The sequence below is a fragment of the Streptomyces sp. NPDC048590 genome, assembly GCF_043199535.1.
Lineage (GTDB): Bacteria > Actinomycetota > Actinomycetes > Streptomycetales > Streptomycetaceae > Streptomyces.
Genome location: NZ_JBICWC010000015.1, coordinates 1 through 115343 on the forward strand (window position 1 = coordinate 1; position 115343 = coordinate 115343).

Here is a 115343-nt window from a genome sequence, read left to right on the forward strand (position 1 = left end):
CGCCAGAACGGCCCCGATCCCCTCCGGTCTCCCCATACCAGACCAACGAGCCCCACAGATGGAAGCTACGACTTGTTTCCCGGCAAGCCCTAAGAACCCCTGTCGGAATGAGGTCCGAGTAATGCGGTGGTGGCGAAGAAGCTGAGGCTCGCATCATGGGCTGTGACAGTCGATGGGTACGGCAGAGCAGAGGTAATCCAGTGGACCTGATCCAACTCTCGGATGGCGACAACAGCTTCCGAGTCCGGGTGCTGGGCCGCCGGATGCCCGGAGTGCTCCCGCTGCACGACCTTCTTGATGCGGAGGTGCTCATCAAGAGTGGCTTCGTCGGCGGACGACTGGCACTCGGCCTGTTCCCTGCGGACGTGGACGGCTGGGACCGCGCCCTGGACGTGCTTGCCGCAGGGCATGACGTCGTCTGGATCGACGGCGACCGTAGCCCCGAGATTCGGGTCCAGGCGCTCGATGAGGAGCACGAGACCTCTGCCGTGCGGGTTGAGGACGTGACCGGCTCCGGCGTGCACGTCTTCCTCCCACTCTGCCTTGAAGAGGGATGGATCGACGATCAGCGGAGGCTGCTCCACCAGGTACGGCAGGAGTGGCCGCGCGAGGTTCTGGAGACTTCGCCCGGTGCTTACGAGTGGCGCCGCTGAACTGCCGCGAGTCTGCGCCGGCAGATCAGCGCACATCCGAGGACCAGGAAGGCAGGCGGCGGAACCAGCAGATGAGCGAAGGCCTTCTCCGCGACCCAGCGTTGGGCGCCCAGGCCCGAGCCGTGCTCGGTGCCTCGGCGGGCGATCACCGGCTTCCGGTAGTCGACCGGATCGAAGTGCGGCGGCCGGCCGCCGCAGGCGCCGAGCTTTCGCCGGTTACGTGCCTGGGCGGCCTTGTCCGGGATGGTGCAGCGGATTCCGCGGCGGCGCAGGTAGGCGCGGTTCTTGCGAGAGGCGTACGCCTTGTCAGCACGCACTCGATCGGGGCGGACGCGTGGCCGGCCTGGACCGATTCGGGGCGCGCGGCCCTTCTCCAGCAAGGACTCGAACTGCGGCGAGCCCCCGCGCCGGCCTGCCGTGATCACGATTGGCTTCTTTCACTTCAAGTAGCAGCGTTCGTCTGCCGATTCGGGCAGCAGTTGGCGATCTTGAGGCTCGTGGGTGTCCAGGAGAAAAGACGGCAGTGAGACGCGGAAGCGTGTCGCGGTGTTGACTCGTTGGTCGGTCTGGCCGTGTTTGCCAATACGGGCGCTCGGGGGTGCCACCCCTGACATGATCGATGACGTGAAAGTACTTGTTATCGGGGCGACCGGAACGATCGGCAGTGCTGTCGCCAGCGCGTTAGAGCGTTCTCATAGGGTCGTGAAGGCCTCGCGTAGCGGACCGGTGAAGGTGGATCTGGAAGATCCTTCCTCTCTGGACGCACTCCTCGCTGAGGTGCCGGACCTCGACGCGGTGGTGTGCTGTGCCGCCAGTGGCCCGCTGGTGGATTTGGCGTCAGCGGCGGATGACGAGTTCGCGGCCGGAGTGCGAGGCAAGCTCCTGGGGCAGGTTGCGCTGGCCCGGCGAGCCGTGCGTCATATTCGGGATGGCGGTTCCGTCACTCTGACTGGAGGCACCTTCTCCGCTCCGCTTGCTGGCGGGTCGCTGGGTGCTCTCATCAACTCTGGTCTGGAGGGCTTTGTCGGCAACGTGGCTGGTGAGCTGCCGCGGAGCCTGCGCATCAATCTCATCAGCCCCGGATGGATCAAGGAGTCTCTGGAAGGCATGGGGGCGGACTCGGCTGAGGGCACTCCCGTCTCCGAGGTAGCCCGTGCGTATGTGGAGGCCGTGGAAGGAACAGTGCAGGGCCAGACCATACGTCCGTGACTGCCAGATGGGGACGCCCCCCGCCCGTGAGTGCGGCGGGCCGTCGAGTCGGAACCCGCAGGAGTCAGCTGGCCGCAGCAGGCTCTTCTGCTCGGGCCCGTGTGCCGGCGAGGCGGTAGGAGTCGGTGCCGGTCTCGATGATCGTGCCGTTGAAGGTGAGGCGGTCGACGATGGCCGCGCAGAGGCGGGGGTCGGTGAAGGTCTTGGTCCAGCCGCCGAACGACTCGTTGGAGGCGATGGCGACGCTGTTTTTCTCCTCGCGTTCCGTCAGGACCTGGAAGAGGAGTTCGACGCCGTGCCGGTCGAGTTCCTTGTAGCCGAGTTCGTCGATGCAGAGGAGGTCGACGCGGCCGTAGCGAGCGATGGTTCTGTTCAGCTTCACTGCCTTCGCCCCCATTGGCTACCACTCGCGCCGACAGCAACTCTTCTAGCTACCGGCCTTCAACACCACGTCTAGGGCCTGCACATACTCTTGGCCTCGGTCCTGCAGGCTCTCCCGTATCCACTGCTTGGCATCAGCATCCGAGCACGAGTACCTCCAGGCCAGCGCATGTGCGGCTCGGCGCTCACGCAGGGCTCGGGAGCTGTCAGCAGTTGCCGGAAGGCTGTGACAGACCTCTGAGATCATCAGGACACGCGCCAACACGGCTTCCTTGTCAGGCAGACCGTTCTCGGCCGGAGCCTGCCTCGCCAGTGACCGAATCTCCAGCAACCCTGCCATCAGTAAGGCAGTCACTACGTCAGCCGCGTCAACGGAAGCGGCGGCACTGCCGGACCGCCTGAACAGCCGCCAGATCAGCCGAGCCAATGCTCCCACCCCCCGATCTGGACAGGCGTGTCCCACGCAATTTTGCCTTCTCCGGTGAGGGCATTCCTCATCGCAGCTTCGATCAGGAGGCTTGCCGATCGTTTCCATTCTCCATCCTCTTCCTCACCTTTCCCACCGTCAGCACGTCCTCAGGCCTCGTGGCCGGGCTGAACACTGACTCAAGTAATTCGTCGTCGGTGAACCGCATGCGGCTGGGGCCCGGACGCAGGGTGATCCGCAGAAGGAGCCGCCGGGCGGTGTCACTTCATCGAGCTCGGTGATCACGGGCTGGGACGCGCGCGTGGCGGGTTCACCACCAAGCTGCACCTGGCCGTCGAGCAGGGCCAAAAGCCCATGTCGATCGTGATCACGTCCGAAGCCCATGCCCCGGATGGGGCGGCCGGCTTCGCGGCCGTGCACCTTGTGGCCGCCGCCCTCGGGTATCCGGCCCAGTTTCTTGACGTCGACGTGGACGAGCTCGCCGGGGCGCTCGCGTTCGTAGCGGCGGATCACCGAGCCGGTGGGGCGGTCCATCCAGGCGAGACGGTTCAGCCCGTGCCGGGTCAGTATCCGGTGGACGGTGGAGGCGGGCAGACCGAGGACCGGGCCGATCCGTGCGGGTCCGAGCTTGCGGGACCTGCGCAGGTCGCAGACACGGGCCTCGATCGCGGCCGCAGTGCGGTGCGGTGTCGTCAACGGCATGCTGGAGCGGTCGGCCAGGCCCGCCTCGCCCTCGGCCCGCCACCGCCGCACCCATTTATGGGCGGTCGCCCGCGAGATGCCCATCTCTGCAGCGACATGGGCGACCGGACGGCCGGACGCGACACGTTCGACCAGCAGGCGCCTCCCGAAGACCGTCAGCCGGGCATTACGGTGGGACACGAAGACCTCCGTGTGGTGCGTTCCTAGACAGCTCCACCACACCGGAGGTCTTCGCCTTTGAGCAAGACCCCCGTGTCAACAACGCTCGTGATCAATACACCTAGTCGATCAGGGTGTCCGCGATGATGATCAGCAGGCCGATCAGCATGTCCATGGCACCTGCTCGGCAGGCGGACGGCCATGCGTACCCGGAGACGCGGGCGGCCCAGGCGCCCCAGCAGAACAGTGCGGCCGTGTTGAACAGCAGGGCGGTGTCCACGGCGGCGGCTTCCGACCACCACCCGGCCACTGCGGCGAGCAGCATCGCCACGGTGGGCAGTGTGGCGGCGACCAGCGGCCATTCGGCGAGCACCAACCGCAGTCTGCTCGAGGCCGCTCTTCCGTCCGCGGACGCACGCAGGGCGATGACGTGCGCGTATCCATGTGCGGCGCCGGCCGCCAGAGCGGTGAGAACCACCCACAGTGCGTCAGGTCCTGGATCAGCCTGGTCGCCGGTCGCGTCCAACGCGGCCACCAGTGCGCTGGCCAGCACCAGGCCGTAGATGCAGCTGAACAGCGACTGCTCCGTCGGTCGGCGCCGCAGGGGACGTCTCGGAGAGATGTCCCGCCGGCGGACGTGGTCGGCACGGTCAGGCATCGCATCGCCTCGGTGGGGGAATCGAACTGGGTCCCCACATACTCACCTGCGAGAGGTCGGTGAGCAGGACGCCACGCGCAACGGGGGCCAAGCACTGAACCCACGCATACCGGAACCACCGACCGCACGCTCCGCTACCGTGCCGACCTTCTTCATTCCGCCGGGCGGAGGCCTGAGCCGAGGAGCGGATCGGCGCAGGCCCGGCGGGTCGGTCAGCGCAGGCCGGTGAAGAGATCCTTCTCGGGTACGGGCGCGCCGGTCGGGTCCTGGACGCGTACGAAGGTCTCCATGCCCATGAACTCGGCGAAGCGCTCCTTGCCCATCCTGAGGAAGAAGATGTTCTCGCCCTGACTGGCGTGCGCGGCCAGCGCGTCGTACTTCTGCCCGCTGAACTCGGTGGTGTCCACCCAGGTGGTGATCTCGTCGTCGGGAAGGCCGATCTCGGCCATCGCGGCGGCCTCGACGGGATCCGGCTCGGGCATGTCTTCATGGAACTCGCGCATGATCTCGCCGAACCGTCCCATCATCGAACGGGGCATCGTCGTCCAGTACACCTTCGGCGCGAGCCCGGACATCTCGACAGCCGCCATCGTGATGCGATGGGCCTGGATGTGGTCGGGGTGGCCGTAGAAGCCGTTCTCGTCGTAGGTGACGACCACATCGGGCCGGTAATGCCGCATGAGAGCGGCCAATCGGGCAGCGCCTTCCTCCACGGGGGTCTGCCAGAACGCGTCGGCGGCGTCGTTGCTGGGCCAGCCCATCATCCCGGAGTCCGCGTAGTCCAGGGTCTCCAGGTCGCTGATCTTCAGGGCTTCGCAGCTCACCTCGAGTTCCTGGCGGCGCATGGCGGCGACGGCCGCCGGATCGTGCCCGGGGTCGCCCGGCTTGACGCCTCCCGGTCCGTCACCGCACCCGCCGTCGGTACACGTCACGAGAACGGTGCGGATGCCTTCGGCCGCGTACCGCGCGAGGATCCCGCCGGTGCTGGTGGCCTCGTCGTCGGGGTGGGCGTGCACTGCCATGAGCGTCAAAGGCCGGTCAGTCATGAATCGGTTCTCCAGTAGAAGTGCGTCTGTCCGAACGCGCGATGGGCGCTGCTCGTCCAGGATCGATCGTGTCAGGACCGGGACGTCCACCCTCGTGGCGCCGGTCCCTCGGACACAACGGTTCCGACCGGACCGGCTGTTCCCGCTCAGCTCCGACGGGGCGACGGCGGGGAAGACCCGAACGCGTCACGGCGCGGGCGCGGCAGGCCTGTGAGGGTACTACCCTGACACGGCACTTCACCGGAACGGGCCGGCTCGTCCACGGTGGGGTCGACGTCGGACTCACGCAGCCCCGCTCCGGCCTCCTGATCTTGTCGCGCGGGCTCTACGGCGCCTTGAAGTACGTGGGGAACCGCGGGCCGATCCAGGGTTTGCGACCCCAGACGTACACACGGCCTCTGGCGATCGCGTTGGCCGGGGCGCACCGGCCGAGAGCCATCAGCAGGAATGTCGCCGGCTCGATGGAGATGGTGCAGTCCGCTCGCTCCGGCACCCGGCTGCCGACCGTCGCTCTGCCGTCGGTGAATGTCACTCCGAAGTGGTCGCCACCCCAAAGGCGGACGCTATAGCGGGCGGTGAGACCGACGGTGGTCTTCGCGTCGGTGACCCGGGGCATGACCCCGGTCATGAACGGCAGGGTCAGAACCGCTCTCGCCCGGTCGACCATGTGCGGGCGCTTCAGGGCCCGGGCCAGGTCGTAGCCGTGGCCCAGCATGTGCGTCAGGAGGTACGAGCCCAGTACCGCGCGGGTCATCGGGCCCAGCGGCGTCATCAGCGTCTCGTGGGAGGGACGCTCCGCCGCGGCGCCGAGATATGCCTCCGCCTGTTCCACGATCATCGCGGCCAGGGGTTCCGCGTCGCGTTCCCCGAACGACGCGAGCGCTCGCGCGTTGGCCTCGGCCAGGCTCTGCGGGGTTCCATCCCCATGGCTACGCGAGTGTCCGGCTGCGATGTCGGCCATCAGCTCGTTGGCCTGAGCAAGGTGAGCCGCGGCCTCTCCCACGTTCCACTGCGAGCGTGGCACCGGCCCCGTGGTGCCGGGGGCGCCACGCAGGATCTCCGCTATGTCCGAAGCTGTCGCGCGAATCGCATCGGCCAGGCCGTGAGGGAGCGTGTCCTGTCGGTCCTGTCCCACCATCGGCTCCACTCGGCTCCCGCTCTCCTGCTGGATCTCCAGGCCAGGATGGTTCCCGGTCCGAAGGCGCACCCGTCTGTTACCTACGGGTACACAAGAGCAGTCCGCACGGCCTCCCGGCAAGGGGCGGACACGATGCTTGACGTCTGCGCATCGGTTCGTCGCCTTCCGCGGCTGTCGGGTGACTCCGCCAGGGGATCGCCGGTCCGCAGGCCGAGTGCTCTCGCGGGCCCTGAGTCCCGAGCAGTCCTGAAGCCTCCTGCCGAGGGCCGGCGAATGCCCTGTCGGGTACGCGGCGAAACACCTTTCGGAGTGGCATAGACCACTCTGGGGGCCGGATTGCCTCCGGGAGCGATCAGGGAAGCCATAGGGCGCCCAAGATCGACTCGCAAGGAGCATGCCCCCATGACGCTCGTAGCGCCTCCCCCCATACCCAGGGCAGCAGGATCACTGCCGCTGCTGGGTCACGCGATACAGCTCATACGCGACAACCTCGGTTTCATCGCCTCGCTCAGGGCCGACTACGGCCCGCTGGTCGAGATAACCCTCCGCCCGGCACCCGTACGTTGATCGTTCAGGACCCCGAACTGATCCGCACCATGCTGACCGACCTCGGCCCCAGTCTCGACAAGGGCCGGTTCTTCGAGAAGATGGGCCAGTTGCTCGGCGACTCCGTGGTCACGGCCGCAGGCCAGGAACACGTCCGCAAGCGGCGCCAACTCCAACCGGCGTTCGGCCGACCGAAGATCGCCCACTACGTCGATCTCATGGGTGCGGAGGCCGACATCACCCGCCGCACCGTCACCCCGACCCGGCTGGGGCCGTGGTCCATCCCCGCCGACACGGAACTCGCCTACTGTCAGCACGCCCTGCACCGCGACCCCGCACTCTTCCCGGCCCCCCTCACCTTCGACCCGGACCGGTGGCTGGACGCTGCGCAGGTGGATGCGATCATCCCTGGTGCGTTTCTTCCCTTCGGGGCGGGCAAGCACAAGTGCATCGGAGACCGGTTCGCCCTCACCGAGCTGGTCACCGCGGTCGCGACCATCATCCGGCGAGTGCGATTCGACCTCCCGTCGCACCACGCGGTGGTGCGACCCGTGGCCCAGGCGACCGTGCGGCCCGGCAAGCTGATGATGACCACTCATGAGCGGAAGGTGCCCGGGGGGCAGTAGTAGCGGGACCAGCCACGAACTCGGCCCACCGGCCGACGGCGTGCCCCGGTGGCCCGTGGTGCGGTCCGGGATCGGCCGGCGGTCGCCGATCCCGGGAATGCGACCCAGGTCTCCTCGGGGCTGGTGGCCCCAGGGAGTCCGTAGTACTGCCAAGAATTCGCCGGGCTCCGGGTGCGAGCCCGACACGGAAATCACCGGTGGCTGCCCTGCAGGGCAGCCACCGGTGATCCGTCCGCTTCCGGCGGTGCGGGAGGAGAACCACCAGGCCGAAGGCCGTGCGGTCCCGGAGCCGAGGCGGGACCAACTGCGGCACGACGACGTCTGGGTCAGGTGGGCTGGCACGCAGCGCTGTCGGCCCGGTCGAGAGGGCCCGCGACTCCCAGCGCGGCGCGGCACCGGGTCCGCCTCAGGCGGACGTCCCGGACGGGGCGGGGGCCGCCGGGGCCTCGCCCTCGTCCAGGGCGATGTCCTTCGTCTCCTTGCCGATGAGCAGGGCGGTCAGGGTGAGGACCGCCATGACGGAGAGGTAGACGCCGACCAGCCACGGGGACCCGTCACCGGCCTCCCAGAGGGCGACCGCGACGAACGGGGCGACGGCCGCGCCGAGGATGGAACTGACGTTGTAGGCGATGCCCGAGCCCGTGTAGCGGACGCTGGTCGGGAAGAGTTCCGGGAGCATCGCGCCCATCGGGCCGAATGTCGAGCCCATCAGCGTGAAGCCGAGAACCAGCCACAGGACAACGCCGAGTGTGCCCAGGTTGATCAGCGGCACCCAGACCAGGCCGAAGACGATGATGCCGGCGGTGACCCAGGCAAGCGTCCTGCGGCGGCCGTACTTGTCGGCGAGCGGCCCGGAGATCAGAGTGAACGCGGCGAAGAACAGCACGCCGAAGATCAACATCAGCACGAACGTGGTGTAGCTGTAGCCGAGGCCCGGGACGTCCGCGTCCTCGGCGGTGCGGCCGTAGCTCAGCGAGAACGTGGTCATCAGATAGAAGAGGACGTACGTCGCCAGCATCGCGAAGCTGCCGAGAACCAGTTGCTTCCAGTGATGGCGGAAGACGGTGGCCAGCGGGAGCTTGCGGACCTTGCCGGTCTCCTGCGTCTTCGCGAAGACCTGCGACTCGACCAGGCGCATGCGCACCCACAGGCCGATCGCGACCATCACGGCCGAGAACAGGAACGGGATCCGCCAGCCCCAGCTCTGGAAGGCGTCGGAAGGCTGTGAGGGGTCGGCGCCGGCCGCGGAGGGCAGCAGCGCGCCGATGATCAGGAAGAGGCCGTTGCCGATGATGAACCCGAGCGGAGCACCCAACTGCGGGAAGGTGCCCCACAGAGCGCGCTTACCGGTGGGTGCGTTCTCGGTGGCGACCAGGGCCGCACCGCTCCACTCTCCGCCGAGGGCGAAGCCCTGGGCGAGCCGCATCAGCACCAGGAGCGCGGTCGCGACCCAGCCCGCTTGCGCGTACGTCGGCAGCACGCCGATGAGGAAGGTGGCGATGCCCATCGTGAGCAGTGAGGCGACCAGCGTGCCCTTGCGGCCGAGACGGTCGCCGAGGTGACCGAAGACGATCGCGCCGATGGGGCGGGCGACCATCGCCGCGCCGAAGACCGCGAAGGAGGAGAGCAGGGCCGTGGTCGCGTCGCTGCTGGGGAAGAAGAGCTTCGGGAAGACCAGGACAGCGGCGGTCGCGTAGACGTAGAAGTCGTAGAACTCGATCGTCGTGCCGATGAGGCTGGCGATCAGTACACGGGACCGTGAATTGGCCGGCGCGGCGTCGGTGGGGGACTGCGACGGGGCCTGATCGGGCCCGGCGGTGGGAGCGTGCATCTTTGGGGCTTTCCCACGAGGGCGGTGAGCGGCCGTCGACGGACAGGCCGACGGTCCCGCAAGGCGGCACAGGTCCCCTCGTGGCAAGGCCGCGCGACCGGTGCGGGCGCCGTAACGATCTCATGCCCATCTCACCTACCGGTTAAGGGGTCCAGAATGTGGGATGATCGCACCGGTCCCGAGGCTGCCCGCCGACCGTCGCCCCGGGAGCCGATATTCCCAGGCCCGGGGGATGTGACGCCCCCGGACACCGACGCTCACAGCCCTGCCGCCTCCACGCGCACCGCGAGGTCGAGGAGGTGGCGGTCGCTTCCGCGCGGACCCACCATGCACAGGCCTACGGGGGCGGTGCGGCTGCGGACGGGGATGCTGACCGCGCAGCGGCCGGACAGACCGGCGAGGCACGTCAGCTGGAAGGTCTGAGCCCTGGCCTGCTCTATGACAGGGCCGCCCAGCGCGGCCTCCGCGCGGGTCGGGGCCACCGAGGACGCGGACGGGAGGATGAGTATCCGGTCGCCGAGCAGGTCGTCGACGCGGGCCCGCGCCTCGCGCAGGACACGCTCGGCCGCGACGAGATCGTCCCGTGTGTACTTCGACGCGGTCTCGAAGCGGGACCTGACGTCTGGATTGAGGGACTCCCAGTGCCGTGAGACCCAAGACCCCCACCGGCTCCAGGCCTCCACACCCTGCTTGGTCTGGAAGGCGCGCACCCAGTCGGGCAGCACGTCGGCGTCGAACCGCACACCGCGGACGCGTGGCAGTCCGGCGCCGCGCCAGCCTGCCACCGCCCGGCGCACCGAGGCGGCGACCTCCGGCGAGGCCACGTCGATGATCTCCTGCGCCAGTACGACCCCCGACGGAGCCCGGCCGCCGCCGCGGGGCAGCAGAACCCGCCCCGCGGCGCGCAGCGTCCTGGCGTCACGGGTGATCCAGCCGACCGTGTCGAAGGACGGCGCGAGCGGCAGCAGCCCCTCGGTGGACACCGCGCCGTGGCTCGGGCGGATTCCGTAGAGGCCCTGGTAGGAGGAGGGGATGCGGATCGAGCCTCCGGTGTCGGTGCCGAGCCCGATATCGGCCTGGCCCAGTGAGACGGCACTGGCGGGACCCGAGGTCGAGCCACCCGAAATGCGTTCCGGGGCAGCCGGGTTGGGCGGCGTACCGTAGTGGCCGTTCGTGCCCGCCAGGCTGTAGGCGAACTCGTCGGTACGGGCGATCCCGGCCACGGCGGCGCCTGCCGCGAGCAACTCCGCAACCGCCGAGGCGCTGGTGCTCTCGGGGCGACTCCCGGCCAGCCATGCGGGATTTCCCGCGCCCACCCGGTGCCCCTCGACGGCGAACAGGTCCTTGACGGCCACGGTCAGTCCGGCCAGCGGGCCGAATCGCGTCGGGCGCACCAACGGGTCGCCGAACTCACGCCACACCGTGGGATCGGGCTCCTCGGACACGGCGGCGTCAGGTGCGGGCTTCCGGCCGGCCCTGGTCGCCGCGGCTGCCGGAGTTCCGCCTGAGGCGACCAGTGCCCCCGCGCCCGCTGCCGTCGCGAGTCCCAGAAACGACCGCCGGTTCGTCCACATCCGCCGCACCCCTCATCTCGTAAGCAGGTGTCGGACGTTAGGCGGGGCGTGTATCGGTGTCGTTTCGCGGTCATGGGCGATGAGTAAACGGCTGGTCCGGACGGGAGGGCCACCTCCCGGATCGGCGGCACGGGTATACGAGTTCTCGCCCGGCCCGGCACCTGTCCCGGTGCTCCTGGAACTGTGAGGCTGCGCGACTGGTTCGGCTTCCTCTGCCAGGAAGTGACCTCGACCAGAACCCGAGGACGGGACCGGACTCGAGTACGACGAAGTCGGGATGGTCATGCGACAGGAGATCCCTCGGCCAGGCGGGTCGGCCATCGGACGGAGCGGCGAGGACGGCGTGACTCACCAAGACCCGGCGGGACAGCCCTCAGGGATACCACCGCCGAACCTGTCGAGGGGCGGCCCCCGTGCGGAGAGTGCTCGGGGCCGGGGCCGATCATTCCTGTTCGACGAGATCGCGCGTGGCCGCGGTGGCCGGGTCGGCGGCGAAAACCTCCCGGACGAGCAACTGGGTCGCTTCCTGGAAGGCCTGGGCCATGGACAACGCGGCATCGTCGACGTAGTTGAGCGCGGCGGTCAAGGTACTGGCCCCGTCGGGGGTGCTGTACATCAGCGCCGCGTGGCCCGCCATTCCGCCGTTGTGGGTGATCACCTTGCCTCCGTCCTCGCCCGTGTCCTGAACGAAGACGCCGAGACCGTAACCGGCCTTCGCCTCGGGCTTGCACATCTCGGCAAGGAGGGCGTCCGGGAGGAGCTTGCCGCCCGTCAGCGCGGAGATGAAGGTGTGAAGGTCCCGGGTGGTCGAAATCATGTCGCCCCCGGTGGAGATCCAGGAGGGGTTCTGCCGGGTGACATCGACCGTCGTCTGCCCACCGCCGTCCTCCTCGTACCGGTAGTAGGCGTGTGCGTGCGGCTCCGCGATGCCGGTCTCCGTGCCCGGCAGCGAGGTGCCCGTCAACCCGAGCGGGCGCAGGATCAGCCGCTCCATCTCCTCGGCGAGCGAGTTGCCGGTGACCTCTTCGACGAGCAGTCTGAGCAGCGCGTAGTTGGTGTTGGAGTAACTCCAGTCGGTGCCAGGCTCGAACCGTGCCGGTTTGGACAGGGCCAGCCGCACGAGTTCCTCCGTCGGGTAGGTCCGGAAACGGTTCTCCACCCACTCCCTGCCCGCGGTCGTGGCAGGGATTCCCGGTGTGAACGTCCCGTCCTCGTAGTACTCACCCGTGAAGTTGAAGATCCCGCTCGTGTGCTGCAGCAGCATCCGGACGGTGATCCTCGGGTCCAGCCTCAAGGCGGGGAGATAGCCGGTGGCAGGGGCGTCCAGTCCTATCGCGCCCTCGGCCACCAACTGCAGTACCACGGTGGCGGCGAACGTCTTGGTGTTGCTGCCGATCCGGATATGCCCCTCCACCGGTGGCTTCGCCGCCTCGCCCAGCTGACTCGACCCGGCGCTGCCCGCCCACTCGCCCTTCTCGTCGTTCACTCGCAGGGCCACCCCTGTGAAGCCTTTTCCGATCATGCTGTCGATGATCCTCTGCAGCTCCGGGCGGCCTTCGGTGGAATGAATGAGGGACATTTCAGCGTGCTCCTGTCGGGTTTCTCGTAAGCCCGTGGACGGGCGGAAATGAGCGTCGCAAGGCAGGGATCATGGCCTCAGGCGTTCGGTTCTCCGAGGGCGGTACGTTCCGCGCCGTGCCCGAATTTCCGGTCGTCCCGGTGGCGTAGGGGCCGGAGACTCGGCCGCGTCGCTTCGGGGCCTGCCCTCCCGGTCAAGCTTCACGACCTGGGGAACGAGCATCAAGGTCGTTCTGTGCAACGGCTGTTAACCCGGCAGTACACGAACGGGGGTCGGCAGGTGCGGAAGCGGGGGAACCGGAGATCCTCCTGGTGCCGTCCGCGAGCGACGTGTGATGCTCCGGGACGGCACACCTCGCGGCGCGTGAGCGTCCTCTGCGGTTGACCGAGCGGACGGGGCGGCGTGTCCCTCCTTGTCCCGTCGGCTCCGTTCCCGTGAGGGCGGCCATCGCCGAGGGCAGGCCGGCCCTCTTGTTGCGCGCACCGACGGCTGCACCGTCGTACCGCGGTCCTGCCCGACCGAGACCTGCCGGGAGCCGACACCGACCCGACTTCCAAGAAGGCCGAGTGACACTTGAACACGGCCGGTAGAACAAGGCGATTGCCATCGCGGTGCTCACCGTAGGGGGTGGGCGCACCGTCGATGCCGTCCGGTCATCGGGTCCCACGTGCTTCTGACACGGATGTCTCGGCGCGGTTCACCTGTCCGAGCGACCTCGGCATGGCGCGGTTCTCCGTCCGGTTCGGGTCGCGGGGCGGAAGGATCCGAGCCTCCGCCTTCGAGTTGACAGAGCTCTTCCGGACAGGAGTCGCGCACTTCCCCGACACCGGGCCATGGGGGCACCCTACGGTCGGCGGGCCAGCACGTGGGCGTCGAGGAAGCCCCGCTCGGAGGCGGGGTCGTGGAGCAACCGAGCGACTGTGACGAGACCGGCCCCCGCCAGCGACTCGGCCATCAGCTCCACCGGCCAGTTGTATGCCGGTGCGACCTTGTGGTCGAAGCGGACGGGTTCCGGCCCCTCGGTCCCGAAGAAGGACAGCAGAAGCAGGCCCTCCGGTGCCAGGACGCGCACCAGTTCGGCGAGCAACGCGGGTAGTTCGTCCGGTGGGGTGTGGATCACCGAGTAGTGGGCCAGAACTCCGCCCAGGACGCCGTCCTTGACCGGCAGGGCTTCCATCCGTGCTTCGCCGAACCGGAGCGCCGGATGGGATTGCCGGGCATGGGCGACCATGGCCGGGGAGAGGTCGAGCCCGAAGGCGTCCAGGCCGAAGTCGTCGAGCATGGCCGTCAGATGACCCGGTCCGCACCCGACGTCGGCTGCCCGAAGGTTTCCTGTTCCGCGTACGAGCTCGGCGAAGGTGCCGATCATGTTGCGCGCGAACGGCTGTGTCTCCAGGCGCTGGTCGGCGAACATGGCCGCGTACACCTCGACGACACCGTCATAGGCCGCCTTGGTCTCATCCTGGTGATTCACCACGGGAAGGAACCTAACATCCACTCAGGGGACCCTGACCCCACGCGAGTAGTCGCCGGCCACCGCATCCGACCAGGACAACCCACTCACTCGGTGTCCGATTCCCGGTGTGCTCCAGCGCTTCCTGCGGCGGGGCGCAGCGTCGTGCCCGGCCGCTCCCATGCTGGAGGCGTTCGACCATCGGCCGTCGTGACGGACGCCTCAGCGCTCATCTGCCTTCTTCCGGCGTCGACCGCCGGTCGCTGAGGCGATCCGCGTCGGCTGCGTCACCGGTGCGGGCCTCGGTGCGGTGGCCCCGCGCCAGGTAGTCCCGGACGATCAACTCCACGGCGTCCTGGGGCGTCCGGGTGCCTGCCAGCAGCATCACCTCGATCGCCAGATCGCTGTCCAAGCTGATGGTGACCTTGGCCATGACGCCTCCCGAGGATTCCCAGGGAAGCCTATCCACCGGGCCGGCCCAGCAGGGGGGGTTTCGGATATGTGCGCGCCCAGTCGGCGCGAGGGCGAACGGGAGGAGGCTGGGGCGCCTGGCCGGCCGTGGGCAACCGGGACCACCAGGGGAACGCCGATGATCATGCCGACCAGAAGACCGGGCTGGGCGTGCCGGAGCCTCGGGGCGTCGCCCCATCTCCACGCAGCCCGCGTACAGCAGATCCCGGAGACTCGCGGAAACCCCTTGCCCAATGGTCAAGAATCGTTGACCATTACTCGCATGCCAGCCGACGACGTTCCCGAGACCTTTCACGTCACCACGGACGAGCAGCTCCGCGCCGTCTCCAACCTCACCCGCCACCGGATCATGGCCGTGCTCCGCTTCGAGCCGGCGACCATCACGCAGATCGCCGGTCGTGTGGGCCTCGCGAAGGGGAGCTCCAGCTACCACGTGCGGCTGCTGGAGCGGGCCGGCCTGGTGAAGGTGGTCCGGACTCGGAAGGTGCGGGGCGTCACCGAGCGGTACTACGCGATGGCGGCGCGGTCGATCGTGATGCCGGATCCGGGAGAGGGAGGGCCGGATGTGCTGATGCGCCACGCGGTGGCCGACCTGGAGGCGTCGCCGGTGGACGACCGGCAGGTGCGGATGGCGCATCTGCGGCTCACCGAGCAGCAGTTCGCGGAGCTGGGGGAGCGGCTGCAGGCCCTGGCGGACGAGTACCGGGAGCTGTCCGACCCGTCGCTGCCGGACGCGTCTCTCCTCTTCGCACTGTTCCATCCGACTTCGCGTGAACAGGCCGATTCGCGTGAACAGGCCGATTCGCGTGAACAGGCCGATTCGCGTGACCAGGCCGAGGAGGACGTCAAGTGACCGTATCGGTAGAGAAGTTGCCGACCGGGTTCAGACGGCTGTGGACCGCACAGACGGTGTCCTCGCTCGGTGACGGGGTGTCGCACGCCGCGCTGCCGCTGATCGCGCTGACCCTGACACGGGATCCGATGGCGCTCGCCGTCGTCACGGCTGCCGGGACCCTGCCGTGGCTGCTCTTCGGGGTGCTCGGTGGGGCGCTGGTGGACCGCTGGGACCGCCGCCGCACGATGTGGATTGTGGACGCGGCACGCGGGGCCGTGCTCGCGATACCGGCGGCAGCGGCGGCCTTCGACGTGCTGAGCATTCCGCTGCTCGCGACCACCGCCTTCCTGCTCGGCCTCGGCGGACTCTTCTTCGACACCGCCGCCACGGCCTACCTGCCCGATCTGCTGGGCCGCGATCCCGTTCTCCTGGAACGTGCCAACTCCCGGCTGCGCAGCACCCAGACCGCCATGTCCGGCTTCGCCGGTCCGCCTGCCGGCAGCGCGCTGCTCGTGCTCGGGCGAGCGGTCCCGCTCCTCGCCGACGCGGTGTCGTTCGCGCTCTCCGCACTGCTCGTACGGTCGCTCCCCGCCGTCCCCCGCCCCGTGCCGGAGACCCGCGAGTCGCTCCTCCGCCAGGCCAGGACCGGGGCCTCGTACGTCTTCCGGGACCGGTTACTGCTCGGGCTCGCACTCCGCCCGGCGGTCGGGAACGTCGCCTTCCTCGCTGTGGAAACCGTCCTCGCCCTCTTCGCGCACGACCGCCTCGGCATCGACACCTACGGCTTCGGCCTGCTCCTCACCGCGGAGGCCACCGGTGGCCTGCTCGGCGCGGGCATCGCCTCCCGCCTCGGCCGACGGCTCGGCACCGGCACTGCGCTGACCTGCACAGCTGCGATCGAAGGGCTCGCCGTGCTGGGCCTCGCCTCCGCCTCGAACCCGTACTCCGCCGGGCTCGCGCTCGCAGCCTGCGGGGCCGGCATGGGCGCCACGATGGTCCTCGCCCCCTCCCTCCGGCAGACGATCGTCCCGGCCCACCTCATGGGCAGGGTCGCCTCCACCTCCCGCATGCTGGCCATGTGCGCCGCCCCTCTCGGGGCCTTCCTCGGCGGCTGGCTGGCCACCGCCCACGGCGTCCGCACCCCGCTCTACGCCGCCGCCGGTCTCCTCCTGGCGATGACGGCCGTCACGGCGTCCATGACCAGCAACCGCCGGGTCGAAGCGGCGCTGCGAGCCGCCGCACCCGCGGAGGACGGGCCGGACCGCCCGGCATCGAGGCCACCGGCCCGGGAGACCGCCCCGGGCCTGTCGGGGTGACGTCTGTCCCGGGAGCGTCGTGGTGAGCCGGGTGTCCGGCAGCCGCGGGGTACCGGACTCGCGGCTCACCCCACGATTCCCCCCGAACCCGTTGAGCCTCCGTCCTGCGGCACAGCTCGCACACCGTGTGGCGCTCCGGGGCCCACACGTCTCGGCTGGACGCTCCACGTCCGGTGCTCCCACTGGCCGCAGACGGTCTCCGCGGAGCCGAGATGGTGGCCGTGTCCGGGATCAGTCCGCGGGCAGCGTCCGTGCCAAGGACAGCATGACGGGCTCGCGCCGGATGTCGATGTGGGAGAACGTCAGCGCCTCGGCGAGACGCGGGCGGCCGGCGCCGATCGCGTCGCAGATCTGCCGGTGCTCGGCGCAGTGCTGCTCGGCGCCGCGCTCGGTGCCCGTGAGCCGGAACAGCCAGTGCATCAGGCCCAGGGAAGGCTGGAAGGAGGACTGGAGCAGCCGGTTCCCGGTCATGGCGATGAGCTCCGCGTGGAAGGCGGTGTTCGTGGCCGCGATGCCCGCCGCGTCCCCGCGCGCGGTCGCCGCCCCGGCTTCGTTCAGCACCTTGCGCAACACGTCGTGGCAACCGCCGCCTGCGACGATCTCGGCCGCCCGCCGCGCGGCGAACACCTCCAGACTCAGCCGCAGGTCGAACAGTTCGTCGACGTCACGGAGGGTGAGCCGGCGTACGCGCGCGCCGCGCCGCGGTTCCAGGACGACGAGCCCCTCGGTGGCGAGCCGCATCAGGGCTTCGCGTACCGGGACGCGCGAGACGCCGAGCGCCTCGGCGAGTTCGCGCTCACGCAGCCGCGCGCCGGGGATGTACGCCCCGGAGTGGATGCCGGTCCTGATCAGCTCCTCGGTGCGTGCCACGTGGGAGCCGGGCAGTTCGGCCGCCTCGACGCGCGTCACGCACAGGCCTCCCGCTTCGGAGCGCGGAACGCCGGGAAGGTGGCCGGGAAGAGCTCGGCCGTCTCGCGGCGTTCCACGTCCCGCTCGCTGTAGGCCGCCCGCATCCGCTCGAAGAGAGCCTGGGAGTCGCGACGCAGGGCCTCCAGGTCGATTCCGGGCAGACCGCCGTCCACCAGGACCGGACGGCCGGCGACGACCGAGTTCGTCGCCTGCCGCGCCGTACCGTTGAGCAGGAACGTCCGTACGGGGTCGTCCATCACGCCGTCGCGGATGTCGTCGAGCGAGAAGGCGACCAGGTCGGCCTGGGCGCCGGGCGCGATCCGGCCCAGGTCGTCGCGGCCCAGGGCGCGTGCACCGCCCAGGGTGGCGGCCTCCACATACTGTTCGGCGGGTGCGGCGTCCGAGCGGCCCTCGGCGATCTTGGCCAGGTGCACACCGACGTCCATGCCGCGGATCAGGTCCGGCGGGAAGGAGTCCGTGCCCAGGCACAGGTTCACCCCTGCCTCGCGGTACGCGCGGAACGAGTGCAGCATCTCGCCGTAGCGCAGGGACGTCTGCGGGCAGTGGATCACCGACACTCCGCTGTCGGCGAGCAGGGCCAGATCGCCGCGGTCCTCACCGTGGACCGAGGGGTGCCGGTCGATGGTGACGGTGTGCGGGATCAGCAGGTTCGGGTTCAACAGGTCGTGCTTCTCGAGAAGTTCGAGGGACGACAGGCCGTTCCGGCGCCGGATGATATCGCGCTCGACCAGGCCCTGGAGTGCGTGCAGCCGGATGAGGACGCCGCGTTCCCGCCCGATCCGTGCCGTCTCGCCGAGCAGTTCCTCGGTGAGCGTCTCGATGCGGCAGGGCAGCAGGACGCCGGTCAGCAGCGGGTCGTCGAGCTCGGCGAGATGATCGAGGAAGCGGACCGCTTCGCGCAGGCCCGCACGGCCCTCCTCCTCGTCGAAGGCGACATCGCGGGTGCCGTCGGGCAGGACGACGTTGACACCCGAACGGTAGGCGGGACCGAGGTATCCGCGCAGCCCGATCCCGCGCGCGGTCCGCGCCATGTCGACCAGTTCCTCGTACGTCTCCGCCCAGCGGCTGTGCACCTCGGAGGCGATCGGCATGAACGTGGTGATGCCGTGCAGCGCGAGCTGGGCGAGGGCGTACGCGCGGATCGTCGCCCGTTCCGACGGGGTGAACACGTCGTGGCGGCGGTGGGTGAAGTAGTCGAGCGACCACTGCAGGCCCTTGCCCCGTTCGGGGCCGGCCCAGGAGTCGATCACGAGATGGTCCACGTCGGTGAGCGCGTCCAGGTCGATGAGCCCCGGCATGACCAGGGATTCGCCCAGGTCGCGCTCCTCGTCGACAGTGCCCTCGTAGCGCGGCCCGACGTAGACGACGGTGTCGTCCTCCCACACCACCTCGCCGTCACGCAGCAGCGCGTGGCCGCCGCCCTGGTGGGCGAGGATGTGCCGGGCGCGCCAGCGGGTGCGCATGTTGCCTCCTGGGATTCATGGCCGCGGACAGGTGGGGCTCACCGTCCGTCGGGTTCCCGATCGTACGAGTTGGTATACCGAAGTGGAAGACCGGGTGGATCGCTGCGACGGCCGGAAGTTCATCTCCGATGAATTGCACCATTATGTCCAGCAGTTGCCTGTGTTGGTATACCAATAACTGGTCACCCCTTCCGTGCCGGTGACTTCCTGGTATACCGTCCGGTCAACCTTCCCCCGAGCGCCGAACGGATCTCCCGACGTGACGGATTCCCCTGTGCTGCCCGCACGGCAGCCCTCCGACGCCGATGCCGGAGGCATGCCCGACTCCACGACGCCCGCGGCGACCTCGGCCCCGCCCGCGATCGCCGCCCGCTCCCTGCTCGGCACGGCATGGCTGCGCATCCGGCGCAGCAGGATCGCGCTCGCCGCGCTCGCCGTGGTGGTCCTCATGATCCTGTTCGCGGCGCTCGCCCCGCTGCTCACCGCGATCGAAGGCCAGGACCCCTACACCACCCGCACCAGCCCGGACGTCCTCGACGACTACCGCACGCCAGGACTCCCGCTGTCCTACTACCGCTTCCCGTCCGTCGACCACTGGCTCGGCGTCGAACCGGGTCTCGGGCGCGACCTCTTCGCCCGTATGGCACACGGCGCTCAGGTCTCCCTGATCATCGCGCTGCTCGCGACCGCCGTCTCCGTCGTCCTCGGCACCGTGCTCGGCGCGGCCGCCGGCTACTTCGGCGGCAAGGTCGACATGGTGATCAGCCGGATCATGGACCTGTTCCTGGCCTTCCCGCACCTGCTGCTCGTGCTCTCGCTCACGCCGATCCTGCAGTCCAGGCTCGGCGACACGGCGCTCGGGGACGGCAGCCTGCTGCCGATCGCCTCGCTCGTGATCATCCTCGGCTTCTTCGGCTGGGCCTATCTGGCACGCGTCGTCCGCGGCCAGGTGCTGTCCATCCGCGAACAGGAATTCGTCGAGGCGGCCCGCGCCTACGGGGCCTCGCACCGATCGATCATCCTGCGCCAGATCGTCCCCAACGTCATGGGTGTAGTCCTCGTCTACGCCACGATGATGATCCCCACGAACATCACCGCCGAGGCCGCGCTGTCCTTCCTCGGCGTCGGCGTGAAGGACCCCACCCCGTCGTGGGGCCAGATGCTCAACGCCGCCCAGGCCGGCAACTGGTACCTGACCGATCCCTGGTTCCTCGCCGTTCCCGCCGGCGCCCTGGTGATCACGGTCCTCGCCTTCAACCTGCTCGGCGACGCGGTCCGCGACGCACTCGACCCCAAGTCCTCCCGTGGCTGACCCCGGGCGGCACCACCAGGAAAACCAGGAGCAGCAGTGAATCGACGCGCCACAGCGGTGCTCGCCCTGGCGGCGGTCACCGGACTGACCCTCACCGCGTGCGGTGGCCCCAAGCCCGCGCCCGGCTCGGGCTCCCGCGCCCCCGCCGACGCCTTCGAGGCAGTCAAGGTCGGCGAGGGCGACACGACCCGGGGCGGCAACATCAACGTCCTGATGTCCACCGACTTCCAGACGCTCGACCCGGGCAACAGCAACTACGTCCAGACGGCCAACGTCGGCCAGCTCTACTACCGCACCCTCACCATGGCGAAGGAGGAGGCGGGCAAGCCTCCGAAGATCGTCCCCGACCTCGCCACCGATCTCGGCAAGGTGTCCAAGGACGGGCTGACCTGGACGTACACCCTGAAGAAGGGGCTCAAGTTCGAGGACGGCTCACCGGTCACCGCCAAGGACGTCAAGTACGGCGTCGAGCGGACCTACGCCCGCGACGTCTACACACAGGCGCCGCAGGAACTGAACGCGGCCCTGTCCGACGACGGCTACAAGGGCCCCTACGCCAAGGGCTCCGCCAGTGACTTCAAGGGCATCGAGACACCCGACGACCGTACGGTCGTCTTCAGGCTGAAACAGCCCTTCGCCGAGTTCCCCGCGCTCGTCTCGCGCTCCAACACCGCCCCCGTGCCCCGGGCGAAGGACACAAAGCTCGACTACACCAACCACCCGGTGTCCACCGGCCCGTACAAGATCAAGCACTACGACCGCGGCCGCTCCATGCAACTCGTGCGCAACCCCGAATGGGACCCGGCGACCGACCCGAACCGCACCGCGCTGCCGGACACCTTCACCTTCAGTCTCTCCACCGCCCAGTCGACCATCAGCCAGCAACTGCTCGCCGACTTCGACGCGACGGCCCTCACCCTCGACAGCGCGGGCGGCCTCCAGGCGTCCGACGCGGCGAAGCTGGACACGGCGGACGTCGCTCGGCGCACCGCCTCCGGGCTGATCGGCTGCACCGACGTCCTGGACTTCAACACCGAGTCCATCAAGGACCCGGTCGTGCGCGAGGCCATCGCCATCGCCATCGACCGCAAGGCCATCCACCTCCAGTACGGCGGCGCCCGCTTCGGCAAACTCACCCAGTCCTACATCAACCCCGACCAGCGCGGATACGTCACCCAGCACACGGCCCTCGCGCCGTCCGGGCAGCCCCGGGTGGCGGCGGCCAAGAAGCTCCTCAAGGGCCGCGACTACCCGAAGAAGCTGGTCTACGGGTACGCCGACGCGACGCCCCGCTACAAGAACATGGGCACCTCGCTCCAGCAGAACCTGAAGCAGATCGGCATCGACCTCGAACTGCGCGCCATTCCCGCCGCGAACTACTACACGACGCTCGCCGGCGAGAACATGCCGGACATCGCCCGCAGCGGCTGGTGCGGCGGCGCCGACAGCGGCTCGGTGCGCACGACCGTCGACCCGAACCTGGGCCCGAGCGTCGACGGCAAGTCCTTCGGCTTCTCCAACATCCCCCGCTACCACGACCCGGAGATCGCCCGCGCCATGTACGAACTGCGCGGCGAGAACGGAACCAGCGAGGACCTCGGCCGCAAGTGGGCGACGCTCTTCGACCGGGGCATGCAGGACTACCCGCTCGTCCCGCTTATCAGGAACGTCACCCGCAGCGTCGTCGGGTCCCGCATCCGCAACGCCCAAGTCGGTTACTTCTTCGGCTCCATCGACCTGTCGACCGTTTCGGTCGTGTCCAAGAAGGGGTGACCATGCCCGCCTTTCTGCTACGGCGTCTCGGTGCCACCGTCGTCCTGCTGATCGTCATCAGCTTCGTCACCTTCAGCCTGTTCCAGTTCGGGCCCGCCGACCCGGCCGCCGCGGCCTGTGGCCAGGAGTGCACGCCCGAACGCGTCGCCGAGGCGCGCGTCGCCCTCGGCATGGACAAGCCGTTCCTCACCCAGTACCTGACCTACATGTCCGGCCTGTTCCACGGGCGGACGGTCGGCGCGGCCGGAGCGCAGTCGCTGTGCGAGTGGCCCTGCTTCGGCAAGTCCTTCCAGACGAACGAGGACGTCACCGCGGTACTGGAACGCGCCCTGCCGTACACGGTCTCCGTCGCCGTCGGAGCGATCGTCCTGTGGACGGTCGCGGGAGTCACCCTCGGCACGGTGGCCGCGCTGCGCAAGAACAAGCTCACCGACAAGGTGATCGTCGGCGCCGCCTCCATCGGCGTGTCCCTGCCGATTCCGGTCACCGGTCTGCTTCTGCTCCTCGTCTTCGTCTCGACGTTCGACCTGCTGCCGTTTACGACGAACGCCATCACCTCGCCGTTCGGCCCCGCCGGGTTCGGCGGCTGGTTCCAGAACTATCTGCTGCCCTGGGTCGCGCTCGCCGTCCTGTTCAGCGCCCAGTACATCCGCGTCACCCGCAGCTCCATGCTGGAGACGCTCGGCGAGGACTTCATGCGCACCGCCCGCTCCAAGGGCCTGTCGAAGAACGTGATGGTCGTCCGGCACGGCGCCCGCGCCGGGCTGACCCCCGTCGTCACCATGCTGGGCCTCGACATCGGCCTGCTGCTCGGCGGCGCGGTCCTCACCGAGCAGATCTTCTCCGTCCCCGGAGTCGGATTCACCGCCGTACGCGCCGCGCAGGCCGGCGATCTGCCCGTGACCATGGCGATCACCCTGCTCGCCGCCTTCTTCATCATCGTCGCCAACGTCGTCGTCGACGCCGTCTACGCCGTCATCGACCCGCGAGTGAGGGCCGCCTGATGTCCACTCCCACCGAGCAACCCCTGCTCCGTATGAACGACCTGCGCGTCGCCTTCCCCACCGACGACGGACTCGTGCACGCCGTCAACGGCATGGACCTCACCCTGCACCGGGGCGAGACCGTCGGCCTCGTCGGCGAGTCCGGTTCCGGCAAGACCGTCACCAGCCAGGCGCTGATGGGCCTCCTCAAGGAGAGCCGGGCACAGGTCACCGGCGAGATACTTCTCGACGGCACGGACCTCAACTCCCTGTCCGAGGACCGGATGCGGACCTGGCGAGGCAAGAAGATCGCCATGATCTTCCAGGACCCGCTCTCCGCGATGCACCCCTTCCACACCGTCGGCGCGCAGATCGCCGAGGCGTACCGCGTCCACAACAAGGTGTCGCGCAGGGCCGCACTCGCCGTCGCCGTCGACATGCTCGGCCGGGTCGGCATCCCCGACCCGAAACGGCGGGCCGGCGCGTTCCCGCACGAGTTCTCCGGCGGCATGCGCCAGCGCGCCATGATCGCCATGGCCCTCGTCTGCGAACCCGAGCTGCTCATCGCCGACGAACCGACGACCGCGCTCGACGTCACCGTGCAGGCGCAGATCCTCGACCTGCTCGCCGAACTCCAGCAGGAGACCGGCACCGCCGTCGTCCTCGTCACCCACGACCTCGGCGTCGTCGCCGAGGTCTGCCACCACGTCGCCGTCATGTACGGCGGACAGTGCGTGGAGCGGGGCAGCGTGCGCGAACTGTTCCGGGACCCGCGCCACCCCTACACCCAGGGCCTGCTCGCCTCCATGCCGACGCTCGGCGACGACGGCGACCGGCTGCGGCCCATCCCCGGCTTCCCGCCGTCGCTCACCGCGCTGCCCACCGGGTGTCTCTTCGCCGACCGCTGCCCGCAGACCCACCTCGTGCCAGGCGGGCTGTGCCACAGTGAGCGGCCGGCCTTCATCACGGCCGGGGCGGCCGGCCATCCGTCCCGGTGCCACCAGCAGCATCTCGCCGGCACGGGGAGAACCACCGGGGACACCGTCGGCGACACCACCGAGGAGGCCGCGCGATGACCACCACCGAGCAGACCCCGCTGCTGGAGGCCGACGGCCTGACCAAGCACTTCCCGGGCAGGGGCGGCCTGATGGGCCGCGGCGGCGCCCCGATCAAGGCCGTCGACGGTGTCAGCTTCTCCGTCGGCGCGGGACAGACCCTCGGCATCGTCGGCGAGTCGGGGTGTGGAAAGTCCACCACCGGGAGGCTCCTGATGCGCCTCCTCGAACCCACCTCGGGCACCGTCCGCCTCGACGGCCGCGACATCGGTGCGATGAAGCGGGCAGAGGCACAGGAGTACCGGCGCCAGGTCCAGATGGTGTTCCAGAACCCCACCTCGTCCCTGAACCCCCGGCAGACGGTCGGCGCCGCCATCGCCGCCCCGCTGCACGCCCAGGGCATCGACCCGGCCGGCGGGATCAAGACACGCGTACGCGAACTGATGGACCGGGTGGGCCTGCGTCCCGACCACTACAACCGGTTCCCGCACGAGTTCTCCGGCGGGCAGAAGCAGCGCGTCGGCATCGCACGCGCCCTCGCGCTCGAACCGCGCCTGATCATCTGCGACGAGCCGGTCTCCGCCCTCGACGTCTCGGTCCAGGCACAGGTCGTCAACCTCCTCCAGGACATCCAGGCCGACACCGGCGTCTCGTACCTCTTCATCGCCCACGACCTGTCCGTCGTAAGGCACTTCGCCGACCGCGTCGCCGTCATGTACCTCGGCAAGGTCATGGAGAGCGGACTGACCCGGGAAGTCTTCGACCACCCACGCCACCCCTACACCCGGGCCCTGCTCTCCGCCGTGCCCCAGCCCGATCCGGACGCCGACCGGGGCCGCAGGATCCGGCTCAGCGGAGACCTGCCCACCCCGGCGAACCCTCCCTCCGGCTGCGTGTTCCGTACGCGCTGCCCGCTGCGCCCCACCCTTGGCGAGGCCGAACAGGCGCGCTGTGCGGGGGAGGTGCCGTCAGTGGCGAGCGACGAAGGGCCCGCCTGCCACTTCGCCGACCAGGCCGTTGTCGCCCTCAACTGACCCGACACCCGGCACCCGACACCCGGCACGCGCCAACCGACAGAAAATGTAAGGAAGTTGCACAACATGCTCATCCGTGACGTCCGCCCCTGGGGCGGCGAGCGCAGTGACGTCCAGCTCGACGGCACCCGCATCGCCGCGATCCGCCCGCACGACCCGGCGGCCACGCCCGCTCCGGAGGTCGTCGAGGGCCGCGGCCGCCTGCTCCTGCCGGCCTTCAGCGACGTCCATGTCCACCTGGACTCCACCCGCGTCGGCCTCCCGTTCCGCCCGCACACCGGCGGCCCCGGCGTGTGGACGATGATGATGAACGACCGCGAGAACTGGCGCGACGCCGAGGTCCCTCTCCCCGAGCGGGTGGCCGGCACCCTGGAGCGCATGATCGCCCGCGGTACGACGCGGGTGCGCACGTACGCGCAGGTCGACGTGGACTGCAAGCTGGAGAAGTTCGAGGCGGTCGTCGCCGCCAAGGAGAAGTTCGGGCACCTCGCCGACGTTCAGATCATGACGTTCCCGCAGGCAGGCATCCTGCGCGAGCCCGGTACCGCCGACTACCTGGAGGCATCGCTCAAGGCGGGTGCCGACGTGATGGGCGGCATCGACCCCTGCACACTGGACCGTGACCCCAAGGGCCACCTCGACGTGGTCTTCGGCCTTGCCGAGAAGTACGGCGTCGAGGTCGACATCCACCTGCACGAGCCCGGCGAGCTCGGCGTCTTCTCGACGGACCTGATCCTGGAGCGGGTACGAGCGCTCGGTATGCAGGGCAAGGTCACCATGTCCCACGCCTACGAGCTCGGCTCGGTCAACGAATCCACCAGCCGTCGCCTCATCGAGGAATTCGCCGAGCTCGACATCGCCATGGCGACCGTCGCCCCCGCGGGCCGCGGCCAACTCTCGCTCGTCCAGCTCACCGAGGCCGGCGTCCGCGTCGGCCTCGGCGAGGACGGCCAGCGCGACTACTGGAGCCCGTACGGCAACTGCGACCTGCTCGACCGCACCTGGCAGCTGGCCTTCACCAACAACTTCCGCCGCGACGACCACATCGAGATGTGCCTCGCGGTGGCGAGCATGGGCGGCGCCTCCATCATGAGCCACGACGTCCCGCGCCTCGCCGGGGTGACCGACCGGCCGGGCCTCGCGGTCGGCGACCGCGCCGATCTGCTCCTCGTCGACGGCGAGACGCCGAGCAGCGCCGTCATGGACCGCGGCACCGACCGCACGGTCCTGCACGACGGCCGGGTCGTGGCGGACGGCCTCGAAGTGGTCGACGCCGCCAAGTAGGCGTCACCACCGTCATGCACAGGTCACTACCCGCCATGTGGCTGACGCGAGGTGTGGGGCGCGGGAACCCGGGAACTCCTCCGGGTTCCCGCGTCTGCCCTGGTCATCGGTATCGTCCCAGGTCCGGGGTCGAATGGGCAGGCATCGCCATTCCGGTCCCGTTGCTGGCCGGTCTGCTTTCCCGTACGTTTCGTGCCGGCCTGAGTCGCCTGAACCGGTTCGGGCCGCACGACCCGCGGCTGGGTGCGTGCGGCTCTTCGCCGGCGGCCGCGCACCGCCGGCACCCGGGTGGCATCCCGGGTTTCACTGGTGCTGCCCATGGGCTTGCTATCGCACACAGGGCGGCGGCACCGGCGCCTGCCGGACGCTGGACTTCAGCGCTCGTGAGGCCCTTCGCCGGCGGTGCGCCTTCTCCGCACAGGGTTCGTCTTCCTCATCGGCCCTGGGTGTCTGTCTGCTCCGCCTCCCACAGGGCGTGGTGGTGGCGGGCCCACGGTCGGGTGACGAGTCCGGTGCGGAGTCCTTCGCGGGCTTCGGGATCCTTGTAGGCCATGCGGATGTGGCCCAGGACCAGGATGCCGAGGAGGAGGGCGAGCCAGTCGTGGACGAAGGTGGCGCCGATCCGGACGGTGAGCGAGGTGAGTTCGGTGAACCACTTCACGACGCCGGTGCCGATCATGACGAGGACGGCGCCGGCGGTTCCTGCAGCGTAGAGCTTCTGGCCGGCGTTGAACTTTCCGGCCGGGGGGTCCTGTCGGCGCAGGGTTGCGCGGATCCATCCCCGGTCGTGCTCGGTGAAGCGGTTGAGGCGGGTGAGGTCTGCGCGGAAGGCGCGTGAGGCGAGTCCTGCGAGGACGGGGAGGGGGGTGAGGATGCCGGACCACTTGTGGAGGAAGACCAGGAGCGGGCGGCGGCCGACAAGTTCGCTCAGGGGCGGGAGGTAGAGGAAGGCGGCTGTTGCGATCGCTGTTCCGAGGAGGGCGGCGGTGGTCCGGTGGATCCAGTGCTCGGCCCTGGTGAAGCGGCGTATGCGGTCCTCGTGCCTGTCGGGCGTGGGCTGTTCGGTGTCAGGAAGTGGGGACATCGTCGCGTCCGTTCGATTCGCCGACCCAGCCGTCGATGTCGTATCCGCGGCGCTCCCAGTAGCCGGGGACCACCTTGTCGGTCACGGTGATCCCGGAGAGCCACTTGGCGGATTTGTAGAAGTACATGGGGGCGGCGTAGAGGCGGACGGGTCCGCCGTGGGCCGCGCTGACGGGCCTGTCCTGCATCTCGTAGGCGACGAGCATGTCGGGGCGGCGGGCCTGCTCCAGGGTCAGGCTCTCGGTGTAGGTGCCGTCGAAGCAGGTGAACCGGAGGGCTTTCGCCGTCGGCTGGACGCCTGCTGCGTCGAGGATTTCGGAGAGCCGGACGCCGGCGAAGGGGGTCCGGGGGACCCGCCAGCCGGTGACGCACTGGACGTCGCGGACCAGCCGGGTGCGGGGCAGGGCCTTGAGCCGGTCGAGGGTGTAGGTGGCCGGCCGGTCGACGAGGCCGTCGACGGTCAGCCGGTAGTCGGCCTCGGAGCGACGGGGGACGCTGTCGGTGACGGAGTAGAACTGGAATCCGCCGCCGCCCGGCAGCAGGCCGACCAGTCCGGTCGGGTCCTTGCTGGAGGCGGTCGCCAGGAGGGACTCCACGCGGGTGTGGAGGCGTCCTGCGGTCGGGACGGCGAGCGCACCCAGGGCCAGGGTGCCGAGCAGGACCCGGCGTCCGACCGGGCGGCCGGGGCCGTCGGTGGGGTGGTCGCGGTTCACCGCTGCTTGCCGGCGCGCAGCTGCTTGATGCCGCCGACTAGCAGCGACAGGCCGAGCAGGGCCACGACGGGGCCGATGAGCAGCCAGACGGGTTCGCCGTTCATGCCCCCGGTGGTGCCGAAGACTCCGGCGCCCTGGAGGGCCCAGCGGGTTCCGATGACGGTCAGCAGCGCGCCGCCGATGGTGCGTGCCCAGGTCTTCTTCATGGTGTCCTCCGTGGAAGCGGGAGTTGCAGGGTGGTTGCGGTGCCGGATGGGCGGCGCGGGCGCGCGCCGCCGGGGGCGGGTCCGGTTGCGGACCCGCCGGCGGGTGGTTCACAGGTGGAGTGCGGCGGTCTTCCCGCTGGACTCGGCGGGCTCCTCGGCGGGGGTGGCGGAGCGGTAGAGGACGGCGGTGGCCAGTGCTCCGGCGGCGAAGATGCCGGCCGACCACCAGAAGGCGGTGGTGAAGCTGTGGATGCCGGCTTCGGCCCTTGCCGCGGGGTCGCCGGGGTGGTCGGTGAGGTACCGGGTCGCAGCGCTTGCGGCGAGGGTGTTGAGGAGTGCGGTGCCGATCGAGCCGCCGACCTGCTGCATGGTGTTGACGGTGGCCGAAGCGGCGCCCGCGTCCGCGGGGAGCACCCCGGCGGTGGCGGCGCCGATCGCCGGGGGCATGACGTGGCCGAGGCCGAGGCCGATGACGATCAGCGGGGGCAGGACGTGGCTGGCGTAGCCGGTGTCCAGGCCGATGCCGGTTAGCCAGACCAGGCCGCCGGCGGCGAGCAACATGCCCCCGGGGACCGCGACGCGCAGTCCGGTCCGGCGCACCGAGATGTTGGTGGCGATCTGCGCCGAGAGCACCAGGGCGAAGATCATCGGCAGGAAGGCCAGTCCCGTGCTCACCGGGCTGTAGCCCAGGGAGACCTGGAGGTAGTAGGTCAGGAAGAGGAAGATCCCGAACATGCCGACCGCCGCGACCAGGACGGCGGTGAAGGACGCGGCCCTGTTGCGGTCCTGGAGGATGCGCAGCGGCAGCAGCGGGCTGGCGGCCCTGGTCTGCCAGTAGGCGAAGGCGGCGACCAGGACGGTCCCGGCTGCGAGGAGTCCGAGCGTCGTGGCCGAGGTCCAGCCGTCGGACTCCGCCTCGGAGAGTCCGTAGACCACGCAGAACAGGCCGGTCGAGACGAACAGGGTGCCGGGGACGTCCAGGCGGGGGCGGCCGGGGTCGCGGGCGGGGTGCAGCAGCAGGATGCCGCCGACGATGGCGAGCACCGCGAAGACCAGGTTGACGTAGAGGGTCCAGCGCCAGCTCAGGTGCTCGGTGAGCACCCCGCCCAGCAGCAGGCCGATCGCCCCGCCGGTGCCGGCGATGGCGCCGAAGACGCCCAAGGCCTTGGCGCGCTCCCTGCCTGCGGTGAAGGTCGTGTTGAGCAGGGTCAGGCAGGCCGGCGCCAATACGGCCCCGAATATGCCCTGCAGCACCCGTCCCAGGATGAGCAGTTCGAAGCTGCCTGCGGCTCCGGCCAGCGCGGAGGCCAGGGCGAACCCGGCCGCGCCGGCGAGGAAGGCGCGCTTGCGGCCGAAGAGGTCGGCGAGCCGGCCGCCGATCAGCAGCAGGCTGCCGAAGGCCAGCGAGTAGGCGGTGACGACCCACTGCCGGTCGGAGTCGGAGAAGCCCAGGTCGACCTGGGCCGACGGCAGCGCAATGTTCACGATCGTGGCGTCCAGGACGACCATCAGTTGCGCGGCGCCGATGACGGCCAGCACCCACCAGCGGCGGGGGTCGGGCGGGGCGGAGGCGGGGGAGGCGGGGAGGGACACGCGGAAGCACGCTCCAGGGCAGGACGGGGCGGCCCCGGTGGCGGCCGCCCCGTTTTATTCAATGGAAAGTGAAATTTATTCTGCACCTGTGGAATTTCGTTGTCAACGAACACCGGAGGGACGCCCTTGGGCCGTCCCGTGCGCTCGGGGCGCCGCCCGGGGAACCCCGACACCCGTGCGCAGATCCTCGACGCGGCCCGGATCCGCTTCGCCGCCCTCGGCTACCGCCGCACCTCGATCCGGGCAGTCGCCGCCGACGCCGCAGTCGACGCCGCGCTCGTCCACCACTACTTCGGGCGCAAGGAGGAGCTGTTCGCCCCCATGCCCTTCGACCCGCGCATGCTCCTGCCGGAGCTCGCCGCGGGGCCGCGCGAAGGCGTCGGCCGCCGGCTTGTGGCGCACGTGCTGTCCGCGAGCGGCACGGTGGAGGGAGCGCAGCAGGGGGCCGGGCCGCGCCGGGCGGCGGTGACCGAGGAGGCCGACAGTCGCAGCCCGCCTGAACCGCGAGCGGGTCGACCGAGCGCTCCTGACGCCCCTGCTGGACGGCTTCGGGATGGACCGCCCGGCGCTGCGCGCCGCGCCGGCCGGCTCGCAGATGGTCGGCCTGCTGCTGATGCGCCACGTTCTGGGCGCGGAACCCCTGGGCCGGCAGGAGGGGCGACCTGCTGGCGGATGTGGTCGGAGGGGCGGTGCAGCGCTACTTGACCGAGCCCCTGCCCGATCGGTGGCCGCGCCCAGCGGGGCCCTCCACGCCGGCCGGCCGGGCCGCGGCAGTCCGGGTCAGGGCAGTTCGGTGCCGACCAGGTAGAACTGGACGACCGGGGCCACGGAGCGGTCGAGCTCCGGGCGCTCGACGGCCGCCACCGGCGTGGCCCGTGCGATGTAGCGGGCGACAGCCACGCCGAAGAGGTGGGCTACGCCCAAGGCGATTTGGTGCATGCGGGGGTCGTCACGGTCCAGGCCGAGGCCGGTCAGGATCCGCTGCTGCATCACGGCCATGAGGCCGTCGCGCAGCAGGTCCATCGCGCTGGGGCTGTTGACCGCCGTGCGGAAGACTGCCTCCAGCACCGGGCCGCTCTCCGGTGACTCCCACAGGTCGAAGTAGGCCGTCGTCACCCGCATGCCGATCCCGGCCTCGTCGCCGCGCAGCGCTTCGCTGAGGCGGTCCGGCACTTCGGTGCCGCCGGAGATGACCGCCGAGACCAGTCCGGCCTTGTCGCCGAAGAAGTGGCGGATCAGCCCGGCGTCCACCCCCGCCTGCTTGGCGATGGCGCGCATCGAGGCGCCGTCGAACCCGTGCTGCGCGAAGAGGTCGCGCGCCGCGCCGAGGATCGCCTGCCTGGTCCCGGACTCCCCGGTCCTGCGCCCGCTGAACCGTCCGCCGCCCGCCGTCTCGTTCACCGCATCAACCTATCAAGGCCCGGCCCGCGCCTCACTGCGACAGCCCTGCGGGAGAAGGGGGCAGCGGCTCGGGATGCCGGGCCATCCCGGCCGTCGGCCCGGGGTGGTCGCGGCCGGAGGGTCCTCCGGCCGCGACCGAGGCGGCATGGAGCCGAGCGTGCGACCCGGCGGCCCGCAGCGGGATTCGCCTGTCGGGAGGCGCCGCGTTGACTTCCGTAACTGTGGAATTCTACGGTCGTGGAATTCATTGGATCCGAGCACCGGGGTGACCTACATGTCCTCCACTTGGAAGCTCACCGTGAGCGATCTGGATACGGGCATGATGGGCGCGGTGATGGCCCGTAACCTCGTCCGGGGTGGCCACCCCCCTGAAACCGCAACCGCGTCCAGGCCGAGCCCTACGCGCACTGTTAGCGCGGCGGCCTGATTCCTCGAATGTGCCCATCCTGGCCGGCAAGTCGTGCCTTCTCAGGGATGCGCCCTGGGCAGGTCACCGGTGAGGTAACGCTGGAAGAGCGGGCCTACGCACGCGACGAGATGCTCAATGTCCGCCCTCTTCAAAGCAGGAACACCTTAGCGGTGCGGACCGAGTCGGGGCTCCCTCGCCGACGCAGACGGTGTCCCCCTCCGCACTGCTGCGCCAGGATTTTCTGGGAACTTGAACGCCGTCCCGTGAGCGTCGTGCCGCTGCTGCAGCACCTCCTCGACGACCACGGGAACTTCCACGCGATCGACCTCGCCGGCCGCATCGGCCCTGGCCCCGCAGCCGTCCTGCCGCGCGTGCGGCAGATCCTGAGCGAGCGGGTCGAGCAGAACGCGTGCAACGAGCAGTACGGCTCGGCCGTACTGAACGACTTGTGGGCCCTCGTCCACGTCGCATCCGCCCTGTGGGGCATAGGCGGCATGAACGAGGCCGGGATCGTCGTCCCGGCGCTGTTGGCCGCCCTGAAGGACAACGACTCCGCCGCACGCGACGTCGTCGCCTGTCTCGCCCGCACGGGTACGGCCGCACGTCCCGCTCTGCCCCAGGTCAAGGCCGCTCTTGAGCAACCTCATCGCGGCGAGCATTTGTGGTCGGGCGCCGTCGCTTTCGGCCTTGAGGTCGAGCGCTCCTGCAGTGTCGTCCTCGCGAGCCTGACGGACCTTCATGACCCGGCACCGGCCAGAGGGTGATAGGTCCGGCCGCACCGGTGCAGGGCCCTCGCGCGGCTCATGACTGTCCTGCGGCAGGTGCTCGTCGGCGTTCGCCGCGCGTAGGGCCGCCCGCCCCCTGTCCGGGCCAGGGCGGAGCGGGCGAGTCACGGTTGCTCCTCGGTCCGGTCGAACAGAGGATGGACGGGTACGGTCCCCGCCCGCCTCGGCTCTTCCCTCGGGCCCGGTCCGAGGCGATTCGCCCAAGCAGTGCCCTCTCGGTCTCCGGTGCCTCCGCTGCTCCCCGTTCCTCGCGCAGGGCGACTGCGGGAGCCCCGAGTGGGCCCGGGCCACCGTTCGCGGCACGAAGAGGTACGAGCAGGCGTACGAGCCGTCGGCCTGGTCGATGGAGCAGCCTCGTACGGGGCAGCGAGGTCCGGCAATCTGACGGGAAGTGAGGGGCGAGCGGCCTGTGCCGACCTCTGTCGGGTCTCGTACGACCAGCGAGTGCGAGCGACGTTCCGGACCGTGCGCGCCATCCCGATCGCGTCAGCGGTCACCGCAGGGCTGCCGGCGTCCGGCCCGGGGCTCAGGGGGTGTGCCGGACGGGCTCCGCCCCGGTTCGGGTCAGGAAGCCGGTGAGTGCTTGGGCTAGTTGTTCGGGCTGGTCCTCCGGGACGAGGGTCGACGAGTCGGCGATTTCGACCAGTTGGCTCTGCGGGTAGAGCTCGGCCAGCCTGGGGCCGTGCTCGCGCGGCATCAGCCTGTCCTCCGTAGCCCAGACGATCAGCACCGGGCGGTCGAAGTCCCGCAGTTTCTCGCTCCAGGCGAGCAAGGTCCTGCGATCAGGTGCCCCGGTGGCGAATTTCGCGAAGTCCCTGCGGATGGCCTTGCTGCGGGTGGCGGGGGCGAACCAGTCGTCCATGATCTCGTCGGGGATCCCTCGCAGGCTCATTCCGCCGTATCCACCCCGGGCGCGGCGGACAGCGGGCATGCGCATGAGCTGCGTCAGGAGCCGGACGCCGCCGGGAATCCTGCACACCTGTGCCGCGGCCTTGGCCGGCCCGGGAGGGAAGTTGTCGAAGGCTTCGCAGGCCACCAGTGCCAGGCGCGCGATGCGCTGGTCCCGTCCTTCCGAAATCAGGAACTGGCCCCCACCCCAGTCATTGAGTACGAGGGTCACCTGGTCGAGGCCGAGCCTCTCGATGAACTCGCCCAGCAGCCGGGCGACACCGCGCTGGGTCAGGTCGGCGTCCGGGTTCATCGGCTGACGGTGACCGCCCAGAGGCAGGGTGGGCAGGACGCAGCGGTATCCGTCCAGCAAGGGAACCACCTTGCGCCACTGGGTCTCATTCATCGGCGCACCGTGGCCGAACACCAGCACGGGCCCTTCACCGCGGGTGTCCTGATAGTCGATCGGTCCGGACGACAACTCGATACGTGGCATCTCAGTCTCCGATTTGATAGATCGATCTACTGTTATCTTGGACGGGAAAGGGGTGGAAGGCAATGGGGCAGTCGGACACACGAGCCAGGATCCAGGGAACCGCCACGGTGCTGTTCCGCCGGCACGGCTACGCGGCCACCGGTCTGAAGCGGATCGCGACGGAGGCGGACGCGCCGTTCGGCTCGATCTACCACTTCTTCCCCGGCGGCAAGCAGCAGCTTGCCGAAGACGTGATCCGCACGTCAGGAACCCAGTACGGCCGCATGGTCATGGCACTGCTCGACAGTGTGCCGGACCCGGCCGAATCCCTGGTCCGTGCGTTCGAAGCGGCTGCGGATGACCTCGCGGCGGCCGACTATGCCGATGCGTGCCCGATCGGGACGGTCGCCCTGGAGGTCGCGAGCAGCAACGAGGAGCTGCGGGCCGCGACCGCGGAGGTCTTCGAGGAATGGGTCGGCATGGCGACGCGGTGGTTCGGTCGCTGGGTGGCCCAACCGAAGGCGGCGCAGTCCCTCGCGTACTCGATGGTCATGATGCTCGAAGGCGCCTTCATGCTCAGCCGGGCCGCCCGTGACCGCGAACCGCTGAGGGTGGCCGGTCGATCGATGGCCGAGCTGCTGCGTACCGCCGTCGCTCAGGCCGCCGAGGACCGGCCTGGGACGTGAGCATGTCTCGACGACGGCTCGGCACGACAAGCGCGACGCCGGAGGCCCCCAGCTGCCGATGGTGAGGACGGACTGCATCCGGGACCCCGGCGTCATGGTCGGTGACGCGCGCGAGGTCGATCAGCCTGTGCGCAGCGGTGGGATCGCAGCGGGCTGCTCTCTCAGCGCAAGGCCTTACCCACCTCGTGGATGGTCGGCCTGTCCTCCGATGTCAGGCTGAGCATCGCCTTGACCAGTGCACCGAGTCCACCGGGTATGCCTGCGGTGCGGCGCCTTCCGTCGGCGACGGCCCGCCGCTGGACGGGGCGCGGCGCGTCGTCCGGGTATCGCATCGCGCGGCGGCCGGTGGCGGAGATCAGCAGCGAGGCTCCCAGGGCGTACACGTAGGCCGACTGGGTCGCCTCGGCCGTTCCGTGGCGAGGACACTGCGCGAGATCTCCGGTGCCTCGGGGTGGACGAGGCAACCGTGGAACGGGAAGTCGTACGCGGCGGGTACGTGGCCGCCCCGCGCCAGGGCGAGGTCGATCAGGTGCGTCCGTTCGGGGGCTCACGATGAAGTGCGCAGGCTTGTACGTCTCCGTGCGCCCAGCCCCTGGCGTGCGGCTCCGCCAGGGCTTCCACGCAGCGGAGGGCGACGCCCACGAGTGGTTCGGCCGGCCCGCGTGCTGCTCGCAGAGCGGAAGCATGGGCGTGGTCGCCGTTGCTGCGGTGACCAGGAATGCCACGGCCCGCCTCGCCCGCGAGGCAGGGCCCCTCCTGGTTCGCCATGCGGTGCGTCCTGCCGTCGACGCCCCTCACCCCGCGCCGCCATCTCGCCTCCACCTCGCCGACGTCGTCCTCGGCGGCCTCGAGGCGCCGACCGGCTTCTATGCCGCCCGTCGGAGGAGAGCCGTACAACCCCCGGAGTGGACGCGGGTTCCGGGAAGTCCTGGAACGCCTCACTGCCGTACACCGGTAACGGACCCGGCGGCGTCCGGTGTCCGATGAGGTGAGCCCGGACGCATCGTCGTGACCGTCCATGGGAAGGGCAGTTCCGACGCCTCGCGCGTCCAGCCCGTTCTCACCGCACGTACAGCGACGAACCGCATCCCAGGGAGCCGCCTTGTCAGCGACCACGACCGCCGTCCTGTCCCTCCGGTCCAGAGCCCTGCTCGTCCTCGGCACAGTCCTCGCCACCCTCGCGCCGACCGTGCCGGCGGTGGCCGCCGATGCGCACCACTACCCGAAGCATCGCGGCGCCGAGGTCGTCGCGGTCACCCAGGTCGCCGACCGGCAGGTCGACCTGTCGGTGAAGTCGGCGGCCTTGGGCGGCCGTACGGTCGAGGTCCGCCTGCTCACCCCCGACGGCTGGAACCCCCACGACCGGCACCGGCACTGGCCGACGCTGTGGCTCCTGCACGGCTGCTGCGGTGACTACACCTCGTGGACCGCCATGACCGATGTCGCGGAGACGGACAGCCTGCGCGACGTACTGGTCGTCATGCCGGAGGCCGGCTGGAACGGCTGGTACAGCGACTGGTGGAACCACGGCGAGGGCGGCGACCCCGCGTGGGAGACCTTCCACACGGTCGAGCTGCGGCACCTCCTCGAGCGCGACTGGGGCGCCGGCCGGGACCGCGTCGTCGCCGGTCTGTCGATGGGCGGCCAGGGCGCCCTGCTCTACGCCGCCCGGCACCCCGGCATGTTCAAGGCGACCGCCGCGTACTCCGGTTCCGCCCACCCGCTCCTGAACGACGAGTCGGTCGACCGCGTCCTGGGGTTCTTCGCCGGCCAGGGCGACGACCCGTTGCGCGTCTGGGGCGACCCGGTCGCGCAACGCCGCATCTGGAAGGCCCACGACCCGTTCCACCTGGCCGAGCGGCTCAAGTCGGTCCCCGTGTACCTGTCCAGCGGCGACGGCACCACCGGCCCCCTGGACGTTCCCGGCAGCACCAGCGCCCTCGAGGCCGACTTCAACCGGCAGAACCACGCCCTCGCCGCCGAGCTGAAACGCGTGGGCGCGAAGCACGTGACCACTCACTTCTACGGCCCGGGAACCCACGCCTGGGCATACTGGGAAAGCGAGTTGCACGCCTCACTGCCGATGCTGCTGAGCGCCCTCCGCGTCGACGGCTGAGTGCCGGTGCCGGTGAGTTGGAGCCTCCGCGTGCGACGGACAACTCCGGTGACGGCCGCGGAGGGTGTGGGACCCGGTGCGATCCGGGTACCACGTCCGACGCCCCTCATCCCCGTGCTCAGGGGTATGCCTCCGGCTCGGCTCCGTATCGTGCGCAGGGTCACAGACCGTACGGGCCCAGGTCAGCTCCACAACTCACCCATCCTGTGGGGCGCTTCTCATGTCACGGCCCGACAAGGACGCTCACGATTCCGCCGCGGCCGTACAGCTACCCGGCCTTGATCGCGTCCGCTGGGACCTCGAAGACGAGCTCGAGCCCGTCGCGCTCGTTCCCCTGCTCGCCAACGCACGTGAAACCGAAGCCCGCGATGGTGGCCAGGGAGGCGTCGTTGTCGGATCCGATCCTGGCGCGCACGGTCCTGACACCGGGTTCGGCGGCGGCCCTGACGACCAGCGCCCTCAACATGGCGCGGGCATAGCCCTGGCGGCGGAACCCGGGCAGGACGGTGTAGCCGACCTCGACCATGCCGGCCTCATCCGGCGGCGCATGGAACCCGGCGTCGCCGACAACGGCCCCGTCCGGCTCGGACAGTGCGGCCCGCACGATCCAGGGCGCGACAGAGGGGTCCTCGGCGAGCTGGCCGGCGCGATAGCCGAAGATCCCGCGGGCCCGGTCAGAGACGAAGTACTCGTCGAGGGCGACCCCGGCCTCGGCGCTGCCGCAGGCGAGGTCGCCCTCGGCGAGCGCCCGGAGCGCCTTTTCGCTGAGCTCGACGAAGCGGACGCGTTTGGGGACGGAGCGAAGTTCGCTACTGAACTTGATCGGGTGATGTCGGGCTGTTCGCCGGACAGCGTGAAGGTGACCTCGGTAGTCCTCGTTCGGTGAGATATCCGCAGGGCGGCGGCTTGACCGACGTCGAGAGAGATGCGCGGGAGCGGGTCCGGCGCCAGGCCGTGACGTGCTTCGAGACTGACGGGAAGACCCGGGAGATCGCTGCCATGCTGCGGGTCTCGGAACGGTCGGTGGAACGTTGGCGACGCCAGTGGCGCGAAGGCGGCTACGCCGGCGTGGCCTCCAAGGGGTCACCTGGTCGACCCCGACTATCTGAAGCGCAGATGGCCAGGTTGGAGCGGGGGTTGGAGCTCGGTCCGCTGGCACACGGGTGGGCCGACCAGCGGTGGACGCTGGCCCGCGTGAAGGCGGTGATCGGCAGGCTGTTCCACGTCTCGTACACCGTGGAGGGCACGTGGCGACTGCTGCGGCGCTGTGGCTGGTCCTGGCAGCAGCCGACCCGGCGTGCGATCGAGCGTGACGACGACGCGGTGGAGTTGTGGAAACGAGAGGTGTGGCCGCGGGTAAGAGCACCGCGGCGGCGAACGGCGGTTGGGTGGTCTTCGAAGACGAGGCCGGCCAGTCTATGACGCCGCCGCGTGCCAGGACCTGGGGCCGCAGGGGCAGCACTCCGGTCGTCCGCGTGCGCGGGCGGGGATCGGGTCGAGTCTCCATTGCGGGGATGACCTGCTACAAGCCGGGTGAGCGATCTCGTTTGTTCTACGCGATCCGTGAGTACCGGGGCCGCAAGAACGAACCGAAGGGCTTCGGCTGGAAGGACTACCGCGACCTCGTCATCCGCGCCCACACGCAGCTCGACGGCCCGATCGTGCTGGTGTGGGACAACCTGCGCATGCACCTCGTTGCGCCACTGAGGGAGTTCTTCGAGTCGAACGCCTCATGGCTCACTGTGTTTCAGCTGCCGGTTTACGCCCCGGACCTCAACCCGCAGGAGGGCATCTGGTCCCTGGTCAAACGCGACATCGGCAACCTGGCAGCCGCCGACCTTGGCCAGGTCACCCGCGCTGTGAAGCGCAAGCTCAAGATGCTGCAGTACAGGCCGGAGGTGATCGACGGATGCCTGGCCGGCACCGGCCTGACCCTGTCGGCGTGATCATCAAAAGATGCCGAAGAAGCGATGCCACCAGCTGGGCCGCTGAACGTGCCATGGCAGTTGGCTTGGCCCGTCGTAGTCGCTCTCCAGCAGTTCCTCGGCAACCACGACATAGCCAAGCTCGACAAGCGCCCGGTTGACCTTGGCAAGGTCCGCGGCGTCCAGTTCGCCCTCGGTCTGAGCGTCATCCGTTCCAAAGAAGGCGCCCGGGTTGTCGGCGCAGACCAGAGCCAGCGAGCCGAACTTGCTCACACAGACGACGATCCGAGTACCGCATACGGTCGCGTCCCCGGGCACGGCAACGCGTCCGTACTCGCTGGAGTCCTGGGTGTCCTGCTCGGCCGTGCAGCGGGCCGCGAAGTCCTCTTCGAGTCGGGCTACCAGAACACCGAAGTGCATCGCGGTCTCGCCACGGTCGTAGTGCTGCGGACGCTCCAACCACCCCGGATCATCGAGCTTGCGCAGCAACGCCAGCAGATCGGCTTCACTCTCGGTCATGCGCTCATCTTGGCGCAGCAGCCATCCGCGGAGCAGCTCGGGGCACCACCACACTCACCGTCCCCGACATCACCCATTCAAGTTCAGTAGTGCCGCATCAAGCAACGTTCGCCCCGACTTGACGTATCGTCCGGTTGCCGTGTTTGGACGGCATCGACCTGGTGACCGGACTATGCCGAATCACACCGCGATGATGCGTGTCGCCCTGGTGGTGCAATGGCGGACTGGTCAGTTCGCATTGCCGAGGACATCACCGGCTGCAGTGCGGAAGCCCTTCACGGCCTGGTAGAGGGCGTGCTCTCGCTCGGCGGCGAGAGCGGTTTCCACCACCTTCTGGGAGGAGTCTCCTGAATGGGCGTTCTTCACCATCCGCCGCATCACGTCGGAGAGGTCGCCGGATGCGTGAGCCACACGGTCGGCCGCTGCCACTATCGAAGGCGGACCTTCAAGGCTGACAACTTCAACAGCACGATGGACGTCCCGAGCCAGCGCGACGAAGCGGTGGACCTTCTCGTCCACATCCCGCAGGTCAGGAGTCTCTAGCTGGAGCGCGCCCAACACCGCGTCCATGGCGATGTCTCGGTCGTGAAGAGCACCGAGGTAGTGCGCGTAGGCGTCCCTGCGGTGCTGCCTACGCGACTGGCGGAACTGCGAGCGTGCGGTAGCACGCCCGTTCACCATCGCCGCGCCGATGGTGGCGAAAGAACCTACGGCGGCGCCGAGCAGAGCGGCGAGTCCAGCATCCATGATTCCATTTTTCCTTCCCTCTGATACGTCAGCAGCCAGGTCTGCGGCCCGTCATGGTCTGGAAGCGGGCAGTCAGAATTATCACGTGGCTGAACGCGTGCGGGTTAGTGAGATTGACGACGACGAGGGGCGACGACTGCTGCGGATCGTCCGTCGGGGCACCGGTTCGGTGGTGACCTGGCGGCGGGCCCAGGTAGTGCTGTTGTCGGCTCAGCGCATGGATGTGGCGAAAATCGCGGAGGTGACGTTCACCAGTGCGGACCGGGTCCGGGACGTGATCCACAACTTCAAAGCCGACGGCTTCGACTCGCTCTACCCGAAGTACAGGGGCGGCCGGCCAAGGACGTTCACGCTGCCCGAGCGGCGCAAGATCAAGAAAATCGCGAAGTCGAAGCCGGTCGAGCACGGCCTGCCGTTTTCGGCCTGGAGCCTGACCAAGCTGGCGGACTTCCTGGTCGCCGAGGGGGTGGTCGACGACATCAGCCACGAGGGCCTTCGGGTCCTGCTCCGTGAGGAAGGCGTCTCCTTTCAACGTGTGAAGACCTGGAAGACCTCCCGAGATCCGGACTACGCGGCCAAGACGGCGAGGGTGGAGCACCTCTACGCGATCGCCGACGGCGAGGTCATACCCGTGTGAAGTGCCGTTGCGATGCCAGCGCAGTGGTGTCATTACAGAGCCAGCGTCAGGTTGATGGCTTCGACCCTGTGACCTGTGCCTCTGTAGTTGCGCTCGATGGCACGGCTGTGAGGTCACCAGTGGCAGGACGTGACATCTCTGCTGGGCAGCGTGGTGACACTTCCCACGGTACGGCGCTCCCGCCGAACGACGCGAGTACCGATGGATGGCGTCGGGCAACTGGCGGGAGGCGGCGGCAGGGATGAAGAACAGCCCGGTCAGGCCGAGCTGTCCGGTTGTGCCGTCCGCGTCTCAGCCCTGGGGGCAACGAGACCATCGAAGTTGCCCATGGCGGTGGAGGGTTGGCAGTCGAAGGGCGGGCACATCCCGTTCCGTCCCCTTACTCGTGCAGAGACCAGTTGTCAGAGGCAGCGGGTAGCGTGACCAGGTACGGCTGCGCCCTCCGCGCGGCCGTATTGAAGTTTGAGAGGACCGCGAACATGGCAAGCGCGAGCAGCATTCTGCGGGCAGCGTGGGTGCCCGATGATGACCCCGAGCGGGATTGGGAGATCGCAGCCGATCTGGCTGTGAAGTGGGTGCGGCGAGAATGCGCTGAGCAGAGCGCCGACGGCGTGCTCGTGCTTAACGCCTTCGGCGTGGAACAGCAGATCCCGTCCCTCCGGCGCTTTGCGGCGGAACACACTGTCACCACACCGCGTGCCTCCCGCGACCGTGTCGGCCGTGGCAAGGGTCCAGTTCTGGCGTATGTTCCGGACGAGAGGACCCTCGACTTCGCGGCGAGCCTGGCCCGTGGGTCCTCCCTGGCCATCGTGGAGAGCTTCCACGGATTCCCGCTCGAAGGCTGGGCTCGCCAACTGGGCGCCATCGATCTCACCCGGCCCGATGAGCAGCCCGAGCAGTTCGATTCCGAGCTGACGGAAGCGATCGACCGGCTGGACTTCTACAAGAACAACGGCTTCGGTGACCAGTTCGGCAAGCAGCAAGCCAGGCGCATCCTGCAGGACCTGCGCGGCGCGGGGCTGCTGGAGCGGGACATCATCGTGGGAGCTTTGGCAGCCAAGGGCGCCTCCGATCGTGCGATGCGGAACCTCGGCAAGCTGATAGACACGCTGGACCGCCACTGAGCCCCCGAACGATCCGATTCATATGCCTCACCAGCCGCGACGTCTCCGGTGACAGCGCGCCTGCCTCGCTCGCCCCTGGCTGATGACAAGAAGCGTGCAAATCCAGTGACAGCTGCCTTGCTGCACCCAACACAAAAGCACAGGTCGGCGCCTCTCACCGGTGACATCTCTCGTGCTTCGGCTCATCTGTGACTGGGCGCTTCAGGTGGCGGGTGAGCGGTCGAGATGGCGAGCTGAGCACGTAGAGGTCTGGTCGTCGCGTCGCTGAGCTGTGAACTGGCAACAGGTGTGCCACCCCTGGGGCGACTCTCGGTGGCGACCTTGTCGTTACAGTCCTGGCCAGTGCCATGGGAGGCTGGCGCCGTGGATTCGAGGAGATATCTGGGGCAGGCCGGCATGGAAGCAGCCGTCCTCCCTTCCCGGGCGGCCTACCTCATTGCGGGCGGCAGTGTGGCCGGGTTCCGTACGGCCGTAACGCAGGCCAGCAGCCGGTGGGGCGGCATGACCGAGCCCATCGTCGAAGCCCAGGCTTCGGGCCTGTCCCCGCTGCACGAGCAGACCGTCCGCGTGGCCAAGGTCGAGGCGCTCGTCAACATCGACGCCGACTTTCAGGCTGCCAAGAAGATCGCGCAGGGGCTCGGGCTGCCTATCGTCGACCTTGCGGTCATACGGAAGAGCAACGTGGCATCCACCTGCTCCCTGGCCGAGGTCATGCAATTCGACCCGGCTTACCCTCCGATCGCAGCGAGCCCGACCGGAACGCTCTGGCAGCTGGCGGCGGCCGGCTGTGTAGAGCCGCGCCACTTTCTCGAACACGTGAGGGTGAGCAGGCGGGAGGACGAGTTCGGCCGGTACCAGCTGAATGAGGACACCCGGATCCATAGCACGCTCGCGCAGTTCGGCGAGTACCCAAGCACCCCCGCGAGGCACACCCCGACGGTCCTGTGGGTCGTCGAGGGCGAGGGCTTCACCGACAGCATCGACTTCTGGAACACCAGGGCGCTGAGACCGGCCCACATGATCGAGATGCCGATGCTGCTGCTGCCGGGCGCCGACACGGTCAAGGACTGGCTTGACTTCCCCGAGCAGGTAGCCCGTCTCCTCAAGTCTCGCCCCCGCGAGTTCGCCGTCGACGTGGTGCTCGTCAGCCGCTCGGCGTCGCCCGAGCATCTGCTGGAACTCGCCTCGGCGCTCGGTCTGGAGCCCACCGAGGAGGAGCCGCGGGACGGAGCTCGCATGCCCGCGTCCCCGGCCCGGACCGCCCCGTTCACCTTCCGGACGGACCTGGACCCCACGGCGTGGGTGACCTTCGAACGCCACTACGGCGTGCCGACGTCCTTCGACGTCCAGGTCTTCGCCGGCGGGCCGAGCACCCTGCGCTTTATTCAGCCCGTCCGGTTCGACGGGTATGCCGGGGCCCTGGTGAGGTTCTGGGGCGAGCCCCTGCTCGGATTGCCAGCCCGCCCGTCCATCGCCCGGCTCGTCCACCCCGATGCCCAGTGGCGGGACGGCAAGCTGCAGCTCGCGTTCCAGCCGATGCCCCACCAGATCGCCGTTCAGATGACGTTCCCCCTGCTGCCGCAGGCAACGGAACAGCTTCTTGACGATGTCACAACCGGGCACCAGCTGTCCTCCGCAGGACGGCTGGGAACGGCCCTGGCCGAGCGCGCCGAAAGCTCCGCGCTTCTCGAACCCGGTGTCTACGAGGCAGCCATCGCCCTGACCACGCCGCGGTCCAAGGAGCTGTTGAGGCGGCTGAAGGAGCATCGGGCAGACGGCCATCCGGACGCCGACCTCGCCGAGCTGGCCGCCACGTGGGGTGGCCGGTCCGAGCGTCGCTATCTGCCCGCAGACAAGCTGCAGGATGTCAGGGCGGAAGACCGGGCGGCGGCACTGGAGCGGCTGTGCGCGCTGGGCTGGGCCGAGCGCGGGCTGGAGAGCGTCTGCCCCTCGTGCACCAGCCGGTCGTTCGTTCCGCTCGTCCAGACCAGCGGTTCCCCGCAGTGCCCCGGGTGCGGCGCCGTGTCCGCCTACCAGTCCGGTGGCGCGCTGACCTCCGTGCACTACCGGCTCGACAGCTTCACCGACCGGGCCAGCGACAACGGCCTTTTGCCGCATCTGCTTGTCATCGCCGAGCTCTGCCGACGCATACCCCGCTCGCATTTCCTCCCCGGCACCGACGTCACCTTCGAAGACGGCACCCAGGAGGAGGTGGACATCTTCGGTATCTGGGACGGGAAGGTCCTTTCCGGGGAAGTGAAGACCTCAGCCTCGGAGTTCAACGAGGCCCAACTCCAGCGCGACGTCGCACTGAGCCAGCGGCTCCGAGCGGATGTGCACCTGCTCGCCTCGATCACCCCAGTCGACGAGACCGTCAGGAATACCGCGCGGGAGCTGTGCAACGCGGCCGGGCTGGAACTGGAGGTCCTGGACCAAGCCGACCTTCGCCCAGCCGCACACAAGCCCGTCCCTGCGACAGCGGCCGACGGCCTCGGCTGGCTGTGTACCGCAACGGCTGACCTGACCGCGCTGATCGAGCAGGGCCAGCCCGTCAGTCGCGGCCAGGTGGCGCGGATCCTGAAGACCGCGTCCGGCGGAGCCGCCCCGGTGCCCGGACATATCGCGGCTCTCTCCTGGGCGCTGACCGAGCACGGGGACGATGCCGCGGACCTGCTACTCCGTCTTCTCGGGGTGCTCGACGCTGCAATCCACAAGCACGGCGCGGGCGGCCAGAAGGCGTAGAGGCAGCTACCGGCCTCCGCGCTGGCGCTCACTCGCCAACCGAAGCGCTCAGTCACAACCGGTTGGTCCGGGCTCGCTCGCGTTCCCTCTGGTCGGGCACCGGATCGCATCTGGTGCCGGTGGCTGGCCCTCTTCCGAACGGGGCCGGAACAGCGACTGGTTCCCGGCTCCTGCTCGGAACAGGGCACCCTCGCGCCCTACGTGTTGGCTAGGCCGGCGGAGGGGTCACCAGCTTCGCCGTGCCCGGGTCGACGTCAGCGGGGTGCGCGAGGACGGGGAGCTCGTCATCGAGGAGACCGTTGAGCGCGATGGCCGCCTTGGCGAGCAGGTGCGCACCCTGAACCGACTGGCCATCGGCCACCGACGCGTAGAAGCGCGCGGCGTAGGTGATGGCGTCGGTGTCACCGATGGAGTCGGACATGCCGATCGCGAACGGCACCGTGCCGACCAGCTTCCGCGCCTGGGCCGCGGAGTGGCAGGAGTTGAGCAGCACCAGGAGCGGCTTCTCGTCCACAGCCGCGATGGCACTGGCGAAGGCGCCGGCGCTGACGATGGCCTCCTCGTGGAAGTTGTCCTCTCCCCTCTCGAAGGCGATCAGGTCGTGGCTGCTGTGCCCGGAGAAATGCACCACGTGCGGCCTGAACAGGGTCAGGGCGTTCAGGAACACGTCGGCGGTCGCGGCCGGATGGGCATCCAGCTCCACGAGCTCGCGGTGAGTGGCGCGTTCCACCGCTGTGCGGATCCTCTGCTGCTCCTGGCCGACGCGCAGGTCCCCGGCGGACGACGCGCCCAGCAGCAGGATCCGCAGCTTCTCCGGCTTCGGGGCCCGGAGTTCCTTCATCACGATGTCTACCTGGCCTTCCGCCGCTGACAGGCGGCTCTCGATTTCCTGCTGCTGCGTGGCGGCGATCCGCCGGGCTTCGTCCTCTTCACCGCGACGCGCCGCTTCGTCGGCTTCCCGTTCCACCTGCTGCGCCTTGGCCAGCCTCGCGGTCAGGAGGGCGATCTCCTTCTCGAGCTTGGCCGCCTTCGCCATCAAGGTGCTGGCTCCGGCCGCGGCGGTGTTGGCCTCCTTCTCATAGCGCTGGGCGGCCCGCAGCCGGCTCTTCCCCAGGTTGGGGCTGCTGGCCTTCCCGGCCGATGCCGCCTTCTGCGTAGCCTTGCCCTGCTTGTCCGCCTGCTTCAATCCCAGATCGCTCGCCCTCTTCAAGGCTGCGGCGCGGGCCCTCCTCTTCATATCCAACTGGTGCTGGTAGTAGCTGGAGTTCATGCTCGACCCCTTCGTGACATCTACCGACAAGGTAGACGGCGGCACCGACAGTCCGGATGTCCGCTCCGGGGCGGGCGCTGCACGGCGCTCGCGCGTACGGCGTCCGCTCAGCTCGCTTACGATGCCGTGGTGCGGAAGACGAAGGCGTTCAAGGAAGCCGTGGCCGAGACGCTCGCGGATCTGGCCCGCCGCGGGGTGACGTTCGCCCCCGCGACCGTGGCGGACACGATCGAGCAGCAGATCACCGCCGTGTCCGGGCGGCTCGGGATCCAGGTGCGCTCCGCCTGGAAGTACTTCGACCCATCCGCCACGGCCGACCGCCTCGCGAAGAGTCAGGCCGCCTTCGAGGAGAGCAGCAGCGAGAAGGACGTCGGTCAGGCGCCGATGCCGCCGGTCGACAACCCGGAGCTCGCCCTGTCCTCGCCGGGGTTCCGGACTCCCCGGCCCAGTCCGGCGGCGACCTGTACGGGGTCATCCTGAACGTCGCGGTCAACGCCTTGATGGCCGGCCACATCCACGGCGAGGACGGCTGCGCCGGCTGCGACGGCAGCCGCGGCGATTCCGGGCACGACTGGGAAGCGCGGATGCGGATGATCAGCGAGCTGCAGCCGAACATCACCAAGTGGTTCGACCGCCGCGATGTATGGACCGCTGCCGTCAACGACGCCGGATACACCGTCACCCGGCGTTGACCCGCCGAGTGTCCGGCCCGAACCTGCCGAAATGCGTGGACGACGTCCAGGCGGAACCGGGGCGGCAGGGTCCGCTGCTCCAGGCAGCCCCGGCATTCCAGGAGGTGCTGGGTGCCGCCGCCCCGGAGGAAGTGGTAGCGAGGCTCTTGCACTCGCGGTTGTTGCAGCCGCCGCAGAGCGGGTCTTCTCTGAACTACCGGACTGTGTCGCAGACACGTGCTCTTGCGCGAGTAGGCATGCCCCGAGGCTATTGATCAGAAACTCATGGGGTTCTCGTTCAGGACGTAGCGGACGTGTGGGCCGCCGAAGTAGCCGCGGACAATGTGCGGCTGGCGCTGGCGTCTGCGGAAGAAGCGGCGGGTCTCCGCGGCAAGTTCGGCCTGATCGCGAGCTCGGTGCTCAGGACGTGAGACATCTCTGCTGGGCAGCGTGGTGACACTTCCCATGTGGCCCTACGGGCGCGGTGGTTGGTGCCATCTTCGGCTGCGCGCGTTTGTGCAGGTGTGCACCCTCTGGTGCCGGGGCCGGGGGAAGGGCCGCGGGCGTAGTCCTATGTGGTATGGCAGCAGATGAAAACTGGTGGGTGGCAGATGCGACGCGGCCGATACTGGTCTTCCAGGAGGTTCAGATGGGAATCGACCCGGCCGTGCTTGCCTGCATCGACGCGACAGCTGCTGAGTTCGCTTCTCTCCAGGAGCTGTTGCAGCGCTGGATCGAGCATGCCAACGCAGAGACATGGCAAGGTCAGGCCGCAGCCGAAGCTGACGCGATATGGGCTGCCCTGTGTTTCCACGTCACGGAACGGGGAGGGCTGGCGGGGGACTTCATCGGCCGGGGCGCCGATCGGTGGCCTGCGAACCCTCAGGCCGTCTCGGACAGTGCCGTGGAGACCTGGGCCGGTTATGCGGAGGCTGTGGGCCACCCCATGCTGCGTGCCCGCCTGCATCACCTGGTGTGGGAGGCGCGCAAGAGTTTCCCGCATGCCCGGAAGGCGATCGAAGACTACACGGAGGCTGTGCCCCGATTTCTGGGTATGGCGGACCGCTCCGCGGGGCGCTGCCGGGCCAGTGACTGCCTGTGCTTCGCGTACGACCTTGCGGTACGGCTGAGCGTGCGCGACCTGGAACTCACCACCAAGCAGGCCATGATCAGCTTTGTGTCTGAGCTTCTCGACGACTCCCAGGAAGCGGCGCCGGGCCTGGTCTTGGAGATCTTGAGGAAGCTGGTTGGCCGCCACGCCTCAGATGCTGCCGTGCAAGCACTCCTCAGCAGGGCCACCGGCATCCACGGAGGGGACGTTCCGGTGGTGGCGGAACTGCTGCAGCTGCGTATCGCGGGGACGCAAGACCCGCAAGAACGGACGGCACTACAGCGACAGATCGTCGAAGCGCTGCTCACCGAAGCAGAGCGGTTCACGGGCTTTGTCCGCGTGGACAGGCTCAACGCAGCAGCCACCGCAGCACGTGACTACGGTTTGGAGGACCTGTTCGATGACGCTCGGGTACGGATGCAGGCGATCGCTCCGGACCAACTCGGCATGGAAAGTTTCCGCTTCGAGCTACCTCTGCGGCGAGACGAGATCGAGGACTACTCCCAGAGGGTCCTTGGCCAGGCGCAGACCCTCGGGCAGGCCTTCAGCGCACTGGCCAGCCTGCCGGCCCCCTGCGGAACGCGGCAGGCTGCCCAGGAACATGCAAGGAGGCTGGCATCCGAGGGGTTGTTGTCCTCCTTCATCCCCAGCATCCGGATCAATGCCGCTGGCCCCGTTCCTGTGGCGGAGGCCCGAGTGCGCACGGCAGCGGACGACGAGAGCGAGTGGCATGTCACCGCAATGGTGATCACCTCTGTCTACGTGCACCACCTCCTGGAGACGGTGGGAGACCGCTTCGACCCGACCACCGCCCAGCTTGCCCAGCTGTTCACGGCCGACCCCATCATCACAGGGATCCGCGCCACCAAGCTCGCGCGCGCCTTCCGCTACTACTGGAGCGGGGAGTACGACGCAGCCTTCACGATCGCCCTGCCCCGGATCGAAGGAATCCTCCGGGAGACCCTGCGCTATCACCGCATTCCGATCGTCCAGCCGCCACGGGGCGACAGTCGCGGCCGAGTGACCCTCCTGGCCACCCTCATCGACCGCGCGACCGACGCCGGCATGCACGCCGACTGGCAGGCTTTCCTGCGTCTCCTGCTCGTCGACAGCGACGGAGGACTCAACCTCCGCAACAGCGAACTCCACGATCTATCCGACACGGAGACGGCCCCTCAGACGGTGGCACTCGTGCTCTTGGCTGCCCTGCATGTCACCGCACACGCTCACCAGGCGGCTGCACCCGCCTCCGGAATCTGAACGGAGCAGTAGCCAGGCCGATGCTGTTGTGGGTGGCGGCGCGACAGGCCACGCTGGGGCAAGCGGGAATCTGCAAGGGCACCATGTCTCGGTACGGTGCGCAGGTGGAGAACTTGGAGACTTCGGACTGGATCGCGCTGAGCGCAAGGCCGAGAGATGCTGCAGATCTTTGGCTGACCTGACCAGGAGGTGCGGGGCGCGGGCCCTCGTGCTGTTGGCTCGGCTCACTGGGTAAGGTCCGGGGATGTTCTATCCCGGATCTGAGTCGGAGCTTGTCGCCGGCATGAGTGAGGCCGGCCTGGCTGGCCATCAAAGGCTGCTGATACAGGCGACGTTGAGAGCGATGCATCCCGGTGCGTATGCCACGCAGCACGCGGCGGCCGGGGGAGCAGCCGTACTCTCCCTCAGCCGCGCCGAAGCTGTGCTCCGATCCCGAGCCGGCGCGAGCGACAGCAAAGACGCCCAGCCGAACGAGAAGCTGGCCTACACGGTCATTGAGCGAACCCTGAAGTCAGTGCTAGCACTGGAGGCTGTTGTAATCCCGGCCAAGCAGCCGCTCGCGGATATCCACAATCTGCTGGCAGACATGGTGCTCCGTGGCCGGAACGATCTCAAAGAGCCGTCCCGCTGCGGCGTTCTGGCTCATCAGCTGGCAGCGTTCGTACCCAAGATCGAGCGCATCGTTCTGGATCTCTTTCAGCAGGCCTGGGACACAGCAATGCCTGTGACGGCGGCCGAGCGCGCCATCGCCGAGGTCGCGAGTCTCGCCGTGTGGCGTGGACGAGACTATGAATGCCTGGTTGCGGATCTGCAGCGCTTCCTTCGGAAAGCGCCTTGCGGGCAGGGACTACTCTCGGTGCTGCGGCCAGCGCATCGCCAGATCCGGGTGGCTGCCGTCGTGGAGGGTGCCCGCACCTTGGCCGGGCTTGGCCAGCTGTTCGACGCCGACACCAATGTCCGGCAGTTTCCAATCGGCAAGAAGGCACCGGACGGCTGGGGCCAGGGGACCGCGAAGTTGAGGAAGTTCGCAGCGCTACACGGCCGTCACCCTGGCGAGGACCCACGGGAAGGGGAACGCGCTGCTGCTGCCGTCCTGTTGACCTTGTCCGTCATGGCACCTGACAGGGGCGTCGCCGTTCACCTGGCCAGGCGACGGATTGAAGAGGCGCTCGACACTTATGTCGCGGGCCACCGGCTTGCCGAATTGCGCCTGGCGCCGGAGACGTTGGTCTTCGAGGAGTCAGACGACCGCTCGCGTCGTTACACCTCTCGAGGGCCCACGGTCGACACTGCGTGGCCACTGACCAGGCACTGGCCTGCGGAAATCCGCGAATGCCTCCGTATGGCCCACATCGCACGTTCCACCTCCTCACCACTCACCAGCGCAGCCCTGTCCTGGGCCGCCATCGAAGCGGCCGGAATCCGTCACGGCTACAACGACAGTGCCGCTCATGTGGAACTCGCCCGCGCTCTCAGCCTTCAGGCAATGCGCCAGCAGCTGCTCAGTTCCCATCAGTGCGTGCGTCGTGTCGCCAGCGCTATCCATGGCGAGGTGACGGAGCGTGCGGCGGGGGCCGGTCGTGCTGTGGAGGGCTTGGAGCGGCACCTCGCCAAGAAGGGCGCTCAGTCGGCCCTGGAACAGCAACTGCGGGAGGCGCGTGGCCGAGCGGCCACTGCCGAACTGGAGGCGGCAGACGCCGACAACCTGTATCTCCAGCCACTGAACGAAATCGACCGAGCAGTCCCGGTCAACGGCCATGGCCTGCTGAGCGACCTCAATCGGTGGGCCGACTTGCTGGCCGAGCCACCCGGAGCCGCTCAGGAAGTGAAGATCGGCTCAGCAGCCCTGTCACGCCTAAGGACCGTCCTGCACGGCCTGCCGGCCTATGACATCGACGTCTGGCGAGCCCGCATGAGCAGCCCGAAGCAGTGCGCAGCATGGCTCAGGGACGCCGAAGAACGCTGCCGAGCCCAGCTCAGCTGGATGTACGTGCTGCGCAACACAGCACTGCACCAGGGGGTTTTCGCGTCAGTCGCGGACAGCCATGACGCTCATGGGGCCCGCGGAACTCTCGATCTCACACTGGAAGTGCTGGGCAACTGGTATGCGGTGGCCAGTTCGGCTCAACTTCCGGAAGCCACCTGGACAGCGCACCGAGTGATCACCGAACTAGCAAAACGGCAGCAGGACGTGATCCGTCACCTTGAGGCAGACGCTGCCGTGGTGGACCTGCAGTTCACACACCTGACCAGCCCCACATCGAACGGACACGACCGACTGTGACGTGAAAGACGGACGGATGAGGAAGGAGGGGAGTGTCTTTGCCTATTGGACGACCCGCACAGCGGACAGGGACTCGAACCCTGGTCTCTCCCAGGTGGGCCGGAGTGATTGCGAGTCACCACACCCGAAGTGACCGGCCCTGGAGAGAGCTTAGCGGAGGATCTGCTGGCTGAGGTTCTGGCTTCCTGTTGTGTGCTCGCCCTGCGGTAAGCGTCCGTTGGAGTGCCGACGCGGACTCGGGCGCGGCAGTCAGCTGCTAGGGCTTGTAGGCCGTGCTGCCTGACAGACGGTCCCGGGCCCACGTATCGCATCGATCGCGGTGCGCCTCGTGCTGATCAGCTACAGGCGTTCCTTCTGCGAGTGCGGTGAGGCTGGACAGCAGTGCCCCTCCAGCTAGTTGGTGCACGACTGGGGCGACGCTGGCTGTGCTTCGTGAGGTCACCAGGTTCGAAAAGCCGATCGATCCTCTCGCAGGCACGGTCTTTGACTCTCGCAGGCTGCCTGCCCGGTAGGCACAAAGCGGCTGTCGGCCACTACGTCGACGAGAGCCCCCGTGCAGTCCGGCAGACCTGAGCTGTCCTACAGGTTGGGTGTCCGAAGGCCCGTGCGAGGCGGCGGGCCGACGGCTGCGGCAATGTCTGGCCGGAGACGTGGCGTGTGCTGGCTGAGTGCCCAGCCCAGCCTCACGGCCAGCAATTTCAGTCGAAGAGGCTCTCCTGGACGGCAGGCGCGTTGCGGGGGCGGGGGAGTGGGCGCCGCATCGCTTCTGCGGGCGCGGGCGCGCCGGCGGAGCCCGAGGTCAATGCGTGCTGGCATGCGGCCCGTAGCTCAGGCAACGTGAGCCGGCATCCTTGAAGATCCAGGAAGTCCTGCACGCTCCAGTTAATGAGTGCGCCTTGCCGGGACAGGTACAGCCCTACATCCGTGACGGCGTAGGCGTCGCTGTAGTCGAGCAGGAGATAGCCGGCGAGCTGGTAGATCTCGGCCCGGCTCATCCGCTCCGGCCGGATGGTCGCTTTGCAGTCGATCAGCTGCCTGTCGAGGATGAAGTCGGCGTCCGCTCCGCCAACATCGCGACTGCCGTCGAACACCGGGCCGCCGATCCGTGCGGCGGCGGGCAGCTTGATGAAGCGGTCGAAGGGGCCCGGAGTGCCGGCCAGCCGCATCTGGCTGCGGATGTCGGCCACCACGTAATCGGGAACCGCGGCGGCAATGTCGTCGAGAGTGTCCCCAGGGCGGGTTGAACCGAGATTGTTGCCGCGTACCCACCCCACACAGCGGAAGATCGCTTCGAAGCTGGAGGCGACGTGGCACAGACGCACGAGACGGACCTCGGATGCGTCGTCGAGGGTGAGCGGCCGACCATCAGCGTCCTCGTACCGGGACAGTTCCTCCAGGAGCACCTGTCCCGCTGCCTGCACGGCGTCGATGACTTCCACGCTGGGCCACCCGTCGTCGTCGAGCGCGGCGCGCACCACGCCTTCTCGGATCGGCTGACCGGTGGGCACGCCGAGGCTGATACGGAGCCGGTGGTCGATGGTGTGCCCGAGCATGCGGTACTCGGCGCGCCGGCCCGTTTCGGGTGCGGGCTTGATCGGAGGTGAGTACAGGGCCAGGCGATCGCGGTAGTCGCACAGCACGACGTCAGGGAAGGGGAGGTGTTCCGCCAGGAAGCGCGAGATGGCGGAGGCGGGGTCCTTCAGGCAGGAAGTGAGACTCATGCGATTCATCGTTGTGACTACCTCTGACAACGGGTCAGGAGCGAATCGTTTCCTCTCCTTCCGAAGGGAATGAAACCGGCCAGGCGGAAGGAAGTGATGTGTGCTTGTGCAGCTCGAGAGACGCCTGGTTCTCCAATGTGTGAGTGAAAGGAGGGCGGTCTAGGTGCAGTTACAAGCCATTAATTCTTGGCGGACAGGGGACGTGGTTCAGGCCTCCAGGTCACTACGTAGTTGCGCACCCGCGCGATGCCGTACGTCGAACGCGCATTCCCCCGGCTGGTCGATATGAAGCCAAAGTAGGGTGCTTTTCCGCCAAATGCAGTGACGGGTAATCAGGTTACTTTCTGGTAGTCGCGCGGGTTGTCAGTGGTGGGTACTACGGTGACGGCCCTTTTGGTCCACCGGTCGGCTTGGTGCCCATCCCTGTCGCCACGCGGAACAACGAGAGATCGGCCTGGCATCGCTTCCTGAGCCCTTCGGCAACCCTCCTACGCGACACCGCAGAACATCCGCCAACCCCACTCCCACCTCGGCTTTTGAGTCAACCGCAGCAGCGGCTGTGGACTGTGCGCCGCACATCTCTGCTTCAACGCCGAACCGCGCTGTTCCTTCGGTGCCGCTAGGGAGAATTCTGCAATGATTCAGAAATGAACAATTCTCCGGCCTTTGACTACGCGCGTTGCGCGGTCGCCTGCGCAACGTCCGCGTAACGGTTAGCGAACCGAGTGCTGGCATATCGTCCTGCCAGCCGGTGTGAAACAACACGCCACCGGCGACGGCCCACGCCACTTGCTCCCTGTGCCTCCCGCCTCTGCCCCTGGCGTCACACAGCGGTCCGACCATGCGCTGTGCCGTGCCAATTCCGGACAGCGAACGACATACGGAGCACGCGATGGGATTCGGAGAACTGGGCGCCAAGGGCCTCGAAGGAGGACGAGCCCTTGCCAAGACCCTGGACGTGCGAGTCTTCGACGACGTCGCATGGACCCGCAGCGACCAGGAACGCCTTAAGCAAGCGGTGAAGTACCTGTCCTCGAAGAAGGGTGCAGCAGCAGCCCTTCAGGCTCACCGCATCACAACGGATCCGTCCGCTCTCACTCAGTGGCTGTCGACGGACCACGTGCCGGACCGGGACACACAGCAACGCGTTCAGCATGCCTTCCGGGACCTACGGCGCCGCAACATTGCCCCGTGGCTGACCCGCTACCTCAACGCCAACGGCGGAACCCGCATCGAGATCCATCCCGTCGACCAGCAGGGCGTCGAAGCCCGCCATCGGCGCCCACTGCGGGTGAGGAACAAGAACATCTACCGCTGGGGCCCGATCGTGCAGGCCTGGGCCAGCCAGAACTTCCTCGAACTGGAGCACCAGTGGGAGTGGGAGATCAGCGACCTGAACTCCGACCACCGCAGCTACGCATACGTCTCGCACATCGGCCTTCTCGGCTGACGTGCTGCCCCTCAAGCCCTTTCAGCCCTACCGACAGACCGCATCAACAAGGAAGGGAGTGCTGTCCTCATGCGCCGGGCCCCCATCGGCACCCTCGCGGACGAACCCGCCCCGGTGCCTTCCGCCCGCGAAAGGCGGGCGTTGCTGACCGCTGGAGTCCGCTCACTGGTCGTGCTGCGCGAACGCGGGGAACTGACCAGCGCCGAGGTGAAGACCGTCGCACGTACGGTCGGCGTCCATGAGCGCACCGTCTGGCGGCGCCTGGAAAGGGCCCGGGCCGCCGGCACCGCCGACCTTGCGCCCCGCAGCCGCTACTGCGTCACCGACGAGGTCCGCATCAAGCTTGCCTACTACCGCGGCAACATCAAACGCGTGCATCAAGAGATGCTCGAGGAGGCTGACGACCCGAAGCAGGTGCCCAGCCTGACCACGCTACATCGGGCGGTGAAACTGGACCTGGCCCCCGGCGACCTGGCAGGCCTGCGATCTGGCATCCCCGCTTCCCGGGCCCTTGACCCCCACCTGAAGCGCCCGCCCACCTGCCGGAACGAAGAATGGGAAGGCGACCACAAACAGGCACCCGTGTTGGTGTGGGCCGACGGCAGACTGGTCAAGCCCTGGATCACCTGGTTCTGCGACTGCCACACCGGCGTGACCATGGGCTGGGCCGTCACTCCGCACTACCCGCACCGCGGATCGATCCTGGCCGCCTTGCGCTCCTGCATCCTCACCGACGACATCCACGGTCCGGCCGGCGGCCTGCCCCGCCGTATCCGTATCGACCGCGGCAAAGACTTCCTCTCCCGAGCCGTCACCCAGGCCATGGGCAGCTTCGGCGTCCACGTCGACGTACTGCCGCCCTACACCCCGCACCTCAAAGGAAGCATCGAGAACCTCAACCGTGCGGCGACCAGCATGTTCTTCTCCACCCTGCCCCGCTACACCAAGACCCAGAAGCTGGACACGAAGCACCGGGCGGAGGAGAAGGACCCGGCGCTGACGTTCGAGAACTTCGTCGACCTCTTCGCCCAGTGGGTCCGCACCCGCAACACCGAGCACCGCATGGCGGGCCGCGGCAATCTGACGCCCATGGACAGCTGGAACAGCGACACCACCCCCCTGAGAGAGCCACCGCTGAAGGACCTGCATGTCTTCCTGATGGAAGGCGAACGCTCCACCCGCATCATCCACGGGCACGGGATCCGCTGGCAGGGCCGTGACTACATCGGCGCATGGATGACCGGCCGCACCGGCACCCAGGTCACCGTGCGCTACCAGCCCCACCACCCCCGTGCCATCGAGGTCTTCCACGCCCAGACGCACCAACATCTGGGCACCGCCCACCTGGCTGACGAGGCCAGCGAAAAGGAGATCCAAGCCGTCTACCAGGCCCGCGACGACCGTGTCCGACGCATCCGCCGCGACCTGGCCGAAGCACAGCGCCGACGCCGCCGCCGCTTCCAACCCGCCACCCAGCCGGGCCCAGCCCGCCTCGCCGGAACGATGACACGCAAACAAGCCGTGGCAGAACTGACCGCTACCCGCCCTGCGCGGCCCAAGGACGACGGCGTCCCCGCCGGCTACATGCCCCGCCGCGTGATCCCCGGCGCCCGCTGGGCGATCCCGACCCCGCCGGCCAGCACCCCCGAGGACACCGCATGACCCCACCTCCAGGAGTACACCGGCGGATCGGGCCCCAAGGGCACATTCGCTGGCAGGGCCGCACCTACACCGGCGCCCTCACCCAAGCCCACGCCGGAACCCGGGTCACTGTCCACCCCTCACCGCAACAGGGGCAGATCGAGCTGACCGACCCCACCACCGGCCATGACCTCGGCACAGCACACGCCCTGCATCCCACGCCGCCCGTACCGGTCACCACCACGCCACAGCCCGAACCAACAGCGATTCCTGAACCACCCTTTCATCCCACAACCCAAGGAGCAGAGCCCATGACCATCACCGACACCACTGTCGAGACCAACGACGACCCCGACTTCTACCTCGACCTGGCCGACGCCCGCATCGTGGCCACCGAAGCCCTGCTGGAAGCGGGCGAGAACATCGCCGACACCATCGACGCTCGCGCCATGTCCTGCATCTACGGGGACGCCGGGCTCGGCAAAACCTTCTCCGTCCTTGCCGCACTCAAGGAAGTCGCCCCCGACCTCGTCCTGCTCCTGCAGTTCCGCTCCCGCCCCACCCCGCGAGACATCCGCATGGAACTGTTCGAAGCCCTCCACCTGGAAGGCAAACCCCCCGCCCACCCCAGCGAATTCGACCGGCTCCTCAAGCAATCCCTGGCCCGACGCCCCTACGTCCTGGTCTGCGACGAGGCCCAGCAGTTCAGCCGCGAGTGCTTCGAATTCGTCCGCCACCTGTGGGACACAGGCAGGAAGAAGAACCGGCCCGCCGTCCTCTTCGTCGGCGGCGAAGAGTGCTACAAAACCCTCTACAACGAGCCCGCTCTCGCCTCCCGGATCTACATCTGGCAGGAATTCACGCCCATGGAACCGGACGAAGTCCTCAAGAACATCCCCCTGTTCCACCCCGTCTGGGCCTCCGCCCCCGCCGACCTCATCAACTTCATCGACCTGGAAGCCGGCGGCGGCACCTTCCGCATGTGGTCCAAAATCACCCACCACGTCCTCGAAGGCATGAAGCGCCGCGGACTGAGCGACGTCGACGAAACCATCGCCCGCTGGGCCGTCCGCCGCGCCCGTCCCGCCCGCCCCGTACGGCGCGACGACGACCGATGACCGCCCCCTCCTACCGGACCACGCGGACCACCACCATCAGCACCGCCCACGGAAACGTCCGCTCCGCCCGCCACCACCTCGACCTCACCGGCGCCCGCACTGTGCGCACCCGCCAGGTCGCCGCCGCCACGGCTGCCCTCAACGCCACGATCGCCCAACAAGGCATGCTGTGCATCGCCGCCCCCGCAGGAGCAGGGAAGACCTTCACCCTCCACACCGTCCTGGACCAGCACCCCGCCTGGCACCCCATCCGGCTCCTGCCCCAGCCCCAAGCCCGCCCCGACGACCTCCGCCACAGCATCCACCACGCCCTCGGCCTGCCCAGCCCGCCACCCAAAGACCCCGGCACCAGCGACGACCTCATCCGCCACGCCCTGCACCACCCCCCACGGCTCCTAGCCATCGACGAAGCCCACCAACTCTCCCCCTCCTGCCTCGAATACGTGCGCTACCTCTACGACGACCCGCACACACGCGTGACCCTCGCCCTGGCCGCCGGCAGCCACCGCCTCCGCGCCCTGCGCACGACCCCTGTACTCGCATCCCGCGTGACCTGCTGGCACGAACTCGACGTCATCGACGAGGACGAGATCACCACCGTCATCCCCGCCTTCCACCCCCATTGGAAGCGAACCGATCCCGCCGTACTCCGCGACCTCGACCAGACATGGGCCCAAGGCAACTTCCGACGCTGGGCCACCCTCACCCACCGCAGCACCCAGCACATCACCAGAGGCCCGCAGGAACTACTGCGCCAACTGACCCCCAGAGCGGCCAAAACATGACTCTGACCCCCACAGCACCACAAACGGCAGAACCCGACGACGCGAAGGGAGACGAAAAGTGGTGTCCGACCTGGCAGTCACATCACCACACCGCACTGCCCCTCGTCACCGTCGTCGTCACCCCACACGACGAACCGCACTACATGCGCCTCGCCTTCGCCGCACACACGCCGCCCCACGGACGCATCACCGTCCACCCCACACCCCTGGCCGGAACCGGCGCATACCTCGCGCACGACCTGATCCGCGCCCTCGGCAAACACCTGCCCGTCCCCGACGAAGCGCACCCTTTACCCGCATGGACCAACAACTCCGACCGCAGCTGGCGCATCGCCGCGTCCTGGTTCATCGCACTCGGGATCACCCACACGACCGTCTGCCGGGCCCACCGCCTCAGCAAACCCCAATGGGAACACCTGCTGGCACTCAGCGCCCTCACCGGCACCCGTCTCACCCTCCTCTGCAACGGCCCCCTCCCGCGCCCCACCGCCGCCCTCCTCGACACGATTCCCCACCGCATGCTGGACACCACGCGCGCCGCGACCACCCACTGGAACCCCCCGAGCGGTCCGCCGGAATCCGACAACCACCCGTGGTGGCAGCACACGACCGCCTTCCCACCCCGCGATACCGAACTCTGGTTCCGCCTGCCCCCGCAACCGCGCGAGCCCCTCACCCTCACATTCATTCCCAGCTCCGAGCCGACCAGCACCACCCCACCTCTGCCAGTACCCGGACCACACCAAGACCCCTGCCACCCCCACACCGCCCAGATCGCCGCCCGAATCCACACCCGCATCGCCCACCCCGTCCACGCGGCGTGCGTCGCCCTGCGCGCCCTGACCGGCTACAGCAGCCAGCAGATCAAAAGCCTGCACGAAAGATCAGGAAACGGTCTGGCCGAAATGCCCGCATGGGCACAGCCCCTCCTGAACGCCGCCCGTCACCTCACCCACCTGCAAGGCCATCCAGACGCCCCCAACGTGCTCTCCACCCCGTCCTGGGAGCACCCAGAGATCGAACAAGCCCTGCGCGCCTGCCGCCTGCTGACCACACCGCCTGACCGCCACCGCACCGCACCTGTCACCACTGGAACACGCCGTGCAAACCGCAGCATGCTGCGGGCACGCGTCCTGTAAAGGGCCAAAACATGCTCGACGACTTCTACACCGCCTCCATCGCCGAAGCGCTCGACTTCGCCGACACCCACCACTGGACACGCCAACCGCCACGCTCCGACAGCGCCCGCCTGCGCTTTCTCGCAACCCGCTACGCCGACCTAGGGACCCTGGCCAGCCGACTGGACACCAAGCCCCGCCTCGTCAAGGAGGTCATGAAGGGCCGGCGGAGCGCGCCGGGCAGTGTGCTATCCCAGGCCATTGCCAAAGACGTCGTACGCCTCTGGCAGCCGCGCGTGCGACGCCGCGCCCACCACCTGATCTCCACCGGCCACGATGGCATGCTCGTGCACTTCAAAGCATGGTTCGGTTTCACCGGAGCAGCCGGCTCCTCCGACGACGGCCGAGTCCGCCACATCACCGAACGGCTTCCTACGGCCTATGCGGCCCGCTTGTTCCAAGCCCGATACCGCAACGCCGACGACAGTGAACTCCGAGAAATCATTGCCGACGCCGTCGGCGAGGCGTACTTCAACGTCTCGCCCATCGGCAAGGTCCATATGGTGGCGATTACCGACATCGTGTACATCGAGTTCTCTTACTGACCCCACTCCAGCCCGCAGGCGCCAGCGTTGTACCGGTTCCGGAGACCCAGCTATGTCCCCGAGTCGGGAGCACGCTCGCCGTTCGCGTTGCGAGGGCCGAGCGGTGAGTCGGCAGCGCAGAGTGCCGAAACACCGTTCTGGTAAGGCTCTGAGCCTCGCAAGCCCTTCCTGTGGCGTCCTGCGGCCCGGACGCCCTGCGGTGAGCCATCGAGCGGGCTTGCTCCCCTCCTACAGCTCCTGGTCACGCCTCCGCTGCTGCACGATCGTCAGGACCTCAGGGGCAAGTTCCGTGGCGTACTCCACGCAGGAGGCGGCTAGCGCGTACAGCTGTTTTCGGTGCGGCTCTTCGTGGTCGCCGCGAGCCACCAGGGCTTGGACCATTTGCGCACACTCTCGTGGTCGGGCGTGGCCGATGGCCATCTTCACCACGTTGCGCCATTGATCCTCGTGGGCGTTGGCCACCAGCAGACTGATGTCCTCGGCCTCGATGGCGGCCCGGGCACCCAAGAAGTCCTGGAAAGTGCGGTGGATGAACTCCAGCCGGTCGGGGGCAGACTCTCGAAGTACACCGCATCGTTCGAGCAGGAGCCTGAGAACCTGCGCGGCATCGCCGGGTGCGGTAGGCATGGCCGCGAGGACTGGGCCGAGGAGCCGTATGGCGGTCGTCGGATCGGTCTGGGAGTGGCCGTTGCGTATCAGCCAGTAGGCCAGGGCTTGGAGTAACTGCACGCTCTGTCGCTCGCTGATCCGAACTCCCGCAGCGCCGATGCCGCGCTCAGCGTCGCGCCGCACCAAAAGCATGCTTAGGGCGGCCTCATACAGACTCATCACCGACTGCGGCAACAGACCGTGACGGTCACGATTCAAAGCGCACAACACTGAGCAGAGCAGCGGTGAGGTGGCCAGGGCAGTCAAGTTCGGGTCGTGTCGAACCACGGATTGGAGCGCCTCCTCCAATCTGCTCAGGTTTTGCAACTCCTCGTCGTCTGCCTCGAAACGAGCGGCTGCGTGCCAAAGGGCGATGGAACTCTCCACGTCGTGCACGCTCATTGGCCGCAGCATCAGATGCCGGAATCCGACGTTGGCCAGCCAGCCTTTGGGTACAGCGCTGACGCGTGTCGTCACTACGTAGCATCCACGTGGATAGCTGGACAGCATGGCCTCAAGCCACTCCCGCGCTCGGGCCCGGTCATCCAAGGCGATCTCGTCGACACCATCCACCAGCACAAGTGCGCGTCCATGTTCGAAAACCCGACGGGCCCATCCGTCAGGCTGCTCACTGGCGAGAGGGCAACTAACCGCGGCGAGCAAGTCCGCTGGACGGGGAAATGAGGCCTCGTTGGCCAGGCGCCGCAAGGGCAAAATGAACGGCACGCTGCCGTTAAGATGGTCCAGAAGGTTCGGCAGGCTTCCGCGCGCGGCGTTGATCGCTAGCCACTGCAGGAGTGTCGTCTTGCCGGAGCCTGCATCACCCATAACGACCGTTCGCTGACGTCCGGCCAGAGCCTGCTCCGCCCGTTCAGCCGGCCCCGTCATGACGTCGGCCATCTCCAGACTCAGGTAGGCCAGATCCAGTGACCAGCGGGCGTGCCGTTGCTGGGCCAGGTCCACGCCGAAGATCGAGAGGTCTGCGTGCTGTTGGACGAGATACTCGCGATAACGGGCTTCGAACCGGCCCCCTCGTGTGACGCCCGGAGTTTCATGGGATGCCTTAGTGGCGTAGCCGCCATCCTGGTGCCCGATGGGTATGTCAGGGTGCTCGGTTGCTAGGCCAGCGCTCGTGAACGGACCGTCCGACGACGGAGTCTCCACCTTTGCGCCATCCCGTAGGTCGTCGGTCTCTCCGAGCTGTTTGCCGGGGGCAGCGTGCGTAGCGTTTGTGCTGGTCGCGGGGTTGTCCGCAATGACGTCTGGGTGGGGGACGCGCGCGGCGCCCGTAACTGCGGTGCTGATCCGGGTAATGGTGTCGGTGCCGGTGTTATTGACGGCGGAGGCTTTGGCGAGAGCTGCGTCGATGTCTTCTGCTTCGGCGTCAGAACCGGGATGCGGCCCAGTGCCTGCAAGGACTGCAGGCATCTTCAGATCGTCGTGGGGTGATGGCCCATCGCCCCGGAGCCGGTCCAGATCGTCTGTGAGCTGCACAATCTGCTCACGGAGCCGAACGGAGAGCTCTTCTGCCTGTCGCCTTCTCTCCTCGGCACGTGCCAGCTCTGCTTCTGCCCTGTGTTGCTGCTCCCGAGCTCGCGCGAGCTTGTGCTGGCTGGTTTCCAGCACTCTCCGGTCCTCGGTGTCCTGCAGGGCATCGCGGCCCCTATCGAGAGCAGCGACCCGCTCGTGCAACCGCTGGATCATGCTCAGCAGGACCCAGATGAGCCGGACAGAATCATCCGCAGCTTGCCGCAAGTCTGCTACCTGTTCCAGAGCACGCGTCAACCGCCGGTAGGTTTCAAGTTGCTCAGCCTGCGACTCGAGTGCTTCTCGCACGGACAGCGCCTGTGAAGCCACCTGCCGGGTCGCCGGCCGCGGCGGATGTTGCGCCTCATAGAGAAGCGACGCAGCGTCGCGGTGCCGCCGCTCCCGAAGATGTGAAGGGGCGGTTGCCCTCACCAGCGAAGTAACAAACTGCTCTGACGGAACCCGCCCTCCCAGGTAGGTGCTGATCTGCGTCTTGGAGAAGGGGATCTCTTCTGCAAGCACCGCCAGCGTTTTTCCCGACTCGTCCACCCAGGACCGCAGACATTTCGCTAGACGGTTCGCCGGCTCGTTTACAGGCCGAATCGGCGCCCATCTCCGGCCGCGCTTACTCGTTCCCACCCTGTGCAACCCCGTTCGTGCGCACTGCAGTTGTCCGCCACGTTCGGGACAACTATCCCAGCATCCGGAACCTACCTCGGATGTTCTGGCCGACCATTCCGGACAACATGTCCACACAGCATCGTTTGCCTGGCGGCCACGCCCAGTGGCCCGACCAGAAGGGCAGACAATGAACGACCTCTTCTCCATCGCAGCTGACGTGCTCTCTGTTTTCGGCTCTATGCTTGGCATCGCTCTTGAGATTTGCCGCGCTCGCGACAACGCCCGCCGAGCCATCCCGGAACGCCAAGATCGCCAGGAGTAGGCCGTAGTGGGCGGTGCGGAGCAGCGTGCCGCCCACTTTGCCGGGAAGGTGCGCCTGTCGGCCGAGAGTCGGGTCGCACTTCTCGGCTTGGTGGTGTCCGCCGTAAGTGCCTCGGCCCGCGATTCGCAGTTGTCGTCGTTCTCGTCGATCCAGGGGCGGAAAGCGCCACGCTCATAACCGTCGCTACGCGCATTCCCCAGGACAACCATCGGACCACCCGGCGGAGCAGACACTGAACAAGCGCTACCCGAGCAACGCGTCGCCGTTCTTTCCGCGGTCGCGGTGTGGGGAATGATCGGTAGTAGTTGACTGCGCATCTATGTGCGGCAGGGAGGGCAGTGTCCCCAGGCCTCGCCTATAGCCCATGGGGAAGATCGTTCGGCTGCAGCCCATGGAGCCCCGCCAAGAGGCGACCGCCCCCGCACCCCCCATCGGCCTTGGCTGCCTCCCCAACCGCCGGGCTATCCCATGCCCAGGTCCGCGTCACGGACAGCACCACTCCTCCAGCCCCGACGGGTGTGTCCGCGAATCGTTCCTGCGGTGAATGCCCACGTCCGTGCGGTTGAGCGCTAGCTACCGGGCATGCGCCGGGCGTAGTACGGCTGGTAGAACGCGGGGGTGAACCTTCTGTTCGGACCACGGCTTCGTGCTGACCTGTCCGTTCGGCAACCCGTACACAACCTGGCAGATCCGGCGACTGACCTGGTGCTGTTCAACGGCGGCGCTGATGCAGTGTCACTGCGTCGTGTTTCGGATGCCGAGGGCGTCGTAGAGGTGCTGGCGGTGGGCCCATTGTTTGAGTTCCGGGCGTCCGACGAGGATGAGTTTGTGGTGTTGGGCGAAGTCGGTCGCGGGCCGGGTGAATCCGTTGAGCGCGATCATGATCGGTAGATCGGCTCCGTGGTGGGGGCGAGCTGTCCCGTTGAATTTCTGGACGTGTCCCGATCCGACGGGGCTCTGGTATTGCTTGCACTGGAGGATCAGGAGGCGGTTGTCGCTGTCGCGGGCGGTGACGTCCATACCGAGGTCACCGGCGCCGCCGACCCGGCGTGGGCTGAGGAACCCGTCCCGTGCCAGCAGATCAGAACAAGCCTGCTCGAAGCCCGTCGCGCTCATCGAGGACAGCTCCTTCATCCTGAAGGTGAGCACGTCCGGTCCGGCAAAGGCATCAGGAGCACCGAGCGTGTCCTGCGGGCTGGCGTAGACAGCGGACGAGGCGTCGGAAACGAACGCCACCAGCCGGCCCAGCATGAGAAACACGAGCAGCCCGCCGGCCACGATGACCCCGGTCCACCACGGATGGCCAGTGATCACACCCCACAGGTCCACGGTGACCCACCGGCTGACGTCCTCGGTGATCCACTCCCAGAGCATCTTGCCGATGGCCAGCGTAAGAACGGAGTAGAGCAGGAACTTCAGCAGCGGGTCGAGCGACCCGTCTTCGTCGAACACCACACCTCCCGGCCTGAAAAACAGAGAATCCGAATCCTGCGGTTCAGGCAGCCCGCCTGAACCGGCCCGCGCGAGCCCCTGCGGACAGCCCGAGAAGCTCATGCAACGCTGCGCCGTCCCGGGCCCAGCGCTCCAGCCTGTCGCGGTCGACCCAGTGCACGCCGTGCCGCTCGCCCCACGCCATGGCGTCACGGGTGAAGGTCCCGTTGGTGATGACGACAGCATGCGCCGCTTTGTGTACCGGCCCGGCGGTGCCCTTCACCGCGTACATCACCGAGGAGCCCACCTTCCCGCCGACGCGGGTGTGTTTGGCCTGCACCACGATCCGACCGAGCCGCGGATGGTCACCAATGACATCGGCGGCCTGGTCCCCGGCACCTCCGACCCTGCGGGCCGTACAACCGTCGCGGACCAGCAGGTCCCGCAGGGCATGCTCGAAGCGCCGGTCGTCCATCGCGTCGAACTCGACGAGGGCGATCCGAAGCGCTGCCACCCGCTCCCCCTCCCGGCGCCGCCGTGAGCTCGCCTGCCGCAGGCGCCATGCGCCCACCGCTCCCACGAGCAGGACGAGCACCAGCAGAACGGGCCAGACCTGCGCCAACGCACCTGCCGCTGCCACCAGCATCCGCAGGGCGAGCACGAGTACGGCCACCACGACAACGGCGGCTGAGACCACCTCGGCCGTGCCGCGAGGACGCCGCAACCGCGGCAGCGCCATCAGTGTGCGCTCTGCGCGGAGGCGGCCGGCTTCGGATCAGCAGCCGGTGTAGGGACAGTGGACTCGCCGAACCCGAATACCTGCCCCCACAGCCACGCGCCCGCCAGCAGACCGGCGATCATCCAGCCGCTCATCCGCTTCGCGCTGCGCGGCTTCGGGTTGCGGCGGATGTGCCCGCGTACGCGATGGAACCCGTCCGGCACCTTCGACATGCTGTTCCCCTCCCGCCGACGGGCCGCGGAATGCGGCCCGTCCCTTGAGGAATTGGTGTAGCAGCAGGCACTGACAAAAACTGGTGGATCATTACGGGGCACAGTCCGGCAAAGCCACGATCAAGCCACCACCGCCTCCGCGACCCTGCCGTCCCGGCTTTCCATGCTCCAGGCGGCTTCACCTTGGGCGACCTGCTTTCCGGCTCCCTGCCAGCCCCCTGCCCTCACCCCACAGGTCTTCCGACACCCAGCACCCCAGTGAAGCCCCCCACCTGCACACTTGATGGTCGGTGACGCCGACGGTCCAGCCATGGCGAATTGGCGAAATGCAGCAGGCGCGTACTCGCAGCCGCAGTGCGCTGGGGCCGCCTGCTCCTGACCGCCACCCCGAGGCCGGAGGCGGTGGGGTGCCGTCCCGGAAGCCGCAGTCGGCCGGCGCTGTACAGTGCCGGGCCGGACGGGTACCTCCAGGCGTCTCCGGTTGCTCAGCGACGGACTGTACGACCTGCCAGGCCAAGGAACTTGCGGCCCGTTCAAGGGCTGCAGCAACTAGAATCAGATATCTGATCAGACTTGCATGGGTGGTGGGTCTGCCGATAGCGTCCGAGTGCGGCAACGCCCGGATCCGAGGAGGCAGGCCATGCTGCTGACCACCGGACAGGCCGCAGAGGAACTGGGCTGTGCGATCACCACATACCGGCGTCTCATCAGAGCAGGCGTACTGCCCGGTCTTTCCCGGCGTGGTGTTCGCGTGATGACGCCGCTCTGGGTCGTCCAGGCCCTGCACAAACGCGCTTATGCACCCGTGGACTGCCTGGACGCCGACTTGCTCGGGGTCCTGCGTGTCGACGCGGCACAACAAGTCCACGACACCGGCCGGAAATGGGCAGGCTACGCGGCAGACCTTGGCCCCGACGACCTCCTCAAGGCCTTGAGAGGATGGTGGCGCTGTGATGCCGCGAGCGTGGCGGCCGGGGGAGTACTGCCGGTGACGGTATCGGGCTACGTGGTGGCGGTCCTGACCGGCCTGGACAGGTGGGAGAAAGGCGAGGGCGGGCGGCACGCCTTTCCCGATGCAGTCCTCACTGGATATGTCAGCGACCTGGCCACCCCGATAAAACATCTGACCGCACCGCGCCAGACCGACCGGGACGTCGCGGATCTCCTCCTGGGGACCCGCTTGCCCTCGCAGTCGAGCGGCGCGATCGCGTACGTCACCACTCGTAGCAGTTCCGCCAACTGACCTGCAGGCACAAGGGATCATGATGGACGCAAAGACCTACACCGCACAGCTGGCCGAGCTGCGGGCCCTGCGCGACGACATCAAGAAGACCCAAGCCACCCTCGCCAAACTCGAGACGGACCGCGCCCGGCAGATCACCGCGCTGGCCGGATACGAGAAGGCGAAGGCCGAGCGCATCGCGCCCGCAGCCGGACTCAGCCTGGCCGACATCGTGGCGATCGCTCCGATCCTCGCCCCCGACCAGCTCACCAACTCCGCACCAGCAGCCCCGAACGGCGCAGCCGTCGCGACCCCTGAGCCTGCCAGGCAGACAGCACCGCCCAGCGGTCCCGAACCCGCACAGGAGCAGGCCCCGTCCCAGGCAGGCACGGTCGCCCCGACCATGACCCGCCCCGCCCCTGAACCGGCAGCGGAACCCGAACCGCCTGCAGCCCCTTCAGCGCCGCCCTCAGCGTCGTCTTCTGCGCCGGCCCCGCTCACGGCTGCTCCTCTCGCGGCCCATGGAGCGCAGCGCACCCTTCCCGGCATCCCGGAAGGCCCTGACGGAGACCGCTGGTTCGCCCACACCGCGAACCTGGCCTCCACACACCCGAACTTCACCCAGCAGGCCCGCAGCACCGTCTTCCTCGACACAGGGACCGGTGTGCTGGTCCACCGCGACCACACGTTCCGCCTCGACCTGCCGACCGCAAGTGCCGCAGAAATCCTGAACACCGTCTTCCACGTTCTGCCGGACGGTGTCGAGCGGATCTACATCACCGCGGGCGCCCCCTGGCACCGCCAGGCCGACCAGCACCCCTTCCTCAAAGATGCCGTGGGAGCTTGGCTGAACGCCCTCACACCCGGTTGGCGCACGGACACCGGCCGGGGCAAGGACCGCATGGCCGGCCACTTCGTCCACCCCCGCAACCCCGTCGGCCGCTACCAGCGCGAACACGGCGAACAGCACGTCGAGATCCGCTCGGCGGGGGAGTGGTTCGACACCGAGGGCACCGAGCCCGCCGTCATTCGTGACGCGTTCGTCCTGCTGTGGAAAGCCCTGCGCCGCCATTGGCCCGACGCCGTCCTGATGGGCTCACCGTCCCAGACCGGCCGGGACCTGTGGACCCGCACCATCCCCACCAAGGGCCAGTACGCCGATGGCTACCCCATCCTGTCCGAAGAGCTGCGCGGCCTCTTCCACGCGACCGCCGGACAGGGCCGCACCGAACTCATCACCCCACCTCGTGTCCCCGAACAGCTCTCCGCCCTGGTCGAGTACGACCGGACCTTCGCCTACGCCAAGCACACCTGGAAATCTGGCATCGGCACCCCCCGCCGTATCACTGCCGCCCGATTCGCCGCCTGGTCGGAAAAGGAACAGGCCAAGGCACTGTTCGCCTGCGGGCACTGGCACGTCCGCGTCACCGTCCCCCAGAACTGGGACCACGTCGGCATCCTCCCCGCGCCAGCCCCCGGCGACCGGGCCTGGCACTACCCCGCCGCTCCCGGCGCCACGTTCACCACCTGGGCAGGCGGCCCCGAGATCCATACCGCTCTGTCCAACCCGCGCAGCCCGTGGAAGATCGAAATCCTCGACGGCATTCTCTTCGACGACGGCAAGCCCTTGGACGACTGGTCCAAGAAGCTCAAGGAAGCCTGGTCCTCCCTCAGTGCCCAGGCCGACCTGAACGGGGACCCCGCCCAGCGCACCGCCGCACACCTCGCAGCCCGGGCGGTGCGCGCCATCCTCCTCTACGGCATCGGAGCCTTCGCTCAGCGCCCCCGCACCGTCACCGGCACCACCCCCCGCACCGCAGAACGTGACGTCCCCACCGATGCCGAGATTATCGGCTTCGACGACCAGACCATCACCTGGCAACGCCCCACCGGCTTCACCCGCGACCCCAACGCCCACCCCGAATGGGCCGCCCACATCTGGTCCTCCGCCCGAGCCGCACTGCTCTCCCAGCGCCACCGCGACGACAACACCTACGCAGGAGCCCTCCATGCCCCGCCCGGCAGCGTCGTCGCCTTCCGCACTGACGCCGTCTACCTCACCCAGCCCCAGGCATGGCCCTACCACGGCCAGCCCGGCGACTACCTGAACAAGGCCCACCTCACCGGCCCCCTCACCGCCCCCACCACCGAAGACGAACTCCTGACCCTGCGCGACAAGGGCCGCACCATCCAGCCCACCGCCTCCAACAACGAGGGGTCCTGATGCCGCCCCGCCGCCGACGCGCCCCCGCACCACAGCTCAACGACGCAGCCCAGCTCGCCGACCAGCTCCAGGCAGCCGGCTACACCAAACGCGACATCGCCCGCATCATCAACCGCGACCCCTCCCTCGTCTCCCAGTTCTACACAAAGAACAAAGGCGCAGCCTTCGTCCCCGCCCTCACCCAGGTCCTCGCCGCTGTCGAGAGCGCAGGTATCACCGGCACCGCCGAACTCGCAACCATCGCCGCCGGGCACATCACCCGCCGCACCACCGCCGCCGGCACCAAAGCCCGCGTCCGCACCAAAGCCCTCCTCATCACCCCCACCGGCACCGGCACCGGCCGCGCAGGAGCGCAGGCCATCGCCTCCGGATCCGCCCGCCTGCGCCCCCTGATCGCCGAAGCCGCCCGTCAGGGCCTGCGCCTGGCCTTCACTGTGCGCCTCGCCAGGAGCGGCTACGTCCACGCCTCCGGAAGTCGCACCGACTCGCCCGGTATCCGCCGCGACGTCATCCAGCGCACCGACCACACCGAAGAGCGCTCCTACGGATCGGCTGCCACCGGCGGGTTCGATGCTGCGGACATCGCCCGCCGAGTCGACCAGAGCGCCGGAGACGTCACCGCAGCCATCCACCAATGGCTCGTGGAAACTGGCCGTATCCACCCCGGCGCCCACATCACCCACTTGGAAATCCGCACCTGGCGTCCTCGCTGAGCCGATCCCACTTGCTTGTGCCCCAACCTGCTGCCTCACCAGAGCTCCTAGTGGCACCTGTCGGCGACCCTGCAACAGGCTGGCGCCCCGCGTGGCCTCCAGTCCGTCTCTTTCGGAGCCTGCCGCGGAGGCCCCTTCGGGCAGGCGGGATCACATAGAGCCGAAGTACCGCGTCCACCAAGTGGGCCGCGCTTCGAAGCGCTCCAGGGCGGTGGGGCCCTCGTAGTCGCCTTCCAGTAGTTCCTCGGGGACGCTCACGTAGCCGAGCTCGGCCAGCGCCCGCTCCACGGTGGCGAGGTCGGCGGGGTCCAGCGCGCCTTCCTCTCGGGCGTCGTCCGTGCCGAAGTAGGCCCCTGGATTATCGGCGCAGACCTCGGCAAGGGAGCCGAACTTGCTCACGCAGACCACGATCCGCGTCCCGCAGACTGTTGCCTCGGCCGGCACGCGGACACGCCCGTACTCGCTGGAGTCCTGCGTGTCCTGCTCGAAATCGCACTGGACCCCGAAGTCCGTCTCCAGCCGGCGCACCAGCTTGCCGAACGCGAGGCTGACCGCGGCACGGTTGTAGTTCAGCGGCCACTCCAGCCGCTCGGGGTCGTCGAGTTCACGCAGGAGGGCCAGTAGTTCCGTCTCACTCGTCGCCATCCGCCCATCCTGCCGCCAGGCGGGTGGGAACAGAGAGACGGGGGAAAGCAGCGACAAGATCCGGAAGAGAAGGCATCGGTGAGCAGCCGGCAGGTTCGCGATCTGTCTCCCGCGAAGCCCCGCACCAAGCCGGGCCCATGCGCCACCAAGGGGTGCTGTCAGTGGCGGGTGGCACGATGACTCCAGCCTCCCAAGGCACGAACCTGAGGGCGATGCCGAGCGCCCCGGGGCGGGCCGGAAGCCGGCATGTGCTTCGGGCCGTGCTGGTGCAGCGGGGCATTGGGTCCGCTCTCGCCTGGCCTCCAGCAGTGGCCAGGCGAGAGCGGTCCTGCTCGCTCCAGAATTCTCGGCACAGGAGCGGGCCCTTCCGGATGGGAAGGCCGACACGCGAGGTGTCCTGATTCCATTGACGGGGGCAAGAGCCGGGATTGCAAGGAAAACCGGGAACTTCTACCCGCATGCGTGGCTGGCATGAGATGCCAGGCCTGGATGCGGCCGCTCCTGGCGTACGCCGGGGGTACAGCCATGGCGACTATTGTTCCGTGATTCCATGATCACGTGGCGTGACAACTCCCCGTGAGGCCATTCTGGTTGCCCTCCCCGGCGGAACGGATCGGCACCCGCTCCCCGGGGAGGTTCCGACGGCATTTCCGGATGGGCTACCAGGCAACAGGCCGACACGAAGGAGTTCTTATGCAACGAAAGCAGGCCGTCCTCGTCACGACGGCCGTCATCGTCATGGGCTGGAGTGTGGTGATGGCGGCACTCGGATGGGAGGACGCGATCGTCGCCCTCGCCCCCGCCCTCGCTGTCCTGGCGCAGCTGATCGTCACGACGCATCGGTCACCCACCGAGCCCTCCTCGGGACACCGTGTCGCGGCCGTCCCGGACGAGGAGGACAGCGCCCCGTGACCACGCCCCCCGACCCGCCCGTTCCATCGCCTGGGCGCCCCGGGCGCAAGCTCGGCCCAGTGGTGCACGGAGTCGGCAGCACCCACCGCGCCTGGCTGATGCCGGTCCGCGAGAAGTACCTGACCAGTGGGCTGACACTCAACGAGCTCAGCCTCCGCGTCAACCTCGCCAAGTCGAAAATCTCCGAACTGCTGCGAGGAACCGGCCTCTACCCCCGCTGGGAGATCGTCCTCAGCCTCGCCACAGAGCTCGACCTTCCACAATGGCCTCTCCTGCGCCTCTGGCAGCAAGCCGCTCTCGACGCACACAAGACGCGCGAATGGATCGAACGCTCCGGAGGGAAGCCCTTCCTGACAGCCGGCGGACCACCCCTGGAACACCAGGCCTTCCAGGAACTCGTCGAAGACGACTACCGCCTGTACGCACAGGCCTTCCTCGACGACTACCAGCGCGACACGGCAGTCTCCGACACCTTCGACATCCTCTGGCTCTCCTGGAACGATGCCCTCGCCAGCTACGACACCCGCCACTACGCCTGGCAGGTCCTGCGAGCCTGCGTCATGTCCCGCACCCTGCACCTGGACGGACGGCCCGAACTGGCGCACGCAGCCTTCGACACCGTCGCCCTGCACGACCTCACCAACGAAGCCGACCGCATCAGCCAGATCGAGGAAAGCCTCAACCTCTTCAAGGCCATCAGCCGGCTGCCCGACCACCAGCTCGACATCATCGTCCTGACCCACCTGTACGCGATGGACGCCGAACGCGTCTCCAACCTCCTGGGCGTCTCCCTGGCCACCGTGCGCTCCGAAGAACGCTACGCCGTCCAGCACCTCGACAGCGTGATCTGCCCACCCACCTAGACCGAAGGAAACATCAACACGCCATGACCAGCATTGAGGAACTGCTCTCCCGAGCCTTGCTCGTACGGGACCGCACCACACCCCGAGACATCGTCCCCTCCCACGAAACACCGCGCCCCGACCGCGAACCCACGGCCACACCCACAACCGCCGCCACCGCCACAGAAGATCTCCGCGCTCTGTGCGAGGCCCTCGTGACCCACACCCCCGGCGCAGCCGTCGCCGACTTCATCACCGACCAGGTCCCCGAACCACGAAGCGCACTCGTTCTCGCCTGCATCCTGCAACTGACCGGAACGGATGACGGCGCACGCTTCTGGTGGCAGTACGCCGCAGGCGCCGGCCAGCCCGCAGCCGCCTACTGCCTCTACCTCCACCACCTCGCCCTCGGAGACAGAACCGCCGCCGACTGGTGGCACGACCAGGCCGATGATCCACAACTCCCCGCGTACCAGCAACCATTGCCCCGACCCACGGCTCAGGAAGACCCCCACGACCCCCCAACCACCCCCACGATCCTGCGCATGCTGCGCCATCTCGCCAAGGGCACCGCACGCGCCCGTACAGCCAAGGTCACCGAACTCATGGCCTACGTCCCCACCGCAGTCGTGGCCGGCTACCTACGCGCACCCGATATCGACCTTCCCACGCCTGGAAGCGACTTCGCCGGCCACATCAACACCCTGCTGACCAACAAGGCCACCTCCCCGCACCCTGACCGCTCCAGCGGTCTCCCGGCCCGCCCCGACCCAAGTGCCAAGAACTCTCGTCACCCCGGCTCCTCCCACCCCAGAGGCGACAACCGCACCTGCCAGGGCGACGAGCGGCCCGAAAAAGACCTCACCGCGCGCGCCAGGAAAGTACGCCGGGCCGAGCTGCGTGAATCGACCCACGGGACAGCACCCTCCAGTGAGGGAGAGATCCCCCCGGACCGAGCCCCGTGAACCGACACAAGCATCAGGATCCTGCCCCTGCGCCTGACCCACTGCCAATTCCGCTGAACGGGAAGGCACCAGACCCGCCATGTCGCCCGAGCGAGCCCTGGCGCTCCGCACAGACCTGCAAGGCAACTACACCTATTCCGGTAGCTCTCCTGCGAACCGCCAGCACTACAAACAGCGTTTGGATACTGTCCTGTCCGGCCGCCGGAACAAACGCAAGGCGAGGAGTCCGAGGCGGCCGTACACGAACGTTGGGGGGAGACGGATGCTGAGCGACAACGACGTCCTCATGGCCGTACAGAAAGAGATCCAAGGGCGAGGAGAGTGCCTGACACTGACTCTTCCGGGCGCGGCTGAGATCACGTGGCATCCCGTTCTGGAGGGAAAGATCGTCCGGTGTGTGGAATCCCGAACAGAAAAGAAGCGATTCCACGCTGGCCCTATCGACCTCTCAGGCCGCACGGTGTATGACACGACCATCAGTCGGCACCACTTCCCGCCACCTCGAGACCCATCCGAGCAAAGCACCGAGAAACTGGTACGCCGAGGTTCGATCGACGACCGAACCTGCGACTGCGGCAACGGGGAAGTCACCTGCCAACGCTGCAAAGGCTCAGGCGACATCCCTTGCGAGCAATACCGCCCATGTGACGAATGCCGTAGCCTCGACAGCTGCTCACGATGCGCAGGCACCGGCTTCCCCACCGGGAAAGCAACCGGCCAAACCGCGAAAGACACAGAGGACCGCGTCCAGTGCAGGCAGTGTGGTGCGCAGAACGCCGCATGCAGTACATGCCACGGCCGGGGCCGCCTCCAGTGCACAGCCTGCCAGGCAACGGGATCCAGAATCTGCCCCGACTGCGACCAGGACGGCACTGTGGCACACAAGCGCTGCGCAGGCACCGGCAGGACTGTGACCTGGACAGAAGGAGTTATCGCCAGAACGCCCAGCACCAGCGAGGTCAAGCTGCCTGAATCCGGAGTGTTCTACTTCGCTCGGCAACAAGCACGCGAACGCGGAGCGTGGGCACCGACGAAGCTGACCGACAACGACCCCCTGCATGAAGAGCTCACCAAGGAATTCGGACCAACCCTCCAGACACTACTTCTCCCGCACCAGCACGAAATCGCACGTCGCGCAGCAGCCAAATATATGCGGATTGCACGCATCACCGTGACAGAGCACCCGCACAGGGTCTACTTCGTCTTTCCCACGGCCACGGGGCCATACGTCCTGGTGCTTCCCTCACAGAAGCGAACCTGGCAGATCACTGCCATCGTGCTCGGCGCGCTCGCAATCCTCGCCCTGGTCGTCCGGCTCGTTACCTGATCGCTGACGTCGCGGAGCGTGAAAACGCAGCCTGTCAGCACATGCGGGTCAACCTCACCATCTCCGAACCCGGACGGCATCCGAGGAGGCCCCCCAAATTCGCCCGGGCGAGCGGCCGGACCCAACACGGTGACCCGCTCTCCCCCAGCGGCTGCCTCACAGGCACTCTGAGCTAGGGCCATTCGTTTGGATCAGCGGACGGACCACAGAAAGATGCCTGCGACGTGGAGTGCGGCGAGATAGATGGTCGCGGTCTTCTCGTAGCGAGTGGCGATGCCTCGCCACTGCTTCAAGCGGTTGATGCAGCGCTCGACGGTATTGCGCTGCTTGTAAATCTCCCTGTCGAAGGCCGGTGGCCTACCACCCCGGCTCCCGCGACGCAGACGGTGGCGTTTCTGGTCATTCGGCACGGGGATCACCGTCCTGATGCCGCGGCTGCGTAGGTGCTCGCGGATGGCGCGTGAGGAGTACGCCTTATCGGCCAGGACCACGAACGGCCTGGTCCGAGGCCGTCCCGTGGGGCGAGGAACACGCAAGCGCGTCATGACATCCGTGAAGGCGGGGGCGTCACCCGCTTGTCCGGCGGTGAGAACGAAAGCCAGAGGCCGACAGTTGCCGTCTGCGGCAAGGTGGATCTTTGTGGTCAGTCCGCCACGGGACCGACCGATGGCATGGTCGACCGGTTCGCCGGCCGGTGCCCCCTTTTTCGGGCGCCAGCCGCGTGCTGATGCGCGCGCACGATGGTGGAGTCAATCGAAACCGCCCAGTTGAGGTCGTCGTCCGCGTCGGCCTGGGCCATCAGGGCGGCGAACACCCGCTCCCACGTCCCGTCGCGGGCCCACGTCCGCAGCCTGGTGTAAACGCCCCGCCAGTTGCCGTACTTCTCAGGCAAGTGGACCCACTGCATTCCGGTCCGGAACTTGAAGGCAATCGCGTCGATCACCTCCCGGTGATCCCGCCATCTGCCACCCCGTTTCGGAGTCCGGTCAGGCAGTAACGGCTCGATCCGTGCCCACTGCGCATCGGTCAACGACATGACCTGTCAACGAGGTACCTCGTTGACCGGATGCCCATCTATTCAGCCACGTCCGGCATCTGACGTCGCGCCTCCGAGATCCACAACCCTTCGCCGCCGCGCGTCATGGACTCATTACACCCCTCGGCTGCATCCTCCAGGTACTCCAGCCGGGCCTGTCTCAAACTCAGCCTGCCGTTGGGCCCACCACGCACGATGTGCGCATCCGCGTCATCCTGGCCGTCGTCCTCCCATCCGCACTCCGGACAGATTTCGAAGTTGGCCCGTTCCTCCAAGGTCTTCTGGTAGCAGCAAGGGCACGCGATGAGGCTGTCACCGGCGTTGGTCGCCAGACTGGGGAACGGTTCTTCAGAAGCCATGGCCGACATCATCCCGCCCTCGCCGCAATGATCCAAGCGAAAGGCCCTAGATCTCCTGCTACGCGGGTGCAGCAGCAGACCCCTTGGAGGCAGGCGCGGACGCTGTAGAGGTGTAGTACACGGAGCGACCCTGCTTGGAGCGTTCCAGGAGACCGCGGGCAACCCCTTGCTCAAGGGAGTTACGCACGACCGTCGCCTGTACCTTGCGTTGCGGATGGGCCTCGGCCAGCGCGGCGGCAACCTCGGCTGCGGACCTCGGCTCGCTCTGCCCGGCCAGGTAGCTGCTGGCCAGCGAAGCCCAGGTCTCCTCACCCGCACCCTTGACCGGGGCGGTATTCCCGGCAGACGTCTTGGAGCCGTCCCTCTTCGAAGGCTTCGCCTCGCCCGACGCTTTCTTCCGTGGTGCAGCAGCCTTCCCGTGGCGTGCCGCAGGCACGGATGCCTTCTTCCTGCTCTTGCTGCTCCCAGAGGCCGCCTCACCAGGACCGCCGAGTACGACCTGCATCTTCACCAGAACCTGCTCGCCCTCCTCGAGCTGGCGGAGCTCGCCCTCCAGCCGGGCCAGTTCGGCACGTACCCGCTCCTGTTCGTTCCTGGTAGCCGCGAGATCTTCGGTGATCTTCTGCGCGTAACTTGCGGTGACTGTGGAGACAGCAGCGACTTCGGACATGAGGCCCTCGTCCTTTGCGAAAGTGGGTCAGGTGATCCCCTGATGCTACGCACACATCCATGCGGCCCAACTTTCCGGCAGTGGCTGCCCCAGCCGGAGCCAGTTCCTTATGCCGAACCCGAGTGATGGCAACTAACCTTTCCAAGATGGCCCGGGCGAATGGCGCTCTCGCTACGTGATGTCACCACGGGGGCGAGACTCTGCCGTCCGGTTCGAGCCCGAACCGCAGGATCTCGTCCACCGAGAGGTCGGAAGGCCTGGCCTGCCGTCGTAATCGCGCGAGCTCGTCCAGAGCGCCGATGTGCCCGGCATCCACGGCGGCCTGGCAGAGGCGTTCGGCGCCTGCGGCGTCGCCGGAGCGTTCTCGGTACTGGACCAGGAACACGAGCGCGTCGCCGTGGCCGGCGGCACCGGCTTCCAGAGCGAAGCGCTCGGCACCTTCGAAGTCGCCAGCTCTTGCCCGGGCCTGGATGAGCGAGGTGATCGCGGCGACGTTGCCGGCGTCTGCGGCCGAACGTGCCAACTCCTCCGCCTGCGAGGGGAAGCCTGTGCGTTCTCGTATCGCCGCCAGCCTGCCCAGAGCGATGGTAGATCCTGCGTCAGCTGCGACTCGGTACAGACGTTCGGCGCCGGCACGGTCCCGGGCAGACTCGCGCTGGTCACCGAGGTGGAGCGCCAGGCTTACTTCTCCAGCGTCGGCTGCTGTACGGGCGAGGCGCTCCGCCCCTGCGATGTCCCCTGCGTTGAGGAGGCGGTAGCCCAGACGGGTGGGTGTTTCCGTGTGCCCTTCCTCGACCGCGCCCTCGCTCTGTTCCGCAATCGCAACTTCATCTGCAGGTTCCCGATGACGGGCGAGCTCGTTGGGTGCATGCCTGCCCTTGGATTCACCTGCAGCGGAAGCAGGCTCCTCGCTGTCAGGAACAGGGAGCTCGCCATTCGGGGTCGCCTCCCCCTGCGGGGTGGCTGTCCACCGGGCGGCTTCCTCATCCCTGCCCATTTCTCGCAGCAGGCTGATCAGTAAGCTGCGCGCCTCAGGGTGTCCGGCCTCCGCGGCAAAGCGTGCAAAACGTGATGCGAGGGTGAGATTACTCGCATAGTTGTCCAAATAGTTTGCGCGGTTCACAAAGTCGGGGGCTGCACCGGCTTTGGCGGCGGCAATGAAGAATCTGTCCGCACCCTCCGTATCGCCGACGTGGTCCCTCAACTCAGCCAGCCGACGGAACGCGGCGGCGTCCCCGGTTTCGGCTGCTGCCTGCAGGAGCTGCTCAGCACCATCGGTGTCCCCTTCGGCGAGCCGTCGCTGGGCTCGCTGATGGGCAAGCAGGACGAACGCTTTCAAGTTGCCGGCTTCCGCGGCGATCTGGTGGAACCGCTCGGCGCCCGCCTTGTCGTGGATCACGGCTCGTTGCTCGGCAAGCCCCATGGCCACTGAGGTGTCCCCGCCGCTGGCGGCGGCACGGGCGAAGTGTTTCGCGCCTTCGGCGTCACCGGCATCCTGCCTCCGCTGAGCCATGACAGCCAGCAGACCGTGTTCGCCCTTCTTCTCAGCGGTAAGGGCGAGCTGTTCTGCCCGTGTGAAGTCATGGGCATCCCCGCACCGCAGGGCGAGGTCGATCAGGGGCCGCAAGGCCCCCAACTCGGCCGCGGTACGTGCGAGGCGTTCAGCCCGCGTGAAGTCATGAGCGATTCCGCACTGCAGGGCGAGGTCGATGAGAGGCTGCAAGGCCCCCTGCTCGGCTGCCGTGAGGGCCAGTGACTCTGCTTCCTCTGCGTCACCTGCCTGCGCCCGCAGTGCAGCCAGGCGAGCGAGTGCGTAGCTGTCCCGCCTTTCGGCGGCGGCGCGGTAGATCTGTTGCGCGCTCTCAAGGTCTCCGACGCTTTCGCGCCGCTGACCGAGCTGGGCGAGGGCGCGAGTGTCACCAGCTTCGGCGGCCGCATGCGCTATGCGCTCAGCCGCCTCGGCGTCGCCGTCGTGTGTGAGTGCGAGGCGCGTCAGGACGCTCGGGTTACCCGCTGCGGCAGCTGCGTGGGCCAGGCGCAGCGCGCCCTCGACGTCACCGGTCTGGTGGCGTAGCACGGCAAGGGCGCTAAGTGATGACACATTGCCGGCCTCGGCGGCGATCAGGTGAAGGCCAGCGGCATGCCGGTAGCGCGCGCGCTTCTGGGCAGACCAGGCCAGAGCCTGCACACTCATCAGGTCGGGCGGATGACGAACGGCGGCTTCCCAGAACGATGCAGGCGGGCAGAACCCACCACGAGTGCGCCGGCCGTGTTGTTCAAGGTAGTCGGAGAGCTGTGAGGCCCGCCCCGCCGAAGGGCTGCGCGAGGGGAGCGCAGCCAGGGGGCCCGGGGCCCCTTTGCAGGGTGCGGCACAGTACTGGAGCGCGTCCTGAAACCATCCCGGCCCGAGCTCGTAGCGCGTACTGGCGCCGAGGTAGCCCTCGGCGGCCTCGGCCAGCAGTTCGTGAGAGAGCGCAGGGGCGTGCCCAAGACGTCGGAAATCCATCGCGGCATGGATCAGCGCCAACGCACCCGCAGGCGCTGTGCGGTAGCGGGTGACGAGCTCGGGGACCCCGGCCAGGTACTGGGTCACCTCGCCGTCCACAGCCCTGGCCAGAGCATCCGCAAGCCTTGGATCCTCGGCAGAACGGGCCCGTACGGCCACCAGTTCCGCCCCTGTGAACGCGGTGGGCACGACGGTGTGTTCGCCCGTGTTGGCGAGCAGCTCCCGCTGCTGGCTGAAGGAGTCTTCGCCCGTCACCGGCCGCAAAGTCAGTGAGGCCCAGTACTGGGGCCACATCGTCGCCATGACCAGGACCGGCCCGCGGCGCCGGTCCCGCAGCAGCGTCCGCAGCCCAGCCGTGATGCGCTCAGCAACGGCCGGTTCAGGTGAGAGGAAGTAGTGCTGGGCTTCGTTGAGCCAGATCACGGTCCGTGGCCCGACGGCAGAGATTGCCTCAGCGGCGGCATGTGCCCGGGTGGGATCGTAGGGGTGCCACACCCGCCACCCCTTGGGCAGCCGCCGTACAGCCTCCCAGCAGGCCCGTGTCTTCCCGGTCGAGGACCCGCCCACCAGCGTGACCAGCACACTTGTTCCCGCCGTCGCGCGTGAGACGGCCTCTTTCAGATACCGGTCGTGGGCGCGCTCCACATAGACAGGCAGAGCGGGAAGGGCCATGGAAGCCGAGGGGGAGATAGCGCGGTGGACCTCCAGAAGGAAGGGGTCCAGGTCGCCGACCGCCACTGTCTGCGGTGCGGACACGCTCGCTGGAGGCTGAGCGGGCGCGGTGCCACCCAGGTGCAGGTGCTGGATATGAGTGGTCCCGGAGGCAAAGGCTCCTGGTGCTGTCGCCGCGATGGTGGTGATGCTTGGATGAACATCCGCTGTGGAGGCGTCTTGAATCAGGGCCCGGACTGACCGGGCCGGGTAGGGTTTGCGGGCGCGCCCCCGAAGTTCTGAACGCCGGCGGCGTAGCCCCCGTGCTCGGCACGGATGGTCACATCCCCAGCGGCTGCAAAACCGCCGTCACCGGCTGTCGCCGTGCCACCCGCCGCAGCGGGCCCAAGCTGTGCGACGGCAGCAGCCAGCTCTCGCAGGTAGTCGGCCAGCTCATTGCGCTGCGGACCATCGGCGGCGTCCAGGGCATCGGACAGGCGCACCGTCCACTCGTTCTCCAGGCGGCCGCGGGAACGCACCACTCCATCCGAGTCGGTGTCGTTGGACTCCAGCTCGGCGGCCGTGCGATCCAGCCGCTGCAGCGTTACCCGCTCGACGTCGCCGTCACCCCGGCTGGTCAACCGGGCGATCCGAGAACGAACGGCCTCCCACAAATCGGTCCCGGCCGCCGCCACCAGAGCCGCACCACCCGCCGTAGCGAGTGCTGCCAAAGCCTCCAGATCCATCCCAACCCCCTCAGCGCTGCACGTCCCCCGAGCAGACAACACCCCTCTATTGAAGAGTACTTGGCCGCATGCTGCTCGGCAGGTGAGAAGCAGCCAGAGAAAGGCGCAGGCGAGGTTGTGGGTGCCGGCGTGCTACGAGAAGGGTCGACTCGCCTCGACGGAGCGGTGGTGAGGTCGTCGGTCAGAAGCGTGGCGTCAATGGTGAGTTTGCCGGCGGCGATCCATCGGTCCTGCCCGGGTTAACCAGAAGGGGTGCTCGTGGGTGGCGGTCAGCTCCTTTCGCCGTCGGGGGTGGCTAGTGCCAGTTCATCTGGAGCGAACCCTCATGCGCAACGAGAGTGTTCCTTCTGCCTTGCGTTGAGTGCGCGGTCCTGGGGTGCCCAGTCGTCGGGTGCCCGGTGATTCGAGTCAGGTGAGGCAACTCCCACAGGACCTCGTCCTCCAAGCCTCTACGGTGCCATGAGGACAACAACCTCGAGCTGGTTAGTCGATCGAATAGGTCGCTGAGCTGCAGGGGTGTCTGCCCGCACAAGTGGGTGAGGAGCTCCATGTCCGCTGCTCCGGTGCCGTCGGAGTGGGTGTGCGAGGCCAGTGCGAGAGCGGCGAGCCGGCTGGCGCCGGGCAGCGAACGGTGAGTGGCCCGGGGAAGCGGCTGTAGTGCCCAGTGGGCGGATCGGGCGCGCTGCGGGCGCCGAGGCTGGCCCTGTATGGCCGCGTCGAGCAGGTGGGCCCGTACCTGAACCCGGCTGCGTGCGCTGCGGCGAAGCCAGCCTGCGTACTCCAGCTCGTCCCACAGATCTGCGCGCTGGTGCAGCCGCATGCCGCGCAGTAGCCCGAGCGGCAGGCGAACCTCGCCGTTCAGGTCCGCGCGCAGAGCGCACTGGAGGGCCACCAGCCGAGCGCCGGGGGAGCAGGATCGGGGAAGGGCCGAGGCGAGATAGGTGAGCGTCTGGCGCACGCGTGCCTGTGCGTCGGCGTGTTCCGCGGCAGTGTCGCGACCTGGCCGTGGATCCCTCCGGCGCGCCGGCATTGGCGCGAGGGATCCGGGCGTGCCCTCGGGGACGAGAGCCGTGTGTGAGGTGGCGGCGGCGCAGGCGGTGCAGACGTCTGCCAGACGCCACCGGCGGCCGCCGTGCTCGCCGGTGAGGGCGAGCCGGACCGGGCCGTGGCAGCCACGGTGGCGCCGATGCCAGCAGCAGCCCCGCTCCCGGCACTGGCAGGTCCGCAGATGCGTCGGCAGGGTGTCACGCTGGGCGTGCCGTGCCAGGTGCAAGAGCGCGGCCGAGCGTGCGGCGGCTCCTGGGGGCAACGCCTCACGGGCCAAGGCGCACTGAGAACACCTCAACGCAGGGCCGGGCCGGTAGGGGCGTACCTCCACCGTCCACACGCGCCGTGCCGTGTCATGGGTCAAGAGCCTCATCAGGCCCGTGGTCTCCGTTCCGTGCTGCGCCGCGGGACCGTCCCGCATCGGCGAATGTCACCCCCTCACTAGCAAATAGTGCAGAGGTCTGCACTGACAGGGCAGACCTCTGCACCATCGGATGGTGGGGTGACGATCTTCCCGCCCGACCCCGACCTTGCGGCGCTGCGCCTAGAACTCGCGCGCCTGCGGGCCGAGCGCGGATGGACCTACGACGAGCTTGCCGGGCGCACCGGCCTGTCCCGCCGCACCGTCATCGACCTGGAACAGGGCCACACCATCGGCACCCTCACCACCTGGCACACCCTCGCCCACGCCTTCGACGTCTCCCTGGACCGGCTGCTCGGCGCGATGTGCTCCGGCCACACCCCGCCCGGCACCCTGCCCGCCTGAGCCGCCCGCCCGGACGCCAAAGCAGCTGGGCCGACATCACCCGAAAAGGCGAGACCAAGACGAACCCCAGTTCCCCACAGGCTCGTGAGTTCCTTCGCATTGCTCCGAACGCGGGACGCCTACCGATAGCCCGTGAACCCTAGTTGCCGCTCCCTGGCACTGTCTCGGCCATGCGCCCTCAGCCCTGCACACACCGGCGGAACACCCGCCAGCACCCAAGCCCGGGCATGACCCTGCACGTACCCGACGGCCTGCCCAGGGCTGGCCGCTGCCGCCAGTGCGCCTATCCGGTCGTTTGGCAGCCGCGCACCGACCAGCAGCCCATCGCGCTGCACCCGGCTGAACTGCCCACCACCCACGTCCCCGACTCCTGGCGCTGGCATCTGAGCAGCGGAATCGCCCACCCTCACGTTCGGCGAACAGGCCTGGTGCCGCATCCCGCACACAGCCCAGTGCCCTGCCCGCACGCCTCTGTCCGACACTCCGCGCCCCGTGCACAACCTGCGCCGCCAAATCGCCCTGCGCAGCCGTCGCCTCACCGATGCCGCATCCCTCACCCCACCCCCCACTCCGCCGCGCCCCGCGCACAGGCCCTCTGTCGGCCGTCTCCCACCCGGTGGTGCAGCTACTGGGCCGCTACCTCGCCGACGACTCCTTCGAACGCATCCAGTGCGTCTCCGCCGCCGGGCCGGATGGCCATTCGCTGCCTTCGCCCCGTACAAGACCCGCACACCCCCACGGGCACCTGGAGGCTGCTGCCCCCTGCACCACCCGCGTGGCGCCGCGGCCCGGCCCGCCCGTCTCATGGCCGTCTACGACCTCACCCGGGCGACCCCCGGCGATCAGCGACGCTGGCGCGCTCAGCGCTGCCCCGAACACGCCGTTGCCCGACCGGATCTGACGAACACCGGATGGCAGGTCTTCGACCCAGTGCGACACACCGTCCACACCCACCTCCCGTACCCCGGCAGCCCCATCCCGGCGTGAACGCCGACGCCGAGCACCCTCTTCCCTCTGCCGCCGTCACCCCCGCCCCAAGGAATTGACCTCGTGAACCCAACTGATGAACAGACCGCCGCCGCAGACGCGTTCACTGATGGCCAGCACTTGGCCCTGCAGGCCGGTGCCGGCACCGGCAAAACCAGCACCCTGGCCCTGCTCGCCCACAGCACCAAACGCCGCGGCCGCTACCTCGCCTACAACCGGGCCATCGCCACCGACGCAGCCACCCGCTTCCCGGCCACCGTCACCTGCAAAACAGCACACGCCCTCGCCTACGCCGCCGTCGGCCACCGCTACCGCGCCCGCCTCAACAGCCCTCGCCAACCCAGCTGGAAAACCGGCCATTACCTCGGCATCACCAAGACCCTCCGCATCGGCGACCGCGACCTCTCACCCCGCACCCTCTCCTACGCGACCCTGCGCACCATCACCCGCTTCTGCCACTCCGCGGACCCCGCCCTCACCGACCACCACGTCCCCCGACTGCGCAACCTCGAGGACGCCAGCCACCACCGCGAACTCACCGCACTGGTCATGCCCTTCGCCCACAAAGCATGGGCCGACCTGCAAAACCCCGACGCGGGTGCCGTCCGCTTCGACCACGACCACTACCTCAAGATCTGGGCACTGACCGAACCGAGAATTCCCGCGGACTTTCTCCTCCTCGACGAAGCCCAGGACACCAACCCCGTCGTCGAACAGGTCTTCAACGCCCAGCGCAGTCACGCCCAGCTCGTCCTGGTCGGCGACTCAGCCCAGGCCATCTACCAGTGGCGCGGCGCCCGCGACATCATGACCGCCTTCCGCGGCACCGAGCTCACCCTGTCCCGGTCCTTCCGCTTCGGCCCCGACCTCGCCGCGGAGGCCAACCGCTGGCTCTCCATCGCCGCCGCGCCCATTCGCCTCGCGGGCACAGAAGCGATCCGCACCACCCTCGGCCCCGTCGACCAGCCTGACGCCATCCTGTGCCGCACCAACGTCGGAGCCATGCGCGAAGTCATGCAACTCCTCGACACAGGACACCGTGTAGCCCTCACCGGGGGAGGGGAATCTCTGCGAGCACTCGCCCGCGCTGCCGACGATCTCAGAGCCGGCCGACGCACCTTCCACCCCGAACTGCTTCTCTTCCCCACCTGGGGAGACCTGCAGGACTACGCCGCGAACGATCCCGCGGGGCGAGATCTCCAGCCGCTCGTCGACCTCGTCGACACGCACGGAACCGACGCCGTCCTCAACGCTGTTCACCGTCTCAACCCTGAGAGCACCGCCAACGTCACCGTCTCGACTGCCCACAAGTCCAAAGGGCGGGAATGGGCAGGCGTCAAAATTGCCGACGACTTCACCCCACCCCGCGGCACCGAAGGGAAGGACGACCACGGACGGCCTGTCCCCGGTCCTGTTGACGAGACAGAAGCGCGCCTTGCCTACGTCGCCGTCACCCGCGCCCGCCAACAGCTCGACCTGGGCGGCCTGTCATGGATCAACGACCACCCTGATGGAACACCACCTCCCGCATAGCCTCTTCCGAGGCGTCGGTGTTACCAGATGCCGTGTTCCAGCTCTTCAACGAGAGGTTCCACTGCGATTCATCGTCCGCGAAGGACGTGGAGCCGAAGGCGCCGACGGTCTCCTTGAAGCGGACCGAGAGCTCTTCCGGGTCCACGTCGAGCGCTCGACCGAGAGGTCACCACATTTCCTGCAGCCCGGCACGCCGTACCGTCGGCGGCACCGCACGGCTGCGATGCCACTGGTCACGCCGACCACTCCAGACCCGCCGGTCAACCGGTTGAAGCGGAGCCTGCGGGGGTGCGTCCTTACTGGTCAACGCTTTCGTCGACTTCGTCGAAGATGCTTTGCAGGGCTTCGACAGCACGGTGGTGTCCGGCTGCCGAGAGTTCGCTGGCCACTCCCTGGACGACGAAGGCATCGCCGGCGTCGATCACTGTGCGCGCGAGAGCCGTTCCGAGGCCGACCGTGTCTGGCCGTTGTAGCCGATGCCACAGCAGGAGCTGAAGTGGCCCCACAGAACGGCCGCGGTCCCGGGCGGTGAAAGCGAGTTCGTCCGCCTTGGCGTGCTCCCCCTGCTCCTCGGCCCGCATCATGGGAGCACTGGTCTCGCCCGCCTCGATCGCCTCCGCATATAGGCGGCGGGCCTCCCCGATGTTCCCTTCCTCGAGATACAACTCGATCAGCTCCTGGTAGCAGTCCACGAGCCCGGCGTCGATCGCCTTGCGGAAGTAGATCTTGGCCTGCGTCAGAATGCCTGCCCGCTTATAGCGGTAGGCCAGCCGGGAGTAGGCGTAGATGTCTCCGCTCTTCGCGGGCCGTGCGATCCGTTCGGTCCACTCGGCGGCCTCGTCGAACAGCCCGTCCTCAGCGAGCAGGAACACGAGGTTCTGCATGGCGTCGTCGTCACCGGTCTCGGCACCCTGCCGGAACCACCGCTCGGCCTCCGTCCGCCGACCGAACTCCAGGTGATGGCGCCCGACGTGTACGAAGGCATCCGGGTGGCCCTGATCTGCCAGCTCACGCCAGATGGCCGCGGCCCCCTCGTGCTCCCCAAGCTGGTCAAGGTGGTGTGCTTCCTGGCGCTGGTAGAAGTAGGCGAGGACGGGATTGCGCTGGAGTTGCCCCGATGCTCGCTGCTCACTGATCGTGGCCAGAGCGTTCTCCGCGCGTGCCCTGTCAGCTTCCTGCCCCAACACATAGGAGGAGCCGCGGTCATACAGACCGAACGGGTCCCTGCCGTCTGAGACGGAAGCGGACAGGCGTACCCGCCCTCGCTCGTACGCGGATGTGGCGAGGGCCTGGCGGTCCTCGTCAGTGTAGGCATGCTGCAGGGCGGCTGCCCAGAACTCCGCGGGCGGGCAGTCGTGGCGGAGTTCGTAGCGGCCGATTTCGAAGAGATATCCGGATAGCTGGTAGAGCGGCTGGTCCGGTGGGGGAGTGCCGGGCCTGGGCTGGACCGGGCTCAGGGGGCCGGGGACGCCCCGGCACGGGGCGGAAAGGTACTCCAGGGCGCTCTCGAACCGCCCAGGGGGAGCGTGTTCATTCCAGATGTGGTCAGGCGTGAGAGAGGCCGCAGTTGCTTCCAGCCCGGGCAGGGGCAGCATTGGGCCGTGGCCGAGGCGGCGCAACTGCACCGCGGCGATGACGAGATACCAGGCCGTCGGGGTGGCGTGCTCGACGCGCTCCAGGAGCGCCGGCACGCCCGCGAGGTACTGGGTGAGCCGCCTGTCAATGGCGACCGCGGAGGCCTCGGCGACACGCGGGTCGGCTTGTGCCGCCTCCTCAAGGGCCACAGGATCACAGATGAATTGGTCCGGGATCCGCGCGCGGATGCCGGCTCCGGTGAGCAGGGCCCGGGCCTGGGGGTAATCATCGCGGGGCGCAGAAGTGGCGGTGAGGCGGGCCCAGTCCTCTGGGTGGGCGGTCGCGAGTGCGAGGACGGGACCGCGCTCATGTGTGCGCAGCAGTTCACGCAAGCCGGCAGCGACACGCTCGCCGACGGCCGGGTCGCTGGTCAGCAGATAGTGCTGGAGCTCGTTGAGCCAGAGCACGGTGTGCGACCCGACCTCTGCCAGGCCCGCGAGCACCGCATCGGTGTGGCTTGGTGCGATCGGATGCCACAAGCGCCACTCGTCCGGCAGAAGTTGGACCGCCTCCCAGCAGGCTCGGGTCTTCCCGGTGGAAGAACCACCAACCAAGGTCACCAACGCGCTGCGCCCCTCCAAGGCGCCGAGAACCGTTTCACGCAGCAGCGCATCGTGTTCGCGTTTCACGTACACCGGCAGAGGTTCGGAGCCGTCATCGGCGGAGACATCGATCGCCCGCTGGACCTCCAGATCGAATGGATCACGGAGATCACGCACCAACTGCCCTGGCCGCTCACGAGCGTCGCCCCGAGCCTGGTGGCCAGCTGCGTGCCGTCCTGTGCTCGGCTGTCGGCGACGGAGCTGGCGATCTTGCCCTCGACCCTGCACAGCGTCCTGGCGCAGCTCCAGTAACGGCCTCGCCTCCGTGTTCAGCGCCTGGGCGAGGGTCACCAGCGTGGCCTCGGACGGCACCACCTTGCCACCCAGTGCCTGGCTGACTGTTGTCCGCCCCAACCTGGTCTGCGCCACCAGCCCCTTTACCTGCAGACCACGCTGCGCCCTGAGCGTGCGCAGCCTCAACCCGAGCTCTAACAACGGATCTTCGTGCACGTTCCCCATGTCCTGCCCACTCCGTCCCTCGGGCGCCCGTTTTCATTCAACTTTGTTCGGCCCGAACCCCGCTGAACACCGGAACTGCGAAATTCACCGAGGTCACCACCGTCCGATCACTCGGGAAGAAGACATGGCCTCACCCACACACCTGATGCTCTTTGCCCTACTCTTGGCGGTCCTCACACTCTTCTGCACACTCGTAGGAGCAGCGGCCGGCCTGCTTGCTCGGATCGACGGAGCAACCTATGCAGCTGCACTGTTGCGCGGTGCCTTAGCCTTCGCTGGCAGTGCCACCCTGTCCCTGGCACTGCTGACCTTCGCGATCACGGCCGGGCGGCTTTGACGGCCGGGCTTCGCCTCCGCGGCGCCTCCGCAGTTCCCATCCGGTGGAGGGCACGGTCAACGAGTTCGCCCACGGACACGGCATGCGACGCTGCCGTTACCGGGGACAGGGAAAGCACGGTCAGGAAACGCGGCCGGGGGCGTCCGGGGTACCGGAACCGGCGGCCGTGCTGTCGTTAACCCGGCGCGCGGACGCGTCGTGACACCACCCCTGCCTACAACCGGAACTGGAGGTCGAGGAGGTCGGTGAGTTCGACTTCGAGGCCGTGTGCGCGGCGTCCGTTGTCACGGAAGTAGGTTTCGCCGAGTGCTTCGGCGGTGAGCTGGAGCAGCTGGTCCTCGTCGAGGCCGGCGGCCTGGACGTCGAGGAGGCGGGCGGCGTGGTGGGGTGGGAGGGCGAGGGTGAGGTGGCGGATGCGGGACTGGTCGGTGGAGCCTGCGGCGGCGGTGTAGCCGAAGCGGGCCTGGACGTCGATCATGATGCCGTCGGTGCTGGCCGCTTTCTGCCGGGCCCGGGCTCTGACCTGCGGCTGTCACCGCGTGCGGACCTCTGCCTCCAGCCGGGTGGCCAGCTGCGGGCGGGGACTGCCCCCAGGCGTCTCCACCGGAGAGGCATGGACGCGGCCACTCAGCGAATGGGTCGTCAACGGTACTGAAGGGTATGACCACGCGTCGGCTTTGAGCAGCCGACGAGTTCCTGCGGCAACGACCGGTACAGCCCTCACCACGGCAGAACCGCGCGCCAGACCGGCTCGACGCCACCACCACGACGATCGCGCTCACCGCCACCTTCGCCCGCACCGCCCACCGCCGGGCAGCCGCCGACCGCACCCTGGACCTGCTGCTACGCCTGGTGCCCCGGTACAGCCCCGACGCTGAAGAGACCCCAGGACGGACCGGGCAGGCCCGCAGACCGGCCTCACCAGGTCTGCGGCCGTCGCAGAGGGGACCGGCCTCCGCGCTCCGACCGAGCTCCAGCCCGGATATGAACGCTGCACGCCCTGGCGGGGGTGGGATAAAGCCGCTGCAGGTGGGCCGCGCCCGGTGCGCTACCGTCCAGGAGGTATGGAGCACGCGGCGCGGCCACCCTTCATCGACCCGGAGTCGGACTACCCCTGCTGTTGGTACTGCCCGGCCCTGCGGCTCCCGCGCGAGGGGTTCCTGGTCGCCGACCGGCCCAGCAGGAGCTGGCCCTTCGACGCTGCCGACGGAGTCCGCTACACCGCCGACGGCAGGATTCCGGTCTGCGTGCATCCGGGCCGGGTAGGGCTTCAGCCGGAACGGACAGCCCCTCCGCCCGCCACCGCGCCGGCCCTCGAGTCAGGTCCGGACCCGGCTCTGGCTCCGGCTGGGCGCCGCCGACGGTGGTGGCGGAACCGGATACGTCCCTAGAGTTCGTCAGGATCCGCCGGTGGGAACGTGGTGCAGCCCGAGGGTAAAGTTGGCCGGCTCCCGCTGATCGTTCGAGATGATCCGCAGGACGCTGTCGGCGAACTGCCGCGGGTGGGCGGTTTTGAGGCTGACACAGCTGGGTTGGTGCCGCTGTCAGCAGCGGCGGCCAGACCACCAGCGGTGTGGCGGGAAGCTGTAACCGGGCGGGCCAGGGCATGGACGGGAGCCGGTAGACGGCGTCCTGACACCAGGGTGCTGCACCGGCGTTGGCCTTGGCAGCAATCCTGCGCGTGAGACCCTCCTGCGGCCGGTAGTGCGCGCGGAGTGTGGAGATGAGCAGGCACGTCGGTGACAGCGGAGCGAACACCTCGACCGCCTCGGGCAGCAGCGGGGGAGTGAAGCCGAAGGTTCCGTCCTTGCGACGCAAGGCCACGCCGCTGTCGCCCAGAACGAGCATCGGCTCCGCCGAGCGCAGCACCACCAGTCGACGGCCCGGGGCAGTGAGGACGTCGCGGGTGCGCTCGAAGGCGAAGGCGAAGCAGCCTCGGTACACCCCATCGGCCACCGTCCGCACCTCTCCGGGGCATCGGGCCTCGCGGAGGCAGGGGAGGTGACTACGGTGGGCTGGTGACGACCGCCCTCGCTGTTGATCGGCCCCCTCTGCCCGCTGATCCCTCTCCGATCAGCCTCGCTTACCAGCACGAACACCCGTCTCAGGCGTACGGGTTCGATGACACGCTGGAACGCTGGACGGTGACCGCGCGGATCGACGTGGACGTCCTGGGCGAAGGCATGGCAGCCCGTGGCGATGCCGACCAGGAGACTCTGGACGCGATCGACGACGTGCCGGTCGGCCGCATGTCGTTTCTACGGGTGCGCATGTTCGGCCCCGACAACCCCTTCAACGCCATGGACTCCTACACCGGGGACGTCTCGCGCATCGGTGAGTGTGTGCTGGACGTCGTCCTCGGCGAATTTGCCCGTGACTTCGAGGAATTGCTCGCCCACCCGGTCGGCGACCTGCTCGTCATGGACCGCCGGGTCATCCTTGAGCCCGTATGGCGCGGCTTCGGCTTGGGCCCCGTCCTGGCGGGCGTGGCCATCCGGCGCCTCTCCCCGGACTGCACCGCCGTGCTGTGCGAGCCGGGATCGGCCGACGGCCGTGAGATGGCCCAGGAACAGCACCGCGAAGCTGCGGCCAAGCTTGCACGCGGGCGGTCCAGGATCGGCTTCGAACCCTTCCAGCACGGTGTCCACTTCCTCGACTGCCACCTCCAACGCCCCCTCGACCTCCTGGCCGAGCGCCAGAAGGAATTCATCGCCCTGTGCCGCCCTTGGAGCGCCCACGGACACCGGTGCGGCGCAGGTATCTGAGATGGACGAGCAGCTCGCGGGGCCTGCTTCCTCCGCCGGGACACCATCGGTGGTGGGGTAGCGTCTACACGCCTTTCTGGATGCGGAGCGGGTAACGGACGATCTGCGCCGCTACTTCGGGATCGGACTGCCCCCGGGCGCCGGCGTGTTCACGGGAGGCCGGTTCGAGCACCTCGCGGGCGGTGGCGACCGTCGGCAGATCGCGAACAGATTCACCGCGGAGGACCTGATAGCCGTGCAGACCCTGTCGGTAACCGTCCCCGCCCCCGTTGCCCTTAACCTGCTTGAAGGTCCGCTGGGCGCTCAACTGTCCCACCTGCTGTACGGCATCCCTGCCGACACCGATCTCGCCGACGCCGATACCTCGGTCGTCGTGGACGGCTCGCCGGCGTACCAGGCCTGGTCCTTGCTGGAGAACCAGCACAAGGTTGGATGGGTGATCGCGGGGAAACTCCTGGCCCGTAAACGACCCCGGCTGCTGCCGGTCTATGACCGGGTCGTGCGCTGTGCGCTCGGCCGTCCGCTGCCCTTCTGGACCGAGCTGCGCACCGCCCTGCGAGAGAACGACGGGGCCCTGCACCACCGGCTCCTCAACCTGCGACAGTGCGCGGGCCTGCCCCAGACGGTCAGCGCGCTACGCGTCGCCGACGTCGCGATATGGATGGCCCATCCTGCTTCGGGCCACCGATGCCCTTAAGGATCCACCGCTGGGGACCGGGCGGGGACGGGGTGCTGGCTGCCGATTTCAAATACACGCTGCCCAGCCCCGTGATCAGCGAGGCGAAGGCCTTCTGCACATCGGGTCAGGTCAGGGAGCAGCGGAGCATCACGTGGGCGCCATGCGGACTCCACGACTGCGGCCAGCGACGCTGCCCTTGGCGCTACTCTGGTTATCGGGGTTGCAGGGGGGCATGTGGCGCACGAGGACTGGACCGTGGACCGGCTGCACGTCGCGCTGCCCCACTCGGTATCCCGGCAGCAGCTGCTCCAGGACGTCAACCTCACCCCGATCGAGGACCTGCCCGCCGTCCTGGGCGGATGGGCTTCGGCCGCCGAGCAGCTCCAATCGGCCCGGCCCCGCATCGAGGCCGCCCGCACCCACATGAAGCTGCGCGGTGTTCTCCCTGAAGACCTGAAGACCTGAAGACCTGAAGACCAGGGACGCCACGGCCGACGTGCTCAGGGACGCCGAGCCGCGCCAGGGCGACGGCTGCCGGGGAACGGCGTGACCTACCGGCTTAACTTCCCTACCGACGTCTTCGACACGTACAAGCAGCTCCCCGAGCTCGCCTGGCGGGACCTCGCTCTCGCTCTGGTCGACGCCCAGCAGGACCCCCTGGCGCACTCGGAGCCCTACGGGCAGGACGACGGCATCCGCACCGTCGCCCAGGGCCACGTCACCGCGGTGATCCTCCTCGGCCACGACACATCGACGATGACCGTCCGCACGATCGCGTACGCCGGCACGACCAACGCGTAGCCCGGGACTGCCTGAACGCCCATCAAGACAGAGCGTTACCGGGATCAGTGCACGTCGCCCTCCCATACCCACGGGCCGTCAGGACGGCTGAAGGTGGGTCCGTAGGAGGCGCGCCCTGGCCCGCACGCACCGTGCGGGGTGATCAGGTAGGCACCGGCAGTACGGTCGTTGAAGGAGAGCCCAGTGACGTCCAGGAGCTGCCCGTTGAGCGGTCCGCCAGTCAGCTCGACGTATTCGTGGCCGGGGCGAGGGGTATGGGCATCGGGGACATCGTGGTCGGCCCCGTAGATGCGGGGCCGTGCGTGCTCGGTCATACGCTCAGGCTGCCAGGTCTCCCTGGAGTGCCGACAGGTTCCGGGGCGCCGAACGCTCTCGCGGGTGAGAAGCAGGGAGTTCCGGTGCCTTCCGGGAGTGGGGCGCGTTGGGCACGTCATGCGAAAGATCATGTGTGTGGCGGTGTCCATGGTTGCTCTGGTGGGCCTCGGCCAGGCTCCGGCGAGTGCGAGCGGTACTGCTCAGGACGGGCCGGTGGGGATCGGTGTCATCGGTGACGGGCTGAGGGTGCGGGAGGTCCGGGCGCTCCTGGACGGCTGGCAGGCCGGCGCGCAGGCCCGTGTCAGTCTCTGGAAGGGCGGTAGCTACGTCCGGATGGTGCGGGGGTGGAAGTACAGCTCCTCCCGGGAGGAGCGCGGCTACCGGCACGAGTACGCAGCATGGAAGATCAACAAGACCTTCCCGCACCGCTCCCGGCTCTGTGTTGAGTTCCGAGGGCACGACAGGATGCCATGCGTCACGATCCAGCGCTGACCTCCACGACGACGGCGTCCGCCTCGAAGAGAACCACAGGCCGGCGCTGGGGCTCTCGGAATGAACCAGCGCAGCGTCTGGGACCGTGCCATCGACGCCTGGATGAACGCTGACCGAGACGAACTCGATGCCGTCTGGGACCTCATCATCGAGAACCTTGGATCGGACTACGACGCCTACAGCAACCTCTTCTCGGTCAGCTGGACCGCCTGAGAACCGCGCAGCCCCAAGCGCACCGCCCCCGGCATTCGAACTGCCGGGGACGGTACGTGTCGCGCCGTAGCCGGGGCTGCCCCAGCCCTGGCCGCAGCGAGCCCCCACCCCTTCATGCGAAAGGCCCAGTCAGCGCAGGAACAACTTGGTCTGGGCGCTGTTGATGTGGTCGAAGGTGACGCTGAACGTCTTGCGGGTGCCGGAGCCGCAGGCCTCGAACTCCCGGGTGGTTCCGGCATCGGGGTCGATCCGGACGACCGCGCACTTGCCGTCGGTACGGGTGTCGTCGACCCAGCCGTAAACCTTCAGGTCTCCGAGGTCGCACTCATGCGTCCACCGGGCAGTACCGCCGTCGATGCGGGGCGACCGGGTTGACGGACACCTGTCCGCACTGGCAGGGCTGCCTGCCGCAACGATCACGCCGACCGCCAGAACCCCTGTTGCCGTCATCGAGGCAAGTGCTTTGCTGATACGCATCATTGTCTCCCACTCCTTCTGGACGGCTACGACGCGGGCTGGTAGGTGACGGTGGCGCCGGCGCAGTCCTCCGCGGTCCCGAGGAGCGCCTGACGTTCGTCCTCGTCCACGGCCAGGTCCCACCGGAGTTTCGTCGCGACCCAGGTTGCCGCGTACGTGCAGTGGTAGGAGGCATCCGTGGGCATCCACTGCGCCGGGTCCTTGTCGCTCTTGGACCGGTTGGAGGCGGCAGAGACCGCGATCAGCGTGTCCGGGGACCCCTGGTCGTTCGCATACGCCTCGCGCCGCTCGGCACTCCACCGCGTCTGCTCCGAGTCGAATACCTCGGCCAGCGGCACGAAGTGGTCCACATCGAGCCGCGCCGCGTCATTCACCACCAGGCCGTCGTAGGCGCTGCGCCACGAGCCGCCGGTGAGCTTGCAGCCGGCCGCTACCTCGGGCGCGTCCACCGCCTCGGACAGGATCACTTCCCTGCGGGTGTCGCAGCCGTCCGCTGCGTCCAGTCCGCGGTTCCAGTGCTTGTACAGCGTCCGCTTGTAGCCCGCCCGGTGCTCCTCGGCGACCGGGAGCCGGTCGATCGCCTCGACCAGCCCAAGCATCTGCCGGGCTCCCGGGGCGCCGGTGAGGGACTGTGCTGGGGTGGAGGAGGTGAAGGGCTCCTCCACCACGGGGAGGGGGGCGGTGAGTGTGCCTGCGGAGGCGGGGGCGGCGAGCAGTGGCAGTGCGGCGAGGGCGAGCGCGGGCATAGCGCGTCGCATCAGGGAGATCATCACGCGATGTGGTGTAGCAGCCCCCCCACGCCGGCCAGAGCGGTGCTGGCGCTACGTCACCCGATCGCGACACCGGTTCACCCGCAGAAACGGAACACCAGAAACCTGGACGCCGCCGCGAGTCTGAGGTGGACAGGCTTCGGTTCCATGACGGCGCGGGCGCATGGGGCGGTCGAGCCGTGCGTGCACGGAAGAATCGTGGCTGCTCTTGCCCTGACCGCCGTGCTCGACCCCGTGGTCACTCTTCCCACACCGGGCTTTCAGCGGCCGCCAGGTAGAAGATTGCTGGCGTGCGGGGTGATGAGGTACTGGATCGTGCTCACTGGCCGACCGGTGACGTCTGCGATGGCTCGCGAGGTCGTCCCGCGTGCAGAGAGCACGCGTGTGTCGTACTGCAGCGGTGTCTTGGCTGTGATGTGTGGGAGTGGTCTGCGCCGGTTCCCGCACATCACGACGAGTCAACGACCTCGCCGACGCCGTCCACGCCCTGCACACCGCGCAAGAGAACCTGACCACCGCACTGCGCGCCTACCTTGCTCCCGACCCCTTCACCGGCCGCGCCGAACACGGCCGCATCGGCCGCGCCGCCCACCTGACCGGCTGGGGCGAACAACGCGTCAAAGAACTGGCCAACCCCGCCCTCGCGGACCGCCGCCGGGCCAAAAAACACACCTGACATTCCCGGCGATCTTGCCAGTGATCGCATGAAACGCCAGATGTCCTGCGGGAGCCGGTGCTACGTTACGACGCCAGGGGGAGTACAGAGTTGCCCTACGGGCTGACCTGCGGCACTGGCACTGTTTCCCGACGCGGCCGCTGCACACCAAAGAGAAGGCCGCCGCCAGACAGGCTCGACGGCAAGTGGGGAACGTGGCACAAGCAGGGTCGCACTCGGCGGCAGGCCAGATGACCGGATACCTCTACCAGTGCGAACTGGCCCTCCTGGAGCTGGCCCGCCACAGCTGGGAAGATCCAGCCATCGAGGTACGCATGGAGGTCCTCGACGACGTCGAGTTCCTCTACGGGGCCGCTGCCGACCCGCACGAGCTCCTCCAGTCCAAACACCGCGAGAAGGCCGGCCGGCTCAGCGAGACAGGCAAGGACGTCTGGCGATCCGTAGCCTCGTGGATCGACGCGCTGAAGACACTGGACCGCCTGTCCGACGGCCCCATGCCGCTGCTGCGCCTGGTCACCACACAGATCGCCGCCGAGAACACCTTCCTGTTCCAGCTGCGCCCCGGATCCGAGCGATCCGTGCCCGACGCCTTGGCCCGCATGCTGCAGGTAGCCGAAGCCGAGGAGCCCGCCAACACAGCCGACGACCGTAAAAAGTTTGCCGACCTCACGCCTGCGCAGCGCTATCGTCTGGTGGCTGCCGTCGAGATCAACGACGGCTCTCCGCTGATGTCAGACCTCGACCCTACGCTGGCGCGGACACTGGGGATCAGGCCCGGCGAGCATGCCCGCGCCATCCTCGACGACATCAAGGGGTGGTGGTACGGCGTGGCCGTGGAGTCGCTGGACAAGAACCGCGAACGGGCCTCCGTGACCGCCCAGGAACTGCAGTGCCGTCTGGAGGAGGTCACCGACCGGTTCGCGGGCAGGAATCTGCCCATCACGGAGACGGCGCGACGCCTCACGGCTGCCGAAATCGCCGTCTACCAAGACGACTTGGTCGTTGCCCAGATGCGGTGGGTCGGTCTGAAGGACCGCACCGTTGCCTCCTACCTACGCGACTACCACTACGCGCGCGCCCAACGTTCAAAGTGGCTGCGGTCCTTCAAAATCACTGAAGAGGGCCTCGAGGACTACGACCAGCTTTTGTGGGACGAGTGGGATCACGTCTTCACCCGGCACACTGATGGGCTCGAGGACGACACCCCGGAGGAAGAACGCCAGGCCGTCGGCCAACGCGTGCTGCACGACACCATGGACAAGGTCGCCGACCTGCCCGCCCGTCCCGGCAGCACCACCGAACGATGGATCGGCCGCGGCGCCATGCACAGCCTCGCCGGTCGCCCCCGCACCGACGACGACGAGGACGCGGTCGGCTGGCACCCGGACTATCCAGACCTGTGCCAAGGCCACCACGACGAACCGGGAGATGCGTGACGATGTCCCATCACCGTGTCCCCGAAGCACAAGCCCTGCTCAACACGGGCTTCGGCGCCTATCTCCTGGCCACCGGCGTCCACGCCGCCGTCAAAAAGGCCGGTCACCCTCTGCCCTGGACCAGCGCCTTCCTCGTGCTGCCCTTCGTGCTGCCGACCGACACCCGCAACGACCTGCCCACCCAGGCGGTGCATTCCATGTCCGCCTGGCTCACCGAACATCCCCAGCACCAGGCGGCCTTCGCCGAGCGGGCCGCGGCACTGTCCGACTACACCCGCGCCAGCCTGCGCACCGCGGTGCGACACCGCGCGCTGACCGTCACCGGGAACGGCCTGCGCTGCCCCCGAGCCCCCAAGCCCGCCTCGGCAGCAGAGAGCGAAGAGGTAGCGGACTGCGCCCGCCGGGCTGGCCTCGTCGGCCGCTGGCTTGCCGTCACCGAACCCGCCCTGGCCTTCAACCTGCTCGGCGTTCGCCCCTGACCCCCCACTTTCTCGAAGGAGCCCACGAACCACCATGCAGCTACTCGCCCTGGCCCTCTACCACCGAGACGGCAGGCCCACCCCACGGGTCGTGCGGTTTCGCCCCGGGGCGCTCAACATCCTCACCGGCGAGTCCGAAACGGGGAAGTCCGAGATCCTCGACATCGTCGACTACTGCCTGGGGCGCAGCACACCTAGTCTGCCCGACGAGCCGATCGACCAGACCGTGGGCTGGTACGCACTGCTGGTCGCCTTCCCCGACAGCCGCATGCTCCTCGCCCGACCCCGCCCCGCGGGTGCCTCCACGACACAGGCCATGATCCTCACCGGGGACACCAGTCTCGATCTGCCGCGAGCGGACCAACTCACCCCGAACTCCAACGTCGCCGCACTGCGTGCCCAACTTAGCGCCCGTCTGGGTATCGAGGACTTCCGCTTCCAGCCCCCGGCGGGCGCCGCACGCTCTGCGTTCAACGTCTCCATCGCCCAGGCCACCTTGCTGTGCCTGCAGAACCAGAACGAGATCGCCGACAAGAAGGCCCTCTTCCACCGGCAGACCGAGAACGGCATGGCCCAGGCCATCAAGGACACGCTGCCCTATTTCCTCGGCGCCGCAGGCCACCAGCAGGCACTCAACCGCCACCACCTCAACGAGGCTCAGCGGGCTCAGCGCGCTGCACAGCGCAAACTCGATGACGCCTACCGCCACCGCGAGGCGGTGGACGCCGGCGGGGTGGCCCTGCTGCGTCTGGCCCAGAACGAAGGCCTGCTCGACGAGGTACCCCAGGCACCCGCGCCCGAAGAAATCCGTCAGCTGCTGGAGCAGGCCCTCACCGTCACCACGTCAGTTGTGGGCCCCGTCGACCTGACCGACCGCAGGTACCAACTGGACGAGGAACGACGGGCGCTGCGCGAGCAACTCCAACAACTCGACGAAACACTTGCCTTGCTGGAACGCTGGCAGAAACAGGGCGAGGACTTCACGGGAGAGCTGCGCCTGCAGCTCGGACGACTGAAAGCCATCAACCTCCTTGGCCCTGAGGGCGATCACGACCACAGTGTCTGCCCCATGTGCACGCAGCCACTGGAACACCCCGATGCGCCGGCTGCCGAGATCCTCACCTTGGCCGAGGAACTGGCCGGTGAACTCGACCAGGCCCGGACCGTCCAGCCCATCCGCGACGAGCACCGCCGGTCCCTGCAGAGCGAGCGGGCCGCCGTCGTCGAACGCCTGAAGGTCAACGGGACCCAGCTGCGGGAGCTGACCGCCAGTGACGACCGCATGCGCCACCTCCAGGACCAGCAGGTGCGCATCGCCCGTGTCCAGGGACGCATCGACCAAGCTCTCACGACCGGCAGTGGATCACCCACCGGTGGCATCGCTCAGCTCCAAGACGATCTCGTCGTGGCGCAGGAGAAGGTAGCCGGCCTCCAGGCCCTGATCGACGAGGACGACGTTGCCTCCGAGACGGAACGGCGCCTCACCGACATCGCCGCCGACATGACCACCTGGGCCAGGCGCCTGAACCTCGGACAGGCCGCAGCGGCAGACGAAGTGACCATCAGCCTCAGCCAGCTCAACGTGGTCCTCCGCCGCCCTCAAGGACGCCTGCCGCTCAACCGCATTGGCAGCGCCAAAAACTGGATCGGCTACCACATGGTCGCCCATCTCGCCCTGCACACCTACCTCCGGCGCCACCACCGTCCGGTCCCGGCTTTCCTCATGCTGGACCAGCCCACTCAGGCCTTCTTTCCTGCCAAGATCAAAGATGCCACCACCGTGCGGGACGCCGACTGGGACACCGTTACGGCCTACTTCGAACTCCTGCGCGATGTAGCGGATCTCAACGACGGCGCCCTGCAGATCATCGTCTGTGACCACGCCAACCTGACGGATCACCCCTGGTTCCAGGAATCCATCGTGGAGAACTGGAGGCCCCATGACGGTCGCCGCCGGGCCCTGATCCCCACCGACTGGCTCGACTGACCGGACCTCCGCGGGAAGGGGCGCGGCGGCTCGGCGCGGCTCTGCTGCGGGCAGGCACACCGGTCAGCGTCCCGTTGGCTGAGGGATGCCGGAGGAGCGCGCGTCAGAGTGAGGGCATGCCGAACCCGATCATATGGCGAGCCGTTAAAACGGCTGACCTGGAGATAGTTTCGGTGCGCCCAGGCAGCCGACGCCTGCCGACGCGGGGGAAGGCTGAGGGCTGGGCGCGGGACGCCGGCGGCTGTGCCGTGGCTGGGCGGCTGCGGTCGGCCATGCCGGGCTCCCCGTGCGGAACCTGATGCGTAGTCGCGGACAGGTTGGCGCTGTCTGGGTGTTGTGGTGATCGGGCGGCGTGGGTGCTGAGTCCAGGTGGTTTCGGTGGCTGTGGGGTGGGGGTGCCTGAGGAGGCGGGAGAGGGCCGTCAGGCCCCTGGGGACCCCACTTCGCCTGAACCAGAAACACCTGGCGGTCGGGGGCGACGGCGATGCCGTGGTCGTCGCCCTAGTACTCGTCGAAGTCGGGGTCGTGGCCCCAGTCGTCGTGGCCGGGGGCGCGCGGGGAGAGGTCGACGCCAGGGGGCAGGGGGTTCGTGGCGAGGACTAGGCCGTGTGTCGAAAGTGGATCTTTAACCTTGAATGATCACGGATCACGGGGCGGGGAGATCTCACGGACGAGCAGTGGGCGGTGCTGAAGCCGTTGTTGCCGAAGGGAACGAAGACAGGACGGCCGCCTGTCTGGCCCCGGCGGCAGCTGTTCGACGGCATCCGGTTCCGGGTCCGGACCGGTGTTCCGTGGCGGCCCGGTCGCGTACGGACCGTGGGGCCAGGTCTACGACCTGTTCCGCCGATGGCAGCGGAACGGAACCTGGCAGCGGATCCTCACCCGGCTCCAGTCCCTGGCCGATGTGAAGGGTGCGATCACGTGGGACCTGAGCGTCGACTCCACGGTGTGCCGTGCTCACCAGCACGCGGCCGGGGCCCGGAAGCAGGGCGACCTGCAGAAAGAGCCGCCGGGCGGCATCTTCACCGAACCTCATGATCACGGGCTGGGACGGTCGCGCGGCGGGTTCACCACCAAGCTGCACCTGGCCGTCGAGCAGGGCCAGAAGCCCATGTCGATCGTGATCACGGCAGGACAGCGCGGGGACTCGCCGCAGTTCGAACCCGTGCTGGAGAAGGTACGCGTGCTCCGCCTCGGGCCGGGCCGGCCACGCGTCCGCCCCGATCGGGTCCGCGCTGATAAGGCGTACGCCTCCCGCAGGAACCGCGCCTACCTGCGCCGCCGCGGGATCCGCTGCACCATCCCCGACAAGGCCGACCAGGCACGCAACCGCCGAAAGCTCCGGTCCCGCGGCGGCCGTCCGCCGCGCTTCGACCCGGCCGACTACCGCGAGCGCCATGCGGTCGAGTGCGGGATCAACCGCCTGAAGAGACACCGCGCCGTCGCTACGCGATACGACAAGCTCGCGGTCCGCTACGAGGCGACCGTCCTCGTCGCGGCCATCAACGAGTGGCTGTGACCCTCGGCCGTCACACGGTGGGATCCACGTTCCACACCGCAGGAAGATCGCTGCCGCAGAAGACGCAGACGAAGTCGTCCTCGCGCACGATGTTGTGCTCCTGGCAACCAGGGCACCGCCGGAACACCACCTCGAGGGTGAAGCCGGACGGCCGCCTGAGTCCTACGTCGTCCAGAGCACGAGCGACCTCCGGCCAGGAGCTGATGTCCGGGCAGTATCCGGTGGACTGGTTACTGACCTCGCTCACGGCCCACCGGTCTGCCTCGTGCATGAAGCTGATCTCGCCAGCGCTCAGAACCATGTCTCCGCCGGCACAGGCCACGTGCTCGCTTCGCCGCGGCGCCAGCCGAAGCACACCGTCCGTGCCGACCACGAAGGTGAACGGCTCGGCCAGCTCTGACACCGAGCGCCCAGCGATCCAGCTGTCAAGGTCAGCCGCCGAACTGATCAGACGCCCGCCCCCACCAGGCTGGACCGCAGCCCTCAGCTCGACCGGTCCGACGTATCGATAACTCCGCCCCCACGCACTCACGTCAGCCAACCTAGATCACTTCCGATACACGGCCTAGGCGGCGACGCGGTGCTGGGCGAGTTTCGCCAGCATGACGTGGTTGGCTTCCCAGCCGTCGGGGAATTTCGCCGGCACGGACAGGTGTACCGGGTCGGTCGAGGGATGAGTGTCGAGGAGGTCGGCGATACCTTCACGGGCGACGACGATGCAGGCCTGCCGGTGGCGGGAGGCCAGCACGCACAGCCTTCCGGCCTCGAGGTGGAATGCGGTGGCGTCGCGGCGGCCGGACAACGGGTGGACGACGATGACGACTTCGAACTCGCGGCCCTGCAGCCGGTTCGCGGTGTCGACCGTCACACCCGGCGCGCTGGGGTTGCCGGTGCGGGCGAGGGCGGCGCGGACCAGGTCGGCCTGGTCGCGGTGGGCGACACCGATGGCGATGTCTGAGGCGGACAGCTCGCGGCCGTCGGGATTGTTTTCGCAGGAGCCGATGGCGCCTCGGATCAGCAGCCGGTCGGCGAGGTCCGCGGCGGTCTGGATGGTTTCGGTGTCGGTGCGCGGGACGTGGCGGCGGGGCAGTTCGTGCAGGGCCCAGCCGGTGCTGAAGGCCGTCGCGAGGGTCTCGTCGAGGCGGGTGCTGCCGAACCTTGTGGTGCTGAAATCCAGTGACCGGGTGCCGGCACCGGTTCCGGCGGTGAAGTCGGTGAAGGGGTAGAAGGCCTGCGAGATGGTGGGGGCGGCGGAGGCCGGCAGGCGCCAGGTCACCGGCAGCCGGTGCACGGGGATGTGGGGATTGTGTTCCAGCATGACGCTGACGCCGTTTTGCGTCGGGTCGTGCGGCAGCCCGATCCAGCGTTCGGTGCCGACGATCGTGAACGGGTCCAGCTGGCCGGGGTCGCCGACGAACAGGCCGCGGTCGAAGCGCTCGACGATCTGCAGCAGCATGTCCGAGCGCATCTGGTAGGCCTCGTCCAGGATGGCCCAGCCGAACGTGCTGTCGCGGACGGTGGCCCACTTAGCGGCGGTGCCGACGATGATCTGGCAGCCGGTCAGGTCGGCCAGGGTGCGTCCGATGGTGGTGTTCGTCAGTGTGGCCAGGGCCGGTGGCGGGCTGTAGTCGCCGGCGCTCAGACGGCCGAGGGGGATGTCGGGGTGGTCCCTGGCGAGTCGCTTGATGAGGTCGTCGACCTGGTTGTTGGTCTGGGCGACGACGATCGGGCGTTCGCCGCCTGCAGTGAGTTCCTGGGCGGCGCGGACCACGAGGGTGCTCTTGCCGGCGCCGGGAGGCGAGTCGACGACGACGGCTCTGTGGCGGGTGTCGGCCAGGTCGGACAGGACCGCTGCGGTGGCGGCGTTCGCGGCGGCGCCGGGGGTGTCGGTGTCAGTTGTCATGGCCCCACTCCTCGGCGGCGGCGTTCTCGGGTACGGCGTTGTCGTCCGGCCCGTCGGGGTCGGCACTGTGTGTCCACGGGATGTGGCCGGAGTCCGGGAAGGTCGGGTTCGGACGCCACCCCGGATCGGGAAGGTAGTCGATGCCCTGGTCCAGGTCCGGTACGGAGCCCGCCTTGGGGGTGCGGCCGCGTCCCATGCCGGCGGTGACCTCCACCGTGACGAGGGTCGTGTCGCCGTCGGGCAGGACAGAGACGATGACGGCCTTGTGGCCTTTCGGCATGGTCGGGCTGATCAATTTGGTTCCGGCGGCCAGGCGCAGGGGGTCGCTGGTGCGGACGGTGACCCGCGGACGTGGCACTGTCGTGTTCTTGGCCGTGATCGCCGTCCGGTTGGGCTGGCTCTCCACGACCGTTCCGGTGAACGCCTCTCCGCCGCTGCGCCGGTCGGCCAGGACGAACGGGTCGTCAAAGGCCATCGCGGCCTCGAAGTCGGCCAGTGCCCGCTCGAGTTGACTCAGGCGCCGTGCGGCACTGATGGCGGTGTCACGCTTGCGCTGGGGGAGGCCCCCGGTGTCCCGGTAGTCGGAGTGGTTGGTGAAGAGCCGGCAGTCGCGGTCGAGGCGCCGCGCGGTCTGCGGTGCTTCGGGGACAGAACGCAGTATCGAGATGGCCGCCCACATCAGGCGCCAGGTGGGCTTGACTTGCCCGGCGATCAGTTCTGTCAGCTCGGTCTGGGCCGCAGCCAGTGTGTGCGGGTCACCGAGCGCATGGGCGGAGTCGAACCGCTTGATTGCCGGCGCCAGGTCACGGTTGTCGAACTCCGGGGACGTCGACGGTCCTGCCGGCGGGCACACGTCCGGATTCTCCGCCTCTTCCAGCGCCTGAGCGATGCTCACACCGCGCGGGGGAGCGATCCAGGCCATGAGCGAGGCCAAGTTCTGGTCCTCCAGAGTGCTTTGGCCGGTGGCCCAGTGCTCGGTGAGCAGCGCGGTGAGGGGCAGCAACATGGAGGTGCCGGCCATCTCAGCCTTGTCGACCAGGAAGGTCAGCCACATGCCGAACTCGGGAACGACCTCCGGAACGGCATAGGGCCCGGTCGTCGAGCGGAAGCGGCACATGCGCCCGAGGTCGGCCAGCGCGTTGACGCCTCCCTGGTTGGGGACGATGATCTGCGGCACGTCGGTGTACTGCGAGCGTTCGCCTTCGCCGCGGCGGTCCTGCCGGTAGGAGTTGATGTAGTCCATCACGACCCGGCCCAGATCTGCCGCGAACGCGAAACGCTGGTCCCGGTTGCGGGGCTGGGGCACGACCAGCAGGGTCATGTCCCTCCTGGCGGTGCCGGCCATGACCGCCAATGGAGCTCCGGCTTCCCCGGCCATCGTCAGCGGAATGATGACCAGGGGGCGGTCCGACAGGCGGTGGTGGCGGAAAGCGGTCAGGCGGACCGCTTTCATCTTCTCCATCGCCTCCACATGTGCCAGCGCGGACAGCATGCTCATGCGGCACCTCCGTAGGCTTCGGTCAACTCGTCGCGCAGCCGGGCAGCGTGCCGCAGTGCGGCGGCCATGTCGCTCTGATCCCCCGTGGGGGTCAGCTGGCCACGGGCCAGCCCCAGGGCCATGGTGGCGCTATCGATGCCGCCGAGCTGCTCGCGGACCGCGGGGCCGAGCACGTCCAGCGAGGCCTCCGCCCGGGCATGGGCACGGCAGTGAAAGGCCATCTCGCAGTGGTTCAGGCAGTCTGGGCGGTACGTCGCGGGCACCTGGGCCACGGCCGCGGCCAGTTCTTCGGCCGGGCGGCGGGGGCGTTGGTTCTTCTTGGGGAGGGTGAGGTCGAGGTCGAGGTCGAAGGTCAGGTCTTCGGGCAGCAGGTCCACGAGGTCGCTGACGCGCTCGATACGGGACAACTGGCGGGTCAGGGCAGCAACCTGCTTGCGGGCGTCCACGAACGCCGCGGTCGGCCGGTTGGTGAAGTCCTTCGGCGCGACCAGCACGATGGTGTCCGACACGGCCTCGGTGGCCATCCCGTGATGCGCGAGGAGGGCGCGCAACGCGATGATGTAGGCAGATGCCTGGGTCGTGGCTGCCCGCACCTGGGCCGGGTCGGCCTGCCCGTCAATGATCGGGAAGCTTTTGATCTCAACAATGTAGAAGCGGCCGTCGATGCGGAAGGCGACCAGGTCCGGTTCCAGGAATGCGCCCTCGCCGCCGACCTGTAGGTGGAGCAGCGGGTGGTCGAACAGGGTGCCCTCGCCGTTTCCCCGGGCCGCCTCCAGCAGGACTTCGGTGGTGCGACGGTGGCGGGCGTCGTTGTCACCGGCGCCGCCGACCTCGTTCAGGTCCAGGTATGCCACCTCGGGAAGCGTCAGCTTGAGGGTCTCGCGCAGAACGCGCAGGAGTTCGGCACATCCGTTGTCCTTCACCATGGCCTCGAAGGCGTTGCCGCGGGCGAAGGCGAAGGAGGACTGGCCGAAGGGAGACGGGTAGCCGATGTGCGCGGCGATTGCGGCTTTGTCGGATCCGGAGGCGTCCAGCAGGGCCCGCAGCGTGCAGCGCGGGTTGTTCTCCAGAGCGGCCAGCGACCGGGCGTTGTAGGACAGCCGCAGCGAAGATCCACGCAGTGCGTCCAAGCGGCCGTCGACGGGTGGTTTCACGGTGATGGAGATCCTTGCGGGGGAGGGGACGGGGGTCAGGCCCGGGCCCGCAGAGGCGTCACGTTCTGCGGGGGTGCACCGAACAGTTGTTGGGCTTCGTCCAACGCGCGGGCCCGTCGTGAGGCTTCGGAGCGGACCGCGTGGTCGGCATCGAGGTGCACGGCCAGCTCGGCCCGGGCGGCGTCGATCACCTGCTGCGTATCCAGCACACTCTCCCGCCCCGGGGTGATCGAGGGCATCGCCTCGGGGATGTTCGCGGCAAAACGCCACAGCAGGCGCAGGGCCGCAGGACTGGGCTCGCCCCCGGCTGACGCCTCGGCGGCGTGGACAGCCTCCGCGATGCGGATGGCTCCGGTGAGGAAGTCGACGCGAGGGGACAACGGGCCGATGATGCGCTGTTCCAGCGGCCAGGTACTGATGGTGAGTAGCGCCCGCACCGGAGTCAGCAGGTCGTGGGCCAGTGCCGAGCAGAGATAGTAGGGCCGGGCCCCAGGGCTGGACTGATAGGACCGCACCTCGTCCCGGCGCAGACTGGACAGCTTGGACGCGGACAGCTCGCCGGGAAAGAACGCCTCATGCACCCCCACGATCAGCTTGGGAGCGGCCGGAGTACCGAGCAGCATCAGCGCACGGTGAACGTGCTCGCGTGCCGGAAGCTGCGAGCCGAAGGCAGCCGGCGGCGTGTCCGGCACGGTGCGGGGCGGCGGTGCGGGGGCCGGCTCGCCGGTGTCGATCAGGGCGTCCCAGGCGCGCTCGGCGCGGCGTAGCTGCGCCCGCAGCTCGCCGGCGCGCTCGCTGTCGCCTGCGGCGGAGGCGTCGCGGATCGCGCGGCGCAGGGTGCTGATGCTGTGCTCCAGGGCGTCCAGAGGATCACTCATGACTTAGACGTTACCAGACTTCCAGAGTTTCCAGACTTCTTCCTGTGAATGCGTGTACAGTCGGCGCCATCGAATCCCGGCCCTCCTGGAGGCACCCGTGACGGGACGCATCTTCCACACCTCCGACTGGCACCTGGGCCGCCAGCTCGGCCGCCACCGACGCGACACCGAAGTAGACGCCGTCCTGGACGAAATCATCGACATCGCCGACGATTTCGCCCCCGACCTCATCGTGCACAGCGGCGACCTCTTCGACGCCTCGCGGCCCGGCCTGGACGACCTGCGCCGCGCCGCACAGGCGCTGCGCCGCCTCGGCGAGATCGCCCCCGTGGTCGTCGTCGCCGGCAACCACGACACCCGCAACGTCCTGGCCTTCCTCGAATTCATCCTGAACGGCACGGACAACGACACAGGCGAACAAGCCCGGGTCCGCTTCGCCACCGACGCCCGCCCCGAAGGCCTCCTGGTCGCCGACTATCCGACCCGGGACGGGGAGCTGACACTGCGCATCGGCGCACTGCCCTACCTGCACCCCAACCGGTTCGCCTACGACTTCACCGACCCCGCGCTGACGACCGCGGCCTACGCCGAACGGTTGCGCGCTGTCCAGGCCGACGTCTACCGGCGGCTCGCCGCAGGACGCGGCGCCCGCGACGTTCTGGTCTTCGCCGCCCACCTGTTCGTCGAGGGAGCCATCCCCTCCTACTCGGAACGCAAGATCTCCATCGCCGACGACTACGCGACGGCCGCCGCCGACCTGCCCGACGTCGCCTACGGCGCGCTCGGCCACATCCACAAGCCACAACGTGTCCAGCGCGCCGGATACCCAGCCCACTACGCCGGCAGCCCCCTGCAGATGGACTTCGGCGAGAGCGGCGACACCAAGAGCGTGGTCCTGGCCGAGGTCGGCCCGACCGGCACGCCCTGCATCGAACCCGTGCCCCTGGCCTCCGGGCGCCGCCTGGTCCGCCTGGAGGGCACCCTGGAAGAAATCGCCCAGCGCGCCGGCCGCATCCACGACGCCTGGGTGAAGGCGGTGGTGGACGTCGAGGTCCCCGACCCGTTCCTGCCGGACACCCTCGCCAAGCTGCTGCCGCGGGCGACACTCGTCGCCGTCGACGAGCGCCGTGCCGGGGCCACCGGGAGCGTGCCAGAGCAGCGTGAGGCATCCACCGAACTGCCCGGCATCGAAGAGCTGCTGCGCGACTACCTGCCCGGCCGAGGAACCACCGGCCTGGCCCTGGACCACGCCATGACCGCCCTCGCGCATCTGCAGGCCGAACCCGACCTGGACGACCCAGCACCGTGCTGCGAGGAGAATCTGCTGGCCGCGGCCCTTGAGAGCCGCCCCCTCGACGGCCTCGACCGCTCAGGCCTGTTGTCCGGCACTGACACCACCGCAGCGGAGACGACGCGATGAAACCCCTGACGCTCACCCTCAACGGATTCCGCAGCTACCCCGGCGAAGTCACCCTCGACTTCACCGGCCGGGGCCTGATCGGCGTCCTCGGCGACACCGGGGCTGGCAAGAGCAGCCTGCTCGACGGCATCACCTATGCCCTGTTCCGTAAGAGTTCCTGGAACGCCAGCAGTCCGGGGCAGCTCATCGCCGACGGAGCAAAGGCCATGAGCGTCGACCTCACGTTCCTGCACGAGGGACAGCGCTGGCACGTCCACCGCACCATGCATGCCACCAACGCGAACGCCGGCCGTCACCACCTGAGGAACCTCGACACCGGCGAGGAGATAGACAACGCCGGTCACGTCGACGACCGCCTCAAAGCGGTGCTGCAGATGAGCTACGAGACGTTCCTGCGCGTGGGACTGCTCCCGCAGGGCAAGTTCGACCAGCTCCTCGTCGCGGCCCCCAAAGAACGCGGCAGACTGCTGCGCGAACTGTTCGGGGCGGAGTCGCTGGAGTCCATCCAGCGGACGGCGGCCCGCCAGCGTGAGTCCCTCAACGGCCTGCTGGCGCGCGCTGAGGCCAAGCGCTCGTCCATGCCGGACGACCCCGAGCAGGCCGCCGAAGAAGCCGGTGCGGCCGCTGGACAGGCTGAAGTCCGCGCCGAACGCCTTAAGGAGGCCATCGACCGCATCGCCCAGCTGCAGAAGGAAGCAGCCACGGCCCAGGCGGCAACCGAGGGTGCCACGGCTGCCGCGCGCACGCTCTCCGAGCGTGCCGTGGCCGACGCGGGCGCCGCTCTCGAGGCGCTCGAACCGGTCGCCGCCGACATCACCGCGCGGGGCGAGGTTCTGACCCTTGAGGCCGCCCAGGCCGCAGAGCAGGAGCGCAGCCTAAAAGACGCGATCGAGCGGGCGGACGCGGAGGGGGAAGGTCAAGACGCCCTCAGCAAAGCCGTGGTGGTTCTTGAAGCCCTCGCGGCGGACGCCGAAGAACTCCGAGGCGAACGCGACCGGCTTGCCCAGCAGAGAGAACAGCTCGCCGGTGAAGGCGAGGTCATGGCCCGTTCCGACACGGAGCTCACTGAACGCGCCGCGCAGGTGGACCTGTTGGTGCAGCAGGCGCGTGCCGCCACACAAGCGGATAAGGACGTGCGCCAGAAGGCCGCCGTCGCCCGCACCGAGCTGACCGCGGCCCTCGCATCGGTCGGTCGCGTCGCCAACGCCGTCCGTGAGCAGGCTGACGCGACGAGCCGGTACCAAGCTGCTCAAGACGGCTGTGGCGTCATGGAAGAGGCACACGCCGCAGCAGAACAGAAGCTTGACGCCGCCCGGGTGCACGTGCACATGTTGCAACAACGCGACCAGGCCGCCGCGCTCGCCGCCGAGCTGCACGAAGGTGACGACTGTCCCGTCTGCTGCCGGCAACTCCCGGACGGCTTCGAGCCGGTATCCGGGGCCGACGCCGCCGAGCTGACCGAGGCAGGAATCCAACTCACCGAGGCGAACAGCGCTGAGAGGACCGCCACCGCCCAGCTTGCCCAGGCCCGCGCCAGCCTGACGGCGGCCGAAACAGCCGTCAGCGACCGGGAGACGGGCCACCGCGAGGCGCAGCAGGCAGTGCGCGAAGCTTCGGCCAAAGCGGAGCGAGCCTTCGGCGACCTCGCGATCACGGCCGCCGATTACGGCTTCGATGACGCGTCGGCGTCGGCGACACTGACCGCCATCACCACCGTCGCCCACGGAGCCGACCACGGAGAGGACTCCCTCGAGCGGGACGCCGCACCGGTCACCGACGCGATCACAGCATGTGAACAGGCAGCCGAGGCTCATGCCGAGCAGCTACAGGCCGATGTGCACCGGCGCAGGTCCCAGATCGAAACGGACCGCGCGACGCTCGCAGAACGCAAGAACTCCCACCAACGCGCCACCGCCCACCACCAGGCCGCTCTTGCCGCACACACCCGCGCCGCGGACAAGACCACCCGCGCCGTGGCCGCGCTGCCCCCGCAGGCACGGGCCACGCTGCCCGAAGATGCGATCGATGTGACCGCGGACGCGGTGTCCGCCGCACTCGCCGCCGTGGCCGCCCGACAGGCCGCACTCCAGGGCCTGCTCGACCAGCGGGAAACGGCACGGCGGAAACAGTCTGCCGTGCTCGGCCAGCAGCGCGGCCTCGACGAGGAAGCCCGCACCCGTGTGGAGCGCCCGCTGAGCGAACTGCGCGGCTATCTGGATGCCTGGGCACAAGCCGTCACCGACGCGGTCACACATCTCGAGGCTGCCGCCGCGCGCGCCGCGCCCCAAACCCCTGCCGCGTCGGATATTGCTGCTCTCCGCCAGTTCGCCGCCGAACTGTCCACGGCCACCGAGGAGTTGCACACCCTGCTCGCCGCGCAAGTTGACGCCGCTGCCCAGCGCGCAGTGGCTGCGACGGAGAGTTTGCGTGACCAGACGGCCCAGCTCGTCGACGTCGAAGGGTTCGACCCCGCCGCCGCCCTGGTGGCCGCAGACGCCCTGCACCCCCTCGTCAAGGCCGCGACGCAGGCGGAATCGGAGGCCAAGGAGCAACGTCAGAAGCAACACAGCGCACAGGACATGATCAAGCCGGCCGCCGACCTGGACTTCGCCATCACCGCCGGCCGCGCCCGCTCCCAGGCGCTGGACGTGCTGCGCCGCGAACTGGTCGACGCCAAATTTCTGGGCCACCTCACGGTGCTGCGCACCCGCGCGCTGCGCGACGTCGCCAGTGAGCTGCTCGGCCAGATGTCCGACGGACGATTTGGCTTCGCCGACAGCTTCGAGATCATTAGCCGAACCTCAGGGGTCGTCCACCCGCCGAACCGGCTGTCCGGCGGGGAAAAGTTCCAGGCCTCGCTCGCTCTGGCGCTGGCCTTGGCCGAACTGCACTCCCGCAGTGGATCGAACCTGGGCTCCCTGTTCCTCGACGAAGGATTCGCAGCACTCGATGCGGCCGCACTGGACGCGGCTCTGGAGGTGCTGCGCGCGCGGGCCGGCAGCGACCGCCTCGTCATGGTGATCAGCCATCTGCACGCCGTCGCCGAGGCCGTCGACGAGGTGCTGTGGGTGGAACGGACCACAGCCGGGTCCAGTGCCCGCTGGCTGACTCCGGCCGAGCGCGACGACCTGGTGCAGGCGGATCTGGCCAGCGGCCTGCAGACCCTGGCGCAGTAGCGGCGCCAGCGGGGCGGGTGGCGTGGGAACGGCGCAAGGCCCCCTGGCCCGCAGGCCTCCTGAGAGGCCACCCTCATCTTGATCGCGTGACGGCAGTTCATGGGGCGGGAAGGGAATTGGATGTCTGAAGCGGGACCTCACGGCCGCGACACACTGGGACTGGCAACCCGTGTGAAGGCACTCGCGGTCGCCGACCCGGTCCTCGACCTGGAACGCCGCAAACCACTGCTCGCCTCGCGCGAGTGGACCGGCTACCAGATGGAAGAACTGGCACTCACCGCCATCGACACCGTCACCCTGAAGATGGACTTCGACGACGGCGCACGCCACGAGGACATCGTGGCCGCCATGGCACGCGTCGCAGGGCTGCAGATGCCGCAGCACGACCGCGACGAACACACCGCTGTGGCCCGCTGGGTCCTCGACAGCCTGCTGAACGTCGGCACCGTCGACCGAGACTTCAGCCACGACTACGGCATCGCCCCCGGCGGCACCTACATCTCGCACCGCTTCTCCTTCAAACTGCTGCGCGAAGTCCCGGGCCCCGACGGACGGCCACGGCTGCGCGCCTCCAACGAAGCGATCGCCGTCCTCGTCGGAGCGGTGGACCTCGACATCGCCTCCGAACAGGTCGCCGCCGACGCCAAGCTGGAAGCCTTGGTGCGACGCGGACGGCTCACCGACGCCCACCGCGCCGCGGAGATGGCGCTGCGCCGCACCGTGCAGTACACCGAGCACATCCGCACCCGCCTGGAGGGAATGCGCCGCGACATCCGCTCCGTGGACTGGGTCCGTGACGTCGAGGGCATGCAGACCGAAGCGCTCGAGCACATCGAGGACCGCATCAACGCAGAGAACACCATCAAGGACAACCTCGTGCGAATGATGGAGAACAGCACCGAGGACACCACCCCGGCCCAGGCCGCCGAGCTGATCTCGATCCTCGAGGAATGCCTGCGTCGGCACGCCTCACTGCAGGCGAACCTGCAGGAAATCGGCGAACGGTTCCGCGCGGAACAAGAACGCCAGAGCTTCGTGCCGCCCCCCAGCCGGACCCACGTCAACCTCGAACGCCAGCTGCTCGCACCTGCCCTGCAACTGCCGGTGCGGCAGGCGTACCCGCTGCTGGACCGGTTCGCGACGGCGGCGACACCGCCGCCCCGCCCCGCGACCCTCTACCTCCCGGACCTGATCACCAGCCTCATGACGCCGCTGGCCGAACCCGACGGCGACGACGGCCTGATCATCGAGCCGGAATTCGGCGACACGCACGACACCACCGTCTTCTGCGACGAGCAGTACACAGCCGTCGAAGCACTGCTGGAACAGGCCGACACCGACGGGGTGCGCCTGTCCGAACTCCTGCACACGGCACGCCGCCGCGCCGCGACGGCCGGGCAGCCAGACCTCGACCACCTGCTCGCCCTGCACGTGCTGGGCCTGTTCGGCGCGCCGCGCTACGCCCCCGACCGCTGCACGGTACTGGCGGCGCTGGCCGACGACCGCGAACTGGACGACACCCTGTTCGCCGGCCACGACCTGCTGGTGGTCCAGGGCCCCGCCGCCACCGCCCCGACCACCGGCACCGACCTCGAGGAGGGCGCGGCGTGAACACCATCGACGACACGGCCGCCGTCACCAGACTGCTCGCCTTCGGCTTCCAATCCGGCCTGACCCCCCGGCGCAACGCCGAGTACGCCGCCCTGATCGGCCGCTGCCGCACCGATCCGCAGTTCGTGCAGCAACTGCACGCCGCCGCACGCGGCTTCGACCTGACCGTGATCGCCGTCGACCCACGGGCCGGACTGGTGCTCGGGGCGACCGCCGAAACACAGTTCGCGGTCAGCGTCACCGACCACATCAGCAAGCCCGCCGACCGGCCGATCGCGGCACTGGCCCACCTGGCCATCGCCGCGCTCGCCTACTACCGCCCCGAGGACCTGGACGACGAATCCCACGTCGGCCGCGTCACCGTCCGCCACATCGACACGATGGTCGAGCAGGCCGCCAAGGAACTGGAACGCCAGGCCGCCGAGGCCGACACCGACGACGGAGTACCGGTCGACCACCCGGACCTCGTCCACCTGTGGCGCTACTACCAGCGACGAAACCCCGTGGCCTCCACCGGGGACGACCGAGCCCACTCCAAGAGCAGGCACGCGATCATCAAGCGGGTGGCCGAGTACCTCGCGGACAACGGGATGCTGCGGCGCGCAGGCAAGGAGAACGCCGGCACCTACACCACCACCGCCCGCTACCAGATCCAGGTACGGGAACTGGCCGGCCAGCAGATGCTCGGCCAGCTGGCCGAACTCGGGATCACCGTCGGGCTCGACGGCGAGCCCTCGTTCCACAGCCCGCACGCCGCATCCGCGGACACGACCGACGCCGCAGCACCCGCCTCCCCGCCCGCAGCCGAGCCAGGAGCCTGACCCAGCGATGTACGAACTCAACCGCGTCCGCCTGTACAACATCGGCCCGGCGGGGGCCCGGTACGACGACGTTCCGCTCGATCTGTCCGACGGCGGCCCGCCGATCCCGGCCCACACCCTGATCCCCTCGGCCGGACAGCTCTTCCGCCGTCCCGCCCCCGCGACACTGCTGGTCCTGGAGAACGGCGGCGGGAAATCCGTGTTCATCCGGATGCTGCTGTCCACGGTCCTGCCCGAACGACAGTCCCGCAAAGGACGTGAAGCGCTGCGCGCCTACGTGGTGTCCGCAGCGGCCCCCTCCCACCTGGCCCTGGAATGGGTCAACGTCCGCACCGGCGAAACCCTGGTGACCGGGCAGGTACTGGCCCCGACCGCCGACGACAAACTCGACCGGATGTTCTACTCGCTGCAACCCAACACAGCAACGACCCTGGACACACTGCCGTTTGCCGAGGACCGCAGACGGCTGCGGATGAACGCATTCCACGACGTGCTCAAGCGGCTGGACGCCGATGACAAAACGCTGCACGTGGAGATCGAGAAACGGCAGGGGGAGTGGGAGAAGCACCTGCGCCGGCTCGGCCTGGAACCGGACCTGTTCGCCGTTCAGCAGGCGATGAACGTGGACGAGGGAGACGCGGCCGAGGCGTTCAAGACCACCACCGGCCGGCAATTCGCGGAATGGATGCTGAGCAAGGCGATGGACGCCGATGACTTCACCGAGCTGGGTGACGCATTCGGCGCCTACGCCAAGAACATCGGACGACGCGAGCAACTGCTGTTGGACCGCGACTTCTCCACAGCCACCGGGGCCGCCGCCGAACAGCTGGCCCGACGCAAGGACGCGCACACGGCAGCATTCACCGCCGCCCGCAACGCCGCGACCACCCTGGGCCAACTCGCCGCTGAAATCCGCGAATTCGTCCACCGCTCGGAAGACACCGTGCGGGAACACCGCGCGGGCCACCAGACCGCCCGGGAGCGCACCGAAGAACGACAACACGACCGTGACCATGCCGACCTGCTCCACAAGGAAGTACGACGCAGCACCCTGGTCCTGCGCCGCGATGCCGCACGCGCCCAAGCCGCACAGGTTCAAGAACAGCTCGACGCCGAACGCGACGAGCTCGCCGCCTGCACGCTGGTCCCCACGGTGCTGAAAGCCGCCGCCGCACACGAGAAGTACCGTGTGGCCAGCGAACTGCTGGACGACGCGCAACTGGCCGCGGGCGCCGCCAGGCTCAACCGGGACCAGGCCGGGGCCCGGTTCGCCGGCAGCCTGCGTGGCAGGGCGCAGCGGTGCGCGACGGAGGCCGACGACCTCGAACACACCAGCGCCTCAACAACGGCGAAAGTGGACGAGGCCGAGGGCCATGCCGTCAAGAACGAACGATGGGCCTCCTCGCACGCCGCCCGGGCCGAGCTGCTCGCCCAACAGGTCAACAAAGTGGACCGTCGCCTCGAGCAGGCACGGCAGAGCGGGCTCCTCGAGGAGAACGAGTCCGTTGCGGAAGCCGACGCCCGCCATGAGGCCGAGGCAGACCGCCTCGACACCAAGGTGACGCAAGAGCGCGCCGCCCACCAGCAGCTCGAGCAGGACGCCCGTCGGCTGCAGAAGCGGGCGAACCAGCTGATCGAACCCGAGGTGACCGCCCGAGCTGCGGCCGAGGCCGCAGCTCAGGCGATCACGGATACCCACAGTGCCGCAGACGAACTCACCTCCCACACACTGCTGCGGGAACTCGCCGAACTCGATGACGGCGAGGACGTGCCCGGCGGCGACCCTGTCCTGTGGCTGGAGCACAACGCCTCCCCGCTGCGTCACCTGGCTGCCTCGGTCCAGGCATCGGCAGGGGAGCAGCTGGACGTCTTGAAAGCCGACGACCGGGCGGACCAGCGACTGATCGCCGCTCTCACCGTCGAGGACGACGCCCTCATGCCGCCGCGCCAGGCAGTCGAGGACCTCCTTGAACTGCTGGCCGGCCACGGCGTCGACGCCATGGCCGGCTGGAGGGCTCTGGAACAGCTGGTGAACCCGCGCCTGCACGCCGCAGCCATCCAGGCCCACCCCGCACTGGTCGACGGCATCGTGGTGACCGACCAGGAAACCCTGCGCAAAGCACAGGCCGTACTGACGCAGAACCCGCTGCTGCCGGCAGCAGCCGTACTCGTCTCCACCCCCGAACTGCTCCACGCAGAGCCGGCCCCACCGAACAGCGGCTTCGTCGTCGAGCCGACCCCCGCCCTGCACGACTGCGACGCCGCCGCCGTACTGCGGGAACAGGCCGAAACCCGCATTGCCGGCCGCCGCCGGCCCCTGGAAGACCTCTCCGCGCGCCAGACGGCGGCCTTCCACCTGGAAGGCCGGCTCGACACCTGGCTGCACCACCACCCGCCGGGAAACGCCGAGCAGACCCACTCGGCGGCGCAGGCCCTGGACAACGCAGCACGCGAGGCCCGGGCCGCGCTGGAAGCCGCCCGCAACGCATACAACCTGGCCCTGGAGACCCTCGACGAGCACAACACCGCAGTGTCGGACGCCGAACACGCCGCACTCAACGCGGCCCGGACCCGCGACGCCTTCGGCCGGCTCGCCCAGGACGCCGCCGAGGCCGACACCCACCGCGCCGAGATCAGCGAACTCCGCAACCGGGCCGAAGAGCATCGAGCAACGGCCCAAGGCCACCGCGACACCGCCTCCCGCCTGCGAGGCCAGGTCACCGAATACGCCGTGCAGGCCGAGTCGCTGCGCCGCGATGCCGCCTCGTACACCGCCCGGATGGACAAGGTCGCCTACGGGAACCAGCCCCTGAACCCTCCCACGGGCGAACCGGACCTGGCCGCACTGGAGATCGCCTATGAGGAAGCGGTGGCGGGCCTGGACGCCGTGGAGGTCGGCGAGGACCTGCTGCGGCGCGTCGAGCAGGCACAGAAAGAAGCATCCGACCGTGACGGCGAACTCCGCGACCAACCGGCCGACACCGTGACCCTCGCCCAGGCGCTGGCCGCCTCCGCCCAGGCCGGCAGCACCGAAACCCTCAAGGCCACGAAACGACGCCTGGCCCGCA

Annotated in this window: 95 protein-coding genes and 10 pseudogenes (1 of these 105 running past the window's edge); 59 read left to right on the forward strand and 46 right to left on the reverse strand. The window is 68.5% G+C overall.

What is annotated here, in order from left to right:
* The first annotated feature begins 200 nt into the window (after positions 1-200).
* Entirely contained in the window at positions 201-653 is a 453-nt protein-coding gene (locus ACGFNN_RS32305; RefSeq protein ID WP_393561281.1) for a DUF5959 family protein, read from the forward strand.
* Here ACGFNN_RS32305 and ACGFNN_RS32310 read toward each other — a convergent pair.
* On the reverse strand, positions 635-1078 hold the full coding sequence (locus ACGFNN_RS32310) for a transposase (protein WP_393561282.1): 444 nt from the start codon (positions 1076-1078) through the stop codon (positions 635-637). The genes ACGFNN_RS32305 and ACGFNN_RS32310 overlap by 19 nt on opposite strands.
* A 199-nt stretch (positions 1079-1277) precedes the next feature.
* Between ACGFNN_RS32310 and ACGFNN_RS32315 the strand changes: the two genes are divergently transcribed.
* The gene (locus ACGFNN_RS32315) at positions 1278-1862 is read left to right on the forward strand and encodes a short chain dehydrogenase (protein WP_393561440.1); all 585 of its coding nucleotides are present in this window, start codon (positions 1278-1280) and stop codon (positions 1860-1862) included.
* A gap of 64 nt (positions 1863-1926) precedes the next feature.
* On the opposite strand, the pseudogene ACGFNN_RS32320 reads toward ACGFNN_RS32315, so the two are convergent.
* From ACGFNN_RS32320 to ACGFNN_RS32340, 5 genes and pseudogenes are all read right to left on the reverse strand, one after another.
* Positions 1927-2241: pseudogene (locus tag ACGFNN_RS32320) on the reverse strand (ATP-binding protein); the annotation flags it as partial.
* 834 nt (positions 2242-3075) lie between these two features.
* Positions 3076-3552, reverse strand: a pseudogene (locus ACGFNN_RS32325) (helix-turn-helix domain-containing protein); the annotation flags it as partial.
* Positions 3553-3652: 100 nt separating this feature from the next.
* Complete coding sequence (locus tag ACGFNN_RS32330; RefSeq protein WP_393561283.1) at positions 3653-4189, reverse strand: hypothetical protein; 537 nt, start codon at positions 4187-4189, stop codon at positions 3653-3655.
* A 212-nt stretch (positions 4190-4401) separates the two neighbouring features.
* Positions 4402-5235, reverse strand: coding sequence for a PIG-L family deacetylase (locus ACGFNN_RS32335; RefSeq protein ID WP_393561284.1), 834 nt, complete (start codon positions 5233-5235; stop codon positions 4402-4404).
* Between the two features lie 325 nt (positions 5236-5560).
* Positions 5561-6373, reverse strand: a complete 813-nt coding sequence (locus tag ACGFNN_RS32340; protein WP_393561285.1) for a maleylpyruvate isomerase family mycothiol-dependent enzyme — start codon at positions 6371-6373, stop codon at positions 5561-5563.
* 402 nt (positions 6374-6775) lie between these two features.
* Here ACGFNN_RS32340 and ACGFNN_RS32345 point away from each other — a divergent pair, with 402 nt between their 5' ends.
* The gene (locus ACGFNN_RS32345) at positions 6776-6940 is read left to right on the forward strand and encodes a hypothetical protein (RefSeq protein WP_393561287.1); all 165 of its coding nucleotides are present in this window, start codon (positions 6776-6778) and stop codon (positions 6938-6940) included.
* Positions 6937-7545, forward strand: coding sequence for a cytochrome P450 (locus ACGFNN_RS32350; RefSeq protein WP_393561289.1), 609 nt, complete (start codon positions 6937-6939; stop codon positions 7543-7545). Before ACGFNN_RS32345 ends, ACGFNN_RS32350 begins: the two co-directional genes overlap by 4 nt.
* 406 nt (positions 7546-7951) lie before the next feature.
* On the opposite strand, the gene ACGFNN_RS32355 is transcribed toward ACGFNN_RS32350, so the two are convergent.
* The 5 genes from ACGFNN_RS32355 to ACGFNN_RS32375 form a co-directional block, all read right to left on the reverse strand.
* Positions 7952-9376 carry an MFS transporter gene (locus ACGFNN_RS32355; RefSeq protein ID WP_393561291.1) on the reverse strand — a complete coding sequence of 475 codons (1425 nt, stop codon included), beginning with the start codon at positions 9374-9376 and terminating at the stop codon, positions 7952-7954.
* A gap of 257 nt (positions 9377-9633) precedes the next feature.
* Entirely contained in the window at positions 9634-10950 is a 1317-nt protein-coding gene (locus ACGFNN_RS32360) for an amidase family protein (RefSeq protein WP_393561292.1), read from the reverse strand.
* A gap of 442 nt (positions 10951-11392) precedes the next feature.
* The gene (locus ACGFNN_RS32365; RefSeq protein ID WP_393561294.1) at positions 11393-12529 is read right to left on the reverse strand and encodes a serine hydrolase domain-containing protein; all 1137 of its coding nucleotides are present in this window, start codon (positions 12527-12529) and stop codon (positions 11393-11395) included.
* 844 nt (positions 12530-13373) lie between these two features.
* Positions 13374-14006 (reverse strand): class I SAM-dependent methyltransferase, encoded by a 633-nt coding sequence (locus ACGFNN_RS32370; protein ID WP_393561296.1) that lies wholly within the window; start codon positions 14004-14006, stop codon positions 13374-13376.
* A 205-nt stretch (positions 14007-14211) separates the two neighbouring features.
* The gene (locus ACGFNN_RS32375; protein WP_393561298.1) at positions 14212-14415 is read right to left on the reverse strand and encodes a hypothetical protein; all 204 of its coding nucleotides are present in this window, start codon (positions 14413-14415) and stop codon (positions 14212-14214) included.
* Between the two features lie 300 nt (positions 14416-14715).
* Between ACGFNN_RS32375 and ACGFNN_RS32380 the strand changes: the two genes are divergently transcribed.
* The gene (locus ACGFNN_RS32380) at positions 14716-15306 is read left to right on the forward strand and encodes a helix-turn-helix domain-containing protein (protein ID WP_393561300.1); all 591 of its coding nucleotides are present in this window, start codon (positions 14716-14718) and stop codon (positions 15304-15306) included.
* Positions 15303-16604 carry an MFS transporter gene (locus ACGFNN_RS32385; RefSeq protein ID WP_393561302.1) on the forward strand — a complete coding sequence of 434 codons (1302 nt, stop codon included), beginning with the start codon at positions 15303-15305 and terminating at the stop codon, positions 16602-16604. Before ACGFNN_RS32380 ends, ACGFNN_RS32385 begins: the two co-directional genes overlap by 4 nt.
* A gap of 231 nt (positions 16605-16835) precedes the next feature.
* Here ACGFNN_RS32385 and ACGFNN_RS32390 read toward each other — a convergent pair whose 3' ends face one another.
* Positions 16836-17513 (reverse strand): GntR family transcriptional regulator, encoded by a 678-nt coding sequence (locus tag ACGFNN_RS32390; RefSeq protein WP_393561304.1) that lies wholly within the window; start codon positions 17511-17513, stop codon positions 16836-16838.
* Positions 17510-18997, reverse strand: coding sequence for a chlorohydrolase family protein (locus ACGFNN_RS32395; protein WP_393561306.1), 1488 nt, complete (start codon positions 18995-18997; stop codon positions 17510-17512). The genes ACGFNN_RS32390 and ACGFNN_RS32395 overlap by 4 nt, the downstream gene beginning before the upstream one ends.
* Positions 18998-19313: 316 nt before the next feature.
* On the opposite strand from ACGFNN_RS32395, the gene ACGFNN_RS32400 reads away from it, so the two are divergent.
* The 6 genes from ACGFNN_RS32400 to ACGFNN_RS32425 all read left to right on the forward strand — a co-directional run bounded on the left by ACGFNN_RS32400 (position 19314) and on the right by ACGFNN_RS32425 (position 26438).
* A complete protein-coding gene (locus ACGFNN_RS32400; protein ID WP_393561442.1) occupies positions 19314-20309 on the forward strand; it encodes an ABC transporter permease in 996 nt (331 codons plus the stop codon).
* A 36-nt stretch (positions 20310-20345) separates the two neighbouring features.
* Positions 20346-22082: an ABC transporter substrate-binding protein gene (locus ACGFNN_RS32405; RefSeq protein ID WP_393561308.1), complete on the forward strand. Its 1737-nt coding sequence runs from the start codon at positions 20346-20348 to the stop codon at positions 22080-22082.
* Between the two features lie 2 nt (positions 22083-22084).
* Entirely contained in the window at positions 22085-23086 is a 1002-nt protein-coding gene (locus ACGFNN_RS32410; RefSeq protein WP_393561310.1) for an ABC transporter permease, read from the forward strand.
* The gene (locus ACGFNN_RS32415; protein ID WP_393561312.1) at positions 23086-24141 is read left to right on the forward strand and encodes an ABC transporter ATP-binding protein; all 1056 of its coding nucleotides are present in this window, start codon (positions 23086-23088) and stop codon (positions 24139-24141) included. Before ACGFNN_RS32410 ends, ACGFNN_RS32415 begins: the two co-directional genes overlap by 1 nt.
* On the forward strand, positions 24138-25154 hold the full coding sequence (locus ACGFNN_RS32420) for an ABC transporter ATP-binding protein (RefSeq protein WP_393561314.1): 1017 nt from the start codon (positions 24138-24140) through the stop codon (positions 25152-25154). Before ACGFNN_RS32415 ends, ACGFNN_RS32420 begins: the two co-directional genes overlap by 4 nt.
* A 66-nt stretch (positions 25155-25220) precedes the next feature.
* Entirely contained in the window at positions 25221-26438 is a 1218-nt protein-coding gene (locus ACGFNN_RS32425; RefSeq protein WP_393561316.1) for an amidohydrolase, read from the forward strand.
* Positions 26439-26871: 433 nt separating this feature from the next.
* Here the strand turns inward: ACGFNN_RS32425 and ACGFNN_RS32430 are convergent, their stop codons facing one another.
* The 4 genes from ACGFNN_RS32430 to ACGFNN_RS32445 form a co-directional block, all read right to left on the reverse strand.
* Complete coding sequence (locus ACGFNN_RS32430) at positions 26872-27522, reverse strand: cytochrome b/b6 domain-containing protein (RefSeq protein WP_393561318.1); 651 nt, start codon at positions 27520-27522, stop codon at positions 26872-26874.
* Entirely contained in the window at positions 27506-28234 is a 729-nt protein-coding gene (locus ACGFNN_RS32435) for a molybdopterin-dependent oxidoreductase (RefSeq protein ID WP_393561320.1), read from the reverse strand. Before ACGFNN_RS32435 ends, ACGFNN_RS32430 begins: the two co-directional genes overlap by 17 nt.
* On the reverse strand, positions 28231-28440 hold the full coding sequence (locus ACGFNN_RS32440) for a hypothetical protein (RefSeq protein ID WP_393561321.1): 210 nt from the start codon (positions 28438-28440) through the stop codon (positions 28231-28233). The genes ACGFNN_RS32435 and ACGFNN_RS32440 overlap by 4 nt, the downstream gene beginning before the upstream one ends.
* Positions 28441-28548: 108 nt before the next feature.
* Positions 28549-30033 carry an MFS transporter gene (locus tag ACGFNN_RS32445; RefSeq protein ID WP_393561322.1) on the reverse strand — a complete coding sequence of 495 codons (1485 nt, stop codon included), beginning with the start codon at positions 30031-30033 and terminating at the stop codon, positions 28549-28551.
* 138 nt (positions 30034-30171) lie between these two features.
* Here ACGFNN_RS32445 and ACGFNN_RS32450 point away from each other — a divergent pair.
* Both ACGFNN_RS32450 and ACGFNN_RS32455 read left to right on the forward strand, forming a co-directional pair.
* Positions 30172-30339: pseudogene (locus ACGFNN_RS32450) on the forward strand (TetR family transcriptional regulator); the annotation flags it as partial.
* Between the two features lie 190 nt (positions 30340-30529).
* Positions 30530-30841 carry a hypothetical protein gene (locus ACGFNN_RS32455; protein WP_393561444.1) on the forward strand — a complete coding sequence of 104 codons (312 nt, stop codon included), beginning with the start codon at positions 30530-30532 and terminating at the stop codon, positions 30839-30841.
* Here the strand turns inward: ACGFNN_RS32455 and ACGFNN_RS32460 are convergent.
* Positions 30814-31434 carry a TetR family transcriptional regulator gene (locus ACGFNN_RS32460; RefSeq protein WP_393561324.1) on the reverse strand — a complete coding sequence of 207 codons (621 nt, stop codon included), beginning with the start codon at positions 31432-31434 and terminating at the stop codon, positions 30814-30816. The genes ACGFNN_RS32455 and ACGFNN_RS32460 overlap by 28 nt on opposite strands.
* Positions 31435-32106: 672 nt before the next feature.
* Here ACGFNN_RS32460 and ACGFNN_RS32465 point away from each other — a divergent pair.
* Positions 32107-32607, forward strand: coding sequence for a hypothetical protein (locus ACGFNN_RS32465; protein WP_393561326.1), 501 nt, complete (start codon positions 32107-32109; stop codon positions 32605-32607).
* A gap of 547 nt (positions 32608-33154) precedes the next feature.
* Here the strand turns inward: ACGFNN_RS32465 and ACGFNN_RS32470 are convergent.
* Positions 33155-34012 carry an alpha/beta fold hydrolase gene (locus tag ACGFNN_RS32470; RefSeq protein WP_393561328.1) on the reverse strand — a complete coding sequence of 286 codons (858 nt, stop codon included), beginning with the start codon at positions 34010-34012 and terminating at the stop codon, positions 33155-33157.
* A gap of 62 nt (positions 34013-34074) precedes the next feature.
* Between ACGFNN_RS32470 and ACGFNN_RS32475 the strand changes: the two genes are divergently transcribed.
* Positions 34075-34677 carry a TetR/AcrR family transcriptional regulator gene (locus ACGFNN_RS32475; protein ID WP_393561330.1) on the forward strand — a complete coding sequence of 201 codons (603 nt, stop codon included), beginning with the start codon at positions 34075-34077 and terminating at the stop codon, positions 34675-34677.
* Positions 34678-34838: 161 nt separating this feature from the next.
* Here ACGFNN_RS32475 and ACGFNN_RS32480 read toward each other — a convergent pair.
* A pseudogene (locus ACGFNN_RS32480) lies at positions 34839-35325 on the reverse strand (protein kinase family protein); the annotation flags it as partial.
* A 454-nt stretch (positions 35326-35779) separates the two neighbouring features.
* On the opposite strand from ACGFNN_RS32480, the gene ACGFNN_RS32485 reads away from it, so the two are divergent.
* Positions 35780-36793 carry an alpha/beta hydrolase gene (locus ACGFNN_RS32485; protein ID WP_393561332.1) on the forward strand — a complete coding sequence of 338 codons (1014 nt, stop codon included), beginning with the start codon at positions 35780-35782 and terminating at the stop codon, positions 36791-36793.
* Positions 36794-37061: 268 nt separating this feature from the next.
* Here the strand turns inward: ACGFNN_RS32485 and ACGFNN_RS32490 are convergent, their stop codons facing one another.
* On the reverse strand, positions 37062-37397 hold the full coding sequence (locus ACGFNN_RS32490) for a GNAT family N-acetyltransferase (protein ID WP_393561334.1): 336 nt from the start codon (positions 37395-37397) through the stop codon (positions 37062-37064).
* Here ACGFNN_RS32490 and ACGFNN_RS32495 point away from each other — a divergent pair.
* Genes ACGFNN_RS32495 through ACGFNN_RS32505 form a run of 3 tightly spaced genes read left to right on the forward strand, consistent with a single transcriptional unit; the run spans position 37341 to position 38739 of the window.
* Positions 37341-37679: a hypothetical protein gene (locus tag ACGFNN_RS32495; RefSeq protein ID WP_393561454.1), complete on the forward strand. Its 339-nt coding sequence runs from the start codon at positions 37341-37343 to the stop codon at positions 37677-37679. The two genes, ACGFNN_RS32490 and ACGFNN_RS32495, sit on opposite strands and share 57 nt — an antisense overlap.
* The gene (locus ACGFNN_RS32500) at positions 37676-38215 is read left to right on the forward strand and encodes a winged helix-turn-helix domain-containing protein (RefSeq protein WP_393561335.1); all 540 of its coding nucleotides are present in this window, start codon (positions 37676-37678) and stop codon (positions 38213-38215) included. The genes ACGFNN_RS32495 and ACGFNN_RS32500 overlap by 4 nt, the downstream gene beginning before the upstream one ends.
* Positions 38212-38739, forward strand: a complete 528-nt coding sequence (locus ACGFNN_RS32505) for a transposase (RefSeq protein WP_393561445.1) — start codon at positions 38212-38214, stop codon at positions 38737-38739. Before ACGFNN_RS32500 ends, ACGFNN_RS32505 begins: the two co-directional genes overlap by 4 nt.
* Before the next feature lie 3 nt (positions 38740-38742).
* Here ACGFNN_RS32505 and ACGFNN_RS32510 read toward each other — a convergent pair whose 3' ends face one another.
* Both ACGFNN_RS32510 and ACGFNN_RS32515 read right to left on the reverse strand, forming a co-directional pair.
* The gene (locus ACGFNN_RS32510) at positions 38743-39237 is read right to left on the reverse strand and encodes a hypothetical protein (RefSeq protein ID WP_393561337.1); all 495 of its coding nucleotides are present in this window, start codon (positions 39235-39237) and stop codon (positions 38743-38745) included.
* Positions 39238-39465: 228 nt separating this feature from the next.
* Positions 39466-39984, reverse strand: a complete 519-nt coding sequence (locus ACGFNN_RS32515; protein WP_393561339.1) for a proline dehydrogenase — start codon at positions 39982-39984, stop codon at positions 39466-39468.
* 85 nt (positions 39985-40069) lie between these two features.
* Here ACGFNN_RS32515 and ACGFNN_RS32520 point away from each other — a divergent pair.
* The 3 genes and pseudogenes from ACGFNN_RS32520 to ACGFNN_RS32530 form a co-directional block, all read left to right on the forward strand.
* Positions 40070-40615, forward strand: a pseudogene (locus tag ACGFNN_RS32520) (transposase); the annotation flags it as partial.
* 485 nt (positions 40616-41100) lie between these two features.
* The gene (locus ACGFNN_RS32525; protein ID WP_334548798.1) at positions 41101-41745 is read left to right on the forward strand and encodes a hypothetical protein; all 645 of its coding nucleotides are present in this window, start codon (positions 41101-41103) and stop codon (positions 41743-41745) included.
* A gap of 312 nt (positions 41746-42057) precedes the next feature.
* Positions 42058-44487 (forward strand): hypothetical protein, encoded by a 2430-nt coding sequence (locus ACGFNN_RS32530; protein ID WP_393561341.1) that lies wholly within the window; start codon positions 42058-42060, stop codon positions 44485-44487.
* A gap of 208 nt (positions 44488-44695) precedes the next feature.
* On the opposite strand, the gene ACGFNN_RS32535 is transcribed toward ACGFNN_RS32530, so the two are convergent.
* Complete coding sequence (locus ACGFNN_RS32535; RefSeq protein WP_393561343.1) at positions 44696-45757, reverse strand: hypothetical protein; 1062 nt, start codon at positions 45755-45757, stop codon at positions 44696-44698.
* Between the two features lie 129 nt (positions 45758-45886).
* Between ACGFNN_RS32535 and ACGFNN_RS32540 the strand changes: the two genes are divergently transcribed.
* Entirely contained in the window at positions 45887-46237 is a 351-nt protein-coding gene (locus ACGFNN_RS32540) for a hypothetical protein (protein ID WP_393561345.1), read from the forward strand.
* Positions 46238-46257: 20 nt separating this feature from the next.
* Positions 46258-46449 carry a hypothetical protein gene (locus ACGFNN_RS32545; protein WP_393561347.1) on the forward strand — a complete coding sequence of 64 codons (192 nt, stop codon included), beginning with the start codon at positions 46258-46260 and terminating at the stop codon, positions 46447-46449.
* A 254-nt stretch (positions 46450-46703) separates the two neighbouring features.
* Here ACGFNN_RS32545 and ACGFNN_RS32550 read toward each other — a convergent pair.
* A pseudogene (locus tag ACGFNN_RS32550) lies at positions 46704-46847 on the reverse strand (IS630 family transposase); the annotation flags it as partial.
* 161 nt (positions 46848-47008) lie between these two features.
* On the opposite strand from ACGFNN_RS32550, the gene ACGFNN_RS32555 reads away from it, so the two are divergent.
* Together ACGFNN_RS32555 and ACGFNN_RS32560 are read left to right on the forward strand one after the other, a co-directional pair.
* The gene (locus ACGFNN_RS32555; RefSeq protein WP_393561348.1) at positions 47009-48799 is read left to right on the forward strand and encodes a hypothetical protein; all 1791 of its coding nucleotides are present in this window, start codon (positions 47009-47011) and stop codon (positions 48797-48799) included.
* Between the two features lie 244 nt (positions 48800-49043).
* Entirely contained in the window at positions 49044-51083 is a 2040-nt protein-coding gene (locus tag ACGFNN_RS32560) for a hypothetical protein (RefSeq protein ID WP_393561350.1), read from the forward strand.
* A gap of 698 nt (positions 51084-51781) precedes the next feature.
* On the opposite strand, the gene ACGFNN_RS32565 is transcribed toward ACGFNN_RS32560, so the two are convergent.
* On the reverse strand, positions 51782-52804 hold the full coding sequence (locus tag ACGFNN_RS32565) for a hypothetical protein (RefSeq protein WP_393561352.1): 1023 nt from the start codon (positions 52802-52804) through the stop codon (positions 51782-51784).
* An 892-nt stretch (positions 52805-53696) separates the two neighbouring features.
* Here ACGFNN_RS32565 and ACGFNN_RS32570 point away from each other — a divergent pair.
* The 6 genes from ACGFNN_RS32570 (at position 53697) to tpg (ACGFNN_RS32595) (ending at position 59521) form a co-directional block, all read left to right on the forward strand.
* Positions 53697-54254 carry a hypothetical protein gene (locus tag ACGFNN_RS32570; protein WP_093437196.1) on the forward strand — a complete coding sequence of 186 codons (558 nt, stop codon included), beginning with the start codon at positions 53697-53699 and terminating at the stop codon, positions 54252-54254.
* Between the two features lie 69 nt (positions 54255-54323).
* Complete coding sequence (locus ACGFNN_RS32575; protein WP_393561354.1) at positions 54324-55916, forward strand: Mu transposase C-terminal domain-containing protein; 1593 nt, start codon at positions 54324-54326, stop codon at positions 55914-55916.
* A 290-nt stretch (positions 55917-56206) separates the two neighbouring features.
* Positions 56207-57013: an ATP-binding protein gene (locus tag ACGFNN_RS32580; protein WP_093437186.1), complete on the forward strand. Its 807-nt coding sequence runs from the start codon at positions 56207-56209 to the stop codon at positions 57011-57013.
* On the forward strand, positions 57010-57798 hold the full coding sequence (locus ACGFNN_RS32585; RefSeq protein ID WP_093437184.1) for an ATP-binding protein: 789 nt from the start codon (positions 57010-57012) through the stop codon (positions 57796-57798). Before ACGFNN_RS32580 ends, ACGFNN_RS32585 begins: the two co-directional genes overlap by 4 nt.
* Complete coding sequence (locus ACGFNN_RS32590; RefSeq protein ID WP_393561357.1) at positions 57795-58937, forward strand: hypothetical protein; 1143 nt, start codon at positions 57795-57797, stop codon at positions 58935-58937. The genes ACGFNN_RS32585 and ACGFNN_RS32590 overlap by 4 nt, the downstream gene beginning before the upstream one ends.
* 11 nt (positions 58938-58948) lie before the next feature.
* The gene (gene tpg, locus ACGFNN_RS32595; protein ID WP_393561359.1) at positions 58949-59521 is read left to right on the forward strand and encodes a telomere-protecting terminal protein Tpg; all 573 of its coding nucleotides are present in this window, start codon (positions 58949-58951) and stop codon (positions 59519-59521) included.
* 228 nt (positions 59522-59749) lie between these two features.
* On the opposite strand, the gene ACGFNN_RS32600 is transcribed toward tpg (ACGFNN_RS32595), so the two are convergent.
* The 4 genes from ACGFNN_RS32600 to ACGFNN_RS32615 form a co-directional block, all read right to left on the reverse strand.
* Positions 59750-62956 (reverse strand): NACHT domain-containing protein, encoded by a 3207-nt coding sequence (locus tag ACGFNN_RS32600; protein ID WP_393561361.1) that lies wholly within the window; start codon positions 62954-62956, stop codon positions 59750-59752.
* 418 nt (positions 62957-63374) lie between these two features.
* A complete protein-coding gene (locus ACGFNN_RS32605; protein WP_393561362.1) occupies positions 63375-64091 on the reverse strand; it encodes a restriction endonuclease in 717 nt (238 codons plus the stop codon).
* 43 nt (positions 64092-64134) lie between these two features.
* The gene (locus tag ACGFNN_RS32610; RefSeq protein WP_393561364.1) at positions 64135-64809 is read right to left on the reverse strand and encodes a restriction endonuclease; all 675 of its coding nucleotides are present in this window, start codon (positions 64807-64809) and stop codon (positions 64135-64137) included.
* Entirely contained in the window at positions 64809-65021 is a 213-nt protein-coding gene (locus ACGFNN_RS32615; RefSeq protein WP_037831678.1) for a hypothetical protein, read from the reverse strand. The genes ACGFNN_RS32610 and ACGFNN_RS32615 overlap by 1 nt, the downstream gene beginning before the upstream one ends.
* Positions 65022-65661: 640 nt before the next feature.
* Between ACGFNN_RS32615 and ACGFNN_RS32620 the strand changes: the two genes are divergently transcribed.
* The 3 genes from ACGFNN_RS32620 to ACGFNN_RS32630 are packed head-to-tail and all read left to right on the forward strand — an operon-like array spanning position 65662 to position 69180.
* Positions 65662-66264, forward strand: coding sequence for a DNA-binding protein (locus tag ACGFNN_RS32620; protein WP_393561366.1), 603 nt, complete (start codon positions 65662-65664; stop codon positions 66262-66264).
* Between the two features lie 22 nt (positions 66265-66286).
* A complete protein-coding gene (locus ACGFNN_RS32625) occupies positions 66287-68467 on the forward strand; it encodes a hypothetical protein (protein WP_393561368.1) in 2181 nt (726 codons plus the stop codon).
* Complete coding sequence (locus ACGFNN_RS32630; protein ID WP_393561370.1) at positions 68467-69180, forward strand: helix-turn-helix domain containing protein; 714 nt, start codon at positions 68467-68469, stop codon at positions 69178-69180. The genes ACGFNN_RS32625 and ACGFNN_RS32630 overlap by 1 nt, the downstream gene beginning before the upstream one ends.
* A gap of 150 nt (positions 69181-69330) precedes the next feature.
* Here ACGFNN_RS32630 and ACGFNN_RS32635 read toward each other — a convergent pair whose 3' ends face one another.
* Entirely contained in the window at positions 69331-69825 is a 495-nt protein-coding gene (locus ACGFNN_RS32635; RefSeq protein WP_393561372.1) for a hypothetical protein, read from the reverse strand.
* Between the two features lie 693 nt (positions 69826-70518).
* Between ACGFNN_RS32635 and ACGFNN_RS32640 the strand changes: the two genes are divergently transcribed.
* From ACGFNN_RS32640 to ACGFNN_RS32655, 4 genes are all read left to right on the forward strand, one after another.
* Entirely contained in the window at positions 70519-70737 is a 219-nt protein-coding gene (locus ACGFNN_RS32640) for a hypothetical protein (protein WP_386152124.1), read from the forward strand.
* 59 nt (positions 70738-70796) lie between these two features.
* Entirely contained in the window at positions 70797-71600 is an 804-nt protein-coding gene (locus ACGFNN_RS32645; RefSeq protein WP_386152126.1) for a sigma-70 family RNA polymerase sigma factor, read from the forward strand.
* A gap of 23 nt (positions 71601-71623) precedes the next feature.
* Positions 71624-72544 carry a hypothetical protein gene (locus ACGFNN_RS32650; protein ID WP_393561375.1) on the forward strand — a complete coding sequence of 307 codons (921 nt, stop codon included), beginning with the start codon at positions 71624-71626 and terminating at the stop codon, positions 72542-72544.
* Positions 72545-73418: 874 nt separating this feature from the next.
* Positions 73419-73871: a hypothetical protein gene (locus tag ACGFNN_RS32655; RefSeq protein WP_393561377.1), complete on the forward strand. Its 453-nt coding sequence runs from the start codon at positions 73419-73421 to the stop codon at positions 73869-73871.
* Positions 73872-74062: 191 nt separating this feature from the next.
* On the opposite strand, the pseudogene ACGFNN_RS32660 reads toward ACGFNN_RS32655, so the two are convergent.
* From ACGFNN_RS32660 to ACGFNN_RS32680, 5 genes and pseudogenes are all read right to left on the reverse strand, one after another.
* Positions 74063-74907: pseudogene (locus ACGFNN_RS32660) on the reverse strand (IS5 family transposase).
* A gap of 38 nt (positions 74908-74945) precedes the next feature.
* Positions 74946-75266 (reverse strand): CPCC family cysteine-rich protein, encoded by a 321-nt coding sequence (locus tag ACGFNN_RS32665; protein ID WP_393561379.1) that lies wholly within the window; start codon positions 75264-75266, stop codon positions 74946-74948.
* 58 nt (positions 75267-75324) lie between these two features.
* Complete coding sequence (locus ACGFNN_RS32670; protein WP_393561381.1) at positions 75325-75936, reverse strand: hypothetical protein; 612 nt, start codon at positions 75934-75936, stop codon at positions 75325-75327.
* Positions 75937-76117: 181 nt separating this feature from the next.
* Positions 76118-78865, reverse strand: coding sequence for a hypothetical protein (locus ACGFNN_RS32675; RefSeq protein ID WP_393561382.1), 2748 nt, complete (start codon positions 78863-78865; stop codon positions 76118-76120).
* Positions 78866-79338: 473 nt separating this feature from the next.
* Positions 79339-79839 carry a hypothetical protein gene (locus tag ACGFNN_RS32680; RefSeq protein ID WP_393561384.1) on the reverse strand — a complete coding sequence of 167 codons (501 nt, stop codon included), beginning with the start codon at positions 79837-79839 and terminating at the stop codon, positions 79339-79341.
* 1549 nt (positions 79840-81388) lie between these two features.
* Between ACGFNN_RS32680 and ACGFNN_RS32685 the strand changes: the two genes are divergently transcribed.
* From ACGFNN_RS32685 to ACGFNN_RS32695, 3 genes and pseudogenes are all read left to right on the forward strand, one after another.
* Positions 81389-81652, forward strand: a complete 264-nt coding sequence (locus ACGFNN_RS32685; protein WP_393561386.1) for a helix-turn-helix transcriptional regulator — start codon at positions 81389-81391, stop codon at positions 81650-81652.
* Positions 81653-81879: 227 nt separating this feature from the next.
* A pseudogene (locus tag ACGFNN_RS32690) lies at positions 81880-82639 on the forward strand (DUF6083 domain-containing protein).
* Between the two features lie 63 nt (positions 82640-82702).
* Positions 82703-84172 carry a UvrD-helicase domain-containing protein gene (locus ACGFNN_RS32695; RefSeq protein ID WP_393561388.1) on the forward strand — a complete coding sequence of 490 codons (1470 nt, stop codon included), beginning with the start codon at positions 82703-82705 and terminating at the stop codon, positions 84170-84172.
* Positions 84173-84468: 296 nt separating this feature from the next.
* Here ACGFNN_RS32695 and ACGFNN_RS32700 read toward each other — a convergent pair whose 3' ends face one another.
* Together ACGFNN_RS32700 and tpg (ACGFNN_RS32705) are read right to left on the reverse strand one after the other, a co-directional pair.
* A complete protein-coding gene (locus tag ACGFNN_RS32700) occupies positions 84469-86868 on the reverse strand; it encodes a helix-turn-helix domain-containing protein (RefSeq protein ID WP_393561390.1) in 2400 nt (799 codons plus the stop codon).
* A gap of 551 nt (positions 86869-87419) precedes the next feature.
* A pseudogene (gene tpg / locus ACGFNN_RS32705) lies at positions 87420-87788 on the reverse strand (telomere-protecting terminal protein Tpg); the annotation flags it as partial.
* Positions 87789-89223: 1435 nt separating this feature from the next.
* On the opposite strand from tpg (ACGFNN_RS32705), the gene ACGFNN_RS32710 reads away from it, so the two are divergent.
* From ACGFNN_RS32710 to ACGFNN_RS32725, 4 genes are all read left to right on the forward strand, one after another.
* Complete coding sequence (locus ACGFNN_RS32710) at positions 89224-89970, forward strand: hypothetical protein (protein WP_393561392.1); 747 nt, start codon at positions 89224-89226, stop codon at positions 89968-89970.
* Between the two features lie 76 nt (positions 89971-90046).
* A complete protein-coding gene (locus ACGFNN_RS32715; protein ID WP_393561447.1) occupies positions 90047-90667 on the forward strand; it encodes a DUF6308 family protein in 621 nt (206 codons plus the stop codon).
* A 216-nt stretch (positions 90668-90883) separates the two neighbouring features.
* Positions 90884-91114, forward strand: coding sequence for a hypothetical protein (locus tag ACGFNN_RS32720; protein ID WP_393561394.1), 231 nt, complete (start codon positions 90884-90886; stop codon positions 91112-91114).
* A gap of 81 nt (positions 91115-91195) precedes the next feature.
* Positions 91196-91450: a hypothetical protein gene (locus ACGFNN_RS32725; protein WP_393561396.1), complete on the forward strand. Its 255-nt coding sequence runs from the start codon at positions 91196-91198 to the stop codon at positions 91448-91450.
* Positions 91451-91494: 44 nt separating this feature from the next.
* On the opposite strand, the gene ACGFNN_RS32730 is transcribed toward ACGFNN_RS32725, so the two are convergent.
* Positions 91495-91764: a hypothetical protein gene (locus ACGFNN_RS32730; RefSeq protein WP_393561398.1), complete on the reverse strand. Its 270-nt coding sequence runs from the start codon at positions 91762-91764 to the stop codon at positions 91495-91497.
* Positions 91765-91894: 130 nt separating this feature from the next.
* Here ACGFNN_RS32730 and ACGFNN_RS32735 point away from each other — a divergent pair, with 130 nt between their 5' ends.
* Positions 91895-92257, forward strand: coding sequence for a hypothetical protein (locus tag ACGFNN_RS32735; protein WP_393561449.1), 363 nt, complete (start codon positions 91895-91897; stop codon positions 92255-92257).
* Positions 92258-92317: 60 nt separating this feature from the next.
* The gene (locus ACGFNN_RS32740; protein ID WP_393561400.1) at positions 92318-92470 is read left to right on the forward strand and encodes a hypothetical protein; all 153 of its coding nucleotides are present in this window, start codon (positions 92318-92320) and stop codon (positions 92468-92470) included.
* Positions 92471-92599: 129 nt separating this feature from the next.
* On the opposite strand, the gene ACGFNN_RS32745 is transcribed toward ACGFNN_RS32740, so the two are convergent.
* Positions 92600-92950, reverse strand: coding sequence for a hypothetical protein (locus ACGFNN_RS32745; RefSeq protein ID WP_393561402.1), 351 nt, complete (start codon positions 92948-92950; stop codon positions 92600-92602).
* A 23-nt stretch (positions 92951-92973) separates the two neighbouring features.
* Positions 92974-93705 (reverse strand): HNH endonuclease family protein, encoded by a 732-nt coding sequence (locus ACGFNN_RS32750; protein ID WP_393561404.1) that lies wholly within the window; start codon positions 93703-93705, stop codon positions 92974-92976.
* 430 nt (positions 93706-94135) lie between these two features.
* Here ACGFNN_RS32750 and ACGFNN_RS32755 point away from each other — a divergent pair, with 430 nt between their 5' ends.
* From ACGFNN_RS32755 to ACGFNN_RS32775, 5 genes and pseudogenes are all read left to right on the forward strand, one after another.
* On the forward strand, positions 94136-94393 hold the full coding sequence (locus tag ACGFNN_RS32755) for a hypothetical protein (protein ID WP_393561406.1): 258 nt from the start codon (positions 94136-94138) through the stop codon (positions 94391-94393).
* Between the two features lie 194 nt (positions 94394-94587).
* The gene (locus ACGFNN_RS32760; protein ID WP_393561408.1) at positions 94588-95829 is read left to right on the forward strand and encodes an ABC-three component system protein; all 1242 of its coding nucleotides are present in this window, start codon (positions 94588-94590) and stop codon (positions 95827-95829) included.
* A gap of 2 nt (positions 95830-95831) precedes the next feature.
* Complete coding sequence (locus tag ACGFNN_RS32765) at positions 95832-96308, forward strand: three component ABC system middle component (protein WP_393561410.1); 477 nt, start codon at positions 95832-95834, stop codon at positions 96306-96308.
* Between the two features lie 34 nt (positions 96309-96342).
* Complete coding sequence (locus ACGFNN_RS32770; RefSeq protein ID WP_393561412.1) at positions 96343-98295, forward strand: DUF3732 domain-containing protein; 1953 nt, start codon at positions 96343-96345, stop codon at positions 98293-98295.
* Between the two features lie 645 nt (positions 98296-98940).
* Positions 98941-99814: pseudogene (locus ACGFNN_RS32775) on the forward strand (IS5 family transposase).
* Between the two features lie 10 nt (positions 99815-99824).
* Here the strand turns inward: ACGFNN_RS32775 and ACGFNN_RS32780 are convergent.
* From ACGFNN_RS32780 to ACGFNN_RS32800, 5 genes are all read right to left on the reverse strand, one after another.
* Positions 99825-100301, reverse strand: a complete 477-nt coding sequence (locus ACGFNN_RS32780) for a hypothetical protein (RefSeq protein ID WP_393561451.1) — start codon at positions 100299-100301, stop codon at positions 99825-99827.
* Positions 100302-100379: 78 nt separating this feature from the next.
* On the reverse strand, positions 100380-101717 hold the full coding sequence (locus ACGFNN_RS32785; RefSeq protein ID WP_393561414.1) for an AAA domain-containing protein: 1338 nt from the start codon (positions 101715-101717) through the stop codon (positions 100380-100382).
* A complete protein-coding gene (locus ACGFNN_RS32790) occupies positions 101707-103215 on the reverse strand; it encodes a hypothetical protein (protein ID WP_393561416.1) in 1509 nt (502 codons plus the stop codon). The genes ACGFNN_RS32785 and ACGFNN_RS32790 overlap by 11 nt, the downstream gene beginning before the upstream one ends.
* Positions 103212-104369, reverse strand: coding sequence for a hypothetical protein (locus ACGFNN_RS32795; RefSeq protein ID WP_393561417.1), 1158 nt, complete (start codon positions 104367-104369; stop codon positions 103212-103214). The genes ACGFNN_RS32790 and ACGFNN_RS32795 overlap by 4 nt, the downstream gene beginning before the upstream one ends.
* Positions 104370-104404: 35 nt before the next feature.
* On the reverse strand, positions 104405-105247 hold the full coding sequence (locus ACGFNN_RS32800) for a hypothetical protein (RefSeq protein ID WP_393561419.1): 843 nt from the start codon (positions 105245-105247) through the stop codon (positions 104405-104407).
* Positions 105248-105344: 97 nt separating this feature from the next.
* On the opposite strand from ACGFNN_RS32800, the gene ACGFNN_RS32805 reads away from it, so the two are divergent.
* The 5 genes from ACGFNN_RS32805 to ACGFNN_RS32825 all read left to right on the forward strand — a co-directional run.
* The gene (locus tag ACGFNN_RS32805; RefSeq protein ID WP_393561421.1) at positions 105345-106667 is read left to right on the forward strand and encodes an exonuclease SbcCD subunit D; all 1323 of its coding nucleotides are present in this window, start codon (positions 105345-105347) and stop codon (positions 106665-106667) included.
* Positions 106664-109843, forward strand: coding sequence for an AAA family ATPase (locus ACGFNN_RS32810; RefSeq protein WP_393561423.1), 3180 nt, complete (start codon positions 106664-106666; stop codon positions 109841-109843). The genes ACGFNN_RS32805 and ACGFNN_RS32810 overlap by 4 nt, the downstream gene beginning before the upstream one ends.
* 120 nt (positions 109844-109963) lie before the next feature.
* A complete protein-coding gene (locus ACGFNN_RS32815) occupies positions 109964-111454 on the forward strand; it encodes a hypothetical protein (RefSeq protein ID WP_393561424.1) in 1491 nt (496 codons plus the stop codon).
* The gene (locus ACGFNN_RS32820; protein ID WP_393561426.1) at positions 111451-112275 is read left to right on the forward strand and encodes a hypothetical protein; all 825 of its coding nucleotides are present in this window, start codon (positions 111451-111453) and stop codon (positions 112273-112275) included. Before ACGFNN_RS32815 ends, ACGFNN_RS32820 begins: the two co-directional genes overlap by 4 nt.
* A 7-nt stretch (positions 112276-112282) precedes the next feature.
* On the forward strand, positions 112283-115343 hold the 5' portion of the coding sequence (locus tag ACGFNN_RS32825) for a hypothetical protein (protein WP_393561427.1). 1439 nt of this gene lie beyond the right edge of the window; only the first 3061 of its 4500 coding nucleotides appear in the window; the start codon lies at positions 112283-112285; its stop codon lies beyond the right edge, outside the window.

Coding starts and splice junctions, on each gene's coding strand:
- ACGFNN_RS32330 (WP_393561283.1), bottom strand. CDS start 4,189: ATGCCTGACCGTGCCGACCACGTCCGCCGGCGGGACATCTCTCCGAGA.
- ACGFNN_RS32335 (WP_393561284.1), bottom strand. CDS start 5,235: ATGACTGACCGGCCTTTGACGCTCATGGCAGTGCACGCCCACCCCGAC.
- ACGFNN_RS32340 (WP_393561285.1), bottom strand. CDS start 6,373: ATGGTGGGACAGGACCGACAGGACACGCTCCCTCACGGCCTGGCCGAT.
- ACGFNN_RS32345 (WP_393561287.1), top strand. CDS start 6,776: ATGACGCTCGTAGCGCCTCCCCCCATACCCAGGGCAGCAGGATCACTG.
- ACGFNN_RS32355 (WP_393561291.1), bottom strand. CDS start 9,376: ATGCACGCTCCCACCGCCGGGCCCGATCAGGCCCCGTCGCAGTCCCCC.
- ACGFNN_RS32360 (WP_393561292.1), bottom strand. CDS start 10,950: ATGTGGACGAACCGGCGGTCGTTTCTGGGACTCGCGACGGCAGCGGGC.
- ACGFNN_RS32365 (WP_393561294.1), bottom strand. CDS start 12,529: ATGTCCCTCATTCATTCCACCGAAGGCCGCCCGGAGCTGCAGAGGATC.
- ACGFNN_RS32375 (WP_393561298.1), bottom strand. CDS start 14,415: ATGGCCAAGGTCACCATCAGCTTGGACAGCGATCTGGCGATCGAGGTG.
- ACGFNN_RS32380 (WP_393561300.1), top strand. CDS start 14,716: ATGCCAGCCGACGACGTTCCCGAGACCTTTCACGTCACCACGGACGAG.
- ACGFNN_RS32395 (WP_393561306.1), bottom strand. CDS start 18,997: ATGCGCACCCGCTGGCGCGCCCGGCACATCCTCGCCCACCAGGGCGGC.
- ACGFNN_RS32400 (WP_393561442.1), top strand. CDS start 19,314: ATGCCCGACTCCACGACGCCCGCGGCGACCTCGGCCCCGCCCGCGATC.
- ACGFNN_RS32410 (WP_393561310.1), top strand. CDS start 22,085: ATGCCCGCCTTTCTGCTACGGCGTCTCGGTGCCACCGTCGTCCTGCTG.
- ACGFNN_RS32415 (WP_393561312.1), top strand. CDS start 23,086: ATGTCCACTCCCACCGAGCAACCCCTGCTCCGTATGAACGACCTGCGC.
- ACGFNN_RS32420 (WP_393561314.1), top strand. CDS start 24,138: ATGACCACCACCGAGCAGACCCCGCTGCTGGAGGCCGACGGCCTGACC.
- ACGFNN_RS32425 (WP_393561316.1), top strand. CDS start 25,221: ATGCTCATCCGTGACGTCCGCCCCTGGGGCGGCGAGCGCAGTGACGTC.
- ACGFNN_RS32430 (WP_393561318.1), bottom strand. CDS start 27,522: ATGTCCCCACTTCCTGACACCGAACAGCCCACGCCCGACAGGCACGAG.
- ACGFNN_RS32440 (WP_393561321.1), bottom strand. CDS start 28,440: ATGAAGAAGACCTGGGCACGCACCATCGGCGGCGCGCTGCTGACCGTC.
- ACGFNN_RS32470 (WP_393561328.1), bottom strand. CDS start 34,012: ATGCCACGTATCGAGTTGTCGTCCGGACCGATCGACTATCAGGACACC.
- ACGFNN_RS32475 (WP_393561330.1), top strand. CDS start 34,075: ATGGGGCAGTCGGACACACGAGCCAGGATCCAGGGAACCGCCACGGTG.
- ACGFNN_RS32495 (WP_393561454.1), top strand. CDS start 37,341: ATGGAACCCGGCGTCGCCGACAACGGCCCCGTCCGGCTCGGACAGTGC.
- ACGFNN_RS32505 (WP_393561445.1), top strand. CDS start 38,212: ATGACGCCGCCGCGTGCCAGGACCTGGGGCCGCAGGGGCAGCACTCCG.
- ACGFNN_RS32510 (WP_393561337.1), bottom strand. CDS start 39,237: ATGACCGAGAGTGAAGCCGATCTGCTGGCGTTGCTGCGCAAGCTCGAT.
- ACGFNN_RS32515 (WP_393561339.1), bottom strand. CDS start 39,984: ATGGATGCTGGACTCGCCGCTCTGCTCGGCGCCGCCGTAGGTTCTTTC.
- ACGFNN_RS32525 (WP_334548798.1), top strand. CDS start 41,101: ATGGCAAGCGCGAGCAGCATTCTGCGGGCAGCGTGGGTGCCCGATGAT.
- ACGFNN_RS32535 (WP_393561343.1), bottom strand. CDS start 45,757: ATGAACTCCAGCTACTACCAGCACCAGTTGGATATGAAGAGGAGGGCC.
- ACGFNN_RS32545 (WP_393561347.1), top strand. CDS start 46,258: ATGGCCGGCCACATCCACGGCGAGGACGGCTGCGCCGGCTGCGACGGC.
- ACGFNN_RS32555 (WP_393561348.1), top strand. CDS start 47,009: ATGGCAGCAGATGAAAACTGGTGGGTGGCAGATGCGACGCGGCCGATA.
- ACGFNN_RS32560 (WP_393561350.1), top strand. CDS start 49,044: ATGTTCTATCCCGGATCTGAGTCGGAGCTTGTCGCCGGCATGAGTGAG.
- ACGFNN_RS32565 (WP_393561352.1), bottom strand. CDS start 52,804: ATGAGTCTCACTTCCTGCCTGAAGGACCCCGCCTCCGCCATCTCGCGC.
- ACGFNN_RS32570 (WP_093437196.1), top strand. CDS start 53,697: ATGGGATTCGGAGAACTGGGCGCCAAGGGCCTCGAAGGAGGACGAGCC.
- ACGFNN_RS32575 (WP_393561354.1), top strand. CDS start 54,324: ATGCGCCGGGCCCCCATCGGCACCCTCGCGGACGAACCCGCCCCGGTG.
- ACGFNN_RS32580 (WP_093437186.1), top strand. CDS start 56,207: ATGACCATCACCGACACCACTGTCGAGACCAACGACGACCCCGACTTC.
- ACGFNN_RS32585 (WP_093437184.1), top strand. CDS start 57,010: ATGACCGCCCCCTCCTACCGGACCACGCGGACCACCACCATCAGCACC.
- ACGFNN_RS32590 (WP_393561357.1), top strand. CDS start 57,795: ATGACTCTGACCCCCACAGCACCACAAACGGCAGAACCCGACGACGCG.
- tpg (WP_393561359.1), top strand. CDS start 58,949: ATGCTCGACGACTTCTACACCGCCTCCATCGCCGAAGCGCTCGACTTC.
- ACGFNN_RS32600 (WP_393561361.1), bottom strand. CDS start 62,956: ATGCGCAGTCAACTACTACCGATCATTCCCCACACCGCGACCGCGGAA.
- ACGFNN_RS32610 (WP_393561364.1), bottom strand. CDS start 64,809: ATGGCGCTGCCGCGGTTGCGGCGTCCTCGCGGCACGGCCGAGGTGGTC.
- ACGFNN_RS32615 (WP_037831678.1), bottom strand. CDS start 65,021: ATGTCGAAGGTGCCGGACGGGTTCCATCGCGTACGCGGGCACATCCGC.
- ACGFNN_RS32620 (WP_393561366.1), top strand. CDS start 65,662: ATGCTGCTGACCACCGGACAGGCCGCAGAGGAACTGGGCTGTGCGATC.
- ACGFNN_RS32625 (WP_393561368.1), top strand. CDS start 66,287: ATGGACGCAAAGACCTACACCGCACAGCTGGCCGAGCTGCGGGCCCTG.
- ACGFNN_RS32630 (WP_393561370.1), top strand. CDS start 68,467: ATGCCGCCCCGCCGCCGACGCGCCCCCGCACCACAGCTCAACGACGCA.
- ACGFNN_RS32635 (WP_393561372.1), bottom strand. CDS start 69,825: ATGGCGACGAGTGAGACGGAACTACTGGCCCTCCTGCGTGAACTCGAC.
- ACGFNN_RS32640 (WP_386152124.1), top strand. CDS start 70,519: ATGCAACGAAAGCAGGCCGTCCTCGTCACGACGGCCGTCATCGTCATG.
- ACGFNN_RS32650 (WP_393561375.1), top strand. CDS start 71,624: ATGACCAGCATTGAGGAACTGCTCTCCCGAGCCTTGCTCGTACGGGAC.
- ACGFNN_RS32665 (WP_393561379.1), bottom strand. CDS start 75,266: ATGGCTTCTGAAGAACCGTTCCCCAGTCTGGCGACCAACGCCGGTGAC.
- ACGFNN_RS32670 (WP_393561381.1), bottom strand. CDS start 75,936: ATGTCCGAAGTCGCTGCTGTCTCCACAGTCACCGCAAGTTACGCGCAG.
- ACGFNN_RS32680 (WP_393561384.1), bottom strand. CDS start 79,839: ATGGATCTGGAGGCTTTGGCAGCACTCGCTACGGCGGGTGGTGCGGCT.
- ACGFNN_RS32700 (WP_393561390.1), bottom strand. CDS start 86,868: ATGGGGAACGTGCACGAAGATCCGTTGTTAGAGCTCGGGTTGAGGCTG.
- ACGFNN_RS32730 (WP_393561398.1), bottom strand. CDS start 91,764: ATGACCGAGCACGCACGGCCCCGCATCTACGGGGCCGACCACGATGTC.
- ACGFNN_RS32735 (WP_393561449.1), top strand. CDS start 91,895: ATGTGTGTGGCGGTGTCCATGGTTGCTCTGGTGGGCCTCGGCCAGGCT.
- ACGFNN_RS32740 (WP_393561400.1), top strand. CDS start 92,318: ATGAACCAGCGCAGCGTCTGGGACCGTGCCATCGACGCCTGGATGAAC.
- ACGFNN_RS32745 (WP_393561402.1), bottom strand. CDS start 92,950: ATGATGCGTATCAGCAAAGCACTTGCCTCGATGACGGCAACAGGGGTT.
- ACGFNN_RS32750 (WP_393561404.1), bottom strand. CDS start 93,705: ATGCGACGCGCTATGCCCGCGCTCGCCCTCGCCGCACTGCCACTGCTC.
- ACGFNN_RS32765 (WP_393561410.1), top strand. CDS start 95,832: ATGTCCCATCACCGTGTCCCCGAAGCACAAGCCCTGCTCAACACGGGC.
- ACGFNN_RS32770 (WP_393561412.1), top strand. CDS start 96,343: ATGCAGCTACTCGCCCTGGCCCTCTACCACCGAGACGGCAGGCCCACC.
- ACGFNN_RS32785 (WP_393561414.1), bottom strand. CDS start 101,717: ATGACAACTGACACCGACACCCCCGGCGCCGCCGCGAACGCCGCCACC.
- ACGFNN_RS32790 (WP_393561416.1), bottom strand. CDS start 103,215: ATGAGCATGCTGTCCGCGCTGGCACATGTGGAGGCGATGGAGAAGATG.
- ACGFNN_RS32800 (WP_393561419.1), bottom strand. CDS start 105,247: ATGAGTGATCCTCTGGACGCCCTGGAGCACAGCATCAGCACCCTGCGC.
- ACGFNN_RS32810 (WP_393561423.1), top strand. CDS start 106,664: ATGAAACCCCTGACGCTCACCCTCAACGGATTCCGCAGCTACCCCGGC.
- ACGFNN_RS32815 (WP_393561424.1), top strand. CDS start 109,964: ATGTCTGAAGCGGGACCTCACGGCCGCGACACACTGGGACTGGCAACC.